Annotated in this window: 97 protein-coding genes, 1 tRNA gene, 1 pseudogene and 1 riboswitch (1 of these 100 running past the window's edge); of the genes and pseudogenes, 57 read left to right on the plus strand and 42 right to left on the minus strand. The window is 66.7% G+C overall.

The genetic code is table 11. From position 1 onward, the window contains the following. Positions 1-598: helix-turn-helix domain-containing protein (locus tag L5G32_RS15780; RefSeq protein WP_237012031.1), on the minus strand; the 598-nt coding region annotated here is incomplete at its 3' end. Between the two features lie 423 nt (positions 599-1,021). Here L5G32_RS15780 and L5G32_RS15785 point away from each other — a divergent pair. The 7 genes from L5G32_RS15785 to L5G32_RS15815 all read left to right on the plus strand — a co-directional run bounded on the left by L5G32_RS15785 (position 1,022) and on the right by L5G32_RS15815 (position 6,979). Next, positions 1,022-1,921 carry a ParA family protein gene (locus L5G32_RS15785; protein WP_237012032.1) on the plus strand — a complete coding sequence of 300 codons (900 nt, stop codon included), beginning with the start codon at positions 1,022-1,024 and terminating at the stop codon, positions 1,919-1,921. Continuing rightward, positions 1,918-2,787 carry a segregation and condensation protein A gene (locus L5G32_RS15790; RefSeq protein WP_372491705.1) on the plus strand — a complete coding sequence of 290 codons (870 nt, stop codon included), beginning with the start codon at positions 1,918-1,920 and terminating at the stop codon, positions 2,785-2,787. Before L5G32_RS15785 ends, L5G32_RS15790 begins: the two co-directional genes overlap by 4 nt. After that, positions 2,784-3,497: an SMC-Scp complex subunit ScpB gene (gene scpB / locus L5G32_RS15795; RefSeq protein WP_372491706.1), complete on the plus strand. Its 714-nt coding sequence runs from the start codon at positions 2,784-2,786 to the stop codon at positions 3,495-3,497. The genes L5G32_RS15790 and scpB overlap by 4 nt, the downstream gene beginning before the upstream one ends. Before the next feature lie 44 nt (positions 3,498-3,541). Further along, positions 3,542-4,573: a pseudouridine synthase gene (locus L5G32_RS15800; RefSeq protein WP_237012033.1), complete on the plus strand. Its 1,032-nt coding sequence runs from the start codon at positions 3,542-3,544 to the stop codon at positions 4,571-4,573. Next, positions 4,570-5,274 carry a (d)CMP kinase gene (gene cmk, locus L5G32_RS15805; protein WP_237012034.1) on the plus strand — a complete coding sequence of 235 codons (705 nt, stop codon included), beginning with the start codon at positions 4,570-4,572 and terminating at the stop codon, positions 5,272-5,274. Before L5G32_RS15800 ends, cmk begins: the two co-directional genes overlap by 4 nt. Further along, positions 5,271-6,722, plus strand: coding sequence for a ribosome biogenesis GTPase Der (der, locus tag L5G32_RS15810; protein WP_237012035.1), 1,452 nt, complete (start codon positions 5,271-5,273; stop codon positions 6,720-6,722). The genes cmk and der overlap by 4 nt, the downstream gene beginning before the upstream one ends. 183 nt (positions 6,723-6,905) lie before the next feature. Beyond that, positions 6,906-6,979, plus strand: a tRNA-Pro gene (locus L5G32_RS15815). 79 nt (positions 6,980-7,058) lie between these two features. Here L5G32_RS15815 and msrA read toward each other — a convergent pair. Beyond that, positions 7,059-7,601, minus strand: coding sequence for a peptide-methionine (S)-S-oxide reductase MsrA (gene msrA, locus L5G32_RS15820; RefSeq protein ID WP_237012036.1), 543 nt, complete (start codon positions 7,599-7,601; stop codon positions 7,059-7,061). 130 nt (positions 7,602-7,731) lie between these two features. Between msrA and L5G32_RS15825 the strand changes: the two genes are divergently transcribed. Next, positions 7,732-8,151 (plus strand): nitroreductase family deazaflavin-dependent oxidoreductase, encoded by a 420-nt coding sequence (locus L5G32_RS15825; RefSeq protein ID WP_237012037.1) that lies wholly within the window; start codon positions 7,732-7,734, stop codon positions 8,149-8,151. Between the two features lie 31 nt (positions 8,152-8,182). Here L5G32_RS15825 and L5G32_RS15830 read toward each other — a convergent pair whose 3' ends face one another. Beyond that, positions 8,183-8,683 carry a methylated-DNA--[protein]-cysteine S-methyltransferase gene (locus L5G32_RS15830; RefSeq protein ID WP_237012038.1) on the minus strand — a complete coding sequence of 167 codons (501 nt, stop codon included), beginning with the start codon at positions 8,681-8,683 and terminating at the stop codon, positions 8,183-8,185. Between the two features lie 118 nt (positions 8,684-8,801). On the opposite strand from L5G32_RS15830, the gene L5G32_RS15835 reads away from it, so the two are divergent. Beyond that, entirely contained in the window at positions 8,802-10,142 is a 1,341-nt protein-coding gene (locus tag L5G32_RS15835; RefSeq protein ID WP_237012039.1) for a hydroxysqualene dehydroxylase, read from the plus strand. On the opposite strand, the gene L5G32_RS15840 is transcribed toward L5G32_RS15835, so the two are convergent. After that, positions 10,129-12,453, minus strand: coding sequence for an FUSC family protein (locus tag L5G32_RS15840; RefSeq protein WP_237012040.1), 2,325 nt, complete (start codon positions 12,451-12,453; stop codon positions 10,129-10,131). The genes L5G32_RS15835 and L5G32_RS15840 overlap by 14 nt on opposite strands. 91 nt (positions 12,454-12,544) lie before the next feature. Between L5G32_RS15840 and L5G32_RS15845 the strand changes: the two genes are divergently transcribed. Then, positions 12,545-12,988 carry a nitroreductase/quinone reductase family protein gene (locus tag L5G32_RS15845; RefSeq protein ID WP_237012041.1) on the plus strand — a complete coding sequence of 148 codons (444 nt, stop codon included), beginning with the start codon at positions 12,545-12,547 and terminating at the stop codon, positions 12,986-12,988. A gap of 22 nt (positions 12,989-13,010) precedes the next feature. Here L5G32_RS15845 and L5G32_RS15850 read toward each other — a convergent pair whose 3' ends face one another. Beyond that, positions 13,011-13,547 (minus strand): YdeI/OmpD-associated family protein, encoded by a 537-nt coding sequence (locus L5G32_RS15850; RefSeq protein WP_237012042.1) that lies wholly within the window; start codon positions 13,545-13,547, stop codon positions 13,011-13,013. Between the two features lie 124 nt (positions 13,548-13,671). Between L5G32_RS15850 and L5G32_RS15855 the strand changes: the two genes are divergently transcribed. Further along, positions 13,672-14,103 (plus strand): CoA-binding protein, encoded by a 432-nt coding sequence (locus L5G32_RS15855; protein ID WP_237012043.1) that lies wholly within the window; start codon positions 13,672-13,674, stop codon positions 14,101-14,103. A gap of 64 nt (positions 14,104-14,167) precedes the next feature. Here L5G32_RS15855 and L5G32_RS15860 read toward each other — a convergent pair whose 3' ends face one another. Beyond that, entirely contained in the window at positions 14,168-15,619 is a 1,452-nt protein-coding gene (locus tag L5G32_RS15860) for a cation:dicarboxylate symporter family transporter (protein ID WP_237012044.1), read from the minus strand. 139 nt (positions 15,620-15,758) lie between these two features. On the opposite strand from L5G32_RS15860, the gene L5G32_RS15865 reads away from it, so the two are divergent. Together L5G32_RS15865 and L5G32_RS15870 are read left to right on the plus strand one after the other, a co-directional pair. After that, a complete protein-coding gene (locus L5G32_RS15865; RefSeq protein WP_308192054.1) occupies positions 15,759-17,297 on the plus strand; it encodes a sensor histidine kinase in 1,539 nt (512 codons plus the stop codon). After that, positions 17,297-17,986, plus strand: coding sequence for a response regulator (locus tag L5G32_RS15870; RefSeq protein WP_237012046.1), 690 nt, complete (start codon positions 17,297-17,299; stop codon positions 17,984-17,986). Before L5G32_RS15865 ends, L5G32_RS15870 begins: the two co-directional genes overlap by 1 nt. A gap of 100 nt (positions 17,987-18,086) precedes the next feature. Here the strand turns inward: L5G32_RS15870 and L5G32_RS15875 are convergent, their stop codons facing one another. The 3 genes and pseudogenes from L5G32_RS15875 to L5G32_RS15885 all read right to left on the minus strand — a co-directional run bounded on the left by L5G32_RS15875 (position 18,087) and on the right by L5G32_RS15885 (position 21,138). Next, a complete protein-coding gene (locus L5G32_RS15875) occupies positions 18,087-19,091 on the minus strand; it encodes a mechanosensitive ion channel family protein (protein ID WP_237012047.1) in 1,005 nt (334 codons plus the stop codon). A 218-nt stretch (positions 19,092-19,309) separates the two neighbouring features. Continuing rightward, complete coding sequence (locus L5G32_RS15880) at positions 19,310-20,131, minus strand: class I SAM-dependent methyltransferase (RefSeq protein ID WP_237012048.1); 822 nt, start codon at positions 20,129-20,131, stop codon at positions 19,310-19,312. Between the two features lie 22 nt (positions 20,132-20,153). After that, positions 20,154-21,138, minus strand: a pseudogene (locus tag L5G32_RS15885) (alpha/beta fold hydrolase). Positions 21,139-21,212: 74 nt separating this feature from the next. Here L5G32_RS15885 and L5G32_RS15890 point away from each other — a divergent pair. Further along, positions 21,213-21,890: a nitroreductase family protein gene (locus L5G32_RS15890; protein ID WP_237012050.1), complete on the plus strand. Its 678-nt coding sequence runs from the start codon at positions 21,213-21,215 to the stop codon at positions 21,888-21,890. 21 nt (positions 21,891-21,911) lie between these two features. Continuing rightward, entirely contained in the window at positions 21,912-23,441 is a 1,530-nt protein-coding gene (locus L5G32_RS15895) for an ATP-dependent DNA ligase (protein WP_237012143.1), read from the plus strand. 9 nt (positions 23,442-23,450) lie between these two features. On the opposite strand, the gene L5G32_RS15900 is transcribed toward L5G32_RS15895, so the two are convergent. Then, on the minus strand, positions 23,451-25,172 hold the full coding sequence (locus L5G32_RS15900) for an AMP-binding protein (RefSeq protein WP_237012051.1): 1,722 nt from the start codon (positions 25,170-25,172) through the stop codon (positions 23,451-23,453). A 109-nt stretch (positions 25,173-25,281) separates the two neighbouring features. Between L5G32_RS15900 and L5G32_RS15905 the strand changes: the two genes are divergently transcribed. The 4 genes from L5G32_RS15905 to L5G32_RS15920 are packed head-to-tail and all read left to right on the plus strand — an operon-like array spanning position 25,282 to position 31,147. Beyond that, positions 25,282-27,039, plus strand: a complete 1,758-nt coding sequence (locus L5G32_RS15905) for an ABC transporter transmembrane domain-containing protein (RefSeq protein WP_237012052.1) — start codon at positions 25,282-25,284, stop codon at positions 27,037-27,039. Next, the gene (locus L5G32_RS15910) at positions 27,036-28,811 is read left to right on the plus strand and encodes an ABC transporter ATP-binding protein (RefSeq protein ID WP_237012053.1); all 1,776 of its coding nucleotides are present in this window, start codon (positions 27,036-27,038) and stop codon (positions 28,809-28,811) included. Before L5G32_RS15905 ends, L5G32_RS15910 begins: the two co-directional genes overlap by 4 nt. A 24-nt stretch (positions 28,812-28,835) precedes the next feature. Then, positions 28,836-29,981 carry an alkaline phosphatase family protein gene (locus L5G32_RS15915; RefSeq protein WP_237012054.1) on the plus strand — a complete coding sequence of 382 codons (1,146 nt, stop codon included), beginning with the start codon at positions 28,836-28,838 and terminating at the stop codon, positions 29,979-29,981. Then, positions 29,978-31,147, plus strand: coding sequence for an MFS transporter (locus L5G32_RS15920; protein ID WP_308192055.1), 1,170 nt, complete (start codon positions 29,978-29,980; stop codon positions 31,145-31,147). The genes L5G32_RS15915 and L5G32_RS15920 overlap by 4 nt, the downstream gene beginning before the upstream one ends. Before the next feature lie 23 nt (positions 31,148-31,170). On the opposite strand, the gene L5G32_RS15925 is transcribed toward L5G32_RS15920, so the two are convergent. Continuing rightward, positions 31,171-32,628 carry an ABC transporter permease subunit gene (locus L5G32_RS15925; RefSeq protein ID WP_372491707.1) on the minus strand — a complete coding sequence of 486 codons (1,458 nt, stop codon included), beginning with the start codon at positions 32,626-32,628 and terminating at the stop codon, positions 31,171-31,173. A gap of 160 nt (positions 32,629-32,788) precedes the next feature. Here L5G32_RS15925 and L5G32_RS15930 point away from each other — a divergent pair, with 160 nt between their 5' ends. Genes L5G32_RS15930 through moaA form a run of 3 tightly spaced genes read left to right on the plus strand, consistent with a single transcriptional unit; the run spans position 32,789 to position 34,694 of the window. Then, a complete protein-coding gene (locus L5G32_RS15930; RefSeq protein ID WP_308192056.1) occupies positions 32,789-33,247 on the plus strand; it encodes a MogA/MoaB family molybdenum cofactor biosynthesis protein in 459 nt (152 codons plus the stop codon). Continuing rightward, the gene (locus L5G32_RS15935) at positions 33,244-33,669 is read left to right on the plus strand and encodes a molybdenum cofactor biosynthesis protein MoaE (RefSeq protein ID WP_237012056.1); all 426 of its coding nucleotides are present in this window, start codon (positions 33,244-33,246) and stop codon (positions 33,667-33,669) included. The genes L5G32_RS15930 and L5G32_RS15935 overlap by 4 nt, the downstream gene beginning before the upstream one ends. Next, positions 33,666-34,694 carry a GTP 3',8-cyclase MoaA gene (gene moaA / locus L5G32_RS15940; RefSeq protein WP_237012057.1) on the plus strand — a complete coding sequence of 343 codons (1,029 nt, stop codon included), beginning with the start codon at positions 33,666-33,668 and terminating at the stop codon, positions 34,692-34,694. Before L5G32_RS15935 ends, moaA begins: the two co-directional genes overlap by 4 nt. Before the next feature lie 109 nt (positions 34,695-34,803). On the opposite strand, the gene L5G32_RS15945 is transcribed toward moaA, so the two are convergent. The 6 genes from L5G32_RS15945 to L5G32_RS15970 are packed head-to-tail and all read right to left on the minus strand — an operon-like array spanning position 34,804 to position 38,617. Then, positions 34,804-35,040, minus strand: coding sequence for a MoaD/ThiS family protein (locus tag L5G32_RS15945; RefSeq protein ID WP_237012058.1), 237 nt, complete (start codon positions 35,038-35,040; stop codon positions 34,804-34,806). Further along, complete coding sequence (locus tag L5G32_RS15950) at positions 35,037-35,282, minus strand: DUF6457 domain-containing protein (protein ID WP_237012059.1); 246 nt, start codon at positions 35,280-35,282, stop codon at positions 35,037-35,039. The genes L5G32_RS15945 and L5G32_RS15950 overlap by 4 nt, the downstream gene beginning before the upstream one ends. After that, the gene (mobA, locus tag L5G32_RS15955) at positions 35,279-35,875 is read right to left on the minus strand and encodes a molybdenum cofactor guanylyltransferase (RefSeq protein ID WP_237012060.1); all 597 of its coding nucleotides are present in this window, start codon (positions 35,873-35,875) and stop codon (positions 35,279-35,281) included. The genes L5G32_RS15950 and mobA overlap by 4 nt, the downstream gene beginning before the upstream one ends. Further along, positions 35,872-36,348: a cyclic pyranopterin monophosphate synthase MoaC gene (moaC, locus tag L5G32_RS15960; protein ID WP_237012061.1), complete on the minus strand. Its 477-nt coding sequence runs from the start codon at positions 36,346-36,348 to the stop codon at positions 35,872-35,874. Before moaC ends, mobA begins: the two co-directional genes overlap by 4 nt. Continuing rightward, positions 36,345-37,547 (minus strand): molybdopterin molybdotransferase MoeA, encoded by a 1,203-nt coding sequence (locus L5G32_RS15965; protein WP_237012062.1) that lies wholly within the window; start codon positions 37,545-37,547, stop codon positions 36,345-36,347. Before L5G32_RS15965 ends, moaC begins: the two co-directional genes overlap by 4 nt. Next, on the minus strand, positions 37,544-38,617 hold the full coding sequence (locus tag L5G32_RS15970; protein WP_237012063.1) for a ThiF family adenylyltransferase: 1,074 nt from the start codon (positions 38,615-38,617) through the stop codon (positions 37,544-37,546). Before L5G32_RS15970 ends, L5G32_RS15965 begins: the two co-directional genes overlap by 4 nt. A 157-nt stretch (positions 38,618-38,774) precedes the next feature. On the opposite strand from L5G32_RS15970, the gene L5G32_RS15975 reads away from it, so the two are divergent. The 7 genes from L5G32_RS15975 to L5G32_RS16005 all read left to right on the plus strand — a co-directional run bounded on the left by L5G32_RS15975 (position 38,775) and on the right by L5G32_RS16005 (position 46,919). Then, positions 38,775-39,182 (plus strand): TOBE domain-containing protein, encoded by a 408-nt coding sequence (locus L5G32_RS15975; protein ID WP_237012064.1) that lies wholly within the window; start codon positions 38,775-38,777, stop codon positions 39,180-39,182. A gap of 1 nt (position 39,183) precedes the next feature. Then, a complete protein-coding gene (gene modA / locus L5G32_RS15980; RefSeq protein WP_237012065.1) occupies positions 39,184-39,960 on the plus strand; it encodes a molybdate ABC transporter substrate-binding protein in 777 nt (258 codons plus the stop codon). Then, positions 39,957-40,745: a molybdate ABC transporter permease subunit gene (gene modB, locus L5G32_RS15985; RefSeq protein WP_237012066.1), complete on the plus strand. Its 789-nt coding sequence runs from the start codon at positions 39,957-39,959 to the stop codon at positions 40,743-40,745. The genes modA and modB overlap by 4 nt, the downstream gene beginning before the upstream one ends. Next, on the plus strand, positions 40,742-41,932 hold the full coding sequence (locus tag L5G32_RS15990; protein WP_237012067.1) for a sulfate/molybdate ABC transporter ATP-binding protein: 1,191 nt from the start codon (positions 40,742-40,744) through the stop codon (positions 41,930-41,932). The genes modB and L5G32_RS15990 overlap by 4 nt, the downstream gene beginning before the upstream one ends. Before the next feature lie 73 nt (positions 41,933-42,005). After that, entirely contained in the window at positions 42,006-42,872 is an 867-nt protein-coding gene (gene fdhD / locus L5G32_RS15995; protein ID WP_237012068.1) for a formate dehydrogenase accessory sulfurtransferase FdhD, read from the plus strand. A gap of 61 nt (positions 42,873-42,933) precedes the next feature. Further along, positions 42,934-45,237, plus strand: a complete 2,304-nt coding sequence (locus L5G32_RS16000) for an FdhF/YdeP family oxidoreductase (protein WP_237012146.1) — start codon at positions 42,934-42,936, stop codon at positions 45,235-45,237. A 62-nt stretch (positions 45,238-45,299) separates the two neighbouring features. Beyond that, on the plus strand, positions 45,300-46,919 hold the full coding sequence (locus L5G32_RS16005; protein WP_237012069.1) for an alkaline phosphatase D family protein: 1,620 nt from the start codon (positions 45,300-45,302) through the stop codon (positions 46,917-46,919). Positions 46,920-46,946: 27 nt separating this feature from the next. Here L5G32_RS16005 and L5G32_RS16010 read toward each other — a convergent pair whose 3' ends face one another. Continuing rightward, a complete protein-coding gene (locus L5G32_RS16010) occupies positions 46,947-47,744 on the minus strand; it encodes an LppX_LprAFG lipoprotein (protein ID WP_237012070.1) in 798 nt (265 codons plus the stop codon). A gap of 153 nt (positions 47,745-47,897) precedes the next feature. Between L5G32_RS16010 and L5G32_RS16015 the strand changes: the two genes are divergently transcribed. The 8 genes from L5G32_RS16015 to L5G32_RS16050 all read left to right on the plus strand — a co-directional run bounded on the left by L5G32_RS16015 (position 47,898) and on the right by L5G32_RS16050 (position 59,604). Next, positions 47,898-49,391, plus strand: coding sequence for a fatty acid desaturase (locus L5G32_RS16015; protein WP_372491708.1), 1,494 nt, complete (start codon positions 47,898-47,900; stop codon positions 49,389-49,391). A 151-nt stretch (positions 49,392-49,542) separates the two neighbouring features. Beyond that, on the plus strand, positions 49,543-50,676 hold the full coding sequence (locus L5G32_RS16020) for a type III polyketide synthase (RefSeq protein ID WP_237012071.1): 1,134 nt from the start codon (positions 49,543-49,545) through the stop codon (positions 50,674-50,676). A 14-nt stretch (positions 50,677-50,690) separates the two neighbouring features. Beyond that, positions 50,691-52,613 carry an ATP-binding cassette domain-containing protein gene (locus tag L5G32_RS16025; RefSeq protein ID WP_237012072.1) on the plus strand — a complete coding sequence of 641 codons (1,923 nt, stop codon included), beginning with the start codon at positions 50,691-50,693 and terminating at the stop codon, positions 52,611-52,613. A 28-nt stretch (positions 52,614-52,641) separates the two neighbouring features. Continuing rightward, positions 52,642-55,101: an FHA domain-containing protein gene (locus L5G32_RS16030; RefSeq protein ID WP_237012073.1), complete on the plus strand. Its 2,460-nt coding sequence runs from the start codon at positions 52,642-52,644 to the stop codon at positions 55,099-55,101. Between the two features lie 111 nt (positions 55,102-55,212). Beyond that, entirely contained in the window at positions 55,213-57,345 is a 2,133-nt protein-coding gene (gene helR, locus L5G32_RS16035) for an RNA polymerase recycling motor ATPase HelR (protein ID WP_237012074.1), read from the plus strand. Between the two features lie 9 nt (positions 57,346-57,354). Further along, entirely contained in the window at positions 57,355-57,879 is a 525-nt protein-coding gene (locus L5G32_RS16040) for a M15 family metallopeptidase (protein ID WP_237012075.1), read from the plus strand. A 103-nt stretch (positions 57,880-57,982) separates the two neighbouring features. After that, positions 57,983-58,570 (plus strand): hypothetical protein, encoded by a 588-nt coding sequence (locus L5G32_RS16045; protein WP_237012076.1) that lies wholly within the window; start codon positions 57,983-57,985, stop codon positions 58,568-58,570. Positions 58,571-58,626: 56 nt separating this feature from the next. After that, positions 58,627-59,604 carry a glutathione S-transferase family protein gene (locus L5G32_RS16050; RefSeq protein WP_237012077.1) on the plus strand — a complete coding sequence of 326 codons (978 nt, stop codon included), beginning with the start codon at positions 58,627-58,629 and terminating at the stop codon, positions 59,602-59,604. 15 nt (positions 59,605-59,619) lie between these two features. On the opposite strand, the gene L5G32_RS16055 is transcribed toward L5G32_RS16050, so the two are convergent. Further along, positions 59,620-61,113 (minus strand): MFS transporter, encoded by a 1,494-nt coding sequence (locus tag L5G32_RS16055; protein WP_237012078.1) that lies wholly within the window; start codon positions 61,111-61,113, stop codon positions 59,620-59,622. Between the two features lie 151 nt (positions 61,114-61,264). Here L5G32_RS16055 and L5G32_RS16060 point away from each other — a divergent pair, with 151 nt between their 5' ends. Continuing rightward, positions 61,265-61,714 (plus strand): MarR family winged helix-turn-helix transcriptional regulator, encoded by a 450-nt coding sequence (locus L5G32_RS16060; protein ID WP_237012079.1) that lies wholly within the window; start codon positions 61,265-61,267, stop codon positions 61,712-61,714. Here the strand turns inward: L5G32_RS16060 and L5G32_RS16065 are convergent. Beyond that, positions 61,693-63,255 (minus strand): 2-isopropylmalate synthase, encoded by a 1,563-nt coding sequence (locus tag L5G32_RS16065; RefSeq protein WP_237012080.1) that lies wholly within the window; start codon positions 63,253-63,255, stop codon positions 61,693-61,695. The genes L5G32_RS16060 and L5G32_RS16065 overlap by 22 nt on opposite strands. Before the next feature lie 161 nt (positions 63,256-63,416). Here L5G32_RS16065 and L5G32_RS16070 point away from each other — a divergent pair, with 161 nt between their 5' ends. The 3 genes from L5G32_RS16070 to L5G32_RS16080 all read left to right on the plus strand — a co-directional run bounded on the left by L5G32_RS16070 (position 63,417) and on the right by L5G32_RS16080 (position 66,321). After that, positions 63,417-64,088, plus strand: a complete 672-nt coding sequence (locus tag L5G32_RS16070; protein ID WP_237012081.1) for a FadR/GntR family transcriptional regulator — start codon at positions 63,417-63,419, stop codon at positions 64,086-64,088. Continuing rightward, entirely contained in the window at positions 64,085-64,909 is an 825-nt protein-coding gene (locus L5G32_RS16075; RefSeq protein WP_237012082.1) for an ABC transporter ATP-binding protein, read from the plus strand. Before L5G32_RS16070 ends, L5G32_RS16075 begins: the two co-directional genes overlap by 4 nt. A gap of 149 nt (positions 64,910-65,058) precedes the next feature. Further along, positions 65,059-66,321 (plus strand): MFS transporter, encoded by a 1,263-nt coding sequence (locus L5G32_RS16080; protein WP_237012083.1) that lies wholly within the window; start codon positions 65,059-65,061, stop codon positions 66,319-66,321. On the opposite strand, the gene L5G32_RS16085 is transcribed toward L5G32_RS16080, so the two are convergent. After that, positions 66,264-67,454, minus strand: a complete 1,191-nt coding sequence (locus tag L5G32_RS16085; protein ID WP_237012084.1) for a CaiB/BaiF CoA transferase family protein — start codon at positions 67,452-67,454, stop codon at positions 66,264-66,266. The genes L5G32_RS16080 and L5G32_RS16085 overlap by 58 nt on opposite strands. Positions 67,455-67,565: 111 nt before the next feature. Here L5G32_RS16085 and L5G32_RS16090 point away from each other — a divergent pair, with 111 nt between their 5' ends. Continuing rightward, entirely contained in the window at positions 67,566-69,926 is a 2,361-nt protein-coding gene (locus tag L5G32_RS16090; RefSeq protein ID WP_237012085.1) for a Tex family protein, read from the plus strand. Positions 69,927-70,013: 87 nt separating this feature from the next. Here the strand turns inward: L5G32_RS16090 and L5G32_RS16095 are convergent, their stop codons facing one another. From L5G32_RS16095 to L5G32_RS16105, 3 genes are read right to left on the minus strand one after another with little or no spacing between them, the layout of a single operon-like run. Beyond that, positions 70,014-71,291, minus strand: coding sequence for a polysaccharide pyruvyl transferase family protein (locus L5G32_RS16095; protein WP_237012086.1), 1,278 nt, complete (start codon positions 71,289-71,291; stop codon positions 70,014-70,016). 30 nt (positions 71,292-71,321) lie between these two features. Beyond that, the gene (ppk2, locus tag L5G32_RS16100; protein WP_237012087.1) at positions 71,322-72,152 is read right to left on the minus strand and encodes a polyphosphate kinase 2; all 831 of its coding nucleotides are present in this window, start codon (positions 72,150-72,152) and stop codon (positions 71,322-71,324) included. Positions 72,153-72,180: 28 nt separating this feature from the next. Further along, the gene (locus L5G32_RS16105) at positions 72,181-73,029 is read right to left on the minus strand and encodes an META domain-containing protein (RefSeq protein WP_237012088.1); all 849 of its coding nucleotides are present in this window, start codon (positions 73,027-73,029) and stop codon (positions 72,181-72,183) included. Between the two features lie 100 nt (positions 73,030-73,129). Between L5G32_RS16105 and secA2 the strand changes: the two genes are divergently transcribed. The 8 genes from secA2 (at position 73,130) to gcvP (ending at position 82,744) form a co-directional block, all read left to right on the plus strand. Next, entirely contained in the window at positions 73,130-75,424 is a 2,295-nt protein-coding gene (gene secA2, locus L5G32_RS16110) for an accessory Sec system translocase SecA2 (RefSeq protein WP_237012089.1), read from the plus strand. After that, complete coding sequence (locus L5G32_RS16115) at positions 75,421-76,071, plus strand: CDP-alcohol phosphatidyltransferase family protein (RefSeq protein WP_237012090.1); 651 nt, start codon at positions 75,421-75,423, stop codon at positions 76,069-76,071. The genes secA2 and L5G32_RS16115 overlap by 4 nt, the downstream gene beginning before the upstream one ends. A gap of 103 nt (positions 76,072-76,174) precedes the next feature. Continuing rightward, positions 76,175-76,579: a glycine cleavage system protein GcvH gene (gene gcvH / locus L5G32_RS16120; RefSeq protein WP_237012091.1), complete on the plus strand. Its 405-nt coding sequence runs from the start codon at positions 76,175-76,177 to the stop codon at positions 76,577-76,579. 261 nt (positions 76,580-76,840) lie between these two features. Continuing rightward, complete coding sequence (gene garA, locus L5G32_RS16125; protein WP_237012092.1) at positions 76,841-77,299, plus strand: glycogen accumulation regulator GarA; 459 nt, start codon at positions 76,841-76,843, stop codon at positions 77,297-77,299. Between the two features lie 41 nt (positions 77,300-77,340). After that, on the plus strand, positions 77,341-78,024 hold the full coding sequence (gene ftsR / locus L5G32_RS16130) for a transcriptional regulator FtsR (protein ID WP_237012093.1): 684 nt from the start codon (positions 77,341-77,343) through the stop codon (positions 78,022-78,024). 37 nt (positions 78,025-78,061) lie between these two features. After that, positions 78,062-78,583: a bifunctional nuclease family protein gene (locus L5G32_RS16135; protein WP_237012094.1), complete on the plus strand. Its 522-nt coding sequence runs from the start codon at positions 78,062-78,064 to the stop codon at positions 78,581-78,583. 291 nt (positions 78,584-78,874) lie between these two features. Then, complete coding sequence (locus tag L5G32_RS16140) at positions 78,875-79,510, plus strand: MerR family transcriptional regulator (protein ID WP_372491709.1); 636 nt, start codon at positions 78,875-78,877, stop codon at positions 79,508-79,510. Between the two features lie 83 nt (positions 79,511-79,593). Next, positions 79,594-79,694, plus strand: a riboswitch (glycine riboswitch). 158 nt (positions 79,695-79,852) lie between these two features. Further along, positions 79,853-82,744, plus strand: coding sequence for an aminomethyl-transferring glycine dehydrogenase (gene gcvP / locus L5G32_RS16145; RefSeq protein ID WP_237012095.1), 2,892 nt, complete (start codon positions 79,853-79,855; stop codon positions 82,742-82,744). A 4-nt stretch (positions 82,745-82,748) separates the two neighbouring features. Here gcvP and L5G32_RS16150 read toward each other — a convergent pair whose 3' ends face one another. Genes L5G32_RS16150 through sfnG form a run of 6 tightly spaced genes read right to left on the minus strand, consistent with a single transcriptional unit; the run spans position 82,749 to position 88,572 of the window. Further along, positions 82,749-83,183, minus strand: coding sequence for a hypothetical protein (locus L5G32_RS16150; RefSeq protein ID WP_237012096.1), 435 nt, complete (start codon positions 83,181-83,183; stop codon positions 82,749-82,751). Continuing rightward, complete coding sequence (locus tag L5G32_RS16155; RefSeq protein WP_237012097.1) at positions 83,180-83,707, minus strand: flavin reductase family protein; 528 nt, start codon at positions 83,705-83,707, stop codon at positions 83,180-83,182. The genes L5G32_RS16150 and L5G32_RS16155 overlap by 4 nt, the downstream gene beginning before the upstream one ends. A gap of 59 nt (positions 83,708-83,766) precedes the next feature. After that, entirely contained in the window at positions 83,767-84,939 is a 1,173-nt protein-coding gene (locus L5G32_RS16160; RefSeq protein ID WP_237012098.1) for an LLM class flavin-dependent oxidoreductase, read from the minus strand. Between the two features lie 32 nt (positions 84,940-84,971). Further along, positions 84,972-86,141: an SfnB family sulfur acquisition oxidoreductase gene (locus L5G32_RS16165; protein ID WP_237012099.1), complete on the minus strand. Its 1,170-nt coding sequence runs from the start codon at positions 86,139-86,141 to the stop codon at positions 84,972-84,974. Between the two features lie 3 nt (positions 86,142-86,144). Continuing rightward, on the minus strand, positions 86,145-87,365 hold the full coding sequence (locus L5G32_RS16170) for an acyl-CoA dehydrogenase family protein (protein ID WP_237012100.1): 1,221 nt from the start codon (positions 87,363-87,365) through the stop codon (positions 86,145-86,147). A 40-nt stretch (positions 87,366-87,405) separates the two neighbouring features. Further along, the gene (gene sfnG / locus L5G32_RS16175; protein WP_237012101.1) at positions 87,406-88,572 is read right to left on the minus strand and encodes a dimethylsulfone monooxygenase SfnG; all 1,167 of its coding nucleotides are present in this window, start codon (positions 88,570-88,572) and stop codon (positions 87,406-87,408) included. Between the two features lie 239 nt (positions 88,573-88,811). Between sfnG and L5G32_RS16180 the strand changes: the two genes are divergently transcribed. Continuing rightward, positions 88,812-89,981: a DUF7373 family lipoprotein gene (locus L5G32_RS16180; protein ID WP_237012102.1), complete on the plus strand. Its 1,170-nt coding sequence runs from the start codon at positions 88,812-88,814 to the stop codon at positions 89,979-89,981. A gap of 172 nt (positions 89,982-90,153) precedes the next feature. Here L5G32_RS16180 and L5G32_RS16185 read toward each other — a convergent pair whose 3' ends face one another. The 8 genes from L5G32_RS16185 to L5G32_RS16220 form a co-directional block, all read right to left on the minus strand. Continuing rightward, positions 90,154-91,386: a substrate-binding domain-containing protein gene (locus L5G32_RS16185; RefSeq protein ID WP_237012103.1), complete on the minus strand. Its 1,233-nt coding sequence runs from the start codon at positions 91,384-91,386 to the stop codon at positions 90,154-90,156. A gap of 114 nt (positions 91,387-91,500) precedes the next feature. Next, the gene (locus L5G32_RS16190; RefSeq protein WP_237012104.1) at positions 91,501-93,663 is read right to left on the minus strand and encodes a malate synthase G; all 2,163 of its coding nucleotides are present in this window, start codon (positions 93,661-93,663) and stop codon (positions 91,501-91,503) included. 84 nt (positions 93,664-93,747) lie between these two features. Further along, the gene (locus L5G32_RS16195) at positions 93,748-94,671 is read right to left on the minus strand and encodes a 3-methyladenine DNA glycosylase (protein ID WP_237012105.1); all 924 of its coding nucleotides are present in this window, start codon (positions 94,669-94,671) and stop codon (positions 93,748-93,750) included. Beyond that, a complete protein-coding gene (locus L5G32_RS16200; RefSeq protein ID WP_237012106.1) occupies positions 94,671-95,747 on the minus strand; it encodes a hemolysin family protein in 1,077 nt (358 codons plus the stop codon). Before L5G32_RS16200 ends, L5G32_RS16195 begins: the two co-directional genes overlap by 1 nt. Then, a complete protein-coding gene (locus tag L5G32_RS16205) occupies positions 95,740-97,122 on the minus strand; it encodes a hemolysin family protein (protein WP_237012107.1) in 1,383 nt (460 codons plus the stop codon). Before L5G32_RS16205 ends, L5G32_RS16200 begins: the two co-directional genes overlap by 8 nt. A gap of 10 nt (positions 97,123-97,132) precedes the next feature. Continuing rightward, positions 97,133-98,572 carry a GMP reductase gene (gene guaB1, locus L5G32_RS16210; RefSeq protein WP_237012108.1) on the minus strand — a complete coding sequence of 480 codons (1,440 nt, stop codon included), beginning with the start codon at positions 98,570-98,572 and terminating at the stop codon, positions 97,133-97,135. A gap of 98 nt (positions 98,573-98,670) precedes the next feature. Continuing rightward, a complete protein-coding gene (locus L5G32_RS16215; protein WP_237012109.1) occupies positions 98,671-99,612 on the minus strand; it encodes a M56 family metallopeptidase in 942 nt (313 codons plus the stop codon). 54 nt (positions 99,613-99,666) lie between these two features. Beyond that, entirely contained in the window at positions 99,667-100,059 is a 393-nt protein-coding gene (locus L5G32_RS16220; RefSeq protein WP_237012110.1) for a BlaI/MecI/CopY family transcriptional regulator, read from the minus strand. 312 nt (positions 100,060-100,371) lie between these two features. Between L5G32_RS16220 and L5G32_RS16225 the strand changes: the two genes are divergently transcribed. Then, positions 100,372-100,791 carry a PaaI family thioesterase gene (locus L5G32_RS16225; protein ID WP_237012111.1) on the plus strand — a complete coding sequence of 140 codons (420 nt, stop codon included), beginning with the start codon at positions 100,372-100,374 and terminating at the stop codon, positions 100,789-100,791. 80 nt (positions 100,792-100,871) lie between these two features. Next, complete coding sequence (locus L5G32_RS16230; RefSeq protein WP_237012112.1) at positions 100,872-102,776, plus strand: BCCT family transporter; 1,905 nt, start codon at positions 100,872-100,874, stop codon at positions 102,774-102,776. A gap of 102 nt (positions 102,777-102,878) precedes the next feature. Here the strand turns inward: L5G32_RS16230 and L5G32_RS16235 are convergent, their stop codons facing one another. The 3 genes from L5G32_RS16235 to L5G32_RS16245 all read right to left on the minus strand — a co-directional run bounded on the left by L5G32_RS16235 (position 102,879) and on the right by L5G32_RS16245 (position 106,047). Next, the gene (locus L5G32_RS16235; RefSeq protein ID WP_237012113.1) at positions 102,879-103,796 is read right to left on the minus strand and encodes a hypothetical protein; all 918 of its coding nucleotides are present in this window, start codon (positions 103,794-103,796) and stop codon (positions 102,879-102,881) included. Positions 103,797-103,928: 132 nt separating this feature from the next. Next, positions 103,929-105,359, minus strand: a complete 1,431-nt coding sequence (locus L5G32_RS16240; RefSeq protein WP_237012114.1) for an NAD(P)/FAD-dependent oxidoreductase — start codon at positions 105,357-105,359, stop codon at positions 103,929-103,931. A gap of 70 nt (positions 105,360-105,429) precedes the next feature. Continuing rightward, positions 105,430-106,047, minus strand: a complete 618-nt coding sequence (locus L5G32_RS16245; protein WP_237012115.1) for a GNAT family N-acetyltransferase — start codon at positions 106,045-106,047, stop codon at positions 105,430-105,432. Between the two features lie 60 nt (positions 106,048-106,107). Here L5G32_RS16245 and L5G32_RS16250 point away from each other — a divergent pair, with 60 nt between their 5' ends. The 4 genes from L5G32_RS16250 to recD all read left to right on the plus strand — a co-directional run bounded on the left by L5G32_RS16250 (position 106,108) and on the right by recD (position 115,216). Then, positions 106,108-106,596, plus strand: a complete 489-nt coding sequence (locus tag L5G32_RS16250) for an acyl-CoA thioesterase (RefSeq protein ID WP_237012116.1) — start codon at positions 106,108-106,110, stop codon at positions 106,594-106,596. 63 nt (positions 106,597-106,659) lie between these two features. After that, complete coding sequence (recC, locus tag L5G32_RS16255) at positions 106,660-110,010, plus strand: exodeoxyribonuclease V subunit gamma (protein WP_237012117.1); 3,351 nt, start codon at positions 106,660-106,662, stop codon at positions 110,008-110,010. Next, positions 110,007-113,363 (plus strand): UvrD-helicase domain-containing protein, encoded by a 3,357-nt coding sequence (locus tag L5G32_RS16260; RefSeq protein ID WP_237012118.1) that lies wholly within the window; start codon positions 110,007-110,009, stop codon positions 113,361-113,363. Before recC ends, L5G32_RS16260 begins: the two co-directional genes overlap by 4 nt. After that, entirely contained in the window at positions 113,360-115,216 is a 1,857-nt protein-coding gene (gene recD / locus L5G32_RS16265; protein ID WP_237012119.1) for an exodeoxyribonuclease V subunit alpha, read from the plus strand. The genes L5G32_RS16260 and recD overlap by 4 nt, the downstream gene beginning before the upstream one ends. A gap of 6 nt (positions 115,217-115,222) precedes the next feature. Here the strand turns inward: recD and L5G32_RS16270 are convergent, their stop codons facing one another. After that, on the minus strand, positions 115,223-115,343 hold the 3' end of the coding sequence (locus L5G32_RS16270) for a PIG-L family deacetylase (protein WP_237012148.1). The gene runs 653 nt beyond the window's last position; 121 of the gene's 774 nt are visible here — the last part of the coding sequence; the start codon falls outside the window, past its right edge; the stop codon is at positions 115,223-115,225.

Raw genomic sequence — 115,343 nt, forward strand, 5'->3', positions numbered from 1 at the left:
CATGATCGGCCTGATACGGCAGGTAGTGCCCGTTGACGCTGTGGTTACGGACTTCGCGGCTCACGGTCGATTTGTGTTTACCGATCGCCGTACCGATCCTGGCGTAGGACCAGTGGTGGATCAGGCCATCGGCGATCACCAGCCGATCGGCCAGGGTCAACAATCGGCTCGGAGAAGACAGCGTGCAGGGATTCACCTGCTCAGTGATAGCCGACTGCAATACCGCGATCTCGCGCGCCACCACACTCTCAGTCTCAGGAGCGGTGCCCGCCCCGCGATCCCACGGCGCCCGCTCGAGCACCCGCCACCGTCGATACGGGCGAGGTACCGCTGGGACGAGTCCGGCCTCCACCAGGATCCGGCGGGTCTTGGCCTGCGAGATCGCGGCCACCCGCGCGGCTTGTTTGATCGAGCCACGCACCAGATAGGCGGCGATCACCTCGTCGTCGGTCACTCTCGTGCGGGGCCCGTACCCGATCCCGGCCCGATACCCGGCCTCCTGCAGGAGCGCGTACACCTGCACCGACCCCGCTACTCCGACAAGGCTCGCGATCTCCGCGGCCGGGACACCCGCCCCGTACCACCGCACAGCCTTCACACACTGCTCAAAACGGTCCATCTCGAAACACCCTCACTGGTGAAGGCGTTGCAACGACCACTTGAATCCACCTCAGCGGTGACGAGGTCGGCTCGATCAGCGGTGACGAGGTCGGCTCGATCAGCGGGGACGAGGTCGGCTCGATTGGCGGGGACGAGGTCGGCTTGATCGGCGGGGACGACGCTGGCTTGATCGGCGGGTGACGACGCCGGCTCGATTAGCGGGGGACGAGGTCGGCTCGATCAGCGGGGGACTAGGTCCGCTCGATCAGTATGAGGGTGCTCGACCAGCGGAGACGTGGGCTCCGCCGACGGCGCGCCGACCACCTGGCGTCCCAGGTTCGTCGGACGCACTAGGATCGCTAGGGATACGTGTCGAGGAAGTGCGGAGATTTCTCTGTGCGCTGGAAGGAGCATCGGACAGGTGGAGCACAAAGCCGGTGCCAAGGGAAAGCAGGGCCAGTTGGACGTGCCCGCCGAGAAGCTCGGGCCCACCGGTCGTCCCTATCGCGACATCCCCGATCCCTTGCCGCGCGAGAAGCACGGCCCGGCCGTCATCATCGCGATGTGCAACCAGAAGGGGGGCGTCGGCAAGACGACGTCGACCATCAACCTCGGAGCAGCGCTCGCTGAAGCCGGTCGACGCGTACTCCTCGTGGACCTCGACCCACAGGGTGCGCTGTCGGCCGGCCTCGGTGTCCCGCACCACGAACTCGATCTCACCGTGCACAACCTGCTCGTCGCGCCGTACGCGTCGACCGACGAGGTCTTGATGCGTACCCGCGTCGACGGCGTCGACATCCTGCCGTCGAACATCGACCTGTCGGCTGCCGAGATCCAGTTGGTCAGCGAGGTCGGACGTGAGCAAGCGCTTGCGCGTGCCCTGCACCCGGTGGCCGATCGGTACGACTACATCTTGGTGGACTGCCAACCGTCTCTCGGGTTGCTCACCGTCAACGCGCTGGCGTGCGCCGACAATGTCCTCATTCCGATGGAGTGCGAGTACTTCAGTCTCCGTGGACTGGCGCTGCTCACCGACACCATCGACAAAGTGCACGACCGGCTCAACCCGCGACTGGAACTCGGCGGCATCCTCGTCACCATGTACGACCAACGCACCCTCCATTCCCGCGACGTGATGGCGCGCGTCGTCGAGGTATTCGGTGACTCCGTGTTCGACACCGTGATCAACCGCACCGTCCGATTCCCGGAGACGTCGGTCGCCGGTGAGCCGATCACCACGTGGGCGCCCAAATCGACGGGCGCGACCGCCTACCGGGATCTGGCGCGAGAAGTGATCGCGCACAACGAACCTCGCGAATGACCGAGCCTGCCGCCGTCGCCTCCGACGTCGACCCGACCGATATGGAGTTCGTCGGGGACGCCGTGGAGGAGGCCGCTGCAGACGGCAGATTCCAGGTGAAGCTGGCCAACTTCACCGGGCCGTTCGACCTGCTGCTCAATCTGATCAGCCAGCGGCGCATGGACGTCACCGAAGTCGCTCTGCACATCGTGACGGACGACTTCATCGCGTACACGAAGAACCTCGGGGCCGAAGCCGATCTCGAACAGACGACCGAGTTCCTCGTCATCGCCGCGACGCTTCTCGATCTCAAAGCGGCACGTCTGCTGCCGTCCGGCGAGGTCGAGGACCCCGAGGACCTCGCCCTCCTCGAAGCGCGCGACCTGCTGTTCGCACGACTGCTGCAGTATCGGGCGTACAAACAGGTTGCGGTACTCTTCGCCGAGCTCGAAGCCGCTGCGCTGCAACGGTATCCGCGTTCCGTGGCGCTGGACGAGCAGTTCACCGACCTGCTCCCCGAAGTGCAGATCGGTGTCAACGCCGGACGATTCGCGGAGATCGCCGCCGCGGCCCTGGCACCCAAGCCGGTGCCGACCGTCGGTCTGGACCACCTGCACGGATCCGCCGTATCAGTTCCGGAGCAGGCCCGCCGGCTCTCCGAACTGCTCGTGGCCGCCGATGGGGAGATGCTGACATTCTCCGAACTCGTCGCCGAATGCGCGAACGGTCTCGAAGTCGTGGCTCGATTCCTCGGTCTGCTCGAGCTGTATCGAGAGCGAGCGGTGGCCTTCGACCAGCCCGAAGCGTTGGGTGAGTTGAAAGTCGGTTGGACCGGCAGTCGTGACACCGACGACATCGATATAGACACGACGGAAGACTACGGATGACAGAAGACGGATCACCGATGGCCGACGAGCCGATGAGCGCAGACGCCGACGACACCGCCGAGATCCTCGACGACGTCACCTTGCGCGCAGCGTTGGAGGCCGTGTTGCTCGTCGTCGACACCCCGGTGACGGTCGACGAACTCGCGAGCGCCGTGGACGACGAACCGGATCGTGTCGGTGCGATGGTTCGGACCATGAGCGCCGAACTCGCCGCAGCACGCAGCGGCATAGATCTGCGGTACGCGGGCGACGGCTGGCGCTTCTACACACGCGCGGATTATGCGCCCTACGTGGAACGACTCCTCCTCGACGGCACGCGGAGCAAGCTGACCCGCGCCGCGCTCGAGACACTCGCCGTGGTCGCATACCGGCAACCCGTGACACGTGCCCGAGTGAGTGCGATCCGCGGCGTCAACGTCGACGGCGTGGTCCGTACCCTCGTCGCCCGCGGTCTGCTCACCGAGGTCGGCAACGACCCGCAGACCAACGGCACCCTGTACGCGACGAGCGAACTGTTCCTCGAACGGCTCGGCCTGGCATCGCTGTCGGAACTTCCCGACATCGCGCCGCTGCTGCCCGACGTCGACGTCATCGACGACCTCGGCGACGAACTGCTCGACGATCCACGATTCGCCAAACTGGGTGCTCAGGCGGCACAATCGAGTGTTGACGCCTCTACTGAGGCTCTCGCGCAGGCCGACGAAGAGTAACCCGCGCGCACAACTGCACAACACCACAGACTGAAGGATTCAGCATGGCATCCGCTAGCCGAGACGGCAGACCGGGACGAGACGACAAGGGCCGCGGCGGGCGCAAGCCTGCAGGCAAGGGTACTGGTAAGCCCAAGAGTCCAGGTCAGCCGAAGGGCGCAGGTAAGCCGAGAGGCGCAAGCGCCGCTAAACGTGGTGCTCCGGCCCAGGGCCAGGGCACCCGCAAGACGCACCGCAAGGGTTCGCGTCCGAGCGTGGAGAAGGGTCAGGCGCGTCTCAACAACTCGCGCCCGGCGCGCCACCAGGTGCCGGTCGTCGAGGGCGACGGCGCGACCTACGTGTCCGACGGCATGCGCCTGCAGAAGGTGTTGGCCGCAGCAGGCGTCGCATCCCGTCGTGGAGCCGAAGAACTGATCGCCGCAGGCCGTGTCGAGGTCGACGGCGAGATCGTGGTCGAGCAGGGCCTGCGCATCGATCCGAACTCCGCGATCATCAAGGTCGACGGCGCACGCGTCGTCATCGACGAGACCAAACAGTACTTAGCGTTGAACAAGCCGAAGGGCTGGCAGTCGACGATGAGCGACGATTACGGTCGTCCCTGCATCGGAGACCTCGTCGCCGAGCGTGTCATGGCCGGTCAGCGGTTGTTTCACGTCGGCCGTCTCGACGCCGAGACCGAGGGGCTGATCCTGCTCACCAACGACGGTGAGCTCGCGCATCGTCTGATGCATCCGTCGTTCGAGGTCCCCAAGACGTACTTGGCGACGCTGCGCGGCGAAGTGGGCCGTGGCCTCGGTCGTCGTCTGCGCGACGGTGTCGACCTCGACGACGGTCCGGTGTCGGTCGATTCATATGCGCAGCTGGAACTTCATCAAGGGGAGTCGTTGGTTCGGCTCACCCTGCACGAGGGCCGCAAGCATGTCGTCCGCCGCATGATGGAGGCCGTCGGGCACCCGGTGATCCGACTGGTGCGCACCGACATCGGCGCCGTCCATCTCGGCATGCAGCGTCCCGGCAGCCTGCGAGCGCTCGACGGCAAGGAGATCGGCGCGCTCTACAAGGCGGTGGGAATGTGAGTGGCGAATCAGCCGACTCCGGGACCACCCCCGTCGTCGCGATCGACGGTCCGGCAGGCACCGGAAAGTCGAGCGTCGCTCGACTTCTCGCCGACCGCGTCGGCGCGCACTACCTCGACACCGGCGCCATGTACCGAGCTGCGACGCTCGCCGTCCTTCGAGCGGACGTCGCACCCGACTCCGTCGAGGTCGCGTCTGTTGTGGCCGCGACCGACATCCGACTGTCCGTCGACGGGGACGGCGCGACCGTCGTCACCTTGGACGGAGACGACGTGTCCGCGCAGATCCGCACCGACGACGTGACCAGTTCGGTATCGGCAGTCTCGGCCAATGCTGAGGTGCGGGTCCGCCTCGTCGACCTGCAGCGCACGCACGCCGATCGGACACTGCTCGTGGTGGAAGGCCGTGACATCGGGACCGTCGTGTTTCCGGCTGCGGCACTGAAGATATATCTGACGGCGACGCCGGAAGCGCGCGCCGAGCGTCGACACCGGCAGAACGTCGCGGCGGGCCGGGAGAGCATCCTCGACGAGGTGCTCGACAACGTGAATCGCCGCGACCATCTGGACTCGACGCGAGAGGCGTCGCCGCTGCGTCCCGCAGACGACGCCGTCCACGTCGACACCAGCGACATGACATTGGATCAGGTTCTCGACACTCTCACCGAGTTGGTCGAGACACGGATCGGAGGACAGCCGTGACCGAAGAATTCTCAGACGACATCGGATTCGGCGACGCCGAACTCACGGCGGGCGACGGAACCTGGAGCAGCGAAGACGACTTCGACCTGGACGACTTCCTGACCGACGAGGAGATCGGCGAGGCTCCGGCCCTGCCGGTCGTCGCGGTGGTCGGACGACCCAACGTCGGCAAGTCGACGCTCGTCAACCGCATCCTCGGACGACGCGAGGCCGTCGTCGAGGACGTCCCCGGCGTGACCCGCGACCGCGTCTCCTACAAGGCCGAGTGGACCGGGCACCCGTTCATGGTGACCGACACCGGCGGCTGGGAACCGGACGCCAAGGGGATGGGCAAGTCCATCGCAGTGCAGGCCGAGTTGGCGATGCGCTCGGCGGACATGATCGTCCTGGTCGTCGACGCCACCGTTGGTGCTACATCGGCCGACGAAGCCGTCTCGCGGCTCTTGCGCCGGGCGACGGTGCCCGTGCTGCTGGCCGCCAACAAGGTCGACAGCGAGCGCGCCGAAGCCGACGCAGCAGTCCTGTGGTCGTTGGGCCTGGGGGAGCCGCACACGATCTCGGCGGCACACGGACGCGGTACCGCGGACCTGCTCGACCTGATCGTGGAGAACCTGCCGGAGAAGCCGCGTGAGCGCTTCCTTCTCGGCGGTCCTCGCCGTGTGGCGTTGGTCGGCAAGCCGAACGTCGGCAAGAGCTCGCTTCTGAACAAGCTCGCGGGCGAAGAGCGTTCGGTCGTCGACAACGTCGCGGGCACCACGGTCGACCCGGTCGACGAGTTGATCGAACTCGGCGGCAAACCGTGGCAGTTCGTCGACACCGCAGGCCTGCGGCGCAAGGTCCGCACCGCGACCGGACACGAGTACTACGCGTCGCTGCGTACGCGCGCGGCGCTGGAAGCGGCCGAGGTCGCGCTGCTGCTGATCGACGCGAGCGAACCGATCACTGAACAGGATCTCCGGGTGCTGTCGATGATCGTCGACTCCGGTCGCGCGCTGGTGATCGTATTCAACAAGTGGGATCTCGTGGACGAAGATCGCCGTGAGGTGCTCGACAAGGAGATCGATCGCGAGCTCGCTCGTGTGCCATGGGCGCGTCGCGTGAACATCTCAGCGCAGACCGGCCGCAGCGTCCAGAAACTGGTGCCTGCGCTCGAAGGCGCGCTCGAGTCATGGGATCGCCGCGTCGCGACCGGCCCGTTGAACTCGTGGCTCAAAGAGATCATCGCGGCCACGCCGCCGCCGGTCCGCGGTGGTCGTCAGCCGCGCATCAAGTTCGCGACGCAGGCCGCTACGCGTCCGCCGACGTTCGTTCTGTTCACGACGGGCTTCCTGGAGGCGGGTTACCGACGCTTCGTGGAGCGCAAGCTGCGCGAGAGCTTCGGCTTCGACGGCTCGCCGGTCCGCGTCAACGTCCGCGTGCGCGACAAGCGCGAGCTGCGCAAGAAGTAGGCGGTTCGGCAACTGGCTGGTCGAGCGAGACCGTGGATCTCGACTCCGCTCGATCAGCAGAGGTTGCTCGATCACAGCGCCGCTCGATCAACAGAGCTCGCCGAAAACCATCTACGACCACCCGATTCGTCTCCGCGGACCATCGTCGGATAAGGTAAATCTCGCTTCGCCAGTCGAAGCGAACGGGCTGTGGCGCAGCTTGGTAGCGCACTTCACTGGGGGTGAAGGGGTCGCAGGTTCAAATCCTGTCAGCCCGACCGTTCAAACGCAGAAGGAGCGGTTTCCGAGAGACTCGGGGACCGCTCCTTCTGCGTTAGTCAGCCGTGCGCCAGGCTGTCACTTCTCGGATCGCTTCGGGAGGATCCAGTCGGCCCGCGGGAAGTGGCAGGTGTAGCCGTTCGGGTAGTTGATCAGGTAGTCCTGATGCTCGGGTTCAGCCTCCCAGAACGGGCCCGCGTCCTCGATCGCCGTGGCCGCCTCGCCGGGCCACAGCCCCGAGGCGTCTACGTCGGCGATCGTGTCGCGTGCGACCTCTTCCTGTTCGGGGGTGAGGGGAAAGATCGCCGACCGGTAACTGGTCCCGGTGTCGTTGCCCTGACGGTTCATCGTCGTCGGATCGTGGATCTGGAAGAAGAACGCGAGGATGTCCCGGTACGTCGTCTGTGTCGGATCGAAGACGATCTCCACGGCCTCGGCGTGACCGGGATGGTTGCGGTAAGTGGCGAAGTCGTTGTCGCCGCCGGTATATCCGACGCGCGTCGCGAGGACTCCGCGTTCGCGGCGGATGAGATCCTCCATGCCCCAGAAGCATCCGCCTGCAAGGACCGCGGTCTCGGTTCCGGGTTCCTGGGTGACCGTGCCGTCGATTCCACTTGTCATGGTCGTGTCCTCTCGTGTCGGTGGGGGTTCTTGAGGTGTAACGCGTCGATGGCCGGATTTGGTCCCGAAGGCCGGAAGTGACGCGGCTCGCACGTGGAATAGGACGCACCGACTCGTCGTTGAGCCGGGCATGAGTAATGCAGAGTTGAGCCCGACCGACTGGGTACGTTCGCAGACCGAGACCATCCTCGAGACCGGCACCACCGAAGGGATCTTCGTGGAGGGCAGTCCGATCGTCCTGTTCACGACGACCGGAGCCAAGTCGGGCAAGAAGCGTTACACACCGCTGATGCGCGTGGAAGAGGACGGAAAATACCTCATGGTCGCGTCGAAGGGCGGTGCCCCGGAGCATCCGTCCTGGTACTTCAACGTCAAGGCCCACCCACAGGTCACTGTGCAGGACGGCGAGACGGTCAGGGAGCTGACCGCACGTGAGATCGACGGCGACGAGTACGCGCACTGGTGGAAGCTCGCCGTCGCCGCCTACCCGTCGTACGCCGAGTACCAGAAGAAGACCGATCGTCGGATTCCCGCATTCGTCCTCGAATGATCGGGCGGGACTCCTTCGGAGGGCATCGCGCCTAGAACAGTCGCATCGCGACGTCCGCGGACGGCTCCTCGAGGTCGAGGAGTATCCGTTTGCGGTCGAGGCCGCCGCCGAAACCGGTGAGTGTGCCGTCCGCGCCGACGACGCGATGACAAGGGAGGACGACGGCGATCGGGTTGCGTCCCACGGACTGTCCGACTCGTTGGGCCAGCCTGCGGTCGCCGAGTCGGCCGGCGAGATCGCCGTACGTGATGGTGGTCCCGTACGGGATGTCGGCGAGCGCGTGCCAGGCGGCGGTGTCGAACTCGTTGCCGTCGGTGTGCAGCGGCAGGTCGAAGCGAGTGCGGGTCCCGGCGAAGTACTCGAGCAGTTGCGCTCGCGCCGTGCCGAGTACCCGATCGTCGGCGTCGCACCTCGGTCCGCACTCGGACGAGGGCACGGTATGGCCGGCGAAGACGACACGCGTCAACGCTTCGTCGTCGGCGATCAGCAGTAGATCGTCGACGGGGCTGGGGACGACGTCGTATCGACGCATCGTCGGGTTCCTCTCGTGCGCGACTGCTCTCCAGCATTCCACGGGACCGGGGCACTCCGTCGAACCATTGATCCCGAATGTCACATAACTGTACTTACGATGCTCTACTCTTGCCGCCATGGACTGTGTAGTCGTAGGCGGGGGACTGGCCGGATTGGCGTCCGCGGTGTGGCTGACCGAGGCCGGTCATCGGGTGACGCTGTTGGAGCGGAGGGGATCGCTCGGCGGCCGAACCATCTCGATGCCTCTGGCCGCGGTCGACGATGTTCCGGACAACGGTCAGCACGTGTTCGCGAGCGGCTACCGAGACCTCATGCGCTACCTCGACAGCGTCGGAACGCGGGGACACGTCGAGTTTCCCGGACACATGACGGTCCGTGAACCGGGCGGCGCGACGCGAACACAGGCATTCGGTGGAGTCACCGGTCTGCGGACCGCGTTCGGCGATCTGCCGGGAGTCACCGGATTCGATCGGGTCCGCACGATGCTCGCGCAAGGACGGCTGGTCCGCCACGTTCTGGCGAGACCGGCCTGGCTCGACGAGGTGACCGCCGACGAGTGGTTCCGCCGCATCAAGATGCCGCAGTCGGCGCGCGACGCGCTGTGGGACGGCATCGTCATCGGACTGACGGGCGACAAGACCGAGATCTCGTCGGCCCGAGTGCCCGCGGACCTCCTGAGGACCGGTATTCGGCGTGCCATCGAACAGCGAACCGCGGTCTCCATCGGCTACCCGACGGTCGACCTCGACACACTGTTCGTCGACGGGGCCGAGAAGTTCTTCGCGAATCACGGCGTCGAGGGCCGCAACCGAGCCGTCGTAGCCTCGGTCGACGTCGCTGACGGCGCCGTGACGGGGGTGACTCTCACAGACGGCGAACACGTCGCGGCCGCCGCGGTGATCTGCGCGGTCCCGGTCTGGAACATCACGGGGTTGCTCGACAACGTTCCGGGGCATGAGGCGATCTACGCTGCGGCGAAGCAATTGACGCCGGTGCCGATAGTCAGCGTCAACCTCTACCTGGATCGGGACATCGGGATGGTCGACTGGGGTGAGATCCTGTACGGCGGCGAAGGCGTCCTGGAGCAGGTATGGGACCGTCAGCGGATGCATGGTCGCGACCCGAAGGACAACTACTTCTATTCGACGACGGTGTCGGCAGCGTACGACCTGGTGGGAATGTCCAATGACGAGATCGTCGACATGCAGATGACGATGTTGCGCCGCTATTTCCCGGACACTGCGGACGCGCGTGTGGTCCACGCCCATGTGGTGCGGATGCCGAAGTCGACGTTCGCTCAGCGTCCGGGCAGTGCGGGAATCCGACCCGACCAGCGGACGGCGGTCCACGGTCTCGCGCTCGCCGGTGACTGGACGCGCACCGACTGGACCACCACGATGGAGGGTGCCGCCCAGAGTGCGGCTCGCGCAGTCGACGTGGTTCTCAGCGATCGGTGACTGCTGTGTCGACGGCGTGCACGTCGATATCTGCCGACTTCGCCAGCGCGGCGGTCGCGCCGTCGATCAACTGGAGGTCACGAAGGACCAATTGGCGTGGCGTCAACCGCCCGTGGTCGTCCAATTCGGTGGCCACTCGCTCGAACAGGGAGGCCGACCGCGTGTAGACCCGAGTGGATCGGTGCTCGGCGAGAGCCTCGACGAGTTCGGTGATCGAGGCGGCCATCGCAGCGGTCGCATCGTCGAGTCGGGCGCCCTCTGGGCCGTCGATCGCGGTGCACCATTGCGCATCGGCGACGAGATCGCGCGCGTACGAGTGCGCTGCGTTGGCGGCAGCCCACCACTGTTGGTTGACGCCGCCGAACGTCCCAGGCACCCGAAGCATCGCGCGACTCGGCGACGTCGCCGACTCCAAGGCCTGAAAAGCGACGTCCAGGTCGCGCGACACCGCTTCGAGACGGTGCCCGCCCTCGCCGTCACGGACGCCTCGGACGGTATCGGTGACCAGGGCCGACAGTGCGGTGAGAAACTCGCGAGTCGCGACCCGGACCACCCGGCTCGTGCGCAGCGGAAGCACGAAGATCACCGTGGCGACGGCCGCGGCTGCGCCGACGAGCGTCTCGAGCACTCGCATCTCCAACAGCTCTGCGGAGAACTCAGCGAGCTGCACGTACAACTGCGCAACGAGGATCGTGATGGACATGGCGAAGAACGCGTAGCTGATCCGCATCAGATAGATGCCGAGGAACAGCGATACGAGGATCACCGCGATCGACAGCGGGACGTCTCTGCCGACGATCTCGGCGAGAAGTGCGCCGACGACGACGCCGAGAATCGTGCCGATGACGCGGAACGCGCCCTTACGGACCTGTTCTGCGGCGTTGTTGGCGCCCATGAACGTGACGAACGTCGCGAGCACCGCCCAGTAGAAGCGGTCGGCCGAGATCAGCGATCCCGCAACCACAGAGATCGCCGCCGCCACCGTCATCTGGATGCCCGCACGGACCGAAGGATCCAGACGAGCGGCCACCGACTGGCCGGTCTTCTCCCTCGATGCGGTAGCGCTCACCGCTGACGATCCGGGCAGCCATCCGCCGACGAGTGAGACCGACGCCGCGAACCTGTCTTGTTCGGGTACGTCGTGCGACCGGACACGGTCGAGGTACGGCTCGAACCGCTGCCGGTTGATCGCAGCCAAGACCTGCGCATAGGCGATCACAGACGTCGCGAAGCGGTGCAGGACGAGGAGAGTGCCGTCGTCGATCTGCGCACTCGTATCGTCTTGGCGTAACAGTTCGCGGAGGGCGCGCCCGATCCGGTCGACGGGTTCGGGCGCCCGTTGCACGACAGCGACCATCGCGTCGCGGACGAGGGTCCGCACTGAGTCGGGGGTGTCGGCGACAGCGATCGCGCGCGCGAAACGGGAGGCGTTCGCGAGTGCCAGTTCGGCAGCGAAGACGTGCTGGTGGAGTTCGGCGGCCGTCGTCCCGACGGGAAGCCGCGGATTCTCCGCGAGCTGGGCGTCGATCATCAACGCCGACTCGTTCAATCGGACGAGCTTCTCATGCCTGCGGCGTCGGCTCCGCTCAGAGTCGGGGTGGTCGAGCACCTCGACAGTCGCCGCGGCGACGGCGTCGGCTCGCCCGAGGAATGACGACCTCAGGCGTTGCACTGCCGACCAGCGGCTCGGATAGGACAGAACGAGCTGCGCGGCGATCGCGACGGCCCCGCCGATCGCCAGCTCGGCCGCTATCCATCCGACGCCGCTGACATCGGTGAGGTGACCAAGAAAGAACCCCAGAAAGTTGCCCATGAACAGGCCTTGGCCGATGACGAATCCCCACGCGCCGAACCGCCGGAGGAACCCGGCGCCGCCGAGCGCTACGATCATGACCGCCAAGGCGACGACTTTGACGTCTTGGAGAGCGAGCCCGGCGACGACGCCGATGAACATGGCGCAGGGCAGAAGGGCGAGTCCGAGTAGTCCGTCCCGGACGCGTGTGAACATCGGGCCCGCGAAGCTCGACACCATGACGACCATCGCGCCGGCCATCATGCCCATGACTCCGGCGGCCCGGTTCTCGGCGGCCACGGCAGCTGAGTCGCCCGACACCATCAACGGATGCGCGAACTGGACGAAGAGCCACTCGACACCGATGACGGCGGCTACCGACACAACGGTCTGCACCGCGAGGCGAAGTCGAGTGAGACCGGGATCAGACGCCACGAACCGGTTGAACCACTCGTTGACCGTCTGGCGGGTGCGTCCCGCCGTCGTCGTCGATCGGGTGACAGCGAGAGAGTGAGACATACGGCTCTCAGGATACGCCGCCGACAGGCTCGTACAGGTGCGTGTGACGGCACGTATCGACAAACCGGTATCACCGGAGCACGATCGACCCATGACATTCTCTGACGTGACGGCGTCCGCGGGCGCGTGGGTCCTCGAAAACGGTCATCGGGCGCTGTTGACGGTGACCGGTGGCCGTTTCCCGAAGAAGCTGCTCGGTATGCAGACGATCGAGCTGCACACCGTCGGGCGGACGTCTGGTCTACGCCGTTCGACGATGCTGACCGCACCGATCTTCGAGCACGACCGCATCGTCGTCATCGCCTCCAAGGGCGGGCACTCCGACAACCCCGACTGGTACAAGAACCTGTCCGCGACTCCCGACGTCGAGGTGACCGTCGACGAGTCGACTGCGGCGTGGACCGCGCACACGGCGAACGCCCAGGAGAAAGCGGAATTGTGGCCTGTCGCCGTCAAGGCGAATCCGGGCTACGACGGATACCAGAGCAAGACAGACCGCGATATCCCTGTCGTGGTTTTGACACCGCGCGACTGAACCGGGGCGCCCGGCTACGCGGTCAGCGAGCGCCGATCAGGACACCGCTCTTGGCGACGTTCGGGTCGGTGCACGACGAGAGGTCGAAACAGCAGGGGCGACGCTTTCCGTCACGTAGTTTCGAGATGCCGACTCCGATGCGTTTGGTCCGCGTCGACGGGTTCTTCGTCGCCTGCACCCACCGGACCCATTCCCACCGGGCCATCGGGGTGATCGCATTCCACAGTTCGGCAGTGTCCGGGGCGTCGTCCAGCGCCGACTGCAGATCGTCGGGAACCACCGGCTCTGGCCACTGTTCGGCAGGCGTGATCGTCGTCGACACGACAGTGTCCGGGCCGCCGAGTTCCGTGGTCAGCGCTTCTCCCAGGCGGATCCAATGACCGCGGTTTCCGTCGGGTTCGACAACCGTGTCGTACGGGTGGCCGCCGATGCTGCCGGTGACCGCGACCTGTCCGCGTGACGGCAGTTCTGCACTGGCGTCGGCAGGCAAGCGCAGGATGGTCCGGTCGTTGACCTGTTCGATCGGTGCGTCGAACGTTATCGGTCCCTTGTCTGGCATCGGTTTCTCCTGTGTGTGGGCGACGGCTGTCGGTATGCGGCGTTGTCAGGACGCGGCCACGTCCAGGATATGCCTCTCGCACGAGTGCGGGTCTAGGTGAAACTGTCGGTCCTACTGTGGAGGGATGACTCCCACAGACGACGTCGTCGAACACATTCTGAACTCCTACGACACCATCACCGTGGTCGGGGCGAGCGCGAACCCGGAGAAGGCCGCGAACGAGGTGCCCACGTACATGAAGGACGCGGGCTGGCGGATCGTCCCGGTGAACCCGTATGCCGACGAGATCGTGGGGGAGACCGTGTACCGCTCGCTCGCCGACGTCCCCGAGCAGATCGGACTCGTCGACGTCTTCCGGCCGTCCGCCGACGCTGCCGAGGTCGCCCGCCAGGCGGTGGCCGCAGGTGCGACGGCGCTGTGGCTCCAACTGGGGATAGTCAGCGACGAAGCGCGTCAGATCGCCGAGGACGCAGGGCTGCTGTACGTCGAGGACCGCTGCCTGATCATCGAACAGCGGCGGACCGGGATCCGCGGGCCGGGTTCGTTCGCGCCGTGAGCGACCGCTGCGCCCGTCCCATTCGGTGGGTCGGGCGCAGCGGGAGTGTCCGGATGGGCATCTGTCAGATGCGCGCCGGTTCCAGTTCGTGTGCTGGCTCCGACTCCATCGACCGCTGTTCGGGCCGGTGCTTCGTCAGAACGACTGACTCCTCCGTGACGGTGGCCGCGCCCGAAGTCGCCTCCGACGGTTCGTCGTCGTCGACCATCGACGACTCGTCGAACGGATCCTCGCCGTCGAGGACTCGCCGAGTGATCGACGCATCGATCGTCTTGGTCCAGGTGCCGATCAGTATCGTCGCGATCGCATTGCCGGAGAAGTTCGTGAGCGCCCGGGCCTCCGACATGAACCGGTCGATGCCGACGATCACGCCGACGCCGTCCAACAGGTCCGGGCGGTGACTCTGGAGTCCGCCCGCGAGCGTGGCCAGACCGGCGCCGGTGACGCCCGCGGCGCCCTTCGACGCGATCATCATGAACAGGAGCAAGGAGAACTGCTCGCCGTAGTTCAGCGGTGCGCCCATCGCGTCGGCGACGAACAACGAGGCCATCGTCAGATAGATCGCGGTGCCGTCCAGGTTGAACGAGTATCCGGTGGGAACGACGATGCCGACCGTCGACTTCTGCACACCAGCGTGCTCCATCTTCGCGATCAGCCGCGGCAGGGCTGCTTCGCTCGACGACGTCGCGACGATCAACAGGTACTCGCGCGCCAGGTAGCGGGCGAGCTTGAACACCGACAGGTGCGCGACAAGACGCAGCAGCGTGCCGAGGACAACGAATACGAAGAGGAAGCACGTCACGTAGAACCCGAGCATCAACAGCCCGAGTTGCTTCACCGCGTCGAATCCAGTCGAGCCGACGACTGCGGCGATGGCTCCGAATGCACCGATCGGAGCCACCCACAAGATCATGACGAGCACTCGGAACACCAGTTTCTGGATCAGTCCGATTCCCCGCAGGATCGGCTCTCCCGGGCCGCCGATGGCCTGCAGAGCGAATCCGACGAGCAGTGCGATGAACAGAGTCTGCAGCACGCTGCCCGAGGTGAGCGCGGACAGCATCGAGTCAGGGACGATGCTGCTGACGAAGTCCCACGTACCGCCGCCTTCGTGCGCCTGCTCGGCGTACTCGGCGCCCGAACCCGCGGTCACGTGGAGGCCGGTGCCGGGCTTGAGGATGTTGCCCACAAGGATGCCGATGCCCAACGCGAACGTCGACATCACGACGAAGTAGCCGAGGGCCAGTCCGCCGATCCGGCCGACACTCGCCGCTTTCCGTACTGAACCGATGCCGAGCACGATGGTGCAGAAGATCACCGGTGAGATCATCATCTTGATGAGGTTCACGAAGATCTCGCCGAGCGGTTTGAGGTCCTTGCCGATCTCCGGCCACACCATGCCGACCACGACGCCCGCGATCACGGCCACGATCACGGCGATGTACAGGAAGTGTGTACGGTCGCGTTTACGTTTTGGCGCCGCAGATCGGGGCGCGGTGTCAGTCGGTGTTCTCACAGGAGGTCTCCTTCGACTCTCGTACGGCGATAACGAAAATCATGGGTGACCATGTGATGGGGGACACTCTTGTGTTCATTCTTTACACGGCGAGGTCAGATCGATGAACAGTGCGAGGCGGGTGCGATGGCGGCCTGCCGTGTCTACCCGAGTGTTCTTCTCGCAGGTGACGCTGCTGCTGGTCGTAGCCGTCGTCGGAGCGGTCGCAGTCGTCTGGCAGGAACGCGATCGGACTGACGACGATGCCCGTGAACGCACCACGGCGGTCGCGGTCGTGCTCGCAAAGACGCCGTCGACGGCCACCGCGCTGCGGTCCCCGGACCCGACCGCACTCCTGCTGCCGGTGACGGATGCCGTCGCGGAGGCTTCGGGGATGGACTTCATCGTCGTTATGCGGCCCGACCGCACGCGGTACACGCATTCTGATCGCTCCCGGATCGGTGGCGAGTTCACCGGAACCGTCGACCGAGCATTGCGCGGCGAGACGTTCACCGAGGTCTTCACCGGAACGCTTGGGCCGTCGATCCGTGCTGTGACGCCGGTATACGACGAGAACGGAACGCTCGTCGGTCTCGTCTCGGCAGGCGTCACTCGGGCCCGGCTCGCCGACCAAGTCCGTCGTGTCGTGCCGGTGGTAGTGAGCGTCGTGCTCATCGGGCTGGCGGTGGCGGTCGGTGTCTCGCTGCTCATCGAGCGGCGGCTGCGTCGGCAGACACTCGGCCTGACACCCGACGAGTTGCGGGCGCTGTACGAGCATCATGACGCGGTATTGCACGCACTGGCCGAAGGCATGATCGTGTTCGACGCGGAGTCCCGTGACGGACCAGCGGCCGTTGTGAACGACGAGGCTCGCCGTCTACTGTCGCTACCGGCGGGTCCGATCATGCGGAGCGATCTGCCGGTCTCGCTTCGCGGCGACGACGATCTGGCCGACGAGGTGCACATCAGCGGCAGTCGGGTGCTCGTCGCCAACCGCCAACCCGTCGAGGTCGGGTCACGACGGCTCGGCACGGTTCTCACCCTCCGCGACCGGACCGAACTGCAAGAGATGCTGGGCGAGCTCGATGCAGTGCGGTCACTGGCCAATGCGTTGAGCGCGCAGGCTCACGAGCACGCGAACCGCATGCACTCGGTGGTCACGATGATCGAACTCGGCAGGCGCGACGACGCCGTGAACTTCGCCACGCAGCAACTCACCTCCTCGCAGGGGATCGTCGACCAGTTGTCGTCGGCGGCCGACCCGGCGGTCACCGCGCTGCTCGTCGCGAAGATCGCCGACGCGGCCGCGGCGGGCGTCGAAGTCACCGTCGCGGAGGGCGCCGATCTCGTCGGTGGTCCGATCACGCCGTCCGAATCCCTCACTGCGGTCGGTAATCTCGTCGACAACGCCGTGGACGCCGCCGGTTCCGGCGGCTGGGTCGAAGTGGACGGCGGGATCAGCGAAGGAGCGTGGTCGTTACGTGTCCTCGACAGCGGTCCCGGCATGAGCGATGCGGAGTTCACTCGCGCATGCGGTCGGGGATACTCCACCAAATTCGCGGACGACCGCGACCACGGGCGAGGGCTGGGACTGGCGCTGCTGAGCCAATTGGCGAGGCGACGCGGCGGTACCCTGACCGTGCACCGGAATCCGTCGACCGTCGAGCTGATCCTCCCGCTCGGCTCGGAAGGAGACTGATGGGGATCGGAGTCCTGATCGTCGAGGACGAGCCACGGATCGCAGCCGCGCACGCCGAATACGTGCGGCGAATCGACGGATTCGACGTATTGACGACGGTCGGCACGGGCGCTGCGGCGATCGACGCGGTCCGCCGCGCCGCTCGAGGCCCTTCGCCGATCGACCTGCTGCTGGTGGACGTCGGTCTTCCCGACATGAGCGGTGTGGACGTCGCGGGTGTGGTCGCCGAGATGACGCCCCGCCCCGACGTGATCATGGTGACGTCGGCACGCGACGTCGACACCGTCCGGACCTCCGTTGCGCGCGGTGCGCTGTTGTATCTGATCAAGCCGTTCACGTTCGCAGCGTTCGCGGCCAAGCTCGAGCACTATCGTGAGTACCGACGAATGCTCGGTGGTGCAGAGGCCGGACAGTCACAGGTCGATGCGGCGCTCGCGGCCCTTCGCGAGCCGGTCGGCGGACCTGCGACGCCGAAGGGGATCTCGGCGTCGACGCTCGAATTGATCACCGCGACCCTGCGCGGGGCACCGGAACCGTTGAGTGCCAATGAGATCGCAACACGGACCGGCGTGTCCCGGGTGACGGCGTGGCGGTACCTGGAACGGCTGTCCGACGACCGTGTCTGTCGGCGCGTGCCGGAATACGGTGGTCGAGGACGGCCGGAGAACAAGTACCTCTGGGTGAACTGAACGCCGAGCTGCCGGTGGTGCATGCTTCGGACATGGACGAGGGCGACGCTCCGTGGAGCGTCGCCCTCGTTGACGCACGTGCGTCACATCGCCAATGCCGTCAGTCCCTGTTCTCCGGGTGCGGGTTGTCCGGGTATTGGGGCGGCTGGTACGGCTCCTGCTGGGGGTAGCCGCTGCCGTACTGTCCCGGCTCCGGCGTGTACTGGCCCGGATACTGGGGAGCCTGCGGTTGGGGAGCAGTCGGGTTCTGGCCGGTCTGGTGCTGACCGGTGTACGGCTGCTGCGGTGTCTGCGGCATCTGCTGCGTGTACGCGGTCGGTGGCTGCTGCGAGTACGCCTGCTGTTGCGGAGCAGCCGCCTGTTGGTGTGATTGTGCGGCGTGGTTGCCCCGCGAGGAGGCAGCGGCCCGCTCTGCGCGCTCGGCCCGTCGTGCGGGGATCTCTTCGGAGACCTTGTCGAGGGCGGTCTCCCAGCGCGACTGCATCGGCTTGACCAGGCCGCCGCCGACACCGACGACGATGACGCCGCCGAGGGTCGCGAGAACGGCGATCAGGACCGGTATGGTGACGGTCGTCGCGACGCCGATCTGGTTGAGGGCTGCGATGATTCCCGCGCCCCAGATGAAGACGGAGGCGACAGTCGCGATCAACGGACCGTAGGACGCGCCGCCGAGTGCGCCGCGAATGAGATCACTGACCGCGTGCGCGATCGCTGCGACGATCACGATGATGATAATCGCGATGAACAGCTTCGGGAGCCACGATACGAATCGGGTCAGAAGATCGCTGATCGGATTAGGTCCGAATACGCCGATCGCCAATTGGAGGGCAATCAGGAGAATCGCGTAATAGACGACCTTCGCGAGAAGTGAACCTGCATCGTAATCGCTCTTGGCGAGAATCTTCGACAGTCCACTGCGCTCGGTCAACCTATCGAATCCCACTTTGCGGAGAATCGTGGTGACGAGCTTGGCGAGGACCTTCGCGATGATCCAGCCGATCACCAGGATCACCAGGAATGCAACGAGCTTGGGTACGAAGTTTGCGATCGACGACCAGGCGTCGGATATGCCGGCGCCGTAGTCGATCGCCACGGTGGTGGCCATTACAGTTCTCCCTCCATGTCGGGCGCAGAGAGCGCCGGACTCATGTCGACCGTATGGCGTCAGTAACGCAATTGCAGGCCTAGTGCGACATCAATGCAGGGGAGTGGTGCGCGAAAAGCGCAATGAGGTGCGAAAAAGGCGTCGATAACAATTCGATAATCCACATAGAGAACAAATGCCGCGACATCACCGATTTCCGTGCGATGTGGACCGCGGATTTACCGTTCGACGGTCGTCGTAGGTTTGACGGCGATGATCTCGATCGCCGCGAGGTTGTCGCGGTACTTCAGGAAAACCGAACGCATGCCGAGGATCCGTACCCGGGCCGCGCGATTGCGGATCACGTTGCTGACGAAACGCACCGTCCGCAGAACGCCTTCGTCGGCGATCACGCGACGCGGTTCCAGGAGTGCCATCGGTGCGAATCGCACTTGTTCGACGGTGAACCCAGCGTCAGTCATGACCGTGCGCCATTCGTCCTCGGTGAGCGGGCGGGCATTGACCTTGATCGATCGGGCCAGAGCCTTGCGGATCTCGGTCTTCTGGTCGTCTGCGAGTGTGTCGGGGTTCAGGGACAACTCGTGGATCGCGTACCGGCCACCGGGACGCAGCACGCGGAACGCCTCGGCCGCGATCTCGGCCTTGTGGCGGTCGGTCTGCATCGTGAGCATGGCTTCGCCGATCGCGGCGTCCACGGACTCCGACTCGAGTCCGGTGGCCGACGCGTCGCCCTCGACGACGCGGCCGCGATCCCCGACGACCTTCTCGGTGAGAGTGGCTGCGTCGCCGTCGGATTCGACTCCCACGTAACTGCGAGGGCCGTGAGAGAGGATCGCACCGGCGGTCTTCCCGAGCCCGGGCGCGATCTCGAGGACGTCGGCGCCTGAAAGGTCAGCGTCGTCGAGCATCTGCTCGGTCATGCCGCGACCGCCCGGGCGCAGCACGCGTTTGCCGAGTCGCGCGAGCAGCCAATGCCCGGGCACGTCCTCGACCTTCCTATTCGCGAGAGGGAGGTCGTTCGGGGACGGATCGACGCTCATGGAGTGCTCCTTATGTTTAGGCTTACCTAATACTAGAATAGGGGCTCCGCATACGGTCGATCAGGGCCATCCGGACATCGGGCGTCGGGACGAAAGGCTCATTCGGCGGCGAAATGCTCCGTCAACTCGCCGACGATCTGCTCCCACAACGGTTCGGGCAGGTCGTGCGCCATGCCGTCGATCATGACCAGACGTGCGTCGGGAACTGATCGTGCGACGGCGCGTGCCCCCGACGGTCGCATCAACTTGTCGTGGGTGCCGTGCAGCACCAGAGTGCGAGCCGTGATCCTCTCGTCGTGCGAGCTGAGCGAACCGGAAGCGAGAATCGCCGCGAACTGTCGAACCACGCCCACCGGGTAATAGCAGCGGTCGAAGTACTCGACGGCGTTCTGGCGCGACTGGTCGAGTGTCGGCGGGTACACGGGTGAGCCGATCGTGCGCCCGATGCCCATCGTGTGCTCGACGATCTCGTCCCGGCCGGAGCCCTTCGGCGGCGGCGACAGCAGCGCAAGGAGCTGTCGCGGACCGGGCGGCGGCAGCAATGCGCGATTGTTACTCGACATCACGACGGTCGCCGACAAGACTCGGTCTGGATGATCGGCCGCCAGGACCTGCGCGACCATTCCGCCCATCGACGCGCCGACGATGTGCGCGCGATCGACCCCGAGGTGATCGAGGACCCGCATCGCGTCCTCGGCGAGGTCTGTCAAGGTGTACGGCGCACCCTTCGCGGGCCGGCCGAGAAAGAACTGAACCAATTTGATCGGAAGCGGCGGACCGTCCACGCGCGCACCGTCGAACTTTCCGGAGAGTCCGCTGTCGCGGTTGTCGAACCGGATCACCCGGTAGCCGGCCGCCGCGATCTTCTCGCAGAAGTCGGAACGCCAGTAGACCATCTGCGCGCCCAGCCCCATCACGAGGAGTACGGCGGGATTGTCGGGGTCGCCGAACTCGTCGTAGAAGAGATCGACGTCCCCGCCCGTGATGATGCCTTCATGCGTAGTCATACAGACATGATCGCGGACTGGGCATGGTCGCCGAACGGGTGGGATCATGGCCCAACCGGTGGGATCATGAACGCATGGAGTACGACCAGGTCATCCGGACGACGTTCGCGGCCCGTGAGTTCACCGACGATCCGGTGACCGATGAGGCCTTGTACGAGGTTCTCGACACCGCGCGCTTCGCGCCGAGCGGCGGGAACCGCCAAGGAGCCCACATCACGATCGTGCGGGACGCCGATGTGAAGCGCCAGATCGCCGAACTGAGCAGACCCGGCGCGCGGCGATACCTCGCGCAGCGAGCCGCGGGGGAGATGCCTTGGAACACAGTGGATCCGACGACTCTCACCGAGAAGGAGATCGCAGCGGCCCGAGGTGTGGGCGCATTCGTCGCTCCGCTCGCCGGCGCGCCCGTGCTCCTGGTGGTCTCCATCGATCTCGCCGTCGTCGCCTCTACTGACAAAGACCTCGACCGCGTCGGAGTCGTCAGCGGTGGATCGATCTACCCGCTGGCGTGGAACATCCTGACCGCCGCGCGTTCGCGTGGCCTCGGCGGAACCTTCACGACCATGGCGACCGCCGAGGAACCCGCAGTCCGGGAACTCCTGAAGATTCCGTCGGGGCACGCAGTCGCTGCAGTGATCCCGCTCGGACGACCTGTTCGACAGCTGACGCGCCTGCGCCGGAACGCCGTCGAGGAGTTCGTCACTCGCGACGTCTACGACGGTGCGCCGTTCACGCTCGCGCCCGAGCGGTGAGCGCGGATGACACGCGCGTCGATGCTTCTCGCCGACTTGGTGGCGGCCGCCGCCGAGGTCTCCTCGACGAGGTCACGAGCCGCGAAGACGCGCACCCTCGCCGAGGTCCTCTCGCTGCTGCGCCCTGACGAGGTCCCCGCGGCCGTCGGGGTGATCCTCGGACGGCCGCGACAGGGTCGCCTGGGCATCGGCTGGCGGACCCTCGCGAACCTCGCCACCGATCCCGCACCCACCGCGACTCTGCGCGTCCGGGACGTCGACGAGGCGTTCAGTGAACTGTCGACCGGTCGAGGCTCGGGATCGGCAGCTCGTCGCTCGGCGACCCTCACCGGACTGATGAGTCGCGCGAGCGCCGAGGAGCAGAACTATCTCGTTCGGGTGATGACCGGTGAGATGAGGACCGGCGCGCTCGAAGGGGTCCTCGTCGACGCCGTCGCCCACGCGGCCGAACTCGACAAGAACACGGTGCGTCGCGCCGTCATGCTCTCGGGCGACCTCGGGGCCACGGCCCGTGCAGCGCTCGAGGGCGACGACCTGACTCTCGTCGACCTCACCCCGGGCGTGCCGGTCCAGCCGATGCTGGCCGGGACCGCCCCGTCACCGGGCGAGGCCGTCTCGACGACCGGCGCGGCATCGGTCGAGTACAAGCTCGACGGGGCCCGGCTACAAGTACATCGTGTGGGAGGCCAGGTGAGCGTCTACACGCGAAGCCTGGCCGACATCACCGACCGGGTTCCCGAAGTCGTCGACGTGGTCGCCGCGTTCGGCGGCGGGGACCTCGTCCTCGACGGCGAGATGCTCGCCGTCGACGAGGCAGGCGCCGCCCGACCGTTCCAGGACACGATGCGCAGCCTCGGACGCGACGGTTCCCGAACGCTCGCAGTCTGGTTCTTCGACATCCTGTACGGGGCGGGCCGCTCCCGAATCGAGGAACCACTCGCCGAACGGCGGACAGTGCTCCGGAATGTCGCAGGCGACCACGCGATTCCGGGAAGGCTCGTCGCCGCCGACGACCCGGATGGCGCGCAGGCGGTGCTAGACGAAGCGCTGGCGGCCGGCCACGAAGGGATCGTCGTCAAAGCCCTCGACTCGCCCTATTCAGCGGGGCGACGAGGTTCGCACTGGATCAAGGTGAAACCCGTCTACACCTACGACCTCGTCGTGCTCGCCGTCGAGGACGGGTCGGGACGTCGGTCGGGACAGCTCTCGAACATCCACCTCGGTGCGCGCGACCCCGACGGGCAGTTCGGGCCCGCCGGCGGCTTCGTGATGGTGGGCAAGACATTCAAAGGGCTCACCGACGACACTCTGAGATGGCAGACCGACTACTTTCCGACGATCGCGGACCGACGCGAGGGGCACGTTCTGCACGTGCGGCCCGAGACCGTCGTGGAAGTCGCGGTCGACGGGGTCCAACGATCCACGCGATATCCGGGTGGCGCAGCGCTCCGGTTCGCGCGGGTCAAGCGGTACCGCACCGGTATCGATGCGAAGCCCGCGCAGGAGGCGGACACCATCGCATCGATCCGCAATCGCCTGCCGCGGCTCTGACACGCGGCCTCAGCGCGAACCGCGCATCCCGAAGTCCTCATCGCGGAACTCGCTCTCGACCCGGGTGTCGGCGTTGTCGTCCTCCCGCCGTCGAAGCTCGACGCGGCGGATCTTGCCGGAGATCGTCTTGGGGAGTTCGAAGAACTCGATACGTCGGACCCGGAGGTACGGAGGCAGGTTGTCGCGCGCATAAGCGAGGATTGCGTGGGCGGTGTCCGGCGTCGGCTCGTGTCCGGGAGCCAGCGCGATGTACGCCTTCGGCACGGCCAGACGCACCTGATCGGGCGCCGGGACGACGGCCGCCTCGGCTACGGCGGGGTGCTCGATCAGGACACTCTCCAACTCGAACGGGCTGACCTTGTAGTCGGACGCCTTGAACACGTCGTCGGTCCTGCCGATGTAGGTGATGTACCCGTCCTCGTCGCGTTCGGCGACGTCTCCGGTGTGGTAGAAGCCGTGGGCCATCGCGAGCGCGTTCCGCTCGTCGTCGCCCTGGTATCCGGTCATCAAGGTCAGCGGGCGGCCTTGCGGGCCTTCGAGATCCAGGCAGATCTCGCCTTCGCCCGGCCCGTCGACCGGCTCGCCGGTCTCCGGCGACACCAGCACGACGGGCACCCCGGGAAGCGGCCGGCCCATCGACCCCGACTTGAGTGGTTGCCCGGGCGAGTTCGCGACGGACGCGGTGCACTCGGTCTGTCCGAAGCCGTCGCGGATCATCAGTCCCCAGTGCTCGTGAACCTTGCTGATCACTTCGGGGTTGAGGGGCTCGCCTGCGCCGATCGCCTCGCGCAGCGACGCGGGGCGTCCCGACGACAGGTCGGCGTTGATCAACATGCGCCACACGGTCGGCGGCGCGCAGAACGTCGAGACGTGCTCGTCGGTGATGCGTCCGAGGAGCGCTGCAGGATCGAAGCGTTCGTAGTTGTAGACGAGGACGGCGGCTTCGGCGAGGAACGGGGCGAAGAAGTTCGACCACGCGTGCTTGGCCCACCCGGGGCTCGAGATGTTGAGGTGGACGTCCCCCGGCTGCAGGCCGAGCCAGTACATCGTGGACAGGTGACCGACCGGGTACGAGACGTGCGTGTGCTCGACGAGTTTCGGCTTGCTGGTGGTGCCCGAGGTGAAATAGAGGAGGACGCGGTCGGTCGAGGCGTTGCCGGGATGGTCGATGACAGGATCGGGCGCAGCCGAGGCAGCGGCGTAATCGGTCCACCCGTCCGCGGACGCACCGATCGCGAAGCGGTGCTCGACTCCGGCGACGTCGGCGAACTTCGGTGCGTCGGCGGCATTGCAGATCGCGCCTCGGGCGCCACCACGTGCTACGCGATCGGCGAGGTCGGCCGGTCCGACAGCGGTCGTCGTCGGCATGATGACGGCGCCGATCTTGATGAGCGCCAACATCGACTCCCAGAGTTCCACCTGGTTGTCGAGCATCACGATGACGCTCTGGCCGCGTTGAACGCCGGATTCCTGCAGCATGGCAGCGACCTGATCGGATCGCCGCGCCAGGTCGTCGAACGTGTACGACGCCCTGGAACCGTCGGCCTCGACGATGATCAACGCGGGGGAGTCGTTTCCGCGCGCATAGGTGTCGAACCAGTCGTGACCGAAATTGAAGTTCGGGCCGACGTCGGGCCACGCGAACTCGGCGGTCGCGGCGTCATAGTCGTCCCGCAGACGGAGGAGGGTATCGCGGGCGGTCCGGAGGCTGTCGGTGGCAGAGATCGTCATGGTTCCGATTGTGCCGGGAGAGTGACCGGAGTCATACCCCTCCGAAGGGGGGTGGAGCGGCTCGGAGACGCGCCGCCAAGCGTGCGAGAACGTAGGGTAGCCTAAATTGATGCTCGATGGCTCACGGTACCCGGCTCATGCCGACCCCAGATCCCTGCGCGTCAGAGTGTTCGGTCGAGGGTTCCTCGCCGGGAGTAGACCCGCCGAACGCGGGTCGTATGTGCGGGTCGACGAGGAGACGACGGCCCGCACCTTGGTGGTCAGGACGATGTGGGGTGCCAACAAGTATTCGATTCCCGCGATGCTTCTGATGATCGGGCATTTCGCCGGTGAGGCGTTGGTCCCGGTAATTATGGGTGTGGCGATCGATCGTGCCGTGCTCACGCATGACGGTGGGCAGTTGGCGCTCTGGTTGATCGTTCTCATCGCCGATTTCGCGCTGCTGTCGTTCACCTGGCGATTCGGTGAGCGAATGGCGATCTACGCATTGCACGTAATCGAGCATCAGTATCGGATGCGCGTCACCGACCGCATGCTCGACCCGGCCGGAACCGACGGCCCGGCACGGCTCCCCGGGACGGCGCTGAGCATCGCGACCTCGGACGTGTCGCGATTGGCGCTGGCCGTGTTCCTCGTGATCTTCCCGGTCGGCGAGATGTTCGCGGTCGTCGTCGCAGGCGTCATCCTCCTGTGGATCTCGTGGCCGTTGGGGCTCGCAGTACTCGTCGGCGCACCAGTGATGTTCTGGCTGCTCGATCGGGCGGGTGCACCGCTGCGAGCACGAACAGCCGAACAGCAAGAGTTCGTCGGGGCCGCGGCCGGAACAGCTGCAGATCTCGTGGCCGGGTTCCGGGTCCTGAAAGGGCTTGGTGCGGATCGGCCCGCTGCGCGGCGGTATCGGCACGCCAGCAGGCAGGCGCGGGACTCCGCGATCGCCGCGATGCGGAGCGAGGGCGTGTATGTCGCTCTGCTGCAGACCGTGTCATCGCTGTTCGTCGTCGCAGTCGGCGCCGCAGCCGGGGTCATGGCCGTCAACGGCGCGATGGGACTCGGCGCGCTGATCACCGTGGTCGGCCTCACCCAGTTCATGATCGGGCCGCTCAACGCGATAAGCACCAACTTCGGAGCGGTGTGGAACGGAGCGGTCCCCAGCGCCGACCGCGTGCTGTCGGTCCTGCAGGCGGGGCCCGGATCGCATTCGGGCGACGTCGACGCGGCCGACGGTCCACTCGTGATCACCGGACTGCCCGATCCGACCGGTGCACGATCGGACCTGTCCATTCCGCCCCGCGGAGTCACCGTGATCTCGACCGACCACGCCACTACTCGCCGCCTCACCGCGGTGCTCTCGAGAGAGAGTTCCATCGACGGCGTCCACATCCGGATCGGGGACACCCACCATGCGTCGCTCGACGAGGCTGCCGGACGACAGGTGGTCCGCGTGGTGCCCCACACTCCGCACTTGTTCGAAGGGTCGGTGCTCGAGAACATCGAGGCCGTCGCAGACTCCGGCGGCGATCGCGTGTCCCGTGCGGTGTTTGCGGCAGTCTGCGACGACGTCGCCCAGGTTCTGCCCGACGGACTCGACAGTCCGGTCGGCGAGGCCGGGAGAATGCTGTCGGGTGGGCAGCGGCAGCGAGTCGGGCTCGCTCGCGCCCTCGCCGCAGAGTCGGCGTTCCTGGTCTTGACCGATCCGACGACGGCCGTCGACTCGATGACGGAGGCGCGCGTCGTCGAGCGCGTGCAGCGGATGCGCGCCGACGCGGCGACGGTCGTGTTCACGCACTCGCCGTCGTGGGCGGCGGTCGCCGACACCGTGATCAGACTGGACCCGCTCGCCGAGCCTGCGTTGGAGGCGGTGAAATGAGCATCGCCGATTCGTCACCCCGGTCCGCTCTGGCCGTCGCCGACTGGCGACGAACGTCCCGTCATCTCGTCACACGGCTACGACAACGCAGACTCCCGCTCCTCGCGGTGCTCGTCACGATGGCAGGCGCAGGCGCGTTCGGTCTGGTGACCCCTCGACTCCTCGGGTCGGTGGTCGACCTGGTCGCCCACGGCGGCGACACCGCCGAAGTCCTCAGTCGCGTCGGTTGGATGGCCGCCGCCGCGATCGCGGCAGCGGTGTGCGCAGGTCTCGGCATCGCGACCGCTGCCTCGGTGTTCGAATCGGTCCTGGCGGCATTGCGCGAGGACATGATCGAGAAAGTCCTGGGTCTGCCGATCGCGCGTGTCGAAGAAGTCGGCAGCGGCGACGTTCTGTCGCGCGCGACAGATGACGTCGACAAGGTGGGCGAAGCCATCGGCAAAGCTCTGCCCTCGGTTCTGATGTCCGGTGCAGGAGTGGTTGTCACGGTGATCGGACTGGCCGCGCTCGACTGGCGGTTCCTGCTTGTCGTCGTCGCAATCCTGCCGATCTATCTCACGACCGGCCGGACCTATCTGCGGCTGGCTCCGCCGGTGTACGCACAGGAGCGGGTCGCCGCAGCCGATCGGGCGCACCACGTTCTGGGGCCGGTCCAGGGGCTGCCGACCGTCCGCGCCTTCGATCTGGGCGCACGGTTGAGCGTGCGTATCGATGCCAACTCGTGGGCGGTGGTCGCCCGGTCGATGGAGGCAGCGGTCCTGAGATCACGTCTGTTCGGGCGGTTGAACCTGGCCGAACTGATCGGCATGTCCGTCATCCTTGCGGTCGGGTTCGTCCTCGTCGGCGACGGTTCACTCACCGTCGGCGCTACCACTGCGGCGATGCTGTTCTTCCTGGCGATGTTCGAGCCGATCGGACGACTCATGTACGTGCTCGACGACCTGCAGTCCGGTGCCGCAGCTCTCGGCCGCATCGTCGGCGTGCTCGACGAGACGACTCCGACGTCGGCCGACGCGACCTCTGATGACGACGGATCCGGGCTCGTCGCCGAGCGGATCGAGTTCGGCTACACCGCCGGGCACCCGATCCTCGACGACGTGTCGGTCACGATCCGGCCGCAGGAGCACGTCGCACTCGTCGGCGTGTCCGGAGCGGGGAAGAGCACGCTCGCGGCTGTGCTCGCAGGCATCCATCCGCCGACCGCGGGCACCGTCCGGCTCGGCGGCGTCGAAGTGGCGACCATGCGCGATGCGGCACGTGCGCACCGCATCGCGCTCCTGACCCAGGAAGTCCACGTCTTTACGGGCACGCTCCGCGACGACCTCCTTCTCGGTGATCCCGACGCGGACGACGAACGCGTGTGGCAGGCGCTGGAGAAGTCGGGGGCCGCCGACTGGGTCCGAACCCTCGACGACGGGCTGGGCACCGTAGTCGGCGCCCACGGCCACGAGATCGACTCGATGACCCAGCAGCAGTTGGCACTCGCTCGGATCGACCTCCTCGACGCCGACCTCGTGATCGTCGACGAGGCGACCGCGGATGCGGGAAGCGCGGGTGCCGGACGGCTGGAAGAGGCTGCGGCCACCGTGCTCGCGGGTCGGTCCGCGTTGATCATCGCGCATCGACTCAGCCAGGCCGCGGCGGCGGACCGGATCCTTCACCTCGACTCGGGTCGGGTCGTCGAGAGTGGAAGCCACGACGAGTTGGTCGCGGCCGGCGGCGGCTACAGCGAGATCTGGGCGGCGTGGATGCGCGGTCGCGACGAACTGTGAGCCCGGCTGTGCCAGGCTGGGTGAATGGACCCGACTCTCGCTGACGTCATGCCGTCCGTTGCAGCGGCGTTCGGCATCGACGGACCGAATCCGCTCGCCCTGGGATCGGAGAGGGACGTGGTGGTCCTGCTCGTCGACGGGTTGGGCAGCGAACTCGTCGCACGGTCGGCAGACGACGCTCCGACGCTGGCCGCCCACATCCGGGCGACACTGCGCGCGGGATTCCCGGCCACCACGGCGACGAGCCTGACGAGTCTCGCCGTGGGTGCGCCGTGCGCGGTGCATGGAGTGATCGGATACTCGTTCGCCGTCCGCAATCCGGAGACACGTAGCCCGCGGACGCTCAATGCGTTGCGGTGGCGGTTCGACACCGCAGACGGACCGGACGCCCGCGACGGAGCCGAACCCGAATCGGTACAGCCCGTGACCAGCGTTCTGCAGCGTCTCGCGGCGTCCGAGGTGGACGTGCACTACGTCGTACCGGGGTATCAGGCGAGATCCGGGCTCACTCGTGCGGCGTTCCGCGCCACGGGCGTCGTCCACGAGGCCGCCGACCTCGACGAAGTGCGCGATGGGATCCTCGCCGTCGCACGCGGGTCGAGTCGCCGATCCGCGCATCGTCGCTTCGCTTACGCGTACTACCCAGGACTCGATATGGCCGGGCATCTGCACGGGCCCGAGAGTCCCGAGTGGCACGACGAGCTTCGCGCCGTCGACGCGATGGTCGCCGACTTGTTCAGCGAGCTGCCGCCGACGTGCACGCTGCTCGTCACCGGCGATCACGGAATGATCAGTGCGGGTGTCCGAGTGGACCTCGACGCAACGCCCGACCTGCACCGGGGTGTGCGGACGATCGCGGGGGAGGCGCGTGTGCGTCATGTGTATCTCGATGCGCCGACCGCCCGTGCCGACATCGTCGACACCTGGACCGGGGTCGTGGGCGATCACGCCCGTATCGCCACCCGCGAGCAGGCGTTCGACGAACGCTGGTTCGGTCCGCAGACGCCGGGACCCGGCGTCGCCGAACGGATCGGCGACGTCATCGCGGTCGCGCAGAACGACTCCGTCCTCATCCGCCCCGAATCCGAGCCGATGGAGTCGGCGATGATCGGCCACCACGGGGCGTGGACCGCCGATGAGCAGTTCGTTCCGCTCGTGGTGAACCGGTGAATCGCGCCGCGGTCGCGGCGACGGCGTTCGCGTTCCTCATCGCCATGGTCGGTACCACGATCCCGACCGCGCTGTACCCGATCTACGCCGACGACCTCGGGTTCTCGTCGTTGACGGTGACCGTCCTGTTCGCCGTGTACGCGTGCGGCGTGTTCGTGGCACTCCTCCTGTTCGGAACGCTGTCCGATCAGATCGGGCGACGACCAGTGCTCGTCGCGTCTCTGGCCTTCGCGATCGTCAGCGCGGCGGTGTTTCTGGCGCCGGCGAGTCTGACGACCCTCGTCTCGGGGCGTGTCCTCTCCGGAGTGAGCGCGGGCTTGATGACGGGCGCCGGCACGGCGGCGATCGTCGACCTGTTCCCGAGCGAGCGTCGTGCGAGGGCAGGCGCGTTGGCCGTCGCCGCCAATTCCGGCGGCCTCGGGATCGGCAACTTGATGGGCGGCGTGATCGCGGACGTCAGTTCGTCGCCGCTCGTCGTCCCATTCGTCGCGCACCTCGTTCTCGCCGCGCTCGCGCTCGTCGGAATGCACCGGTACGGACAGGCTCCCGGTCCGCGGCGCGGGTGGCGGCTCCGGATCCAGCGGCTGCGCGTGCCAACCGAGATCCGCGGGGCGTTCACCCGGGGGAGCCTGGCCGCGGGCGCAGGCTTCGCGTCGAGCGGGGTGCTCACTGCGGTGACCGGACTCTTCCTCGCGAACGACCTCGATCTGCACGCGCACTGGCTGACGGGCTTCGTCGTGTTCCTGGTGTTCGCCTCGGTGGCGTCCGGACAACTGCTGGCGCGGCGGATCCCGCAGCGGACGGCGTTGCCTGCAGCCTGCGCAGGCATGGTCGTCGCCTCCGGTTTTCTGGCGTGGGCGTTGGCCGGGCCTGCGCTCGGACCGCTGATCGTGTCGGCCGTCTGTGTGGGGGTGTCCTGTGGTGTGTCCATGAACGTCGCGTTGGCGACGACTGTCGAACTGGTTCCGACGGCGTTCCGCGGTGGTGTCTCGTCAGCGTTCTTCACGGTCATCTACATCATGCTGGCGTTCCCCGCGATCGGTGTCGGAGTCGCGGCGGACTCGCTCGGCCTCCGTGACGCGGGCCTGATCTTCGCCGGACTCGTCGCGGTGCTCGCCGGGGCCGTGGGTCTCGCAGAGTATTCGCATTCTCGCGTTCGGCGCTGAGCCTCTTCAGGCTGGGACGAACATCAGGTTGCGACGAACCGGCCGAGTCGAGTCTCCAACGGTCCCTGGAGCGTCGAGAGCACCAGGCAGATCGCCCAGTAGTAGACGGCGGCCGTCACGTATAGGGCCAAGAACTCGAAGGTGGGAGCCGCCGCGATCTGAGCGACTCGCAACAACTCGGTCACCAGGATCGTCGACGCCAGAGACGTGTCCTTGACCAACGAGATCAACGTGTTCGACAAACCGGGAACCGCGATGCGAGCCGCCTGCGGAAGCACGATGAAACGCATCGTCGATCGGTAGTTCATCCCGACGGTGAGCGCAGCCTCGGTCTGGCCCTTCGGCACCGACATGATGGCGCCGCGGATGACCTCGGCCGCATAGCCGCCGACGTTCAATGAGAACGCGACGACGGCAGCCGGGAACGGCGGCACCTTGAGCCCGAGCTCGGGAAGCGCATAGAAGATGATGAACAACTGCACCAGCAGCGGCGTTCCGCGCACCACTGAGATGTAGGCCCGAGCCGCCCACGCGGCCAGTCGGTTGTCGGCGATGCGAGCCAGTGCGACGACGATCGCGATCGCCAGACCGACGGCGAAACTGATCGCGGCCAACGGGATCGTCGTCGTGACCGTCGCCTTCGCCATCGGCCACAGGTTGTCGCTCACGAGTTCCCACGTCGATCGCGGTTGCGCGGGCGTTGCGCCCGAACCGCTGGCGTCGGCTTCCAGATACTTCTGCGAGATCCGCGTCAGCGTACCGTCGGCGCGCAACTCGTCGATCGCGCCGTCGATATCGTCGACGAGCGGGTCGTCTTTGCGTAACGCGAACGCTTGCTCGCTCTTGCTCCCGGTGTTCCCGGCGATCTTGACGGACTTGTCGCCGGTCTCGGCGAGATAGGCGTACACCGCGATGCTGTCGTTGACGGTCGCGTCGACGCGACCCTGCTTGAGCAGAGTGATCGCCTGGGTGAAGCCTTCGACCGTCTGAACTCGGGCACCGGCCTCCCGGGCGACGTCTGTCCAGTTGGCGGTAGCCGTCTGCGCGGACGTCCGGCCGGCGAGATCGTCGAGGGACGTGATCGTGTCGTCGTCGGCTCGCGTCACGATCACGCCTTCGCCGACCGCGTACGGCGTCGACATCGAATACTCGGCTTCTCGTTCGGGTGTGGTCGTCACCTGGTTCGCGACCACGTCGAACCTGCCTGCACCGAGTGCCGCGAAGATCGAATCCCACGGCGCCTCGACGAACTCAGCGCGTTTGCCGAGTTTGTCAGCGACGGCGTTCGCCACGTCGACGTCGTATCCGACGAGTTCGCCGTTGCTCTGATCGTGGTAACTGAACGGACTGTAGGTGCCTTCGGTGCCGAACCTGATCACATCCGAGTCGGACGAACCGCTGGCTGAACACGCCGACGTCAGCGCGAGAACCGCGAAGAGCACAGCCAGAAGCGGCGCGATGGCGCGCATGCGGGACGTCATAGAGCAAGTAAACCCGCGGGTGGTGCCGGAACCGGGGAGGTGCGACACGCGCGGTTCGTCGACTGTGCCAGGCGTGCGCCTCTCCGGACCCCGGAGCCGAGCTCCGTGGAACACTGGAGTCATGTCGCATGCCGCTCCACACCGTCTCAGGACAGCGACCGTGATCACCGTGTCCGACCGCTGCTCGACCGGTGCCGCGGTCGACCGGTCCGGCCCGCTGGTCGTCGATCAACTGGCAGACTCAGGATGGGACGCGGACGTGACGGTGGTGCCCGACGAGATCGCCGACATCGCGGAAGCGATCCGTACGGCCGTCGACGCAGGCTCGCGGCTGGTGGTGACGACCGGAGGCACCGGCATCGCTGCCCGCGATGTGACGCCGGAGGCCACGTCGCCGCTCTTGGAACGTGAACTGCCGGGCATCGCAGACGCGGTGCGAGCCGTCGGTGTGGCGAGCCTTCCTCAGGCCATGCTCTCGCGTGGTGTCGCAGGCGTCGTCGGACAGTCGCTGGTGGTGAACCTGGCGGGTTCGACCGGAGCGGTCCGCGACGGCGTCCCGGTGATCCTGCAGATCGCCGACCACGTCGTCTCTCAGCTGGATGGAGGCGACCACGAATGATCGTGTCCGCGTCGTTGAGCGACGAGCCGTTGGACGTCGCCGCACACCTGGACGCCGTCGCGTCCCCGAGCGTCGGCGCCACTGCATTGTTCGTCGGGACCGTTCGAGACAACGATCCCGACGCCGCAGGCAGCGTCGTCCTGCTGGAATACAGTGCACACCCCGACGCGGCCGAGATCCTGGCGCGGATCGCCGAATCGGTCGACACGCCGGAGGTGCGGGTCGCGGTGAGTCATCGCGTCGGTGACCTCAATGTCGGTGGCGTGGCGATCGTGTGCGCGGTGTCGTCGGTGCACCGTGCCCAGGCGTACGAGGTGAATCGGGAATTGGTGGAGCGAGTCAAAGCCGAACTGCCCGTGTGGAAGAAGCAGGTCGAGTCCGACGGCACGTCCGCGTGGGTCGGCTTGGGAGGTCTGACATGAGTGCGCAGCTCGTCGATCGATTCGGCCGCGTGCACCGCGATCTGCGGATCTCGTTGACCGACAAGTGCAATTTGAGGTGCACGTACTGCATGCCTGCCGAAGGCGTGCCGTGGATCGCGAAACAGAACCTGTTGACTACCGACGAGATCGAACGGGTCGGTCGCGTGTTCGCGAGTCTGGGCATCGACGAGGCTCGGCTGACCGGCGGTGAGCCGCTGCTGCGTCCGGACGCGGTGGACGTGGTGCGTCGCCTCGCGGCGCTGCCGACCGGCGGTGGGCAGACAGACGGGGGGCCGACGGACCGGGGGCGGATGCGCGTGTCGATGACCACGAACGCACTCGGTCTGGCCGGCGTGATGGACGATCTCGTCGACGCAGGTCTGGAACGCCTCAACATCAGCATCGACACGCTCGACCCGGAACGGTTTCACGCGCTGACGCGCCGTGACCGCCTCGACGATGTGCTCGCGGGGATCCGCGCAGCGCAGCGCTCCGGACTGCGTCCGCTGAAGCTGAACACGGTCGCGATGCGCGGGGTCAACGACGACGAGTTCGTGGATCTCGTGCGGTTCGCCCGCGAGCACGACGCGCAGTTGCGGTTCATCGAGCAGATGCCGTTGGACGCCGGGCACATCTGGTCGCGAGCGGAGATGGTCGACGGGCGGGAGATCCTGGACCGACTGGCTGAGGAGTTCACTCTCGAACCACTCGGGGAACGCGGCTCGGATCCCGCGGAAGTGTTCCGGGTCGACGGCGGCTCGACGACGGTCGGGGTGATCGCCTCCGTGACGGCCCCGTTCTGCGGGTCATGTGACCGTGTCCGGATCACTGCGGACGGACAACTGCGCAACTGCCTGTTCGCGCGCGACGAATCCGACCTTCTCGGCTTGTTGCGGTCGGGCGGCTCGGACGCCGACCTCGCCGCGATGATCCGGCGGTCTATCGGGGACAAGCGCGAGGGGCACGGAATCGACGGGCCCAACTTCCTCCAGCCCGACCGACCGATGTCGGCCATCGGCGGGTGAGGGGGTCTCGACCAGCGGCAGGGGTCTCGACTCCGCTCGACCGGCGGTTAGGGGCTCGACCGGCGGTTGGGGGCTCGACCAGAGGTGGGGGTCTCGACCGGCAGGGAGGTCAGCCGCCGGCGAACGGGGGGAGGACGTCGACGGTCGAGGAGTCGGCGGCGACCGCGGTGTCGTCGGTGCGCACTCCGTCGACCATCAACGAGCAGCGGCCGAGCACGGCGGCGAACTCGGGGCCGTGCTCGTCGGCCAGCGCGGCACGGAGGGCAGCGAGCGACAGCGGGCCGTCGAACTCCTGGTCGCGACGCCCGGCCGCGTCGGCTGCTCCGGCGAAGTAGCGGATCTTCATTCGGCGCGTTCCTGGACGAGGCGGGCGATGATGGCTTGTGCCTCGTCGACCGACATTCCGTCGGCGACGGCGAGGCCGACTAGATAGGTCGTGATCGGCCCGGCGGGACGGGCCACACCGTGCGCGACGTCGCGAGTCAGATCGAGGAGTGTGCGCAGCGGGACGTCGACGTCGCCGAGGCCGAGGGCAGGGGCGAGGTCGGCGATCCAGCTGTCGAGGTTCGGCACGGGTCTGTCGGTCATCGGTCGCTGTCCTTCGTTCGGTGCGGATGGGCGTGCGGGTCGGGGGTCTCGAAGGCCACTAGGTCCTCGGGAGTGTCGATGTCGATGCCTGCGTCGTCGGGATCGTCGACGGTCCTCAGCCGGAGCTCGTCCAGGAGTCGTCGCATCGATGCGCCCGCCGGGGCGGGCAGTGCGGCGACGGCACGGCGGAGGGCGGACGTCCGATATCGCCCGGCGAGCCACTGGACGTGTCCGCTGCGGTCGACGAGAACGACGCCGTCGTCGGGTCCGATCTCCTCGGCCGTCAGACGCGCGACGATCCGCTCGGCGCGCGGCAGGTCGCAGGCGAGCAGCCAGGTCTCGTTGACATCGCCGAGAGCGTCCAATGCGGCGGCGATCGCTGCGACGGGACCGCCGAACGGCGGATCCTCGCGGACCACGTGGACGCCGGGCCGCTGGATGCTCGCCGGACCGACGGCGATGATCGGCGCGCATCCGTCGAGGGCGGCGTACACGTGATCGACGAGTGGCCGGCCGCCGACGTTCACGGCAGCCTTGTCGACGCCGCCGAGTCGGGAGCCGCGGCCGCCCGCGAGGACGATCGCCGCGGTCATCGCACCCAGTCTCCGCTCTTGCCCCCGGTCTTCCGGGTGAGCTGGATCTGCTCGACGGTGACGGACTTGTCCAGGCCCTTCACCATGTCGACCACCGACAATGCGGCCACCGACACTGCGGTGAGCGCTTCCATCTCCACGCCCGTCCGGTCCGCGGTCCGGACAGTCGCCTCGATCGCGACGCCGTCGTCGGTGATCTCGAGGTCGACGACGGCTCCGTGCACCCCGATCACGTGGGCCAAGGGCAGGAGTTCGGGGGTGCGTTTGGCGGCGGCGATGCCCGCGATGCGTGCGACGGCGAGGACATCGCCCTTGGGCGCGGTCCCGTCGCGCAGCGCGGCGACGATCTCCGAGTTGCACCGGACGAAACCGGTCGCCGTCGCGCTGCGCACCGTCGGCTTCTTCTCCGTGACGTCGACCATGCGGGCCGCGCCCGCGCTGTCGAGATGAGTGAACGGTTGATCTGTACTCATGACAGCACCATCACTTCGACGGCGTCGCCTTCGCTGACGTGGTCGACTTCGGCTGGGACGACGGCGAGCGCGTGTGCGAGGGCCAGAGAGGTCACCAGGTGCGACCCGCTGCCGCCGGAGGTCGCGGGGCGGACGGTGTCGTCGTCGATCACGGCGGGCAAAAACTGTGCGCGGCCGGCGGGGCACCGCCATCCGGTCGCCGCGGTCCGGATCACGCGTGGCCGGTCGATGTCGGTGCGACCGGCCATCGCGAGCAGCGCGGGCCGAACGAACGCCTCGAACCCGGCGGCGACGCCGACCGGATTGCCGGGCAGACCGAAGACGAGACGACCGGATGCGTCGGTTCCGAAGCCTTGCGGCTTGCCCGGCTGCATCGCGACCGGTCCGAACGTGACGGTCCCGGTGCCGTCGAGGACGGCTTTGACGACGTCGAATGCGCCGACGCTCGCCCCGCCGGACAGGACGATCACGTCGGCGTCCACGTCGGCGAGCAGCGCCCTCAGTGCAGCCTCGTCGTCGGCGACGGTCGCGACGGTCACGACGTCGGCGCCTGCGGCGCGAACCGCTGCAGCGAGAAGGACCGAGTTCGACTCGGGGATCTGCCCGCGGGCGGGTTCGCCTGCGGGGTCGATGAGTTCGGATCCGGTCGAGATCACAGCGACTCGTGGCGCCCGGTGCACCGACACCCGAGTGTGTCCGGCGGACGCGATAGAGGACAGCTGCCACGGTCCGAGGATCTGACCCGCGGTCACTGCGACGACGCCAGCGGCGGAGTCCTCGCCTGCTCGACGGACGTGGGCGCCCGACGTCGGCTCTCTCGTGATCGTGATGGCGGCAGGAACCTCGGCGGTGATCACGGTGCCGAGATCGGTGTGTTCGAGGGGAACCACGGTGTCCGCGTCGGACGGAACCGGCGCGCCCGTCATGATGCGGGCGGCTTCGCCGACACCGATCGAGGGATCGAGTCCGGACCCGGCGGGCACGTCGGCGACCACGCGCAGGACTGCACCCTGCGCCGCGTCGGCGGCGCGCACTGCGTATCCGTCCATGCCCGAATTGTCGAACAGTGGGGTCGGCCAGCGGGAGGCGACGTCGGCGGCGAGGACGCGTCCTTCAGCGTCGGCGAGAGACATCGTCACGACCGGAGTCGGCGTCGTCTCCGCGAGTACTCGGGCGCGGTGTTCGGCGACCGTGATCACAAAGTGCTCCTTTCCGCCCATGCGGCGTAACCGCCGAGCAGGACGCGTACGTCGGTGTCGGGGTGTTGTGCGGCGAGCGCATGTGCTGCGGCACGGGAACGCGGGCCGAGTTGGCAGTACACGACCGTGACCTCGCCGACTGGGACCGACGCGGCGTCGGCGAGTACCTCGTCGAGGGGCACGTGCTGAGCGCCGGGCAGTGATCCTCTCGCGACCTCGTCGGTATTGCGGACATCAAGAAGTGTTGCACGCGTGATCGTCTCGGAATCGTCGACGCGGACGCGTCCGATCTGGGCACCTGCCGCTGCCGGGCCGATCGGAACCTCGTCGATGCGGGCGCCGAGAGCATCCAGGACGAGCATCCGGTTCAGGAGGGGCTCGCCCACCCCGCAGATCAGTTTGACGGCCTCGGTGACGAGGATGCCGCCGAGCTGACCGCACAGTGCGCCGAGAACGCCTGCCTCGGCGCAGTTCGGCACTTCGCCGGCGGGCGGCGGGGCCGGAAACACGTCACGCAGGGTGATCGGAGCGCCCGCCGGAGGCGCCGACCAGAAGACTGTCGCTTGGGCGTCGAATCGAAGAACCGAACCCCAGACGAGGGGGAGGCCGACCTCGGCGCACGCGTCGGCGACGGCGTAGCGGGTGTCGAAACTGTCGCTGCCGTCGATCACCAGGTCGTACGGTGCGAACAGTTCTGCGGCGTTGTCTGCGGTCAGGCGCAGACGGTGCTCGATCACCTGTGTTCGCGGTGACAGGGTGCGAACGCGTTCGGCGGCGACGGTGGCCTTCGGTCGGCCGACGTCGTCGACACCGAAGACGATCTGACGTTGCAGGTTGGACGTGTCGACGTCGTCGTCGTCGACGATGCCGACGACACCGACGCCGGCGGAGGCCAGGTACAGCAGGACTGGTGAGCCGAGACCTCCCGCGCCGATCACGCACACCTTCGCGTTCGCCAGCCTGCGTTGGCCCGCATCGCCGATCTCGGGAAGACGGATCTGTCGTGCCGCCCGCAGTCGTTCGTCGTCGGGGATCGACGGCGCGGGTTCCACCAGGGGAGGGATGGGCATGAGTCCAGGCTATCCCGGTCTCGGAGTGCGTGGTCCGGTGATTCGCCCTGGGCCGATTCCGGTGGCGGAGGACAGGTGGGAACGGTGGAACTCACTACGATTGTCAAAGAAGTCCGGATGATTCCGGTTCCGCAGATGCGGTGATAATCTCCTCGTTGTGACTGAATTGCGGATCAGCCGTGCTGCGCAGCTTCTCGGCGTCAGTGACGACACGCTGCGGCGCTGGATCGACGCGGGCAAGCTCGACTCGTATCCCGACGCTGCCGGGCGCGCTGTCGTGGACGGCGCGGCTCTGGCTCGCTTCCTGTCTGACGAGGCGACCGAACACGACGATCCTGTCGATCGCGCGTCGAGTGCACGCAATCGATTCGTCGGCATCGTGACGGGTGTCCTGAGCGACCCGGTGATGTCGCAGGTCGAGATGCAGTGCGGACCGCATCGCGTCGTCTCGCTGATGTCGACGGAGGCGGTTCGCGAGCTCGGCCTCGAAATCGGATCGCTCGCCACCGCAAGCGTCAAGGCCACGACGGTGATCGTGGAGACACCGTCCGACACGGAAGGCTGAGATGACGAGCCGGAAGCGAAGCACCGCGCCACTGTTCGCTGTGCTGATGGCGGTGGCCGCGCTCGTGCTCACCGCGTGCGGCGGATCGAACGACGACGATGCGTCGGGGAAGATCACGATCTTCGCCGCCGCGTCGCTGCAAGGGTCGTTCGACGATCTCGCGAAGGCGTTCACCGACGCGGAGCCCGACTACCAGGTGGCGCCGATCGTCTACGACGGATCGCAGGCGCTCGCCAAGCAGATCGTCGAAGGCGCCGACGTCGACGTCATCGCATTCGCGAACGAGTCGAGCCTGAGTCCGGTCACCGAGGCAGGCTTGAGCGGGACGGGCGACGTCTTTGCGACCAACACTCTTCAGATCGCCGTGCCACCGGGCAACCCGAAGCGCATCAGGACACTCGGCGACCTCGCGAGATCCGACGTCACCACGGTGCTGTGCGCTCCGGAGGTGCCGTGCGGATCGGCGTCGCAGAAACTGTTGGCGGCGGTGGATGTGAGCGTCACGCCGGTCAGCCAGGAGACCAACGTGACGAGCGTGGTCACCCGTGTCGCGAACGGTGAGGCCGATGCCGGTCTGGTGTATGCGACCGACGTCGCGGCTTCCGACGGCAGACTCGAGGGGATCACTCCGCCGAATGCCGGGGACGCAGTCAACCGGTACCCGATCGCCGTCCCCGAGGATGCGCCGTCGCCCGAGGCCGCGGAGGCGTTCCGGGATTTCGTTCTCTCTGCAGCTGGTCAGAAGATTCTGCGGCAGTACGGATTCGGCCCAGCGTGAGCCTGCCGCGGTTCCTTTACCTTCCTGCAGCCGTCGGCTTCGCGCTGCTGCTGCTGCCGATCGTCGGGCTGATCTCCCGCGTCCGGTGGAACACTCTCGGCGACGACCTCTTCTCCTCGGCCTCGATGACCGCGCTCGGACTGTCGGTGTCGACCGCAGCGTGCGCGACGCTCGTGTGCATGATCGTCGGACTCCCGATGGCCTTGCTCGTCGGACGCGCCGGTCGCCGGATGGCCGCGGTGATGCGGACTCTGGTGCTCATCCCGCTCGTTCTTCCGCCGATGGTCGGCGGCCTTGCCCTGCTGTCGCTGCTCGGACGCTCGGGACTGATCGGCGAGCCGATCTTCGCGTGGAGTGGATTCAGCCTGCCGTACACGACGGGAGCCGTCGTCGTCGCCCAGGCCTTCGTCGCGTTGCCCTTCTTCGTCATCACCGTCGAAGGCGCCCTCCGAACGTCGGGGGTCTCGCACGAGCAGATCGCGTCGACTCTCGGCGCCGGCCGGTGGCGAGTCCTGACCCGGATCACTCTGCCGCTCGTGATGCCGGGCCTCGTGGCGGGCACGGTCCTCGCCTTCGCTCGCGCGCTGGGGGAGTTCGGTGCGACGGCGTTGTTCGCGGGCAACGCGCCAGGGGTCACGCGAACCATGCCGCTGGCCATCTACACCGCGTTCAACGGCGTCGGCGTCACACAGGACTCCGCGGTAGCGCTGTCGCTTCTGCTGTTGGTCAGCGCAGCCGTCATCGTGTGCGGTCTGCGATCGTGGCGTGAGGACGCGGTCCGATGACACAGACGCAGCAGGCGAGGCTGGCAAGGAGGGGTGAGATCAGGAGCGACCCGACTCGGATTCACAGAGGTGGCAGGCTGAGCGCCGACGTCACCGTTGCCCGTGCGGAGTTCGATGTCACGGCGCGGTTCGACGTCGACGCAGGCGGTTGTGTCGCGCTTCTGGGACCCAATGGATCGGGAAAGTCGACGGTTCTGGCCGCACTCGCCGGACTGGTGCGGCTGCGGGCGGGGACGGTGGCCGTCGACGGCGAGACGATTGACGAGACGGGCGGTGTCCGACTGCCGCCGGAAGCGAGGCGGATCGCGCTACTGGACCAACGTGCTCGACTGTTCCCGCATCTGACGATCGAACGGAACATCGCGTTCGGTCCGCGCGCTCGCGGCCTCGATCGCGGTCGCGTCCGCGCGAGCGTCGCCGACTGGCTCGATCGGATCGGGCTCACCGACCGCGCACAGGCCAAACCGCACGAACTGTCCGGCGGCCAGCAGCAACGCGTGGCGATCGCCCGCGCATTCGCATCGCAGCCGCGCGTTCTGCTGCTCGACGAACCGTTCGCCGCTCTCGACGCGGAGAGCGCACCCATCGTCCGGCGGATCCTGTCCGACGAACTCGCCTGCACGGGGACCACTTCAGTCTTGGTGACACACGAGATGTCCGATGCGTGGCAGTGGGCTGACACGTGTCTGGTGATGAATCGTGGGACCGTCGTCGAGACCGGCACGCCGTCGGATCTCGCGGTGCGTCCCCGAGGCACGTTCACGGCTGCGCTCGCCGGTTTCGACGTCGTCCGCGGGCGGTGGCGCGCGGGAGGACTCGGCAAAACGGGGGGACTGGAGGTCGAGAACGCGCTGTTATCCGGTGTATCGGACGGGGACCTGCACGGCGGGAACCTGCACGGTGGGGACCTGCATGACGGGGATCGGGCGATCGGCATCGTCGCACCGCGCGACGTCGTTCTCGAAGCGGCGTCCGCCGACCACGGGCTCGACGGCGGGGCCGATGTCCTGACGTCGGTCTCGGTGCAGGCAGGCGTGGTGCGCGTCGGGATCGGCTCGGGGCTGCACGCCGAACTGCCGATCGACGAAGCGCTTCGGGTCGGCGACGGCTCGTTGCCCCGTACCGGCGACCGCTACCGCCTGACTCCACGGCGGATGCGCGTGGTGGGAGCCGGCGACAGGTTCTGACGGTCGACAGGCAGGCAGCCGATCGCCTGTCATCTGAGGCGTCAGGTGATGTGGCACAGGCTAGGCTGGCGGTGTGGGACGGATTACTGCGCGTTGGCCGATAACCAAGGTCTCGGTCGCTGAGAGCAGCGCTGCCCGTGTCGACGTTCTCGCGGTGGAAGAGCCGCTGGAGATCCGCGTCGCCGGACAGCCGCTGGTCGTCACCATGCGCACTCCGAGGCACGATGTCGAGCTCGCCGCAGGTTTCCTCGTCTCCGAGGGGATCATCGCGAACAGCGAACAGTTCCGCGGCGCGATCCACTGCGGCGGGCCGGGCGGCGGAGGCGGCGAGAACACCTACAACGTCCTCGACGTGTCCCTCACACCCGGCGTGCGACTTCCGGGACGCGAGCACGCGCGGTCGTTCTATGCGACGAGTTCGTGCGGGGTGTGCGGCAAGGCGAGCATCGACGCCGTGCACACCGTGTCGTCGTACGCGTTGACCGGCGACAGCACGATCGTGGACGCGGCGCAGGTCGCGGAGCTCCCCGAGAAACTACGGGCCGCGCAAGCGGTCTTCGACAAGACTGGCGGCCTGCACGCCGCCGGACTGTTCGACGCGCAGACCGGCGAACTGCTCGTTCTGCGCGAGGACGTCGGACGCCACAACGCCGTCGACAAAGTCATCGGTTGGGCCCTGCTCGAGGACCGGGTCCCGCTGCGCGGCACCGTGCTCCAGGTATCCGGTCGGGCGAGTTTCGAGCTCGTCCAGAAGGCCGTCATGGCGGGGATTCCGGTGCTCACCGCGGTGTCGGCCCCGTCGTCGCTCGCCGTGCAACTCGCCCGCGACTCGGGACTGACCTTGGTCGGGTTCCTGCGTGGGCAGACCATGAACGTCTACACGCATCCGCACCGCATCGACAATCCGCTGGAACCGCTAGAGGAACGTGTGAGGGCCTGACATGACCGACCTCGAGAATCCGACCACCACGCCGACTCCGGCACCGGAGTTCACCGGTCTGATGCCCGACATCCCGCGGCAAGGCGGATTCGGCCCGACGACGTCGCGGCCATGGTCGTCCAAGCCGTACCACCACCCGGCCGCGGCGTGGGGCGCGGCGAGGTCGGTCGCGAAGGTCCTCATCAAGGAGCGCGAACTCATCAAGGGCTCGGCGGCGATGCTGACCATGAACCATCCGGTCCGTGGCTTCGACTGTCCCGGCTGCGCATGGCCGGACGATAAGGGAGTCGCCCTCGACATCTGCGAGAACGGCATCAAGCACGTGACGTGGGAGATGACGCCCAAACGCGTCGACCGCGAGTTCTTCGCGTCGCACTCGGTCACCGACCTCGCGACGTGGAACGACCACGACCTCGAGGACCAGGGCAGGCTCACCGAGCCGATGAGCTACGACGAGGCCACGGACCGGTACGTCCCCATCACCTGGGACGACGCGTTCGCGATGGTCGGCGACGAACTGCGGGCGCTCGACACACCGCACGCCGCGGCCTTCTACACCTCGGGCAGGCTCTCGAACGAGGCGACGTTCCTCTACCAGTTGTGGGCGCGCGAATTCGGGACCAACAACGTGCCCGACTGCTCCAACATGTGCCACGAAGCGTCCGGCCGCGCACTCAACGCATCGATCGCCAGCGGGAAGGGCACCGTCTCGCTCGCGGACTGGGACGAGTGCACCGCGCTGTTCGTGCTGGGTGTGAACGCGGCGTCCAACGCGCCTCGGATGTTGACCTCGCTCGCACATGCAGTGAAACGCGGAGCGCAGGTCGTCCACATCAACCCGATGACCGAGGCCGCTGCCACGAGGACGATCGTTCCGCACGAGATCGGTCAGATGGCGACCTTCCAAGCCACGGACACCAGCACGATGAACGTGCAGGTCCGGCCCGGCGGCGACCTCGCTCTGATCCGCGGCATGGCCAAAGCGGTGTTCGAAGCCGAAGACGCCGATCCGCACGGCGGCGCGCTCGACCACGACTTCCTCGAACGATTCACCGACGGATTCGACGACTACCGGGCAGTCGTCGACACGGTGAGCTGGGCGGAGCTCGCCAAGCAGGCCGGTGTCAGCGAGAAACAGATCCGCGAGATCGCGCAGATCTACCTCGACTCACCGCGCAGCATCATCTCGTGGTGCCTCGGCGTCACCCAGCACGAGCACGGCGTCGACACCGTCCGCGAGTTCACCAACCTTCTTCTGCTCCGCGGCAACATCGGGCGGGAGGGCGCGGGGCCGTCGCCGATCCGCGGACACAGCAACGTGCAGGGAAACCGGACGTGCGGCATCGACCACAATCCGAGTGAGCGATTCTTGGCGGCACTCGACGCCGAATGCGGAATCGTGTCGCCGCGCAAGCCCGGACTCGACACCGTCAAGACGATCCAAGGCATGAACGACGGCTCGGTGCGAGTGTTCGTCGCTCTCGGCGGCAACTTCGTCCTCGCCGCACCGGACACGAAGTACACCGCGCAGGGCCTGCGAAAGTGCGACCTGACGGTCCAGGTCAGCACCAAACTGAACCGGAGCCATCTCGTACACGGCCGTCGGGCCCTGATCCTGCCGTGCCTGGGGCGCAGTGAACGCGACGAGCAGGAGACCGGTCGGCAAGGCGTGTCCTGTGAGGACGCCATGAGCAACGTCCAGTTGTCGGTCGGCAAGAAGAAGCCTGCGTCCCGACACCTGCGCTCGGAACCGGCGATCCTGTCCGGCATGGCCCGAGCGACCCTGCCCGACAGCGCGACGCCGTGGGAGGGTTACGTCGCCGACTACGACCGGATCCGCGACTCGATGTCGCGAGTCCTGCCGGGCTTCGACGGTTTCAACGATCTCGTCAAGCAGCCGATGGGATTTCGGATCCCGCAAGCCGCGCGCGAGCGGATCTTCCACACGCCGAGCGGTCGAGCCGAGTTCTCGCACGCGCCCGTGCCGAATGCGATCCCCGTCGACGCGGACGTCCTCGTCCTGCAGACCATGCGGTCGCACGATCAGTGGAACACCACGATCTATTCGAGCGACGACCGGTACCGGGGCGTCAAGAATCTGCGGGAACTCGTGTTCATGAACGCCGACGACATGCGCGATCGCGGGCTCAGCGAAGGTGCGTTCGTCGACATCGTCTCGACGTCGAGGGACGGCACGCAGCGGTCGTTGACCCACTACCGGGCCATCACTTACGACCTTCCGGTCGGTGCGGCGGCGGGCTACATGCCGGAGATGAACGCGCTCGTCGGAGCCGCCGACTACAGCACGCAGAGCGACCAGCCGTTGATGAAGAACATTCTGGTCCGCATCGTCGCGTCGACGTGACGCCACGTCGGCGTCACCTTCCGTTGGGCTGACAGCAGCCTGCGGCGGGAAACCTGGCGGGCATGTCACCTCGCGTCCCGTCTGCCCTGTCCCGCCGTACTGCCTTGTCCCGCCGCACAGTTCTGCGCGCCGGAGCAGCAGGCGCCCTTCTGATCCCTGCAGGCACAGCGATCGCGGCATGCAGTTCGGGGGACACGACGCCGGGGGTGCGCCGTCGGCGGCCGACCCTCACACACGGCGTGGCCGCGGGCGAGGTCACGACGAGCGGTGCGCTGGTGTGGGCGCGTTCGGACGAGCCCGCTCGGATGCTCGTGGAGACTGCGGCCACCGAGTCGTTCGCGAATGCGAAGACGTTCCGCGGTCCGCTCCTGACCCCCGCTTCAGACGGCACCGGTCGCGTCCGGGTGGCTGGGCTCGAACCCGGTCAGACGGTCCACTACCGGGTGACCCTCGAAGGTGATGACGGGGCACGGTCCGAGCCGCTGACCGGTGTCCTGGTGACCGCGCCGACGGCGCCGTCGGACATCACGTTCGCATGGTCCGGCGACGTCGTCGGTCAGGGCTGGGGGATCAACCCCGACCTCGGCGGTATGCCGATCTTCGGAGCTGTCGCCGATGCGCGGCCCGACTTCTTCCTCCACTCCGGCGACGCGATCTACGCAGACGGGCCCGTCGAGGCCACCAAGAAGCAGAACGACGGCTCGATCTATCGCAGCCTCACCACCGACGCCAAGAGCAGGCCCGCGCAGACCCTGGACGAGTTCCGCGGTAACTACGCTTACAACCTGACCGACGAGCACTACCGCCGTTTCGCGTCGTCGGTTGCGCAGATTATCTCGTGGGACGACCACGAAGTGCTCAACAACTGGTTCCCGGGGGAGGACCTCACCGGTCAGGACCGCGAGGGGTACACCGAGATGAACGTCGACGTCCTCGCGGGTCGAGCCAGACAGGCGTGGACCGAATGGCAGCCGTCTGAATTGGGCAGGCCAACTAAACCGGGTGAGCAGGGACGTCTGTATCGAAAGGTTCCGTACGGTCCGCTCCTGGACGTGTTCGTGCTCGACATGCGCACATACAAGGATCCCAACCCGAACGCGTGGAACGCCGAAGACTCAGACGGACTCCTCGGTGCGGAGCAGACCCAGTGGCTGATCGACGGTCTGAACCGTTCGACGGCGACATGGAAAGTGGTGGCCAACGATCTGCCGCTGAGCATCGTCGTCCCCGACAAGAACACCGACCGTCCGGGTGCGCGTCCTTCGATGGAAGCCGTCGGCCAGGGCGACCCGGCGGGGCCGCTCGGGCGTGAGATCGCCTTCTCGCGGATACTCTCGGAGACCAGGGAAGTGCCGGGCATCGTCTACCTGACGGCCGACGTCCACTACACTGCGGCGATCTCCTACGAGCCGGACCGGGCGGCGTACTCCGACTTCTCGCCGTTCTGGGAGTTCGTCTCCGGACCGTTGCACGCGGGCGCGTTCCCGGAGAGTCCTCTCGACACGACGTTCGGCGCGAAGTACGAGTTCGTCCACGCGCCGACGACGGCCGACATCTCGCCGGCCGAAGGTTTCCAGCACTTCGGAAAGGTCAGCGTCTCCGGTTCCTCGAGGACACTGGCCGTCGACCTGTGCGATGCAACGGGAAAATCGTTGTACCGCAAGGAGTTGACGCCTGAGTGATGAAAATGCGTCATCGTCGGTGTGCGCTCACGCTCCGTCGGGCTTGGTGATCGTGACCTTCTCGTCCCATTTGGACGTGGTCAATGTGATGTCGCCGTCCTGCGTGTTGATCGAGAGTTCGACGAGGTTGTACGGAGCTTCCGCCGCGATGTACGCGGTCGCCGGATGTTCGCCCTTGAGTGCACCGGGGCCCTGCGTCGGGAAGATCGCTTCGAAGTCGGCGGAGTCGAGCGTGCCGGTGATCTTGACCGCTTCGACGCCGTTGCGCTCTTCGGTGCCTTCGACTTTCGGGCTCTTGAATTTGGTCAGCACATTCGCGAGACCCTTGTCCTCGGACAGGATCACTGACGGATCGTAGGAGCGCTCGCCCGCGGGCGACGTCTTCCACTCCGTCTTCCCGGACTCCTTGATGTACAAGGTGCCGCCGACGATGACGAACTCCGCTTCGGTGTATTCGTCGGTCAGTCGAAACTTACCGTCGCCCTTGGCCGCCGGGTCTGGATCGACCACGACATCGGCGTTCAGGTCTTCGACCGGCAGTCCCTTGAACTTCGGGTCGACCGCCAGTTCCATATGCACCGCGGAGGTGAGCCGCGTGGTCTTCGACGCTTGATCGAGCAGCGCCGCGGCATCGGTGATGTCCACCTTCGGGGCATCACCCGAGCGTGGCCCCTCGGAGGTCGGTGGCGCGGAGCCCGTCGGCTCATCGCTCTTGGTCTCCGACGAGCAACCTGTCAGTACCACGGCGCCGATGGCCATGACCGCGACTGCCGGAGCAGCCCAACGCTTTATCTTGGCCGAGGCCGGGTATGTGTCTGAGTTCACAAAACGGTACAATACCCCATACTCGACGTGGTCAGAATAGATTCGACGGGCATCTCTACTGATTGAATGAATGCAGGTGACGGGGCCGTGCGCGGGTGCGAGAGTCGATCGCATCAGGCCGCTCGACGAGCGCAGCCATAAAAGGAGAAGGCGATGTCATCGGACAGTGTTCAGACGGGTGAGACGAACGAACTCCCCGATGATTCTCCTGGACCGGATCTCGGTCGGAAAGCTGCCTCCGACGGCGGTCCTCAGCTCTCCGACGTGTGGGTGTATAACGGCAGGGCGTACGACCTGTCGGACTGGATCTCACGGCATCCGGGCGGTGAATTCTTCATCGGCCGGACAAAGAATCGCGATATCACCTCGATTATCGGCTCATACCATAAAGACCCCGAGAAAATCGGTCGTCTAATCGAACGGTTTTCGCTCGATAGGGATGCCGTCATCGAAGACGTTCACCCGAAAGCGAACGCGCCGGCCTTTCTTTTCAACGACGGATTCGACAGTTGGCGGGACACCCCGCACTACGACTTCGGCAAGCGCACCGATCTGCTGCACGCGGTGAAGAAGCGGCTTGCCGAACCGGCCCTTGTCGCCCGCATCAGACGGATGGACCGGATCTTCGACATCGTCGCGATCATGCTCTTCATCGCGTACTTCGCGGTGATGGGTCTACGGCTCTACGACACGTCGTGGATGCCGCTCGCCGCGTTCGTCGTCGCCATGGTCGTGCTGCGCAGCGCAATGGCGGGCATCGGCCACTACGCGATCCATCGCGCGCAGAAGGGCGCGAACAAACTCATCGTCAACGCGTTCGACATGAACTACGTCGCGCTGTCGTTCGTGACCGCCGACGGGCACGCTCTTCTGCATCACCCGCACACCCAGAGCCAGGTGGACATCAAGCGGAACGTCTTCACGTTCATGATGGATCTCCCACGGCTGTACCGAGTCCCGATCCATACGCTGCACAAGTTCGGGCACACGGTCACCGGTATGCCGATTCGTCTTCTCGAGATCTGCAAACTGACGCGGCAGGTCGGCATCGCCGACATGTACGGCTCGTGGCGCGGGGGACTTCCGCACTTCGTCGGCGCGTTTGGCATGCGGATCCTTCTGCTCGGCGAGTTGGTCGTCTTCGTCGTCGCGGGCGATGCCCTCGCCTGGGGCCTGCAGTTCGTGGCGACCCTGTGGATCTCCACCTTCCTCGTCGTGGCCAGTCATGACTTCGACGCAGATGCCGACGAGACCGAGAGCGACGCCGACGACTGGGCGGTCAACCAAGTGGAGCAGGCCTACGACCTGAAAGTCGTCGGAAACAGATACGTCGACTGCTTCCTCTCCGCGGGACTCAGTTCCCACCGGGTGCACCACGTTCTCCCGTATCAACGAAGCGGGTTCTCGAACATCGTCACCGAGGACGTTCTCCGTGAAGAGGCGGCGCGGTACGGCGTCGAATGGCTTCCCGCAAAGAGCTTCTTCACCGATCGACTTCCAATGCAGATCAAGACCTATCTGGGTGCACGTTCACGAACGGCAGAAGAGAACGACTGGGGATTCTTCCGTGAACACTTCTCGCCGACAGCACTCAAGACATGTGCCGACTACTCGCTGAAGGGATTCACCGGGATAGGCACCGTGTGACTCGATCATTCGATTGATCGAAGAAGGGTTCTCACGAGAGCGACGAATCGGACATGATTGTGAATCAGATGTTGGCCCGCCAGAAAGGACCGTCATGCCCCTCTCCTTGCAAACGCAGCAGCGGGATAACGCTGCACCTGCCGGAGGCTTCATGGCCGACGAGCGACCGTCGCCGCCGACCACCGTCGCCGTGATCACCTCACTCGCGACCGGTAACCCGGGCACCGTGTTCGATCAGCGGGATGCCGCGCTCCGCGCCGCGTCACTCGTCGATGATCCGGTCGCACGCGAACGAATCCTCCGCGTCTACGAGAGGACGCGGATCGACAAGCGCTACTTGGCGATCGACCCGACGACACCGGAGTTCCTCGCGTTCAGCAGTCGGTCGGGAACGATTCGCGAACGCATGAACCTGTACTTCGAGCACGCGGTCCCGCTCGCAGTAGACGTCGCCGCGCGCGCGATCGCCGGACTCGCCGATCCGACGTCCGACATCCGTCTCGTCGTCTTCGTCACCAGCACCGGGTTCATCGCGCCCGGCGTGGACGTCGCCGTCATCAAAAGGCTGGGGCTCGCGCCGTCGGTGAACCGCGTCGTCGTCAACTTCATGGGATGTGCGGCGGCCGTCAACGGGCTGCGCAGCGCGACCGACTACGTGCGCGCGCATCCCGATCGCAGCGCGCTCGTCGTCTGCCTCGAACTGAGTTCGGTCAACGCAGTGTTCGGCGACGACGTCGTCGAGGTCGTCACGCACAGCCTCTTCGGCGACGGCTGCGGCGCGATGGTCGTCGGCGCCTGCGAAGTGGGGCACGAACTGCCCGCAGGTCAGGTGGTGGTTCGTGACACGTTCAGCCAGCTGTTGCCCGACACTGAGGACGGGATCGTGCTCGGCGTGAACGACGACGGCATCACCTGCGAACTCGCGCAAGAACTGCCCGACTACATCTATCGGGGCGTCGGATCGGCGATCGACGAGGCGTTGTCCAGATCGGAGCTCTATCGGGACGACATCGCGCAGTGGGCGATCCATCCCGGCGGACCGGCGATCCTCGAACAGTCGGCGCGATCGCTCGGCATCGGTGAAGAACGCTCCCGCGCGAGCTGGGACGTGCTCGCCGAGTACGGAAACATGTTGAGCGTCGCGCTCGTCTTCGTGCTCGAGAAACTCATCGCCGAGACCGCCCCCGATGACGGAGCCGACGCGTCGCAGCCGTCCACCGGCGTCGCCTTCTCGTTCGCGCCCGGTGTGACGCTCGAAGGCATCCTCTTCGACGTGGTGCGGTAGGGGAGTCCGACGTCATGAAACTGCTCCGGTTCCTGTTCTCGGTCTCCTGGACCGGCATCGTCGCCGCCGTGGTGATGGGGCTGATCGGGGGCGGTGCGAACGCCTACCTCGTCACTCAGATCAATGCCGCGGTCGCGCCTCCGGGAGCCGGGGCCGACCCGTCCTGGCACCGGTTCGCGGTGACCGTCGCCGTCGTCCTCGTCACCGGGCTGGTCTCGCAGGTGCTGTTGATCCGACTCGCTCAGGACGCCGTCTACCGACTACGCGCCGAGTTGAGTGCGGGGGTCGTCTCCGCGCCGCTGGAGCACCTTGAGCGACTCGGTACCCACCGGCTGCTCGCCACCCTCACCGAGGACGTCCGCTCCCTGTCTATGGCGGTGTCCGCGATTCCGAGCATGTGCGTCGACGTCGCGACCATCGTCGGCTGCCTGACGTACCTCGCAGTGCTGTCGTCCCCGTTGTTCGCGATCCAGGTCGGAGCGACGCTCATCGCGATCGGCGTCGTCGAATCGTTCTTGAAGCACGTCCGCGGGATCTTCCGGTCCGCACGCGAGAACGAGGACGACCTGCTCAACTCGTTCCACGCCGTGAGTGTCGGAATCAAGGAGCTGAAGGGACATCGAGCCCGCAGGCGTGACTTCATGGACCGCCGACTGCTCGGCACCGCACGGGACCTGCGAAACAAGAACATCGAGGCGGGCGTCAAGTTCACGGCAGGGCAGAACATCGGCCAGGTGCTGCAGCTCGGCACGATGGCCGTGATCCTGTTCGGCGTCGCGTTCTGGCTCGACCTTCCCCAGGAGACGATGGTCGGATATGTGATCGTCACGACGTTCCTGGCGATGCCGATGCAGAACTTCATGAGCCGGATCCCCGATCTGCTGCGGGGCGATGTCGCCCTCACCAAGATCACCTCGCTGGAACTGTCGATGGAAGCGCTGCACGACGAGGAGTCGCTCCCGTACGTCGAGCGCCCACTCGCGTCACCGGCTCGGCTGGAACTGTCCGGCATCGAGTATCGATACCTCACCGAACAGGGGCCGACGAGTCCACCGCCCGGACATCACGGGGCGCCCGACGGTCCCAGCGGAAGACCGGAGCACCCGGGCGCGGCCGCCGATATGCGACCGGACGTCGACTGGGCGGCAGGCGGCCGGACCGAGCCGACACCCGACGGGCGACTTCCGCAACGGCCAGGACGCCGCGGCGGACCCGCGGGACCACCGCCGGGACGTCAAGGCCCGCCGCCGCCAGACGGTCGCGGACCGGGAGCCCCGCCGCCGAACGCTTCCGGTGGCCCGCCGCCGCCGCCGACGGGCTTTCACCTCGGCCCCGTCGATGCGGTCTTCGCTCCTGGTGAGATCACGTTCATCGTCGGTGGCAACGGAAGCGGCAAGTCAACCCTCGCGAAGCTGATCACCGGACTCTACGTCGCTCAACGGGGCACGATCACCTTGGACGGCGAGCGTATCGACCACGACAACATCGAATGGTTCCGCCAGAACACGTCGGCGATCTTCACCGACTTCCATCTGTTCGACGAGTACCTCGGATTCGACCGACCCGACCTCGACGACGAGGTCGGACGCTATCTGGAGATGCTCGACATCGCCGACAAAGTGACGGTCAGCGGCGGCACGTTGTCGACGGTTGCACTGTCCCAGGGGCAGCGCAAACGGCTCGCACTGGTCACCGCGATGCTCGAGGATCGCCCGATCTACCTGTTCGACGAATGGGCCGCGGACCAAGAGCCCCGATTCCGTGACAGGTTCTATCGCGAGATCCTCGCCGACCTCGCCGCGCGCGGAAAGACGGTCATCGTCATCACGCACGACGACCGATACTTCGACGTCGCCGACACCCTGATCCGACTCGAGGTCGGAACGCAGGAACGCCCAGCCGCGGTTGCCGCAGCCGACGCCGAAAGCCCCAGATGAGCCGAAGTTTTCAGACGAAGAGGTTCCGATGAGTTCACCGCTGATCACGCCGCTGTCCGTCCGGGTGGCTCAGGCTCGTCCACAGGTCCTGCGGACCACTCCGGCCGCGCTCGGCCGGACCCCGGAGAACGACGTCGTGGTGAATCACCCGCTCGTCTCCCGTACCCATCTGGCCTTCGAATTCTCTTCGGGCGCATGGTGGATCGTCGACCGGGGCAGCACCAACGGCTTCTTCGTGGACGGCGTGCGCTCGCAGTCCGTACGCGTCGACCGACCGGTCCAGATCCGGCTCGGCGACGGAGCTACGGGGCCGATCGTGGAGGTGGCCGGACAGCCTACGCCCGGTGTGCAGCAGCGGCAGGCCCCAGCGACTGCCGGTCCGGGCGGCTATCAGCAGGCGCCGCCGCGCTTCGGTGCGCTGCCCGACGCGCCGCACCTGGCAGCTCTGCACCAGAACGCGTCTGCCGTCTACGAGGTGCCAGGCGACCTTCGCGGACGTGAGCAGATCTCGCTGACGGGCGTGAAGACGATCGGCCGCACACCGGACAACGACATCGTCGTCAGCGACGTCCTCGCATCGCGCCATCACGCGCGACTCGCGTCCACACCGCAGGGACTGGTGCTCGAGGACCTCCGAAGCGTCAACGGCACGTTCGTCAACGGACGTCGGATCGGCTCGCAGCGACTAGCCGAGAACGACGTCGTCACCATCGGCAACTCGGACTTCGTGGTGTCGCGGGGCACCCTCACCCGCGGACGGCCCCAGTCCCAGGTCTCGGGAGGACTCGACGTCACCGGCGTCGGATTCACTGTCGACGGCAAGACGCTGCTCAACGACATCTCGTTCAACGCAGCCCCCGGGACATTGACGGCGATCATCGGTCCGTCCGGCGCAGGCAAATCGACGGTGTCCAGGATCGTGGCAGGTCTTGGCCTGCCGACGGTCGGAACCGTCGACTTCGAGGGGCGCAACGTGCACCGCGAATACGATGCGCTGCGCTCCCGCATCGGGATGGTGCCGCAGGACGACGTGCTGCACCACAAGCTGACTCTGCGTCAGGCGTTGCGATACGCTGCCGAACTGCGCCTGCCCAAGGACTTGTCGACGGCAGACCGCGACGAGGTGATCGACGGGGTCCTGTCCGAGCTCCAACTGACCGAACACGTCGACACCCGCGTGGACCGACTGTCCGGCGGGCAACGCAAACGCGCCTCCGTCGCGATGGAACTGCTGACCGGCCCGTCGCTGCTGATCCTGGACGAACCCACATCCGGTCTCGACCCCGCACTCGACCAACAGGTGATGCGGACCCTGCGCCGACTCGCGGACGCGGGCCGCGTGGTCCTCGTGGTGACCCACTCGCTGACCTATCTGAGTCTCTGCGACCAGGTCCTGCTTCTCGCTCCGGGCGGTAAGACGGCGTTCTGCGGCGCTCCCGGCGACGTCGCAGCCGAGATGGGAACCACCGACTGGGCCGAGATCTTCGCGGACGTCGCCGAGCGACCCGACCAGGCTTGGGACCAGTACCGCCGCCGACATCCGCGTTCGGCTCCGCCACCGACCCCGCCGTCGACCGGCCCGCCGCCGAAAGCAGCCCGCGCTGGTGTCGTCCGACAACTGAGCACGTTGGGTAGACGTCAGGTCCGCTTGATCCTCGCCGATCGCGGGTACCTCGCCGTGCTGGTCCTGATGCCCGTCGTGCTCGGACTCCTCGTGCTGGTGGTGCCCGGCGACAAGGGATTCACTCGCCCCGACATGAAGGGTCCACCCCCGAGCGACGCAGGCGAAGCACTGCAGATCCTCACGGTGCTGGTGATCGGTGCAGCGTTCATGGGCACCGCGCTCGCGGTGCGAGACCTGGTGGCCGAGCGCAGCATCTTCGAGCGAGAACGAGCGGTCGGGCTACGGCCGGTCGCGTACCTCGCGGCCAAGGTCGTGGTGTTCTGTGTGGTCGCCACGATTCAGACCGCCGTGATGGTCGGGCTCACGTACGCGCTGCGTGCCATGCCGACCGCCGACGCCGTGACCGAGCCCGGCACCGCCTTTCCGATGGCTCCACCCGCCGTGACGTTGTTCGTCGCGGTCGCCACGGTGGCGTGGGTTGGCGTGCTCGTCGGTCTGGCGATCTCCGCGGCCGTGCGTTCGAGCGAACAGACGATGCCACCGCTGGTCATCGTGATCATGGTGCAACTGGTGCTGTCGGGCGGGGTCATCGCGATCAGTTCGGCCGTCGTGCAGCCGTTCACCTGGCTCCTGCCGACCTACTGGGCATTCGCGAATGCTGCTCAGGCGGTCAACGTCCCGTACATCGCCCCGGACGTGTCACAGGTCAACCCGGTCGACCGCGCGGCGCGCGACGATCCGATCATGTATCCGTTCTGGGAGCCGTCCGTCATGCATGCGGCCATCTCGTACGGTGCACTCGTCGTGATCGCGGCAGTGCTGGCGGCTTTCGTCTACTGGCGGCTCCGCCTCCGCAGGCGCTGATCGCCAGCGCGCTCGGATCGTCTTCCCCTTTCACTGTAGCGCGGGGACCGGGGCTTGCGGCAAGGGCCCACGGCCGGTGCACAATGGTGCCTTCGCTCGCGAAAGGGACCCGTGACCAGCACCTTCTTTCAACTCTCCGCAGTTTCAGCAGCCAAGGCCGATTCGAAGGTGATCGGTGCCGACGAGGCGGCCTTCGCCGCGGTCCGGCGCCGTGTCGACGACCAGATCGCCGACACAAGGATCGGCCTCGACGCCGCCCGGAAGACCACCGACCTACGCGGGGCAGGCGGCGTCGAACGTGATCTGGAAGTGCGTCGCCTCGAGCGGCGCCTGCGCCGACTCTCTCGTGTCGGAACCGATCTGATCCTCGGACGGATCACGGCGGCCGACGGGCGATCGACGTACATCGGCCGGATCGGTGTCAGCGACGCCGACGGCTCCCCGCTTCTCGTCGACTGGCGCACACCCGATGCCGAGCCGTTCTTCACTGCGACCCTGGCCGATCCGCACAGCCTGGTGAGTCGCCGCCACTACCGATGGTCGCGGGGCGTGGTCATCGACTACTGGGACGAATGGTTCGCAGTCGGTGACGACGCACCGGCCGGGGCACTCGATGCGCAGTCGTCGTTCCTCGCCGGGTTGGCGGCGAGTCGGTCCTCGACGATGACGTCGGTGCTCGGGACCATCGCAGCCGACCAGGACGCAGCGATCCGCGCGTCGTCTCGGGGGCCGCTGGTCGTCGACGGAGGGCCGGGCACCGGCAAGACCGTCGTCGCGCTGCATCGAGCCGCCTACCTTGCGTACGCCGATCCGCGGCTGCAGGGCGGTCGTGGCCGACTCCTGTTCGTCGGACCGCACCGGCCATATCTGGCCTATATCGCGGACATCTTGCCGAGCCTCGGGGAAGAGGGCGTCGTCACCTGCACGCCCACTGATCTGGTCCCTCAGGGCGATGCGGCCGCGATCGAGACCGACTGTCGGGTCGCCGCCCTCAAATCGACCGTCGAGATGATGTTTGCCGTCGAACCGGCCGTCCGGTTCTACGAGGAACCGCCGCGTCAGGGCTCGTGGGTCGAGACCGAGGCCGGCGACGTGTGGGTGAGCGTCACGGACTGGACGGAGGCCGTGGGAGCGGCCGAAACCGGTGTGCCGCACAACGAAGCGCGCGCTGACGTGTGGGAGGCGCTCGTGGACGTTCTCGCCGACGGAGACGACGAGATGCGGGCCGCTCTGTCCCGATCCACCGATCTCGTTGCGACGCTCGGCGCGATCTGGCCGACCATCGAACCGGACGATCTCGTCTCTGACCTGTGGACCGTCCCCGCGTATCTCCGGCGCTGCGCGCCCCACTTGACCGACGAGGAGGTCACCGTGTTGCAGCGCACGGATGCGAAGACGTGGACCGACGCCGACCTGCCGATTCTCGATGCGGCGAGCAGACGGCTCGGCGACTCCGCCGCGGCTCGCCGGGATGCTCGCAATCGGGCCGAGGCCGCCGAACGCAGACGGACGATGGACGCGGTGGTCGGCGATCTGATCTCGTCGTCCGACGACGGTGAGTCCCTCGTGTCGATGTTGCGCGCCGAAGACATTCAGGGCGTGATCGTCGACGATGCGGGCGCGGAGCGCCCGGAACCGGACGCGCTCGCCGGGCCGTTCGCCCACATCGTCGTCGACGAGGCACAGGAACTGACGGACGCCCAGTGGCGGATGCTCGTCGACCGCTGCCCGTCCGGCAGCTTCACCGTGGTCGGCGACCGAGCACAGGCTCGCGACGGTTTCACTGAGAGTTGGGTGCAGCGACTTCGACGGGTCGGCGCCGGTGAAGCGCGCTTGCGCACGCTCACCGTGAATTACCGCACGCCGGAGGAGATCATGGCGGTCGCCGGACCGGCTGTCCTCCAGGCGATCTCCGACGCGAATGTGCCGACCTCGGTACGTACCGGCGGGACTCCTGTCGTCTACGGCCGAGCCGCCGACCTCGACGGGACAGTCGCGCGCTGGCTACGCGATAACACCGACGGCACCGTGTGCGTCATCGGCGCACCCGAGTTCGAGCAGTCCGAAGTCAGTGGGGACGGTCGGGTCACCGTCTCGACACCACAGACGGCGAAGGGGCTCGAGTTCGACCTCGTGGTCCTCGTCGATCCCGGACAGTTCGGCGACGGTGTCGCCGGCGCCGTCGACCGCTATGTTGCGATGACGAGGTCCACACGGGAGTTGATCGTCCTCACGACCGAGTAGTCTCAGGCCATGCGCATACGGGCAATCGTCGCAGCAGTCGCGGTCTCGCTGGTCGCGGGACTGCTGGGGGCCGGGCAGTTCGGGACGGGGCAGTTCGCGGCAGGGCAAGCGGCTGCCGCGCCACCCGCACGGGTTCTCGGAATCCCGATGGCGGCCGGAACCGGCGGCCTGACCCCGGAACTCGCCGTCGCGTACACGCTCGCACACCGGGACGCGAAGCGGGCAGGCGTCGCACTGCACATCACGTCGGGCAAACGATCGCGAGCCGAGCAGCGACAGCTGTGGCAGCAGGGGCTCCGTGACTACGGAAGTGCTGCACAGGCCCGCCGCTGGGTCCTGCCACCGAACGAGTCGACGCACGTCAGCGGGCGAGCGATCGACGTGGGTCCGCGGGCAGGCGCTGCATGGTTGCAGCGCAACGGAAACCGCTACGGGCTGTGCCGCTCGTTCGGCAACGAGTGGTGGCATTTCGAGTTCGCGACGTTCCCCGGTGCGCCGTGTCCGCCGAGAATCCCCGACGCCAGCCACCGATGACGTGATTCGGACACTCATGGAACTCTCCGCCGACCCCGAAAAGCCCGACACGGTTAAGCCTGGAGCACTAGGCGATCAGGCGCCGGTAGTCCACGATGTATGCGTGGCAGACAACGAGACCGTCGAGTCGACGACCGACGACGGTAAGCGCTACCTGACGTACGAGGAGTTCGGCAGGCGCTTCTTCGAAGTAGCCGTCACCCAAGAACGGGTCAGAGCAGCGTTCGCCGCCGTCGCAGGCGAACAGTTTCAGGTCGGGCCTCTCGTCGTGGGTCCGGCGGGGGTGGCGAAGGTCCGCGCCGACGTGGAGATCGCCGAACCGGAGATACTGCGCCAGGTCGGTGAGACGATCACCTTCACCGTCCGGCTTCCATTGCGGATCGCGCTCCTGGTCGACCTGAAGGTCGACCGGATCAGGTACGACGTCGACGGTGTCGTGACGCTTCCGCTTGCGGTGCGGTGCGCTGAGCCGCTCCAGTTGCGCATCGAGGTCAAGACGCCGCAGCCGCGCGACGTCGTCGTCAACGTCGCGTCGTACAACATGCGTGGCTCGATCATTCGTTACCTGGCCCAGGTGGACGACGAGATCCGCAGGGTGATCGCACATTTCGTCGCCGACGAGGTCGACAAGCCTGAGATTCGGCAGGCTCGACTCATCGACGTCGACGTCGAACTGGGCAAGGCATTCTGAGCATCGAACCGCGACCGTATCGACAAGTGCCCAACGATCACGAGGAGAGACACCACATGAGTGAACACGACACCTACGTGAAGGCGAACCAGCCGTATGAGCGGGACACCCGCTACATCGAGACTCGGATCACCCGCGACGCGGCAGACGGTTTCCCCGTCGAGGCCGGGCGGTACCGCCTCGTCGTCTCATACGCGTGCCCGTGGGCCAACCGGACCATCATCGTCCGCCGCCTCCTGGGACTGGAGGACGCGATCAGTATGGGCGTGTGCGGTCCGACGCACGACAAGCGGTCGTGGACGTTCGATCTCGATCCGGGTGAGGTGGATCCGGTACTCGGCATCTCCCATCTGCAGGACGCCTACTTCGCGCGCATCCCCGGCTACGAGAAGGGCATCACGGTCCCGGCGATCGTCGACGTCCCGTCCGGAGCTGTGGTCACCAACAACTTCCCGCAGATCACCCTGGACTTCGAACAGGAATGGGTGGACTTTCACCGTGACGGAGCGCCCGACCTGTACCCGGAGGATCTGCGAGGTGAGATCGACGAGATCAACGCACACGTCTATCAGGATGTGAACAACGGCGTGTACCGGTGCGGGTTCGCCGGGTCGCAGGAGTCCTACGAGGCGGCGCACGACCAGTTGTTCTCGCGCCTGGACTGGCTCAGCGAACGGCTCAAGAATCAGCGGTACCTGGTCGGCGACACCATCACTGAAGCCGACGTCCGCCTATACACGACTCTCGCGCGCTTCGATCCCGTCTACCACGGGCACTTCAAGTGCAATCGGGAGAAGCTGTCGGAGATGCCGGTGCTGTGGGCCTACGCTCGCGACCTCTATCAGACTCCGGGGTTCGGCGACTGCACGAACTTCGACCACATCAAGAGCCATTACTACGAGGTCCACCTGGACATCAACCCGTCCGGCATCGTCCCGAAGGGGCCGGATCTCACCAACTGGAACACCGCACACGGCCGGGAGCGCCTCGGCGGCTCCCCGTTCGGATCCGGGAGCGCTCCCGCGCCGCTGTAGGAGGCGGCCCTGCGCTCAGCGCATCGTGGCCTGGGTCGGGGCGTCCGTGACGATCTCGGCTGCGGCACGCTTCTTGACGGAGGGGATCACCAGCGTGATCGCGACACCGACGAATGCGGCGATCGCGCCGACGAGGAAGCACGTCTCGAACGCCGAGTGCGAGGGGAACTCGATGCCGGCGTGGCTCACGGTCGCGCTGGTCATGATGACAGCCATGATCGCCGACGACGTGGTGGTGCCGACCGACCGCATCAGGCCGTTGAGGCCGACTGCGGCACCGGCCTCGGTGATCGGGACCGATCCCATGATGAGGGTCGGCATCGCTGCGTAGCCGATGCCGACGCCTGCCGAGGCGATGAGCGAGGCGAGTGCGAGCTGCCACGGCGCGTCCATCAGGAAGAAGCCGCACAGGTAGCCGAGGCCGAGGACGGCAGCGCCGATCGCGAGGGTGAACTTGGCGCCGATCGTGTTCATCAGGTAGCCGGACACCGGGGCGAACACGAGCATCATCAGGCCGCCTGGGGCCATCCAGAGCCCGGCCTGCAAGATGGTCTGCCCCATGCCGCCTGCTTCTTCGGGGAGTTCCATCATCATCGGGATCACGACGGCCTGCGCCATCATGCCGAACCCGACGGCGACGGCCGCGACGTTCGTCAACAGGACGGACGGTCGGGCACTGGTTCGCAGATCGACGAGTGGGCTCGTGGTGCGGAGTTCGAAGAATCCCCAGACGATGAGGAGCGCGAATCCGCCGAGGAGGAATCCGAGGGTCGTTCCGGACGTCCACCCCCAGTCGTTGCCCTTGGTGACGGCTACCAGTGCACTCGACAGGCCAATGGCGAGACCGATGGCCCCGACGAAGTCGAACCGTCCGCCGACCGCGTCGTGGATGCGAGGGACGGCGAAGAACACGAGGGCGACGACGACCAGTGCGAGGACGACGGAGACCCAGAACAGCATGTGCCAGTCATAGGTCTCGGCGATGAACGCGGACAGTGGCATGCCGATCGCGCCGCCGACACCGAGCGTCGCGCTCATCGCCGAGATGGCGAACGCCGTCATCTTCGGCGGGGTCACTTCACGCATCAGGCTGATGCCGACGGGGATGAAGCCCATCGCCAGACCTTGCAGGGCGCGTCCGGCGACCACCGGGATCAACGACGACGTGAGCGCCGGGATGAGCGAACCGATCGCAAGGATGACGGCGCTGTACAGCAGGATGCGGCGTTTGCCGAACATATCGCCGAGCCTGCCTGCGACCGGCATGGCGACGGCTCCACCGAGCAGCGTCGCGGTGATGACCCACGACGCGTTGCTGACCGAGGTGCCGAGGAGCTCGGGAAGCTGCGGCTGGATCGGGACGATCAAGGTCTGCATGAGCGACGCGATCAGGCCGCCCAGGCACAGCACGATCACGGTCACGATCGGCGAACCGGTTCGAGCCGAACCCGGTGAGCTGCCGGGCAGCGGGGGAGTAGGGCTCTTCTCGGCGGTGTCGTCCGATGACATGCGTGCGTTCCTTCGGGTGGTCAGACTGGCACAGGTGTGCGTATGTAACGTACATATGTATGATGCATAGTCAAAATCGGACATAGTGGAGTACGTGCTGGGCGGGCAGCCTTCCGTGGCATCCGCGCCGCCGTGTGAAAGGGTCGACTGGGTGCACTCGGAATCGGATGATCAGCTCTTGTCGTCGCCGCTGTACCGCGGACTCGTCGACGAACTGCTGCGGATGCGGCGCCGACGCAATCATGTCGGCGACGGCGCGATTCTGGAGGCGTCGGCATTCGCGATCCTCTGGTTGTTCGACGACGGCAGGGCCCGCACGCTGAGGGAACTGGCCGACGAGTTGTGCTTGGAGCAGTCGACGGTCAATCGGCAGGTCAACGCCGCCATCAAACACGGCTACCTCGAACGGTTCGAGGTGGCCGGTCAGGTCAGTCGCCTGCATCGACCGACCGATGCCGGACGCAGCGCGTTCGAGCATGACGGAGCCAGGCGGGCCCGACGGCTCGAAGCGGTGTTCGCCGACCTCGCGCCGGGAACCCCGGAGGGGTTGTTGCGAGAGCTGAAGGCCTACAACGACGCCTACGACAGAGTTGCCGACTGAGAACTGTGACGCTCGTCGGGGCGGTCCGAGGACTCGTCGGCCGTCCAGCCGCGCTCGCCGTCCCGCTCCCACAGCATCAGCCTGAGGTCTCGGGTGGCACCGGCGGTCGTCACTGTCGCAGGGTGATCCTCGACGATCGTGCCGACAGGATCGCGCGAGGTCTGGACGTACGCGGCGCGGAACAGTTCCCATAGATGCACCGCGTCGATTTCGGTGCCGGTGTCGTCGGCGTGACGTTGGACGACTTGTGCGAAGTCGATCTCCATGCGGCGCGGCAGCCGTAGTCCGTACGCGCTCTCGAGCAGATGCCCGATTCCGCCTTTCCCTGACTGAGAGTTGACTCTGATGACCGCGTCGTAGGAGCGGCCTATATCGGCGGGGTCGATCGGCAGGTACGGCACCTCCCACGTCGCAGCGGTCGCGACGTCGCGTGTACGCGCATGGTGCGCGGCCAGACCCTTTCGGATCGCATCCTGGTGGGTCCCGCTGAACGCAGTGTGCACGAGGTCGCCGACGTAAGGGTGGCGGGGGTGCAGTTCGATTCCGTTCGCATGCTCGACGACGCGCCGGATCCGGTCGATGTCGGAGAAGTCGATCATTGGATCGACGCCCTGCGCGTGCAGGTTCAGCGCCAGGGTGGCGATGTCGACGTTGCCGGTCCGTTCTCCGTTACCGAAGATGCAGCCTTCGACGCGTTGCGCGCCTGCGAGCACCGCCAGCTCGGCGCAGGCGATTCCGGTGCCGCGATCGTTGTGCGGATGTACGGAGAGGATCACCGAGTCACGGCGTGCCAGGCTTCGATGCATCAACTCGATCTGGTCGGCGTAGACGTTCGGCGTGGCGACTTCGACGGTTGCGGGGAGGTTCACGATCACGGGACGGTCCGGCGACGCGTCCCACATCCGTGTCACCGTGTCGCAGACCTGCAGCGCGAAATCGGGCTCCGTCAGGTTGAAGACCTCCGGAGAGAACTCGAACCGGACGTTGTTCTTGTCGCCCGCGAACTCCAGTACGTCGCGCGTACCCTCGGTGATCAGTTTCAGCAGTTCGGCGCGATCCCGACCGAGTACGAGCTCTCGCCATACGGGTGCGGTCGCGGTGTAGAGGTGGATCACGACGTCTCCGCGCGCGCCGTCGACCGATGCCACGGTCCGTTCGATGAGGTCTCGTCGTGCGGGGGTGAACACGACGATCGTCACGTCGTCGGGGATTTGGTCGTCGTTGATAAGCATGCGGACGAACTCGAAGTCGGTCGACGACGCAGACGGGTACCCGACTTCGATCTCGGTGTAGCCGACGTCGACCATCATCTGGAAGTACGCGAGTTTGCTGGCGGGGTTCATCGGCTCGGGCAGGGACTGGTTGCCGTCGCGGAGATCGACGGGCACCCATAAGGGCGCCGCAGTGGTCGTGTTCGACGGCCAGGTGCGTGTCGTCAGAGGCACGTCCACGCGGTGGTGGACGTCGCGGTACTTGTGCGACGGCATTCCGGACGGGCGTTGACGGTTCCAGAAGTCAGTCGCGGATGAGGGGTCGGTCATGTCGGGTCCTTCTTGAGCGAGGCGGGAGATCGGCGTACGGCTGAGCCGCGACGAGTCGCCGATCTCTCGGTTCAGGACTCGCCGCGGCGAAGAAGGAGGATGACCCGTTGTCGCATAATCTAGAATGTAACAGAAGTACTCAGACAAGTAGAGGAGTGGTGATGGTTGCACGTGTGCAGCGGATTCCGCTAGCCGATCAGGCAGCCGCGGTGCTGCTCGATCGGATTCGCGGTGGAGAGTGGAAGCTCGGAGCGAAGCTTCCAGGTGAGACCACCCTTGCTCCGCAGCTCGGCGTCGGCAGATCCACTGTGCGCGAGGCTATCCGGCAACTCGCGGGTCGGGGAGTGCTGACTACGAGACAAGGCTCGGGCGTCTTCGTCGCTGCGCTCGACGTGCCCGAGGAACGCGCGACGCTGATGAGCCGTGCGTCGATCATCACGGTCATCGAAGCGCGCATCGCTGTCGAGACAGAGGCCGCGTCGCTCGCCGCTGCGCGGCGAACGCCCGCTCAGCTGCGTGGCATCCGCGCGGCGCTTGCGACCCGGACCGGTGCGGTCGCGAACCGGTCAGCGCACGTCGACGCCGACCTCGACTTTCATCGAGCGGTTGTCGTCGCTGCCGGGAACGAGATCCTCACCGATCTGTTCGACCTGTCCACGCTGCGCATGCGGGAGGCCATGGTCGACATGCTCGCGATCCGCGGAGAGTACGGCGGTGTCGCCGATCACGACGCGCACGCTGACTTGGTCGAGGCCGTCGCCGATCGCCGCCCTGACGATGCGGCGCGTGCGAGTCGCGCACATCTGAGCGCTTTGAAGGAGGCTCTCGCATGACTGACGACGTCCTGCGGCTCGACGCCGTCACTTTCCGTCGAAACGGCCGAGAGATTCTGCACGGGATCGATCTGACCGTCCGCGCGGGCGAACACTGGGCCCTGCTCGGCCCCAACGGTGCGGGCAAGACGACGATCGTCGGATTCTGTGCTGCACAGACGCATCCGACCACCGGCACGGTCGACGTGCTCGGCAGACGCCTCGGCAGGGTCGACATGCAGGAACTGCGCCGCCATATCGGGCACGTCAACCCGCGGCATCCGCTGCGATCGCCGCTGTCGGTGCTCGAAGTGGTTCTCACCGGTTTCACCGGCACCATCGACATGGCGATGCGGTGGGAGCCGAGCGTAGGGCAGATCGCGCGTGCCCGCCGGGTGATCGCCGAGGTCGGTCTCGCTGACCGCGCGGAGTACGTGTGGCCCGACATGTCGCAGGGGGAGCGCGGACGAGCTCTTGTCGCGCGGGCGCTGGCACCGGAACCCGACCTGTTGTTGCTCGACGAGCCGACCACGGGCCTCGACGTCGCGGCACGTGAACAACTGCTCGAGACCATCGACTCCCTGGCACGCACTTCGCCCGAGGTCGCGTCGATCCTTGTGACCCACCACCTGGAAGAACTGCCCGAGACCACGAGCCACGCGATGGTGATCGCGCACGGCGACGTCGTCGCCTCCGGTCGCGTGCACGACGTGGTCACCACCGACGTCATCACTGAGGCGTTCGAGCACCCGATCTCGGTCGGCCACGACGGCGGCCGATGGAGTGCGCGCGCGATCCGCACCGAGTTCCGCCACGACTTCGGCACTCTGGATCGGCGCTAGGCCGAAACGGAGTGCCGAAGTCGTGGCGGGGCAGCTGCGTCGTGGGAATAGCCGATAGGCCGAATTAGTTATACAGTCTGGACTGTCTAATTAATGTCGGTGGCGAGGAGCGCACACGGGTGGCGAAGCGGCGGAGTAGCGGATCGACGATGTTCGCCTCTCTCGCTGTACCGAACTTCCGCACCTATGTGATCGGCGCGTTCGTCTCCAACATCGGAACCTGGGTGCAGCGCGTCGCCCAGGACTGGCTCGTCCTGCAGGTGTCGGACAACTCTCCCGTCGCCGTCGGTATCACCACTGCGCTCCAGTTCTTGCCGGCACTGCTCTTGTCGCCGGTCGGTGGTCTGCTCGCCGACCGCTTCGACAAACGGCGACTGTTGATGTTCACCCAGTCGTGGATGGCGGTCTCGTCCTTGATCCTCGGGCTGCTTGCGGTAACCGGCGTTGCGGCGACTGCCCACGTGTACGTCCTGGCGTTCGTCTTCGGCATGGGCTCGGCGATCGACGCCCCGGCCCGACAGGCGTTCGTCTCCGAGATGGTCGGCGCCGAGCGTCTGACCAACGCGATCGGCCTCAACAGTTCCGGTTTCAATGCGGCACGCCTCATCGGTCCCGGCGTCGCGGGCCTCATCATCGCCGCGTTCGGCAGCGGCTGGGCCATCCTCACCAACGGCATCAGCTACCTCGCGTTCCTCGTCGCACTGTTGCTCCTCGACGAGGCGAAGCTCATCCGCAGCGAGCCGCTTCCACGCGCGAGAGGGCAACTGCGCGAAGGCTTCCGATACGTCGCGCAACGATCCGACCTGGTGATCGCGTTGGGAGTCGGCTTCGCGGTCGGCACCTGGGGAATGAACTTCCAGATGACCAACGTGCTGATGTCGCGCAACCAGTTCGGTCTCGGCGCGACGGGGTACGGCGTACTCGGGTCGATCATGGGCATCGGATCGCTCCTCGGTGCACTCCTCGCCGCCCGTCGTCGACTGGTGCCGAGTCTGCGGTTCGTGGTGGCATCGGCGTCCGTGTTCGCCGTCGTGCTCGGTGGGACGGGTCTGGCTCCGACGGCGATCGTTTACGGCGTCTGCCTGCCGGTGCTCGGTCTGTCCGCGCTCATCACACTTACCTCCACCAACATGTACGTGCAGACCAGCGTCGATCCGCAAGTGCGTGGCCGTGTGATGGCCCTCTACATGACGCTTCTGATGGGCGGGACACCGATCGGCTCACCACTGCTCGGGATCCTCGCCGACCACTTCGGCCCACGCGCCCCGATGGTCGGCGGAGCACTCCTGCAAGCTGCGACCATCGGTCTCGTGGTGCTGGTCGGGAAGTCGTTGATCCGCCGACGAAACGGCGATCACTCGACTCCGACGACCCCGCAGGCGACCAACTGCTCCGAATCGGCCGCGTCATAGCCGAGCTCGGTGAGCAGGGCGCGACTGTGCGCACCCAGCGCAGGCACATCGCCCATCGGGAGTTCGACGTCGGCGAAGCCCATCGGCGGCAGTAGACCGCGCACCGGGCCCACCGGCGTCGTCACTGTCCGCCAACGATCCCGCTCGGACAACTGGGGATGGTCGACCAGCCCGGCCACGTCGTTCACGACGGCGGATGGGACGCCTGCGGCTTCGAGGCGAGACGATAGATCCGAGCCGGTGAACCGAACGGTCTCCGCCGCGACCGCGGTGTCGCATTCGGCTCGGTGCGCGACTCGGTCGGTGTTCGACACGAACCGCGGATCGTCCGCGACGTCCGGACGTTCCAGGACACCGGCCATCAGGGCTCGCCAACCTCGATCGTTCTGCACGCCGATCAACAACTGGCCGTCCGCTGTCGGATAGGAGTCGTACGGAACGATGCTGGCATGGCCGAGTCCGCGCCGCGGAAGCAGCTCGCCGGTGTGCATCTGCACATACATCGGGTGGCCGATCCATTCCGCGGTCGCATCGAACATCGACACGTCGAGCACCGCGCCCCGTCCGGTCCGAGCCTTGCGGAACAACGCAGCGAGGATCGACTGGGCCAGGTACATGCCCGCGGCGATGTCCGACGACGGGACACCGGTCTTGCTCGCGGCATCAGGGGTCCCGGTCAACGAGACGAGGCCGGTCTCCGCTTGAATCAGCAAGTCGTAGGCCTTGCGATCACAGAACGGCCCGTCGTCGCCGTAGCCGGTGATGCTCGCGGTGATCAACGCGGGATCCGCCGCAGCGAGAGCGGCCGGGTCGAGCCCGAGCCGAGCCGCGGCGCCCGGAGCGGAATTCTGGACGAACACGTCGGCCGATTCGATCAGTCGGTGAGCGACCGCCACCCCGCCGCGCGACTTGAGGTCGAGCGCAATCGACTCCTTTCCTCGGTTGAGCCACACGAAATGACTGGCCATGCCCCCGACGGCGCGATCGTAGTTTCGGGCGAAATCGCCTTCACCGATCCTTTCGATCTTGATCACCCGAGCACCGAGGTCGGCCAGATGGCGTGTCGCGAGGGGAGCGGCCACCGCCTGCTCCAATGCGACGACGGTGACGCCGTCGAGAGGAAGATCGGTCATCGGCACTGCTCCCGTCGTGTGATCACCCGACCCTAGTCTGCGGCGTTTCCTCTCAGCCGCCAGCGTTCCCCCTCGCGTCAGCCCCGACGCGTCTTCGGTAGCCTGATTTCGGTGACCATCACTGCGCCTGTCGAGTCCGTCAACACCCGTATCGCCCGAGAACTCGGGGTGGCCGAGAGCCGCGTCGCAGCCGCGGTGGCCCTCTTGGACGACGGTTCCACCGTCCCGTTCATCGCTCGCTACCGCAAAGAGGCGACGGGAAGCCTCGACGACGCCCAGCTGCGACTGTTGGACGAACGTCTCCGATACCTGCGCGAACTCGACGAGCGCCGTGCCGCGGTCATCGCCTCCATCGAGGACCAGGGCAAGCTCACCGACGAACTGCGTGCGTCACTGCTGGCCGCCGACACCAAGGCTCGTGTCGAAGACATTTACCTGCCGTACAAGCAGAAGCGGCGCACCAAAGCGCAGATCGCGCGTGAAGCAGGCCTGCAGCCACTCGCGGAGGCGCTCCTCGCGGACCCCTCGCTCACCCCGGAGGACGCGGCAGCCGAGTACGTGACGGGCGACGTCGCCGACACCGCCGCCGCTCTCGACGGCGCGCGACACATCGTGATCGAGCGAGCCGCTGAAGACGCCGACCTCGTCGGCGCGATTCGCGCACGCTTCTGGAACGAGGGACGACTGCGTTCAGCGGTCCGTCCCGGCGCCGAGCAGAACCAGGCAGCCCAGAAGTTCCGCGACTACTTCGAGTTCGCCGAATCCCTGGAGGACATGCCGTCGCACCGGGTGCTGGCAGTGCTGCGCGGTGAGAAGGAAGAAGCTCTCACTCTCACGTTCGACGGCGGCGACGATGAGCCGTACCAGGCGCTCGTCGCGCAGACGCTCGGCGTCGACGCCTCCCATCCGGGTGCGGCCACCGCGTGGCTCGGTGCGACGGTTCGGTGGGCGTGGCGCACCAAACTGATGATCACGGCGACGATCGAAGCCCGGATGCGGCTGCGTCAGCGAGCCGAAGAGCAAGCCGTCGCCGTGTTCGCGACCAACCTGAAGGACCTGCTGCTGGCGGCGCCTGCAGGCACCCGCGCGACGCTCGGCCTCGACCCGGGCTTCCGTACGGGCGTCAAGGTCGCGGTGGTCGACGCGACCGGCAAGGTCGTCGACACCGGTGCGATCTTCCCGCACCAGCCGGCGAACAAGTGGGATCAGTCCAAGGCCGAGCTCGCGGCGATGATCGTTCGCCACGACGTGGAGCTGATCGCCATCGGCAACGGCACAGCGTCACGCGAGACCGACGCCCTCGCTTCCGACCTCCTCGCCGACATCGCCGGGTCCGGCGCAAGGCCGCCGGCGAAAGCCGTGGTCAGCGAGGCCGGCGCATCGGTTTACTCGGCCTCCGAGTACGCCTCGCAGGAGCTGCCGGACCTCGACGTCTCGATCCGCGGCGCAGTGTCGATCGCGCGTCGCCTGCAGGACCCGCTGGCGGAACTGGTGAAGATCGATCCGAAGTCGATCGGCGTCGGGCAGTACCAGCACGACGTGGCTCCGGCGACGCTCGCGCGCAGCCTCGATGCGGTCGTCGAAGACGCGGTGAACGCGGTCGGTGTTGACCTCAACACGGCGTCGGCTCCGTTGCTGGCGCGCGTGTCCGGGGTGACTCCGGGACTCGCGACAGCGATCGTCTCGTACCGAGATCAGGTCGGCGCGTTCGACAGCCGCACGTCGTTGCTCGACGTGCCGCGACTCGGGCCGAAGGCCTTCGAGCAGTGTGCAGGCTTCCTTCGCATCCGTGGCGGAGCCGACCCGTTGGATGCGTCCGGGGTGCACCCGGAGGCGTACCCGGTGGTCCGCCGAATCCTCGACAATACCGGTCGCGGGCTCGACGAGCTCATCGGCGACACGAAGACGCTGCGCGGCCTGAAGCCGGCGTCGTTCGCCGACGACCGCTTCGGTGTGCCGACGGTGACCGACATCCTCGGCGAGTTGGCGAAGCCCGGCCGTGACCCACGACCCGCATTCGAGACGGCCACGTTCGCTTCTGGAGTCGAGAAGGTAGGCGACCTGTTGCCCGGGATGGTGTTGGAAGGCGTCGTCACGAATGTCGCGGCGTTCGGTGCGTTCGTGGACGTGGGCGTCCACCAGGACGGGCTGGTCCACGTCTCGGCGATGTCCGACTCGTTCGTGTCCGATCCGCACGACGTGGTCCGGTCCGGGCAGGTGGTGCGCGTCAAGGTCGTCGATGTCGACGTCGACCGCCAGCGCATCGGCCTGACGCTGCGACTGAACGACGAGCCGGGTACTAAGAAGCAGCGTGACGGAGGTCGAGGCGGTTCGGACCAGCAGCGTGGCGGCCAGGGCCGCGGTGGTCAGCAGCGGGGCAGGCCGAACAGCAACGGTCAGAAGCGGGGCGGACAGAAGCCGGCCAGCGGCTCCATGGCCGACGCATTGCGTCAGGCCGGATTCGGGCGCTGAGTCACTACTACGAGCCGGGTGACCACATGCTGGTCACCCGGCTCGTAGTAAGACCGATCTACTTCAGACCGACGACCCCAAGGCCGTCTAACGCAGACGGATCCCGACGGGGTACAGGCGTCGCGCGAGCTCCCGCTTGTCTGCGACGTTCGCGCGCACCGCGTCGACGGTGAATCCGCCCGCGGTAGGGCGCTCGGGGGTCTCGTCGACACGTCCGGCGACGACGGTCCACCGGGACCCGGCGTCGACCAGCGCCTGGTGCTTGGTCGCGTAGTAGTCGGGGCTTGCGGAGACCGCGACCCCTGATGCGCCGCCGGCCGCCGCAAGCATGTGCGGGTGGTACCGGGTCGAGAGCCAGGTTCCGCCTGTGGGGAGCGAGTCGTGCCACGCGGTGCGGAACGGGATGATTCGAGCGCCGTCGAGGCGATCTCCCAGAAGCGTGGGGATCGTGTAGTCGTGGCCCGGAATGCATTCGACGACCGTCACGTCGGACCCGGGCACGTCCCAGTCGTCCAGGACGGCGCGGACGAACGAGGCGAGTGCGTCGACCCCGGTGCGATCGTCCCAGGTGAACGAGTCGGTCAGGTCGCTCTGTGCGCAGAGCACCACCCCGGATCCCGCAGATCCGGATCCCGGGGGCGTCTGGGTGGTCGGCACGCGGGGCGAGAGCCACGCGTCGTCGCCGGTCCGGGAGAGTCCGGGCAGGCCCGCAAGCATCTGTTCGGTGGGCGCGTCGCGTACGTCGAAGACGTCGAACCGGGCAGCTGCGGCGAGCATCGCCTCATGTGCCGGACCGGTCTCCGACGGGGTGAGGCCTGCACCGGTGGCGACGGCGCGAGCACCGGTCCGTTCGGCGACGGCGGCGATCGCCGGTATCAGCCACCTGTGGTGCGGCCACATCGCATTGACGAAGCCGCCGCCGACGAGATGGATCGTGCCTGCCTGCAGCAACGCGTCGACGCCCGCGTCGTCGCGCGGGGAGACACCGAGATGACTCGCGGCGTGTCCGACCCACTCCCACGGGGCGTCCGGGTCGACGCCGACTGGGTCGTCGCTGTTCGCATAGTGCACGAACTGCCACAGGGTGTCGACGAAGACCGCTCGCTTGTTCGCGTGACGCAACAACAGGGCGGCATGGCCGGGACGGGGGGAGTCGACGACCACCCGCGCCGTCGGGCGACGCACCGCGAGCAGGCGCAGCCATGCTTCGGTGATGAGCTCGTCGCCGTAGTTGGGGAAACCCGAGGTGGTGACGAGATAGACGACGTCGGCCGAGTCGACGCGGCGGCGCAGTCGCCCGCTCAGCCGACGTGCGGCAGCAGCCGTGGACGGAACGGAAGGAATGGAGAAGGGTGGTGTGGGCATTGCTGAACTGTTCTCCCGGCGAACGTCTGGTCAGTGCTCGGCGTCGCCGAGCAGCGTCGCCACGTGATCGGGGACGAACTTCGACAACGATCGTGGCGGGCGGTGGTAGTTGCCGGACTCGATCGGACGCTTGGGCAGTTTCACCCGAGGGCGTTCGACGTGTTCGTACTCGATGCTCGACAGCAGGTGCGAGATCATGTTCAGTCGCGCATTGCGCTTGTGATCGGACTCGACCACGTACCAGGGGCTCGACGACGTGTCCGTGTGCACCATCATCTCGTCTTTGGCCCGCGAGTAATCCTCCCAGCGGTACACCGATTCGAGATCCATGGGGCTGAGCTTCCATTGACGGACGGGATCGTCGCGGCGCGAGCGGAATCGCCGAAGCTGTTCCTGGTCAGACACCGAGAACCAGTACTTGCGCAGGATGATTCCGTCGTCGATCAGCATCTGCTCGAAGATCGGCGTCTGCCGGAGGAAGCGAGTGTGCTCTTCCGGCGTGCAGAATCCCATCACCTTCTCGACACCGGCCCGGTTGTACCAGGAGCGGTCGAACAGAACGATCTCGCCTTTCGTCGGCAGATGTTCCACGTAGCGTTGGTAATACCACTGTCCGCGTTCGCGGTCGGTCGGTGCGGGCAGCGCTGACACACTGCACACGCGAGGGCTCAGGAACTCGGTGATCCGCTTGATCGCACCACCCTTGCCTGCCGCGTCGCGGCCTTCGAAGATGACGACGACTCGGGCGCCCGTCTCGCGGACCCACTCCTGCAGCGCAACCAGTTCGGTCTGAAGGCGGAACAGTTCGGCTTCGTATGCGTCCTTGGGGAGCTTGACTTCGCCGCCCGACTTCTTACTCATGGCGCATAAGCCTAATCTGTCGGGCCCCTCACTTGCCCCCGGACTCGCGACTGACCGTCAGTTCCAAACCGATCGACGGATCGGCGACGTTCGTCAGCCGCATGCGGTCGCCGTCCACCGTCGCCGTCGCCTCGCCGGACAGGACCGCCAGGACGGACCGTTCGATGTCGCCCGCCTCGCCGGGGCAGGCCTTCCGCGTGGTCGCTATGGGACCGAACATCACCTTCTGCGTCGGTCGGGTTCCGGTCACCGTCGCTTCGCCGGTCATTCGGTTGCAGCCGGTGAATCCGCGCAGCGTCCCTTCCGCGCCGATCGTCACGGTCGGCGCGATCTCGTCCAGCACCCGGGAGGTCGTGACGCCGTTCGCTGCGATCAGGGACTTCACGCGCCAGTTGGTGCCTGCGACGGCCCGGTCTACCCGCTGGTCGAGACGCACCTCGAGGTCCCCGCGAGACAAGGTGAGCGTCCGACCCTCGAGTGACCAGGTCAGCGGCGAGTCGAACAAGTCGCTCACCCACTTGTCGGCGGTGTCGCGGGGCGGCGGGCACGCCATCATGGTGCCCATGAGCGGCCCGGTGGTCAGGGTGTCACCGTCGAACTCGACGGTCCCACCGTGGCCGTTGCACCCGGCGTTCGCACTGATCCGGTTCTCGGTGCCGAAACTCAGGACGAACGGTCCTCCGCCCGGGACCTTCGTGTCGGTCGCGTTGTCGGACACATACGTCTTGCCCACGAGTCGGGCCGGATCGGGGGCCGAGTCTTCCGCGCCACCGGAACCCGAATCGCATGCGGCGAGTGCTGCGACGAGGGCCGCTCCGGTCGCCGCAGCTCGGACGAATGCGATTGCGCGGGTGCTGCCGCGGCGTCGTCGGTCCATACCGGCAACGGTAGTGCAGTCGGTCCGGCGGGCCCGTGTGTCCGCCGCGTACGGTAGATCACGATCGGCCAACGAAATTCACGTGAGGAACAGGTAGCCAGTGGGAAAGCTCACGAACGCCATGTGGCGCATGCTCGGCGCTCAGGCGTCGCGCAACCAGTCGCAGTCCATCTCCTTGATCGAGCAGTCGTACGAACACTCCGAGTGGGCCGAAGGTCTGGCCGACTCCGAATTCGCCGACGCTGCAGCAGATCTGGAGATCGATACGACTGATGGGCGGGTTCGATTCCTTGCCCTCATCCGTGAGGCAGGCGAGCGCACGGTGTCGATGACCCCGTTCGACGTCCAACTGCAGGGTGCGCTGCGGATGCTCGACGGCGACGTCGTCGAAATGGCGACAGGTGAGGGCAAGACCCTCGCGGGAGCGATCGCGGCCATCGGCTACGCGCTCGAAGGCAAGCACGTTCACGTGGTCTCGGTGAACGACTATCTCGCAGGCCGCGACGCCGACTGGATGAAGCCGCTCTACGAGATATTCGGCGTAACCGTCGGCACGCTGTCTGAGCATTCGACGCGGGAAGAGCGGCAGGCGGCCTATGCGTGCGACGTCACGTACGCATCGGTCAACGAGATCGGATTCGATGTCCTCCGTGACCAACTGGCGCTGCACGACGACGAACTGGTCTCGCCCGAACCCGAGGTCGTCCTCGTCGACGAAGCGGACTCGGTCCTCGTCGACGAGGCGCTCGTTCCGCTGATCCTGGCCGGGTCGACGGAGGCGGACGCGCCGAACAGCGCGATCCACGAAGTGGTGTCGCACCTCAAGAGCAAGCATTACGACGTCGACTCCGATGGTAAGAACGTGTCGCTGACGGAGGAAGGCGCGCGCTTCGTCGAGGACACACTCGGCGGCATCGACCTCTACGACGAAGAGCACGTCAGCACCACTCTGGTGCATGTGAACGTGGCGCTGTACGCCTACTACCTGCTCGAACGTGACGTCGACTACATCGTGCGCGACGGTGGGATCCATCTGATCAACGCCGCCCGCGGCCGAGTGGCTCGGCTGCAGCGCTGGCCCGACGGCGTCCAGGCCGCCGTCGAGTACAAGGAGGGCCTCAAGCCGACGGCGTCCGGCGAAGTGATCGACACGATCACCGTGCAGGCGCTGATGGGTCGGTACCCGCGTGTCGCAGGCATGACCGGCACCGCCATCGCGGCAGGCGAACAGCTCCGCCAGTTCTATGGGCTGGGGGTCTCGCAGATTCCGTCGAACATGCCGAACATCCGCGAGGACGAGCCGGACCGGGTGTTCGACAACAAGGCGAACAAGATGGAGGCCGTCGTCGAATGCGTGCGGGAGGCCCATGAGACCGGACAGCCCGTGCTGATCGGAACTCACGACGTCGCGCAGTCCGAAGAACTCGCGTACTTCCTCGATCGTGCAGGCGTCCCATCGGTCGTCCTCAACGCGAAGAACGACCCCGAAGAGGCGGCGATCATCGCCGAGGCCGGCCGAAAGGGCGCCGTCACGGTGTCGACCCAGATGGCCGGCCGTGGCACCGACATCCGCCTCGGCGGGTCGAAGGGCGACGACGACGAGCGCGAGGCGGTCGTCGAGCTCGGCGGACTGTGCGTGGTCGGCACCGGGCGCTACGACACCGAGCGTCTCGACAACCAGCTCCGCGGTCGCGCGGGACGCCAAGGCGATCCCGGGCGCTCGGTGTTCTTCTCCAGTCTCGAGGACCCGCTGGTCACCAAGAACCAGACACACTTGCGCGACATCCGTCCGGTCGACAGCGAAGGCTCCACGGGGCCGCGCGGTGTCGAGGTCGTGCAGCAGGCGCAGCGGATCGCCGAAGGCGCGATGCTGCAACTGCACGCCAACACCTGGGACTTCAACAAGCAGGTCAACGAGCAGCGAAACTCGATCGTCCGACGTCGCATGGCCGTCTTGACGACCGATCAGGCCCTCACTGAACTCAAGGAACTGGCACCCGAGCGTTACGAGGAGTTGTCCGAGACGATCGACGACGACGTCCTCGAGGACGCCGCGCGGCAGATCGTCCTGTACCACCTGGACCGCGGCTGGGCCGACCACCTCGCCTACGTCGCGGACGTGCAGGCGAGCATCCATCTTCGGGCCCTCGGACAGCAGAGCCCGCTCGAGGAGTTCCACAAACTGATCTTCGCCGAGTTCACCAAGATCGTCGACGACGCGATGGACGCATCCCGGGAGACCTTCACGACTGCGAAGATCACCGCCGACGGCGTCGACTTCGGCGACGCGGACATGCACCGGTCGACGATGACGTGGACGTATCTGGTGCACGAGAATCACTTCGCTTCGGCCGGCGCACAAGCCATTCAGGGAATCGTGGGCATCTTCAGATGACCGACGAGCCTCGGAGCCAGGGCGACGGCGGGGGGCACGCGTCGCCCGCGCAGCCCGCCGAACGCTCCGATGCGATCTGGACCGTTCCCAACGCGTTGTCGGTCGCGCGGCTGCTACTGATCCCGGTGTTCATCTGGCTTCTCCTCGTCGAGGAGTCGGCCGGCTGGGCGTTCGTCGTGCTGTTCGTCTCCGGCGCCACCGACTGGCTCGACGGCAAGCTGGCCCGGTGGCTCGGTCAGTCGTCGAAACTGGGGGCACTGCTCGACCCGGCGGCCGACCGGCTGTACGTAATCGTGATCCCGATCTGCTTCGGGATCCGCGACTTCGTGCCGTGGTGGTTGATCGCCGTGATCATCGGACGTGACGTCCTGCTGCTGTTGACCGTGCCGCTGCTGTCCTCGCGCGGAGTCACCGCCCTGCCGACGCTCTATGTCGGCAAGGCTGCGACCTTCTCCCTGATGAGTGCGTTCCCGTGGCTCCTGGCAGGCCATATCGACGGGATCATCGGAACCATCACATATCCGATCGGTTGGGCGTTCCTGATCTGGGGCGTCGCCCTGTACGTCTGGTCGCTGGTCCTGTACTGGATTCAGACAGTCGACGTCGTGCGCACCATGCCTCGCGTGGACCGGCGATCCGCGGCCTGATGCGGCCGCCCGACGCGTCGGGCGATAAGATCTAAGCGTGATCCGGCGGGGGGATTCCTTCGACGGGCGCCTACCTTCCTCTCGAATCAGAAAGGCAGTTTCCGTGAGCGACACGAAGATCCCGGAGAACCTGCGGTACACCGCCGACCACGAGTGGGTCAGCAAGGTCGGTGACAAGACGGTCCGTGTCGGCATCACCGATTTCGCGCAGGACGCGCTCGGTGACGTCGTGTTCGTCCAGTTGCCCGACGTGGACGACGCGGTGCAGACCGGGGAGTCGTTCGCCGAGGTCGAGTCGACCAAGAGTGTCTCGGACATCTTCGGCCCGCTGGACGGCACGATCGCTGCCGCGAACGACGCGCTGGAGGGTGCCCCCGAACTGGTCAACTCGTCGCCGTACGACGACGGCTGGCTCGTCGAGATCACCGTCGCCGACGACGTCGACCTGGACGCCGTACTGGCCGACCTGCTCGACGCCGCAGGCTATGCGGCCGCGGTCGGAAGCTGAACGATTCGCTAACGATCCGGCTCGTCAACGTCGACGAGCCCGCTGGACGTCGGCGGGGGCGGATATGATTCTGTAGTTCGTTCAATCGCGCCCAACCCGGGCGGCGATAGGACGCAAGACGGTAGGTTCGAAGGCGAACGTTCGTCCTGCCGTACGACGTGCGTTTCAGCGGCGAAACGCATCTGGAATGCATACGAGAAATGGCGAAGTGGTCGCCGACCCCGGAACCCGGGCGCCGACCGCAGTGGTTAAGGAGATGTGGTGACCGGTAACGACAACGGCTTTGAAGCGCCTGTGGAGACGACCTCGGTCTTCCGGGAGGAGTTCATCAAGGAGATCGACGCGCCTGCGACGTCGGCTGAGCCGGGCGATACCGGTGTCGAGCGACTCTCGCCCGGAACTGCGCTGCTCATCGTCAAGCGTGGCCCGAATGCAGGCTCGCGCTTCCTGCTCGATCAGGCCGCGACGTCGTCCGGCCGTCATCCCGACAGCGACATCTTCCTCGACGATGTGACCGTCAGCAGGCGCCACGCGGAGTTCCGGAGCGAAGGCGACGACTTCCAGGTGGTCGACGTCGGCAGCTTGAACGGAACGTACGTCAACCGTGAACCGGTCGACACCGCCACTCTCGCCAACGGCGACGAGGTCCAGATCGGCAAGTTCCGCCTGGTGTTCCTGGCCGGCCCGCGTGCCGGGGAAGCCGGCACCGCCACATCGTGACCTCATCGGCTGCACGGTCGGAAGGAAGCGGCGAGCGGACTATGTCCATCGGCGCTGTCCTCGCGGTCCTGTCCGAGGATTTTCCGGACGTGACGATCTCCAAGATCCGCTTCCTCGAAGCGGAGGGGCTCGTCACTCCGGACCGTGCCCCGTCGGGGTACCGCCGCTTCAGTGATGCGGACTGCGAACGACTGAGGTTCGTTCTCACTGCTCAGCGCGACCGTTATCTGCCGCTGAAGGTGATCCGCGAGCAACTCGACGCCATCGACACGGAGTCGTCCGACTCGGCGGGCGGCGCACGTCTGCTGTCGTCGGCGCGTACTGCGGTCGCTCCGGCGACGGACTTCTCGTCGCGCGGTGGTCGTGTTGCCCGTGAGACGCTCATCGAGCGGACGAACGTCGACTCCGCGTTCATCGCGGAACTGATGCGGAACGGGCTCCTGTCCGCCGGGCCGGGCGGCTTCTTCGACGAGGACGCCGTGCGTCTGGTCGAGGCCGCTGCAGCGCTCGCGAACTTCGGCGTCGAGACCCGGCACCTCCGTGCGTTCAAAGTGAGCGCCGAGCGGGAAGCCGGTCTGGTCGCGCAGATCGCCGGACCGATCGCCAAAGGCAAGGGAACGGGTGCGCGCGACCGTGCCGAAGAACTCGTTCGGGAGATGGCCGCCTTGTCGGTGACGCTGCACACGCAGCTGGTGAAGGCCGCCGTGCGCTCCGCGCTCGACTGACCCTCCACTCCACGACTTCGTCTAAGGAGACACGATCATGGGCGAGATGCGAATCGTCGGCATCCGGGTGGAGCCGCCACAGAATCAGCCGGTGCTGCTGCTGCGTGAAGTGTCCGGCTCCCGGTACCTGCCGATCTGGATCGGTCAGAGTGAGGCCGCGTCGATCGCACTGGAGCAGAGGGGCGTCGAGCCGCCCCGACCCCTCACGCACGATCTGATCGAACAGATCGTCGCGGCATTCGACCGGACACTGGTCGAGGTGCGGATCGTCGACATGCGGGAGGGCACGTTCTACGCGGAGATGGTCTTCGACGGCGACGTCGTCGTCGAAGCCCGGCCGTCGGATGCGATCGCCGTCGCGATGCGGGTCGGCGCGCCGATCGTCGCGGCAGACGAGGTGCTCGACGACGCAGGCCTGCTGATCCACGACGAGGACGAGTCGTCGTCGGACGATGAGGCGGGGGAGTCGAGCGAGGAAGAGGTCGAGGCCTTCCGTGAGTTCCTCGATCAGGTGTCTCCGGAGGACTTCTTGGGGCCTGACGGGCCGTCTGCCAGCTGACGATCTCGGCTAGTCAAGATGGGCGAACACCGAACAATTGTCGCCACTTGAGTCACATGAGTAACAGCAGCCTCATTGGTAACAGATGGGTAACCGCAGGGTCACCGTTGATGCACAGCTGAACCTTAAGTTGAGGTTTACGGTGTGTTGCGTTGATCGCCGGTCGTAATCCTCATAGTTTCTAACTCGACACCGGAGCCGTTCGCTTCGGTACAACACACATCGACCGTGTGCGGGAGTACCCTTGCAGAAGGACTCGCGGCCAGGGTCCAGTTGCGCGAGGGAGTAGCCGTGGGCGACAAGCCGACAGATCTTCGGACCGAAGGTGTCACCGAACCAGTGCTGCAAGAACCAGTGCTGCAGGAACCCGTACAGGGTGGTCTCGACGACATCGCTCCCGGTCTGTTTCCGAACGGCATCGTGCCGGACGAACTCGTCGGGTACCGCGTCCCCACGGCATGCCAGATCGCGGGCATCACGTACCGTCAGCTTGATTACTGGGCACGCACACAACTCGTCGTCCCGTCGATCCGCGGCGCAGGCGGATCCGGTACGCAGCGTCTGTACTCGTTCAAGGACATCCTCGTCCTCAAGATCGTGAAGCGTCTGCTCGACACCGGTATCTCGCTCCAGAACATTCGCGTCGCGGTCGATCACCTTCGCCGCCGCGGCGTCGAAGATCTCGCACGCATCACCCTCTTCTCCGACGGCACCACGGTCTACGAGTGCACATCGGCCGAAGAGGTCGTCGACCTTCTTCAGGGCGGACAGGGCGTGTTCGGCATCGCGGTCTCCGGCGCGATGCGCGAACTGACCGGCACGATCGCCGACTTCCCGGCCGAGCGCGCCGACGGCGGCGTCAGCGAGGAATCGCCCGAAGACGAGCTCGCTGCCCGACGCAAGAACCGGACGCGCAAGACCGGGTAGTCCTCCGCACGTGCGACTGTGACCAGTACCGCCGGTCACGGACGGCTGTGTGCACGACGCGAGTTGGTACCCTGACCGTGCGCCGCTACGCCACGGGAGAGCGTCGTCCGATCACCTCGGGCGTCCGCCGAAGGAGCAACACCTCTCCGTCAAACTCTCAGGCACCCGGGACCGTGGCATTGACGGCGTCTCTGGAAAGTGACGGGTTCGCTCGTCCGCCCACGGTGAAAGGCCGCGGTCACCCGCAGCCGAATCTCTCAGGCGTCGCTCCGCGACATGGACAGAGGGAGAGGGCCCAGTCCGGGCGCCGCGCTCGGACCTGACGACAGATAGGTCCCTCCTGTGACGGACACGTCCCTGCCGAACCCCGCCCCTTCCTCGCCGTTCTCGCAACGGCATCTCGGCCCGGATGCGGCCGAACTCGCTCGCATCCTCGATGTACTCGGCGTGGCGTCGCTCGACGAACTCGCCGCCGACGTGGTTCCCGCGACGATCGCGGACGGAGTCGGCGACGATGGCGTCGCCACCGGACTCGACGCACTTCCTGCCCCGCTGAGCGAAGCCGCGGCCACCGCCGCGATGCGCGAACTCGCGAACCGGAACGTCGTCGCCCGGTCTATGATCGGCCTCGGCTATTACGACACGCACACGCCGACCGTGATCAAGCGCAACATCCTCGAGAATCCCGCGTGGTACACGGCGTACACGCCGTACCAGCCGGAGATCAGCCAGGGCCGTCTCGAAGTGCTCCTCAACTTCCAGACGATGGTGTCGGACCTGACCGGGATGGAGGTCGCCAACGCGTCGATGCTCGACGAGGGCACCGCTGCCGCTGAAGCCATGACCCTGCTGCGTCGCGCCGCGAAGGCGAAATCGCCCCGCGTCGTGGTGGACGCCGACCTGTTCCCGCAGACGCGCGCTGTCATCGACACGCGTGCCGAGCCTCTCGGCATCGAGGTGGTCGAAGCCGTCCTCGATCCGACCGCAGACGGTGCGGGTCTGCCCGACGGCGACTTCTTCGGTGTCGTCTTCCAGACGCCCGGAGCCTCGGGCGCGCTCGTCGACGCAGGCCCGATCATCGAGGCGGCGCACGCCCGCGGTGCACTCGTCGCGGCAGGCGTCGACCTGTTGGCGGCGACGCTCGTCACCCCGCCCGGGGAACTCGGGGCGGACGCCTGCTTCGGCACCACCCAGCGCTTCGGCGTCCCGATGGGCTTCGGCGGCCCGCACGCGGGCTACCTCGCCGTGCACACCAAGGTGACCCGTCAGCTTCCGGGCCGACTCGTCGGAGTCTCTAAGGACGCCGACGGCGCCGTCGCCTACCGGCTGGCATTGCAGACGCGGGAACAGCACATCCGCCGTGAGAAGGCGACCAGCAACATCTGTACCGCGCAGGTCCTGCTCGCGATCATCGCCGCGACCTACGCCTCGTACCACGGTCCGGACGGTCTCAAGGAGATCGCGCGCCGCGTGCACGACACCACGGCCGACCTCGCGAACCGGCTGACCGGTGCGGGCCTGAGTGTGGAGCACGCCTCGTTCTTCGACACGATCGTGGTGCGGGCGGACGGTCGCGCCGCGGAGGTCGTAGCGGCCGCCAAGTCCGAGGGTGTCAACCTCCGACTGGTCGACGGCGACCGCATCGGCATCGCCTGCGACGAGACGACGACCGAGGCCGACGTCGCCGTCGTCCTGCGGGCCTTCGGCGCACCTGAGGCCGAGTCGTCTTCCTTCGCGCAGCCGATCGAGAACCGGACGAGTGAGTACCTCACGCATCCCGCCTTCACCTCCCACCGCACCGAGACCTCGATGCTGCGGTACCTGCGCGCCTTGTCGGACAAGGACATCGCACTGGACCGAAGCATGATTCCGCTCGGCTCGTGCACCATGAAACTGAATGCGGCCACCGAGATGGAGCCGATCACCTGGCCGGAGATCGGCGGACTGCACCCGTTCGCGCCGCTCGGTGACTCCGAGGGCATCCGTGAACTCATCACCACCCTCGAGGACTGGCTCGTCGCCGTCACCGGATACGACCGGGTGAGTCTGCAGCCGAATGCTGGTTCGCAGGGGGAGTACGCAGGCCTGCTCGCGATCAGGAACTACCATCGCTCCCGCGGCGACGAGGCGCGCGACGTGTGCCTCATCCCGTCGAGCGCGCACGGCACCAACGCCGCCTCGGCCGTCATGGCCGGCCTGCGCGTGGTGGTCGTCGCCAGCCGTGACTCGGGCGACGTCGACATCGACGATCTGCGCGCCAAGATCGACAAGCACCGCGACGAGCTGGCGGCCATCATGATCACCTACCCGTCCACGCACGGCGTGTTCGAGCACGAGGTCACCGACATCTGCGGCGCCGTCCACGATGCGGGTGGCCAGGTGTATGTCGACGGAGCGAACTTGAACGCCCTCGTCGGGTTGGCCCGACCCGGTCAGTTCGGCGGCGACGTCTCGCATCTGAACCTGCACAAGACGTTCTGCATCCCGCACGGCGGTGGTGGTCCCGGTGTCGGCCCTGTCGCCGTCCGCGAACACCTGGCTCCGTTCCTGCCGGGTCACCCGCTCGCCGAGGAACTCGACTCGACCGGGATCACGATCTCGGCCGCCCCGTACGGCTCGGCGTCGATCCTGCCGATCACTTACGCGTACATCGCGATGATGGGCGCGCAGGGGCTGCGTGCCGCGTCGTTGACGGCGATCGCGTCAGCGAACTACATCGCACGCCGCCTCGGTGACCACTACCCGGTGCTGTACACGGGCGAGAACGGCTGGGTGGGACATGAGTGCATCCTCGACCTGCGGGATCTGTCCAAGCAGACCGGCGTCTCGGTCGACGACGTCGCCAAGCGTCTTGCCGACTACGGCTTCCACGCCCCGACCATGAGCTTTCCGGTGGCCGGGACCCTCATGGTGGAGCCGACCGAGAGTGAGAACCTCGCCGAGATCGACGCGTTCATCGACGCGATGATCGCGATCCGCGGCGAGATCGACAAGGTCGCCGACGGTACGTGGACCGCCGACGACAACCCGCTCGCCGGTGCACCGCACACGGCGGAGTGCCTGGTCGGCGAGTGGGATCACGGTTACGACCGGATGACCGCCGTGTACCCGACGGGACTGCCGTCTTCCGGAGGTCGGGTCAAAGTCTGGCCCGCGGTCCGTCGGATCGACGGCGCGTTCGGCGACCGCAACCTGGTGTGCAGTTGCCCGCCGCTGGAGGCCTTCGCCGAGTAGCGCCTCACCGTGCGTCGGTGTACGCGAACGCGCGTGCGCCGACGCCGAGGAGTTCGACGAGATCGGGTGTGAGGCGATCGATCAGGGCGTGGGCGTGCGGGCCGCGCAGGGTGACGCCGTCGGCGACTCCGGTCGCCTCGATGTCGTGCAGGAGCCGGACGAGGGTCGCGACCGTGCCGGGGTGCACGATCGTCCCGGTCCGGGCGCCGGGCGCCCACCCCGGGTTCGCGTCGGCGTATTCGGCGAACGCCGCTGTCACCGTGTCGGCGACGTGGACGTCGATGTCGACGAACACCGGGCGAGCGGAGCGAGCGGCCGCTGCTGCGGCCTCACCGAGACTCGACGACCGGATCCGGGTGGGTGGCGCACCCGCGGACGAGTCGGTGAGCTCGGTCCAGTCGGCGTCGTCGGACTCGACGGCGATGCGTAGCGCTCTCATGCGGGATGCTCCTGTTCCAGATGGCGGAAACGGCTGTGGTGGAAGATGATCGGTTCGACGTCCGCCGCTGCGAAATGACCGTGCACGGCGAGGAGTGCGATCACGTGATCGCCCGCCGGAATCAACTGATCGACCCGAGTGTGAAATCCTGCTGCCGCGCCGTCCACATGGATCGCACCGTTGTCGGTCGCGGCCCAGTCGACGCCGTCGAATCGTTCGGACGCGGGTCTGCGGAGATGATCGGCCACCTCGCGTTGGCTGCTACCGAGCACGGTCACGCCCCAGTGGTCTGCGTTGCGGAGCACCGGCAGGGTCGTCGACGTATGAGCGATGTTCACCGAGATCAGCGGGGGATCCAGGGACACCGAGGTGAACGACGAGGCGAGCAGGCCGACCGGACCGTCGGGGCCGAGTGCGGCGACGACGACCAGGCCGGACGGGACGTGGCCGAACACCCGACGCAGTTCGTTGCCGGCCTCGTGGGCGGTGAGGTCTGTGGAGGTGAAATCCGTTGTGACAGTCATTATCTCCCTACTTGCGTAGATCTATGTAGTCGAGCTGTGCGGTGGTGGATCGGACCCGGTCAGCGTCCGGCCGGGACGAAAGGGGTGCCGGTATTCGTCGACAGTGAGGTCCGGCCTGCGTCGAAGAGTCCGCGCCGCGTCAATTCCGGGATCACACCCTCACCGAACCAGTACAGCTCTTCTAAGTGGGGGTAGCCCGAGAGCACGAACTCATCGATGCCGACGGCGGCGTACTCGGCGATCAGGTCGGCGACTTCGGTGTGCGAACCCACGAGTGCGGTGCCGGCGCCGCCGCGGACCAGGCCGACGCCCGACCACAGACCGGGGTACACCTCGAGGGCGCGCGGATCCCGCCACGAGCCGTCCGCGCGATGCGACTCGTGCAGGGCACGCATCGCGGCCTGACCGGTCGACTCGCTGCGGCCGAGCCCCGACTGCACGTGGGTCACGGTCTCCTCGTCGAGGGCTGCCAGCAGCCGCCCGGCCTCGGCCCAGGCCTGTTCGGAGGTGTCCCGAGCGATCACGTGCAGCCGGATGCCGAACCGCACGGTCCGACCCTGCTGTTCGGCCAGGGATCGGATCCAGTCGATCTTCGCGGCGACGGCCACCGGTGGTTCGCCCCACGTGAGGTAGACATCGCTGTGGCGTGCCGCGACCGGCCCGGCCTCCGGGGACGAACCGCCGAAGTAGATCGGCGGCACCGGATCCGGGAGTGACGGGATGCTCGCGTTCTCGACGGTGATGTGCTCGCCGCGGTGCGTCACTGCCTCGCCCGCCCACAGGCGACGGACGATCGAGAGGAAGTCGTCGGTCCGCGCGTACCGGGACGCCTTGTCGAGGCTGTCGCCGTACGCCCGCTGTTCGGCAGGCTCGCCACCGGTCACGACGTTGAGCAGGATGCGCCCGGGCGCATGCTTGGCGAAGGTCGAGGTCATCTGAGCGGCCAGCGTCGGACTGATCAGTCCGGGACGGAACGCGACGAGGAAGCCGATGCGTTCGGTCTCCCGCGCGAGCATCGCCGTCGTCAGCCACGCGTCCTGGCACCAGGCGCCTGCCGGTGTGAGTGCGGCGGTGAAGCCGAAGTCCTCGGCGGCGCGTCCGATGGACGAGAGGTAACCGATGGACGCGTCACGGTCACCGCCCGCGACTCCGGCGGGCAAGCCGTGACCGCCTCCGACGATGAACCGGGAGTCGCCGTACGTCGGCAGGAACCAGTGAAGTTTTACAGACATGTCGAGACGTTCCTTTATAGCGTTGATAGAGGTCAGAGAGTTCCGTGGCTGGGCGGAGGCTGGCGTTCGACGGCCCAGCGGCCGAGATGCTGGAGCTTCCAACGCTCGGGGTCGTGCAGGGTGTGCGTACGGGCGTCACGCCAGTAGCGGTCGAGGTTCGCCCGCCCCGAGGCCGTACGTGTGCCGCCGAAATCGAACAACTCGCTGCCGGCCCGCCGGGCGGCACGGCCGGCGGCTACCTTGGCCGCCGCAGTCGCCAGGGCTGCGTCGGCGATCGTCTCCGGAGTCGATGCGGCCTCTGCCTCGTCGATCCGGTCGGCCGCCTCGCGGAGGAGCGCGGCCGCCGACCGAACCGCGAGCTCGAGTTCGCCTGCCTGCGCGACGAGGAGAGGATCCTCGGCGGCCCGCTCGACGCCTGCTTCGAACCACGGTCGAGCGCGGTCCGCGAGTTCCGGAACGCTGTCGAGGGCCCCGCGAGCGATGCCTACGTCGATCGCGGCGTGCACCAGTTGTGCGCGGGTGCCGTACGTGCTCGGTGTCGCGAGCAGACGTGTGTAGTCCAGGACGAGGTCGGCGTTCACGTCGACGTCGTCCAGGAGGACAGTGCCGCTGCTCGTCGTGCGCTGTCCGAGGCCGTCCCAGTCGTCGTCGATAGTGATCCCGGCTGCGTCGGCGGGGACGTAGGCGATGACACTGCCGCCGTCCGGTCCGATCGCTCGTACCGCCAGGATGTCGGCGAACACGGCCCCGGTGGCATAGAACTTGCTGCCGGTCAGCCGCAGCCGCCCGTCGCGGCGACGCAACGTGGTCGCATCGTCGAGGACGGTCTTCCCGCCGCGTTCGGTCTGAGCGTTCGCGACCCGCGCCCCGTCGAGTACCCGGGAGAACAGGTGCTTCTTGAGCACGTCCGACCCGACCCGGCGGGCGGCGTCGACGAACACGAAATGACTCTGGGGGATCTGCGCGACGCTCGGATCCGCGGCGGCGAGGACCGCGACGACCTCGGCGAGGGGGCGGGCTCCGAGACCGGGCCCACCGAACTCGGCCGGCACGGTGACCGCGAGCAGGCCCGTCGCAGTCAGTGCTTCGACTACGTCGAAGGGGAGAGCACGGTCGCTGTCGCGCGCGCTCGCACCCGTTGCCAGAACGGGTGCGATGCCGCGCGCGGCAGCCACCGCGGACTCGTGATCGGTGATGGCCACGGGTCAGCTGTACAGAGTGAACTGCGGAGCGCGAGCGTTCAACACCCAGTCGCCGATCTCCCTCGCCTTGTATGCGACCGGGTCGTGGACAGTGTGGGTGCGAAGATTGCGCCAGTGCCGGTCGAAACCGTATGCGCTGGTCGTGGCCCGGGCCCCCTGGATCTCGAACAGACGGGACGCGGCCTCTAGCGAGACCTTCGTGGTGACGAACTTGGCCTCGGCGATCGCGATCGCGGTATCGGCGCGCTGATCGGCAGACAGCGAGTCGCCGATGTCGAGAGCCGACTGTAGCGCATCGCCTGCACGATCGGACAGAAGTGCTGCGCCGCTGATCTGGGCACGCAGCTCACCGATCGTCTCCAGGACGTACGGGTCGTCGCCTGCACTGTCGAGGCCGGACGTCTCCCACGCGCTCGCGTTCAACCGGGTCCAGTCGAGTGCCTCCTCGAACGCGCCTTCGGCGGTGCCGATGTAGAAGTTGACGAACGCGAGCTGCCAGTGCGGAGTGACGAGTGTCTGATGGGGTGTGAACGTGGGCGGTGAGTCGGGATCGCCGAGGATCTCGCTCACGTGCACCACGGTGTTGTCGAACACGACACCGCCGGAATCGGTGAGACGCTGGCCGATGTTGTCCCAGTCGCCTTGCGGCTTGAAGCCCTCCCGGTCGGTGGGCAGGGTCAGGAAGATCAGTGCGTCACCGTAGGAGGCGGTCACCGACAGCTGGTCGGCGACACTGGCTCCCGACGCGAAGGTGCGGCGGCCGTTGAGTCGGTACGAGTCGCCGTCCTTGGTGAGCACTAGCCCGTCGGCCCCGCGCGGGTTCTGCACTCCGCCCCAGAACAGTTTCTCCTGTCCGTTACGGCGGGAGATCGCTTCGGCTTGTTCTGGAGTTCCGAAGAGGTGGGGAATCCGTTGCTGCGCAAAGTGATAGCCGATCAAGTGTGCGATAGAGGTGTCGCCGCGAGCAATGCGCCTGGTGATCTGCTGGCTCTGCGCATAGTTCAGGCCGGATCCGCCGACCTCGACGGGCTCGCCGACCTGGAGCAGATCGTGCTCGCGCAGGAGTTCGATCTCCGCGATGGGATCGGCGTTCGCCCGATCGCGCTCGGTGGCGGTGGCGCGCAACTCCGCCGCCACGAGGTCGGCGCGGCGGAGCGCGTCGGCGAACAGGTCGTCGCGTGTCTCGACGTCGTGGGTGCGGCGGTCATTGTTCGTGATGGTCATGGTGATTCCTTTTGCAAGCCGGAGGTTATGGGGACAGCGGTCAGGCGGTGAGGACGCCGTTACGGGCCAACTCGGTCTCGAGGCGTCCGCTGGAGACGAGGTCGGCTTCGAGTTCGCGGACGATCGGCAGGATGTGGGCGCCGAAGTACTCGACGTCCTCCAGATAGTGCAAGAAGCCGAGCAGGAACAGATTCACGCCGCGAGCCTTGTAGGCGACGATGCGTTCGGCGATCTGCTCCGGCGTGCCGATGAGGCCGGTCTTGAAGCCGTCGTTGTACTGGACGAGGTCGGCGAACTCGGAGTCCGCCCACATCCCTTTCCCGTCCGATGACGACGTGCCTGCCTGTTTGACTGCCGAACCGAATCCGTCGACGGCATCGCGGTCCGCTTTGTCGACGATCTCGCGGAGCACATCGCGGGCCTCGGCTTCGGTGTCGCGTCCGATGAGGAAGCCGTTCAGCCCGAACTTGACGGTCCGGCCGTGGATCGCGGCCTCGGTGTTGACGTCGAGCACCTGTTCGGAGAGTCCGTCGAAGTCTTTGCCGTTGCTGAAGTACCAGTCCGAGACGCGGCCGGCCATCGCTCGGGCAGCGGTGGAGTTTCCGCCTTGAAAGATCTCTGGATGCGGACGCCCGGGCACGTCCACGGGCTTGGGCTTCAGGTCGAAGTCGTGCAGCCGGTAGAAGTCGCCGGACAGTTCGGCGTGGTCGTCGGTCCAGATATTGCGCAGGTAGGTGATGAACTCCTCGGCACGGCGGTACCGCTCATCGTGTTCGAGCCACGGTTCGCCGAGCTTGGTGAACTCGTCTTTGAACCAGCCGGAGACGACGTTCACCGCAGCGCGTCCACCGGAGATGTGGTCGGCTGTCGCCAGGAACTTCGCGAGGACACCGGGGTGCCACAGGCCCGGATGGACCGCGGCGATCACCTTGAGTCGTTCGGTCGCGAGCAGTAGCGCCAGCGAGAAGCTGGTCGACTCGTGTTGATAGGCGGCGCCGTACGACGAGATGTAGCGGACCTGCGAGAGCGCGTAGTCGAATCCGTTGTTCTCGGCGAGGACTGCGAGACGGCGGTTGTAGTCGTACCCCCAGTCGGTGCGCTGCTCGATCTTGGAGACGACGAGACCGCCGCTGACATTGGGGACCCAGTATGCGAACTGCAGTGGTGCGGTCGCGGCTTCGAGTCGTTGCGAGCTGATTTCGGGCATGACGAGATAGACCTCCTGAAGGTCTGGTAGCTGATGGTTCTTGTTGTGGCGGGACGCCCGAGCGGGCAACACCGACCGGGGGTCACCCGATCAGCGACATCGGCGGTGGCTCGATGCGGCTGCTCGCGGTGAGGTGGTCATGGGAACGAGTGTGCGCCGCGGCGATCAGGACGTCGAGTAATTCAATCGTCGTGGTTTCAATACACGTGACTTACGATGGCGATGTGCGAAGAGTTGCGATGGCGATCGGAATACCGCTGGTAGCAGGCCTGGCGGCCTGCACAGTCGACGGTGCTCCGGTCCGAACGCCGATCGAACTCGACACCGGTTCGTACTCCGCGACACTGACCGACGACGATGCATCCGGTCCGAAGCATCGAGCGGCTGTTGCGCTCGGCGAGTTCATCCCCTTGCGAACCGAGCTCGATCCGCGCATCGGACACGCAACCATCGGCAGCGGTCCGCTGAGCAGTATCGAGAATCTGTCGCCTCTCTACGACGTCGACGTGAAGTCGATCCCGGAGAATGCCGCCTTCGAGTTCGGTTTCACCGCCAGCGGCAACAACTATGCGCCAGGCACGGGAATGGACCTCGACGAGAGGGAGAGCTTGCGGACCGGTGTCCTGCGGTACACGGATCCGGCAACTGCCCGAGCGGCGATGGATCCGACCATTGACGCCATCGCAACTCGGTGGAAGAAGATGGACGACCGTGACCGCGCTGACGTGCAGACCAAGCCGCTGACGGGTGGCCCCGACGGTGCAGTGATGGTCCGACAGAACAACTACTACCCGGACGGTGTGGACGTCCGCGCGATGGCCGTCTCCGGGCGGGACGTGTTGTACGCCGAGGTGTACGGATATTCACCGGAGACGGCGGAGGCGACGGTGCGTCGCTCACTGATCGCGCAGAAGAAGGCGAGCGATGCCTCCCGCGACATCGCCGTGGTCGACGAATACGAGAACCGCGACTTCTTCACTCTCACCGTGCCCTATCTGAAGGCGGACGACCGCTACATGTTCGAAGGCAGCGTCGCCGGGCCGCGTGCCTTCGCGACCAAGTTCCACGACGATAAGAAGTCCTTGACCGCCTTCACCGACGCGGACGTCGACCTGATCAGCGAGCGGTCCACCGTCGTGTATCGAGCAGGAACACCGGACAAGTCGTCCGGACTACGGGAGTTCTTCCTGGCAGCGTGGGCCGACGGTGGAGCCAAGGCCGTGCCGTCGCCGCTCGACTTGTCCTCGGCGAAATGCATGCAGGGCGAAGGTGACACCGGGTCGGACGGTCCGTGGTTCTCTTGTGCGGTCGCGGTCGATCGGTACCTCGCGACCTCGGAGGGCGACACGTTGGAGGACGCACAGCAGAAGATCGCCGCGCAGTACACGCTGTTGACGAAGTTCGGCTGAGGGGGTCTCGACTTCGCTCGACCAGCGGTAGGTGTCTCGACCGGCGGGGAGGGTCTCGACTTCGCTCGACCGGCGGTGGGGGTCTCGACTTCGCTCGACCAGCGGTAGGTGTCTCGACGGACTGGGTGGTGGGGTCTCGACTCCGCTGGTCGAGCGGAGTCGAGACCCTCGCCTACTTAGGGACGGCGGCGGGAAGGACGAGCTTGCTGATCGCCACCGTTGCCGCAGGCTCGGGCGCGGGGAGCGGATCGGCGACGTCGCCGAACTTCACGGTCGCCGTCGCGGCGGGAAGCGGGCCTGCGCCCCGGAATCCCATGCCGGTCAGGATCTTCATCTGCGGCGGTTTGCGGACAAAGGTCACGAACTCGGCGATGGCGTCGCCGATGTGGGCCGGAACCTGATCGCCGGACAGTCGGACCACGGGGTAGTCGGCGACCGGTGTCGATCCGGTCGGTGCGACGGCGGTGACGCGGGCACGCTCGTCGTCCTTCGTGAGCGAGTACAACCGCTGTTCGGTGACCGGGACGGCGCGGACCTTGGCGTCGGCCGGATCACCTGCCGTGGCGACCGCCTCGACGGCAGCCTCGGTGGAGCCGTCGCCGATTCGCGGCGGCGCCGACATCAACTGCTCCACTGCGTCGTTCACGCGCGGCCGGTTCACCTCGGCGAGGGTGAGCGCATCCTTCTCGTCTGCGGTCGCGGCCGCGACCGCTTGCGCGGCGAGCGCCGTCGCATCCGACTGAGGACCGTTCGGCATCGCCATGCGCAGGGAACCCCAACTCCGGTGACCGAACGCGGACAGCGAGTTCGCCAAGGTCAGGTCGGGGAGGTCGGCCCAGCCGATGCGGTCGTTCGCCGCCTGAGCGAGTTCGGGTTCGACGGCCAACCGGACAGGGGAGGAGACCAACGACTCCGGCGGGCCTTGCAGTGCTTCTGGCTTCTCGGTCTGCAGAGCGGCGGACCACACCGAGGACTCCGGAATCCAGGCGCCGGGGAACGCGCCGAACGCCTGGGAGTCCCAGTTGCGGGCGGTCAGCCCTTCGAGGGTGGCGCGCGCGTCAGCGGGACGCACCTGGATCGTCACGCAGTGGTCTCGGACGATAGGGGAGGTGTGGTTGTAGTTCTGAGCGATCCGTTGCAGGCCCGGAGCGATGGCGGGATCTGCGACGATCGGCACCGTCGCCTTGCCCTCGACACACGATGCGGCCTCGTCGGTCGCCGTGTCGTCGATCTGGTCGCCGAGCTTAGTCCACGCGGTGATCACGGCAGCGACCAAGATGACGATCAGCGCGACAGCCACCAGTGGTCGCGCGATGAACGGGCCCTTTCGGCCCGCTGGCGCCCGTCCGTCTGCAGCGCCCTGTCTGTCCGTCGGCTGCTCTCCGCCCGTCGAATGCTTCGACACGCCGGTTCCCCTCTTGTCGTCACAATCTGTAGTCAATCGTGCAAGAACGCTTCGTGAAGACACCGAGCCCGGACCGAATCCGGCCCGGGCTCGGTGTTCACACCTTCGGGTATATCAGGCGTTGGCCGCCTTGTACTCGCGGCGCGCCCGGTGCAGGATCGGTTCGGTGTAACCGCTGGGCTGGGTGGCCCCTTCCAGGATCAGCGCCTTCGCGGCGTTGAACGCGATGTTGGTGGCGAAGTCGGCAGCCAACGGACGGTACTCCGGATCGCCCGCATTCTGTCGGTCGACGACCGGAGCCATCCGCTCGAGGGCAGCGACGACATCGTCCTCGGTGACGATGCCGTGGCGCAGCCAGTTGGCGAGCAACTGGCTCGAGATGCGCAGCGTCGCACGGTCCTCCATGAGCGCGATGTCATGGATGTCGGGCACCTTGGAGCAGCCGACGCCCTGGTCGATCCAGCGGACCACGTAGCCGAGGATCGACTGCGCGTTGTTGTCGAGCTCCTCGCGCTTCTCCTCCTCGGTCCAGTCCGTGGTCTTCGCCAACGGGATCGTCAGGATGTCGTCGACCGATGCCGGCTCACGCTTGGCGATCTCGTCCTGACGCTCGAAGACGTCGACCTCGTGGTAGTGCAGCGCGTGCAGCGTCGCGGCCGTCGGTGACGGAACCCACGCGGTGTTGGCGCCCGCGGTCGGGTGTCCGATCTTCTTCTCGAGCATGTCGGCCATCAGGTCTGGCATGGCCCACATGCCCTTGCCGATCTGCGCCTTGTGCTCGAGTCCCGCTGCCAGGCCGACGTCGACGTTCGAGTCCTCGTACGCGTTGAACCAGGTCTGACCCTTGATCTCGTCCTTGCGGACGAAGGGGCCGGCCTCCATCGAGGTGTGAATCTCGTCGCCGGTGCGGTCGAGGAAGCCGGTGTTGATGAAGACGACACGCTCGGAGGCCGCTTTGATGGACGCCTTCAGGTTCACCGACGTGCGGCGTTCCTCGTCCATGATGCCGACCTTGACGGTGTTGCGTTCGAGTCCGAGGACGTCCTCGACACGACCGAACAGCTCCGAGGTGAAAGCGACTTCGTCGGGGCCGTGCATCTTCGGCTTCACGATGTAGATCGACCCGGTCCGCGAGTTCTGCAGGCCGTCGGGGCTCATGCCGTGGACGCCGATGGCCGCGGTGATGAGCGCGTCCATGATGCCCTCTGGGACCTCGTTGCCCTCTGCATCGAGGATGGCGGGGTTGGTCATCAGATGGCCGACGTTCCGGACGAACAGCAAGCTGCGTCCGTGGACCTCGTAGTCCGAGCCGTCCGGGGCGGTGTACACATGGTTCGGGTTGAGGACGCGGGTGAAGGTCTTGCCGCCCTTGCTGACCTCTTCGGCCAGGTCGCCCTTGTTGAGACCGAGCCAGTTGGTGTACCCGAGGACCTTGTCCTCGGCGTCGACGGCCGCGACGGAGTCCTCGAAGTCCATGATCGTGGTGATCGCCGACTCGACGGAGACGTCCTTGACGCCCGCGGCGTCGGTCGAACCGATCGGCGACTCAGCGTCGATCTGGATCTCCAGGTGAAGGCCGTTGTTGCGCAGCACGATCACGGTCGGAGCCGCGGGCTCTCCGCGGTAACCGACGAAGGCGGACGGGTCGGCGAACGTCGTGTCGGATCCACCGACAGTGACGACGACCTTGTCGCCGTCGACGACATACGACGTGGCGTCGGCGTGGCTGCCCTGCTCAAGGGGGACGGCCTTGTCCAGGAATGCCTTCGCGAAGGCGATCACCTTGTCGCCGCGAACCTTGTTGTACGAGGAGCCCTTCTCGGCGCCGTCGGCCTCGCTGATGGCGTCGGTGCCGTACAGCGCGTCGTACAGCGAGCCCCACCGAGCGTTCGACGCGTTGAGTGCGAAGCGTGCGTTGAGGATCGGGACCACCAACTGCGGGCCGGGGACCGTGGTGATCTCGTCGTCGACGTTCGTCGTGGTGATCTCGAAGTCGTCCGGCTCGGGGACCAGGTAGCCGATCTCGGTCAGGTACGCCTTGTACTCGGCGAAGTCGGCGTCCTTGTGATCGCGGTGCCACGCGTCGAGCTTGGTCTGGAAGCCGTCGCGGACGGCGAGCAGTTCACGGTTGCGCGGTGCGAGGTCGTTGATGACCGCTGCGGCACCGGCCCAGAACTTGTCGGCGTCTACGCCGGTACCGGGAAGAGCTTTGTTGTTGACGAAGTCGTAGAGGACCTCAGCGACCTGCAAGCCGTTGACGGTGACACGGTTGGACATGACGACCTTTCCTGTGCGATCGGAAGGGAACGATTCTCCGGCGCCGAGGGCGCCGGCTCGTTCCGGGTACGGATGCACCCTGCGTCAGCTATCATACCCGCCGGTAACTTGTTGATTCCTGGCGGTGTGTGACGCCGTGTCGAGGGTGCGAGCGACGTCGACGAGTTTATCGCGGAGGGCCGCACCGCGTCGCGCGATCTCCGTCTGCTCCGTCACATAACGGGCACGTCCCTCCGGTGTCTCGATCGGCACCGGCAGGTACGGACGGCCCGACATGTCGAGCACCTCGGACAAGTCGTACGGGCTCGCCCGCATGTCCAGTTCGCGAGCCGTCAACGCGAGGTCGAAGCAGTCGGCGAGTAGATCCGCACTGACCAACGGCGAGAGTCGCAGGCAGTATCGGTACATGTCCATGGTCGCGTGCAGGCAGCCCGGTTGCTCGTTGGCCACAGTGTCGGCTCGCGACAACTCGACGGCGTTGCGTCCTCGGGCGGGGTCGGTGAAGAAGCGGAACGCGTCGAAATGGGTGCACACCAGCCGGTTGCTCTCGACGACGGCGTCGGTGCCCGCAGCCCCCAACCGCAGTGGGTGCGAATGGCGTTTCTCGTCGGTTCGATAGACCATCGCCCACTCGTGGAGGCCGAAGCATCCGAGTCTCGGCGGCCGTGACGCCGTCGCCTCCAGAATGCGCAGCGTGCCTGCGACGAGGTCGGCCTTGTCGAGGAGGTGATCCTCGGACACCGTCGCGGCACCGTCGCAGACCCGGTAGCCGCGCAACCCGTCGTACTCGGGAGCGTCGAGCAGGACTGTTCCGTACCCGGGATGCCACCGCGTGATCTGTGTGGGACGCGCCGCGTAGTAGGTGAACAGGAAGTCGATCACCGGGTGGGTGGCTCCGGTCCGGCGGGCCCGAAGGTACGGCCCGATCAATGCCTCGATGCGGGCCCGGTGCGCGTCGGTCCGCGCCGACCAGTCACCGCGTTCGAGGGTTCGAACGGGGTGACCCATCAGATGCGGTGCGTCGAATCGCGGACGTCGCCGACGAACGCCTCGGCGAGGTCGGCCAGGGCGAGCATGCCGATGATCGATCCTGCACCGTCGACGACGGCGGCCAGGTGTGCGCTGGCCTTCTGGAGTTGAGTTGCGGCCTCGTCGAGCGGCACCGAAGCGCTGATCTTCGGCAACGGGCGGATCCGGTCGACGGCCACCAGTGAGTCGGCGTGGATGTTCGCGTCGAAGACGTCGTCGAGAACGTCCTTGAGGTGCAGATAGCCGATGTAGGAGCCGTCGAGCCCGCGTACCGGGAACCGGGAGAAACCGGTCTCGCGGACCGCGTCCTCCACCGACCCGAGCCGTGGGCCGAGGCCACCGGTCGCCGGATCCGGACGCAGCCGCACGCTGCGGACGTCCGAGAGCGGGATCATCACTTCGTCCACAGTGCGTTTGACGGTGTCGAGGGCGCGGGTGAGCCGGTCGTGCTCGCCTGCGTCCAGGAGCCCGAGTTCACGCGACTCGCCGATCATCTGCGCGAGTTCGGTCTCGGTCACGGTCGACGCCAACTCGTCCTTGGGCTCGACGCGCATCAGTCGGAGGGCGCCGTTGGCGAGAGCGTTGTAGAGCCAGATCAGCGGTTTTGCGAGTCGCAGGAACCACAGGTGGATCGGGATCAGCAGCATCGCCGAGCTCTCCGGGCCGGCCAGCGCGATGTTCTTGGGAACCATCTCGCCGACCAGGATGTGCAGCACGACGACGATGATCAACGCGATCGTGAACCCGATCGGGTGAAGCAGACTCTCTGGCACGTTCAGGAAGTCGAGCGGCTGCTCGATGATGTGCGCGATCGCAGGCTCGCCGATGCGGCCGAGGAGGATCGAACAGATCGTGATGCCCAACTGGCAGCCCGCCAGCATCAGCGAAAGGTTCTCGGACGCCTGGATCACCGTTCGCGCGCGCTTCTTCCCCGCATCCTCCAAAGCCACGAGACGGTCGCGTCGCGCAGCGATCAAGGAGAACTCGGCGCCGACGAAGAAGGCGTTCGCGGCGAGGAGCAACACGGCGAGAAGGATTCCGGACAGGTCACCCATGCTGTTCGCCTCGCTCTGCCGTCGCGCTGTCTATCTGTGTCATCCACACCTGGTCCACGCGGCGCTGGTCCATCCGCACAACGGTGCCGCGCCAGCGTTGGACTGCGGTGTCGAGCTCGTTGTCGCCCATCGACTCGCGGACCGGCAGGTCGACGACGTCGCCGACCCGTGGAATGCGGCGGAGTTGGAACATGACCAGCCCGCCCAATGTCTCGTATGCGCCGTCGGGAGCACGGTAACCGACCGCGTCGTGCACTTCGTCCAGCCGCAGCAGTCCGGAGCACCGGTAGCCGTTGCCGACCCGCGCGACTTCGGTCTCCTCGTTGTCGTGCTCGTCGGTGACGTTTCCGAGGATCTCCTCGATGAGGTCCTCACTCGTGACCAGCCCTGCGGTCCCGCCGTACTCGTCGACCACGACGCAGACTTCGAGGCCGTCGGCGGAGATCCGGGCACGGAGCGCGTCGCCGTCGAGCGAGTCGGGGACGCGCGTCACCGGCCGTGCGATCGACCGCAGTTGGGTCGTCGTCTGTGTCGCAGTGGGCACGGTGAACGCCTGTTTGATGTGCACGACTCCGACGAGGTTGTCCAGGTCGCCGTCGTCGGCGACGAGGAAGCGGGAGTGACCGGTGCGCGAGGATGCGGAGATCAGATCGCGCACGGTGTCGCCTGGTTCGAGGCTCTCCACCCGGACGCGCGGCGTCATCAAGTCCTCGGCTGTCAGGTCGCCGAATCGCAGTGACCGGTCGACCAGACGTGCGGTGTCGGCGTCGAGTTCGCCGCGGAGTGCGGAGTTACGGACCAGCGCCACCAGTTCCGCGGCCGATCGCGCCGACTGCAGTTCTTCGGTCGGTTCCACGCCGAGACGTCGAACGAGAGCGTTTGCGCTTCCGTTCAGTCCGTTGATGGCGAGTTTGAAGATCTTCGAGAAGACCATCATGGGGCCGGCGGTGGCTCGCGCGACGCTCAGCGGCTTGGCGATGGCGAGGTTCTTGGGAACCAGTTCGCCGAGCACCATGGACAGCGACGTCGCGATCACCAGTGCCAGAGCCAACGAGACTCCGCTCTTCGCCGAGCCGTGCAGGCCGATCGCCTCGAGCACCGGATCGAAGATCTTCGCCAGGACCGGTTCGGCGATGTAGCCGGTGATCAGCGTGGTGATCGTGATGCCGAGCTGGGCGCCGGACAACTGGAACGACAGCGACCGGTGCGCGCGGTCGACGGCGCGGGCGCGACGGTCGCCGCGTCGGGCGAGGTCGTTGGAGATCGTCGACCGCTCCAGGGCTGTCAGCGAGAACTCGCCAGCGACGAACAGAGCGGTGCCGAGGGTCAAGGCCACGAACCCGATGAGGCTCGCGACGATGATCAGAATGTCCATCGGCGGTCGGTCACCATCCCCCGGGGAGCGGCCGACCCTCGGCGAAGCCTGCGGCCGACTGAACGCCGAGGACTACCTTCTCGTGGAGTTCGGGCAGGCTCGTCGCGCCGGTGTATGTGGCGGTGGAACGCACGCCGGACGAGATGTGGTCGATCAGATCCTCGACGCTGGGACGTTCGGGGTCGATGCGGATGCGCGAGGACGAGATGCCTTCCTCGAACAGTGACTTGCGGGCCCGGTCATAGGCGTTGTCGCCTACAGACCGTGCGGCGACGGCGCGTTTGGACGCCATCCCGAAGCTCACCTTGTACTCGCCGCCTGCGTCGGCGTGCAGGTCGCCCGGCGACTCGTACGTTCCGGCGAACCACGAGCCGACCATCGCGTTCGAGGCGCCTGCGGCCACCGCCAGTGCCACATCGCGGGGGTGCCGGATGCCGCCGTCCGCCCACACGTGGGCCCCGGCTTCGCGAGCAGCGGTCGCGCATTCCACGACTGCCGAGAACTGGGGCCTGCCGACACCGGTCATCATGCGAGTGGTGCACATCGCGCCGGGACCGACCCCGACCTTCACGATGTTCGCGCCGGCCTCGATGAGATCGAGAGTGCCGCGGCGCGAGACGACGTTGCCTGCCGCGAGCGGCACGCCGAGGTCGGCGCCCGCGATGGCGGACAGGGCCGAGAGCATCTTCTCCTGGTGCCCGTGCGCGGTGTCGACGACGAGGAGGTCGGCGCCCGCCGTGACGAGTGCTCGCGCGTTGCCGATGACGTCGCCGTTGATGCCGACGGCGGTCGCGACGCGCAGACGCCCCTGAGCGTTGACGTTCGGCTGGTAGATGCCCGCGCGCAACGCCCCGGTGCGGGTGAGCACGCCGACGAGCAGACCGTCGTCGTCGATCAGGACCGCGAGGTCGGCGTTGGCGTCGACGAGTGCTTCGAACACGGCCCGGGGATCGGTGTCCGCCGACAGCGTGACCGGGATCGGGGTCATTGCCGAGCGAAGATCGGTGAACATGTCGATCTCGTGTCCGGCCGCCGCGCGGGCGATCAACCCGATGGGACGGTTGTCGTCGTCGATGACCACCGCATAGCCGTGCGCGCGTTTAGGAATGAGTGCCTGGGCGTTCGCCATCAGGTCGTCGGCGCGCAGAGTGACCGGTGTGTCGGCGACCAGGTGCCGGGACTTCACCTCGCCGATGGTGCGAGCGGCGGCGTCGATCGGGACGTCCTGAGGAAGCACCACGAGGCCTCCGCGACGTGCGACGGTCTCGGCCATCCGCTTGCCTGCGATCGCCGTCATGTTCGCGACCACGAGCGGGATCGTTGTTCCGCTGCCGTCGTCGGTGGACAGGTCGACGTCGAACCGGGACGTCGCGGACGACCGATTGGGAACGATGAACAGGTCGTCGTACGTCAGGTCGTGGTCAGGTCGGTGGCCTTCTAAGAAGCGCACGTCGATTCGCCTTTCAACGGTGATGGTCGGCAGCAGTGATTGTCGTCAGCCGAGATGATCGTATGGGGTGATGGTCGTGAGTGGAGACGCCTGCGGGCTCACAGATGCGACATGAGGCGATGGAGTTCGGTGAGCCACGGGATGGCGACGGCCAGCGTCGGGACGACGAGGATCGCAATCGCGAGCAGATAGGCGGTTGCGGAGATCGCGGGCACCGGGCGTGCGTCGCAGAGTCGACGGACGCGCGCCAGCGTGGTGGGGCCGCCGACCGCCATGGTTCCGCGCGGCGCAGTCGCATCGGCGCAGGCGACGAGCGCGCGGCCGACGATGGCCGGTTCAGTCGCGTTCGCGGCCTGATCGTCTGCGAGGGCCTCGGCGAGTAGCTCCACCGCTCCCAGAGCCGATCGGGAGCGGACGAAACGGGGGAATGCCTCGTGCAAGGCGATGAACGCCTCGAGGACGAGATCGTGCCGTGCACGCAGGTGTGCGCGCTCGTGTTCGATGACTGCAGAAAGCTCGTCGTCGGAGAGCCGGTTCAGGACCCCTTCGCTGAGCACCACCCGGCTGCCGCGAAGTCCGGGCAGACAGTAGGCCAGCGGTGCGGTGACGTCGAGCACTCGGATGTCACGGCCGTGCTGGCGGTGCATGTCCACGCGGTCGACGAGATCGATCATCATCCGGTGGGCGTTGCGTCGCGCACGGGTGCGGATGCCGACTCGGATGATGCTGTAGATCAGTTTCGCACCGACCAGCAGGGTGAGCGCGAAGACGATGACGTACACGGTCCACAGGAGCCAGCCGAGCCGGTCGATCTCGTCGAGCGGATTGGTGGTGGGTGCACCGTTGACACCGGGGGACAGGAGGTTCGCGGCGATCGCCAGACCGGTGCTGAATGCGGACAGGACCGCGGCCAATGCCACTGCCTGCCACAGCGTCATGGCTGCGCGCGGCGCGTACACCGGCCAGGAGGCGTGGGCGAGGGCCTGTGGGATAGGGCCGACCAGAGCGATGGTGAGGATGCCGAACAGCAGCGCGGTCATCGGCTTTCCCTCTGGTAGTGCGGGCGAGCAGCGGCTCGCAGGTCGGTGTCGACTCTAGTGTTTCGAGTGGCGGGACGACTCTAATTCGTCCAACGCCTCGCGTAGTGCGGCGATCTCGTCGGCGTCGACCTGTCCGACGAACGACACGAGTGCGGCGTGCCGCGAACCCGGTGCCTCGGCGCCCTTGAGTGCGTCGACCATGAGGCTTGCGACGAGGTCTTCGCGGGGGCGTGCTGCAGCGTATCGGTGTGCGCGGTCGTCGCGGATCTGCGTGACCAATTCCTTCTTCGACAGGCGCTGGAGCACCGTCATCACCGTGGTGTAGGCGAGTGCTCGTGAACGAGAGAGCTCGGCATGCACCTGACGGACCGTCTGTGGCGTCGCCGACGCCCACAGGGTGTCCATCACTGCGCGTTCGAGCTCTCCGAGGCCGTTCATCTTCTTCATCTTACGTCGACTCCCGTCGAAGGTCGTGTACTGCCCTATCCCTTGTGGACAACGCCGCTGGTCTCGCTTTGGTTCCCGGCGTGGTCTGCGTCTCACTCAGCGAGCGCTTTGACATATAGGTAAGGATAACCTACATTCAATCGCAAGGATCGTCTGAGTGTCCTGAGGGCTGCAGAGACCTCCGATCCGCCGCAGTAGCCCCGTGCTCGTTCTGAGCACGGGGCTACTGACTTTCCGGAGTACGAACCGGTGTGTCTGGGAGTTTCGGGGTCCCGTATGCGTCGCCGGCCCTGTGATGGCACGCTGACCGGTATGAATGAGCACCTCGATGGGATGTTGGCGCGGGTTAAGGAATCGGTCGGCCTGGATGCGCATCTGGGCTTCGTCGTCGACGATGCGTCCGGTGACGGCGTGACCGGAACGCTGAGTATCACTTCCGATCATCATCAGCCGTTCGGCATCGTGCACGGCGGGACCTACTGTGCGCTCGCCGAGAGTGCGGCGAGCATCAGCGCCTTCTGCTGGTTGCAGGAGACCGGCATCGGCGGTACCGCAGTGGGCGTAAACAACTCGACGGATTTCCTGCGCTCCGTTTCGGACGGAGTGATCACGGTGTCGACGTCGCCGATTCACCGTGGGCGTCGCCAGCAGCTGTGGCAGATCGACATGACGGACGACCAAGGCCGACTCATCGCTCAGTCGCGGGTCAGGTTGCAGAACATCGAGATGTAAGCCTGATTCGGGTGATCTGATCAACACTTGGTCGGAGTGGGGAGTTGAACGTGGGCACCGCACGCGACACAGTAGGACGCATGGCCGATGACGAGAAGAGTAACGGTGGCGACTTTCAAAGAGACGACCCGCACAACATCCTTGCTAAAGGCGGCGACGGGGACGCACCACGCGTGCTGGTCGACCCCCTGACGGGAAAGTCCAACGAACTCGATCCGAGTGTGCTGGCGGTGCCGTCACACATGCATATCGCGGAGGATGACTCCGACGATGAGATCACAGCGAAGCTGCGGAGGCAGGGAGTCCGGATCGGTCGCGCCGGGATTGCGCCCGCCGTGTTCTGGCCTGCTCTACTGGTCATCGTCGCGGTAGCGATCGTCTCGGTGGTGGTGCCGGACGGCACAGCGACCGTGTTCAACAACATCCAGAGTTGGATCGTGGCCGATCTGGGCTGGTACTACATGTTGATCATCGGGGTGTTCGTGGTCTTCGTGATCGTGCTCGGACTGTCGCGACTGGGTCGCGTCCGACTCGGCAAGGACGGCGAGCCTCCAGAATTCACGCGGGTGTCGTGGTTCTGCATGCTCTTCGCTGCCGGGATGGGCATTGGCCTGGTCTTCTATGGTGTCGGCGAGCCGCTCACGTATGCGACCGTCCAGCAGAAGCCCGGTTGGACCGGCGAGCAGGGCGAGATCTCAGGTAAGGCGATGGCACAGACCTTCGTGCACTGGGGACTGCACCCGTGGGCTATCTACGCGGTCATCGGCCTCGCGTTGGCGTACGCGATTCACCGTCGTGGCCGCCCGGTCTCGATCCGATGGGCCCTCGAACCTCTGCTCGGCGACCGAGTCAAGGGATGGGCGGGCGACGTCATCGACGTCTTGGCGATCTTCGGCACCGTGTTCGGCATCGCGACATCGCTCGGGCTCGGCGTGCAACAGATCTCGACCGGAATGAAGTCGATCGGTGTTGTCGACACGGTCGACAACACACTGCTCGTCGTTCTGATCATCGTCATCACCTGCCTGGCCACCATCTCGGTCGTGTCCGGCCTCGGCGCCGGTATCAAGTGGCTGTCGAACATCAACCTGACCCTTGCCGGCGTACTGATCGTGTCGATGCTGATCCTCGGCCCGACCCTGTTCTTGCTGCGCAACTTCGTGCAGTCGATCGGCGTGTATCTCGCGAACGTGTTGAACATGACCTTTGACATCGGTGCGTACCAGGGGGCACAAGCCGAGGAATGGCTAAGTGATTGGACGATCTTCTACTGGGGTTGGTGGATCGCGTGGGCGCCGTTCGTCGGTGTCTTCATCGCACGGATCTCACGTGGCCGCACCGTCCGCGAGTTCATCGCGGGCTGCCTCATCGTGCCGACGTTGGTCGGGATGATCTGGTTCTCGATCATGGGCGGTTCCGGACTGTTCCGGCAGTTCTTCGGCGAAGGCGATCTAGTCGAGGGCGGTAAAGTCTCGGCAGAGAAGACGCTGTTCCAGGTTCTTCAGGGCCTTCCCGCCGGTCAGGTCCTGTCGGTGATGGCGATCATCGTCGTGGCGATTTTCTTCATCACCTCGTCGGACTCCGGCTCGCTGGTCGTCGACATGCTCGCCTCCGGCGGCCACCCGAACCCGCCCATCTGGTCGCGCATCCTGTGGGCCTTCCTCGAAGGCGCCATCGCCATCGCTCTGCTGCTCGCCGGCGGCCTCAGTTCGCTGCAGGCGGCGTCGTTGGCTACTGCTCTTCCGTTCAGCATCGTCCTGATCATGATGTGCATTGCGACCGTGCGTGGACTGCGACACGAGACATGGATGCTCAACTTCGAAGAGCACACGCGACGATTCGAGACGGCGACATCGCACATCACCAATGAGGTGTTCGAGTCAATTCCGGGCGATCCGTCCGTCGAAGAGTACGTCGACAATCGAATCGACTACCGACTCGAGCGCACGAAGGGCCTACTTGAGCGACGCGCCCAGAAGAAGTAGGTCCTAGGCGATGTAGTGATCGGAGACTCGTTCGATCGCGGAACATGCGTCTACTCCCGCTTATTGTCCGGACAATAAGTGGGAGTAGACGCTTGTCGCATTTTACTCGAGGGCGACGCTCGCGCGGACCATTCGCCGACGAAGCATCGGCATCATCGTGTGGTCGCGGAGGTCGCTGACGGTCCAGCGCGCGACGTCGGCCACGTGGTCGCGCAGAGCGTCCTCGCGCAGCTTCTCGGCGACGACGACGTCGTCGATGCCCTGGCCCGGTTTGAGATCACGCCCGTATTTGCGCAGCCGGTCGAACTCGCCGACGAGGCGGCCGTCCCATTCGTAGTCGGTGAACGCCACGCTGCCGTCACGAAGTTCGAACCGCGACTGGAGATCCGGGAGGGGCAACTGCGCTTCGATCATCTGTGCGCGTCCCCACGATTCGCCTGGGTTCGCCGAGCGGCCGTCCGAATGGCGGAGTGCCGCAGCCACCACGGCTCCACCGCGGATGCGGCGTCGATGCAGTGCGGCGTCGATTTCGTCATGACCGACGCCCATCCGTCGGGCGCTATCGAGAGCTGCGAGTGCCTCGGCGAACGACTTGCCTGCGCTCACGTCGATCGCGGTGCGCACGAGATTCGAGACGGCGATCCCGTCGACGTCGGCAACCTCGTCGTCGGAGAGTCCGCTGTGGATGTGACGTGTGGCCATCCGGCGGACGCCACCGGACCGCGACGTCGCGAAGTGCACTCGCCGATGGTCCGGCTGGAGGAGATCCAGACCGTGTATCGATGCAGCCGACTCGTTGCTGAGCGGAACGTCCTTGCCGTCGGCTGCGGCGATGACCTTCAGTCGATAGACGGCGTCGGGGACGTCGTGCTGGGGCAAGCGCGCGGTGCGCACGCACACGCCGCGGTCGACGAGCGTGAGCTCGCCGCTTCGCAGCGCCAGCTTCAGATCGGTGTCGGTCGCTCCCACATCGAGCGCGGTGCTGCGGCGGATGATGCCGTTCACGTCTTCGGGCCACATGAGCGTAGTGAACCGGACTTCGCCCGAATTGTCTCTCCCGTTATCCACAGGGTCGTAAAACGCGACAAGCGTCTACTCCCGCGTATTGTCCGGACAATAAGCGGGAGCAGACGCAGCACGCGTGAGTGCCGATTAGGCCGATCCGTTGCGCTCTTCGAGCGCCTTCTTGGCCTTGGCTCGCTCGTCGTCGGCCAGCCTCAGCCGTTCCAGATACGAGAGCTCGGTGAGCGCGTGACGCGCGTACACCTGCTGTTCGGTGACGGCGAGCTGCGTGCGGCCGCGGGTGCTGAACGCGAAGAACCAGTTGACGAACGTGTTCAGGCGATTGCGGAAGCCGACCATGTACACGAGGTGCAGGGCCAACCATCCGAGCCACGCGAAGTAGCCCTCGGTCTCGAACTTGCGCTTGGTGCCCGGGATCGGCACCTGCATGACAGCGCTGAACCGCGAGATCGTCGCCATTGAGCCCTTGTCGAAGTAGCTGAACGGCTTGCGTTGATCGGGGGTGTGGCCCTTGATCGCCGCACGGATCGCGTCGGCGGCGTAACGGCCACCTTGGATGGCGCCCTGAGCGACACCGGGGACGCCGTCGACGGCCATCATGTCGCCGACCACGAACACATTGTCGTGGCCGGGGATCGTGAGGTCCGGTCCGACCTTCACCCGACCGGCGCGGTCGAGTTCGGTGTCGGACTGCTCCGCGAGGAGCTTGCCGAGCGACGACGCCTGGACGCCTGCCGACCACACCTTGCACTGGCTCTCGATGCGGGCGATCTCGCCGTCCGGGTACTTGACCGTGAGGCTGTCGTCGTCGATGTCGGTGACCATGGCACCCAGCCGGACGTCGACGCCAAGCTCCTCCAGTCGTGCCTTCGCCTTTTCGCCGAGCTTCTCGCCGAACGGGGGGAGGACGGCGGGCGCGGCGTCGAGCAGGATCACCCGGGCCTTCGTGGGATCGATTCTGCGGAATGCGCCCTTGAGCGTCTTGTCGCTCATCTCGGCGATCTGTCCGGCCATCTCGACGCCGGTCGGGCCCGCGCCGACGACGACGAACGTCAACAGCATCTCCTGTTCGGCGGGATCGTCGGACAGTTCGGCCTGCTCGAACGCACCGAGGATGCGGCCACGCAGCTCGAGCGCGTTGTCGATGGTCTTCATACCGGGCGCGTACTCGGCGAAGTGGTCGTTGCCGAAGTACGACTGGTCGGCGCCCGCCGCGACGATCAGATCGTCGTACGGCGTCTCCGTCGTGCGTTCGAGAAGCTGCGATTTGACGGTCTGCGACTGCAGATCGATGTCGAAGACCTCACCGAGGATGACATTGGCGTTGCGCTGCTTACGCAGGATGACGCGGGTCGCCGGCGCGATCTCGCCCTCGGCGATGATTCCGGTCGCCACCTGGTACAGCATCGGCTGGAACAGGTGGTGGGTGGTCTTGGCGATCAGGGTGACGTCGACGTCGGCCTTCTTGAGGCGTTGTGCCGCGAACAGCCCGCCGAAACCCGAACCGATGATGACGACTCGTCGGCGCCGCATCGGATCGGTGGCGATGGTGTTGCTCATCGGTTGTCTCCAGAGTTGTCGAGAGTCAATAGGGTGTCGAGCGCTGCTTCACAACGGTAGTACTTGACGGTCAAGCGGTCATCTCGGTGGTGCCGATTGCGCGGCGGTGCCTGCCCGCGGCTCCCGCCGAATGATGTCTGCCGCGGCTCGCCGTCCACTGCTCGCGCAGCAACTCGTACTCGACGTCGCCGTCCATTCCGTTGCCCGACAGATGATCCGCCGACAAGGACATCGGGGAGAGTCGCATCCCGAGCTTGCGCATCACCCGATGCGATGCGGCGTGCTCGGCGTGGGCGCTGGCGAACACGCGGCGTGTGTCGGTGGACAGGAACGTGACGGCGATCAGCGCCGAAGCGGCCTCCGTCGCCAGTCCCGAGCCCCAATGTCTGCGGGCGATGCGATAACTGAGTTCGAGTTCCTGCTCGGCGCTGTGCCTTGGCAGACGAAGTTGAACCCAGCCGACGAATTCGTCGCCGCGGCGCAGCGACGCCGTCCACATTCCGGTGCCGTGCGAGGCGAACTGTGCCTGAGACCGCGGCACGATCCAGTCGGCGACGGTGTCGCGGCGAGTGGGATCGCCGCCGGACACGTATCTCATCACCTCGGGGTCGGCGTCGAGTGCGTGCAGTCGATCCACGTCGTCGGGCGACACTGGACGCAGTCGCAGACGTTCGGAGTCGATGGCCACGCCCGGCAGTCTAGCCACGCGTGTGGCAGTCGTGTCGGACGCCGGGGATATGGTCGACCCGTGTCGGATGAAGAGAACGTGACGGGTGCAACGACCGCGACGGGGTCGACGGAACCAGATGAGAAGGACCCGTTGACCGTCGAGGTCGCGCTGAGGTGGGGCGATCAGGACTCGCTCGGACACGTCAACAACGTGCAGATCGCGCGCATCGTCGAAGAAGCGCGCATCCGAGCGATGTCGGCGTGGTTCGGCGAGGCGCGCGGCGGATTCTGGGTGGTCCTCGCCCGTCAGGAGATCGAGTTCGCCAGCATCCTGCACTACGACGAGCGGCCTGTGCGGGTCCAAGTGTGGATCACCAGGATCGGAAACTCGTCGGTCGACGTCGGTTGCCGTCTGATCGCACCGACGGGGCAGGTCGCCGCGTTGGCGGAGACGACGCTCGCTGCTGTCGACCCGACGACGTCTCGTCCGATGCCGTGGCCCGAGTCCGCCGCGCGCGGATTCCGCGAGCAACTCGGCGACCAGGTGCCGTTGCGCCGTCGCCGCTGACACATCACGGAACAGACGTCGGTCAGATGACGGGGGAGCACACGACATGGTGAAGATGCCGAGATGCTGACGGTACACAGGGCCGAACAGGCCGACACCCTGGTCGCGGTCTTGGCGGATGCCCTCTCGACTCCGCTGTCCGATCCGATGGCGACGGAGGTCGTCGCCGTGCCCGAACGCGGTGTGGAGCGGTGGCTCGGACAGCAGTTGTCGCTGCGGTTGGGGATCGCCGCCAATATCGCATTCGACTCCCCGGCGTCGTTGCTGCGGCAGGTGAGCGTCGTCGCGGCCGACGACGCGGACGCTGCGCAGGCCTGGTACTCCGATCGGCTCCGATGGCCGGTGCTGAACGTGCTCGACGAGCACATCGGCGACGATCGACTCGCCGTTCTCGCTGCCCATCTCGGAACATCGGGCGATACCGAACGCGCCGACCTACGGCGAGGCCGACGGTTCTCGACCGCGGCGACGATCGCCGGACTGTTCGGCGCGTACGGGTGGCAGCGGCCGGCGATGATCGCCGACTGGGCGCAGGGACGCGACACCGACGGTGCGGGCGGCGCGCTCGCCCCGCACCTGCAATGGCAGCCGTGGTTCTGGCGCCTCGTCCGCGAACACGTGGCACTCCCGCACCCCGCGGAAGATCTGCCCGGACTCACCGCGCGGTTGCGCGCGAATCCCGAACTCGTCGAGTTGCCCGAGCGGCTCTCGCTGTTCGGCCCGACGCGGATCCCACAGACTCTGAAAGCGGTGCTCGACGCACTCGCCGTCCACCGCGAGGTGGCGCTGTATCTCCCGCACCCGTCGGATGCGTTGTGGCGCAGGATTGCCCAGACCTCGGTGGACGAGACGCCGAGGAGCCGAGCCTCTCGCGACGCCGCCGCCGTGCATCACCCACTGCTGGCGGCACTGTCGCGCGACGTGCAGGAGATGCAGGAGACCCTGCGATCGTCGATCGACGAGGACGTGTACCACGAACCGATCCGCACGCCTGCTGCGACGGTTCTCCGCGCGCTCCAGGACGGACTCGGCAGCGACCGGCTCGAACAGAGTCGTCCGGACGCAGACGAATCGGTGGAAGTGCACGCCTGCCACGGCCCCGAACGACAGGTCGAAGTCCTACGAGATCGTCTGCTGCACCTGTTCGCCGACGATCCGACCCTGGAGCCGCGCGACGTCCTCGTCATGTGTCCCGACGTCGAGGGCTACGCTCCGCTGATCCGCGGATCGTTCGGGCAGGCCGGGATGCATCACCCGGCGTACCGGCTTCGTGTCCGGCTCGCCGATCGGGGGCTTCGTGAATCGAATGCGGTCCTGGACGTCGTGGCGCGCGTGCTCGACCTCGCGGCGGGACGGGTTCGCGCAGGCGAGCTCATCGATCTCGCATCGTCGCCGCCGGTACGGGCGCGCTTCGGATTCACCGACGACGACATCGACTCGCTCGCGGCCTGGATTCAGCGGTCCGGCGTGCGGTGGGGACTCGATTCAACCCAACGCGAACGCTTCGGGCTCGGCGGCTTCCCGCAGGGCACGGTCGCGACGGGGCTCGATCGGATGCTGCTGGGCGTCGTCGCCGAAGAGTCCGAGAACGAGTGGATGGCCACCGCGTTGCCGTTGTCGGGCATCGACTCGACCGACACCGATCTGGTCGGACGATTCGCCGAACTGTGCGACCGCCTCGCCACGATCGTCGCCGACGTCGAACGGCGCCACCCGGTGACCGCCTGGGCCGAACTGCTGATCGGTGCCGTGGACGCGCTGACCGATGTCGCCGACGACGACGAATGGCAGCGGGCACAGGCAGTCGGTCTGATCGGCGACGCGCTCGCCGCGGACTCCGATTCGACGACAGAACTCGAACTCGGCGACGTGCGCGACCTCGTGACCGGGCTGGTGGCCGCGCGGCCGACCCGATCGAACTTCTGCACGGGCGAACTGACGGTGTGCTCGATGGTGCCCATGAGATCGGTCCCGCACCGGGTGATCGTCCTACTCGGCATGGACAGCGCCGCTTACCCCCGTCCGGCCTCGCTCGACGGCGACGACGCGCTCGCAGTGAACCCTCTTGTCGGCGAACGTGACCGGCGGGACGAGGACCGCCAGATCTTCTTGGACGCGGTGTCCGCTGCACGCGATCACCTGTTGGTCTTCTACACGGGCGCCGATCCACGCAGTGGCATGCGACTGCCGCCGGCCGTGGTCGTCAGCGAACTCATCGACGCGGTCGACGGCATCGTCACCGGCACCGACGACGGACGCAGCGATTCACCGGTGGTGCACCGACATACGTTGCATGCGTTCGACGAACGAAACTTCGCCGACGCCGACGGACGCGGCCCGTTCAGCTACGACGGAACGCTGTTGGCCGGGGCGACGGCGCTGCGCGACCAGACACGGTCCGATCTGCCTGCTCCGCCGCTGCCACGGGTCTCCGACGCCCGGCTGGCGGCCCAAGACGCCGCCGACGTCGACCTCGACGAACTGATCAGATTTCTGACGGCTCCGGTGGAGGGGTTCGCCCGTCAACGTCTCGGGATCGGGATCCCCGACGAGGTCGAGAAGTACCAGGACCAGCTCGCGGTATCGCTGGACGGTCTCGAGAAATGGGGCGTCGGCGACCGCTACCTGCGTGCCCTGCTCGACGGACGCGACCCGATCGCAGCGCAGGGCGCCGAACTGCGGCGCGGAAGCCTCCCGCCGTTCGCCTTCGGGGCGGAGACCTTCGGCCCCATCCGGGACAAGGCGCAGGCGGTGGCGACTGCCGCGGACGGCTATCGTTCCGATTCGGCGGACGCCGTGGACGTACGCGTCGACCTGCCGGGCGGGCGGCGACTCTACGGCACGGTCGGCGATGTGTTCGACGGCCGTCTCGTGCCGGTCAGCTATTCGCGGCTCGGCCCCAAACATCGTCTCGCGGCGTGGATTCGGTTGTTGGCGATGGCCGCGTCGGGCGCTGTCGCGGAACCTGAAGCCGTCGTCGTCGGGAGCGCAGGCGGACAGCGGCCGGCAGCCAAGATGAGCCGGCTGAGGGCACCGGGCGACGCCGCCGAGATCCTCGCGGTCCTCGTCGCGATCCGCGACGCCGGGCTCACGGCGCCGATCGGACTGACCTTGGACGCCGCGGAAGCCGCAGCGTCCGAGTTCAGCAGAGCAGGCAACGAGCGCCGAGCCATGCAGCGTGCCTCGTGGGCGCACGGTTCGTCGTACAACGACCCGAACCGGTACGCGAGTCTGGTGTTTCACGGCGACCCCGGTGCGCCGGTGACCTTCGACGAGTTGTGCGTGTCGGTCCCGGAGCCTGCGGCGTTCGCCGACGTCGAGCAGTGGCTTCCCGGAACGGCGACGACCCCGATGTACCTACGCCTGGCGACCGCAGTGTTCGGTCCGCTGCGCGCCAACGAGGAGGACCGATGACCGCGGCGGCATTCGACCTGCGAGCGCCGCTTCCGAACGGAACCACGGTCCTCGAAGCAAGCGCAGGAACAGGGAAGACGTACGCGATCGTCTCGGTGGCTGTTCGGCATGTGGCCGAGGGCGTCCCGGTGTCGAAACTGTTGATGGCGACGTTCTCGAACGCAGCGTCGGCCGAGCTGTGCGACCGGACCCGGTCGCGGCTCATCGAGTGCCTCGCCGCCCTCGACGACGAGCGAGTCCACGACGACGACCTGGTGGCGTGGCTGCTCGATGCTCCGGCCCCGGAGGTCGCGGTCCGCCGCGAGCGTCTGGTGGCTGCACTGTCGGACTTCGACGCCGCGACCGTCGCGACGACGCACACCTTCTGCAACCGGATGCTGGCCGCACTCGGTTTCCTCGGCGGTCGTGAACAGCAGTACCCGATCGTCGAGGACGTCGACGACATCGTCGACGACGTCGCGCGCGACGCCTACTTGGCTCGATTCGCAGGCGACCCGGACTCGGCTCCAGGCTTCGACGAGTCGGTCGAGATCGCACGGGCCGCGGTGCGCAACATGAATGCGATCCTCGCTCCGACTCGCGAGGGCGAGCGGACCGACGACTCGGACCTGAGAGTCCGGATGGCCGAGCACGTGCGACGACAGACGCAGCGACGCAAGCGGCTCGCCCGGCTCCGCACCTACGACGACTTGCAGAACACGTTGTACGCAATAGTGACGGATCCGGACATCGGCGAACTCGCGTGCGCGCGGATCCGCGACCAGTTCGACGTCGTCCTCATCGACGAGTTCCAGGACACCGACCCGCAGCAGTGGGAGATAGTCCGCCGCTGCTTCCACGGACACGTCCCGTTGATTCTGGTCGGCGACCCCAAACAGTCCATCTACGCATTCCGTGGAGCCGAAGTCCTCAGCTACCTGAACGCTGTCGTGACGGCCGACGACCGTCGTCTGCTGACGGTGAACCGCAGATCGGACGAGGCCGTCGTCGCAGGTCTCGGTGCGTTGTTCGGCGGTGCTACGTTCGGGCACCACGACATCGCCTACCACCAGGTGCAGGCGCACCACGCCGGCAGCCGAATCCACGGTTCGCCCGCCATCCGCATCCGGGGCTTCACGAAGAACCAGTTCACCGTGATGACGCAGGACGGCACCACCCCGCGCGTCGCGCAAGTCCGCGACCGAGTGATCGACGACGTCGCGGACGACGTCGCTGCGCTCCTCGCGTCCGATACGACGATCGACGTCGACGGACATACGCGGCGCGTCGAGCCCGGCGACATCGCAGTGCTGCTGCGGACCAACCGAACGATCGAACCGTTGCAGCGGGGGCTCGCCGATCGCGGTGTCGCATCGGTCGTCACCTCGGGCACCTCGGTGTTCGCGACGGACGCCGCACGCCACTGGTGGCATGTCTTGACCGCGATCGATCACCCGTCGCGACAGCCTCGAGTGCGGCTCGCCGCACTGACTCCGCTCGTCGGCCATACAGCCGAGAGCCTGGAGATCCAGGGCGACACCGGAATCGGGACGTTGGCCGGGAAGTTCGCCGAGCTCGGCCGAGTGTTCGTCGACGCCGGGTTCGCCGCTATGGCGGCTCGCCTGTTCGACGAGTTCGACACCGCGGAACGCGTCCTCGGTTCCGCAGGCGGCGAACGACTCCTCACCGACGTCCGCCAGGTCGCCGACGTCTGCAACCGTCGAGTCGCCGACTCCGGGGGAGGGCTGCCCGCGATCGTCGATTGGCTCGGTGAGCAGATCGCCGGCCTGTCCACGTGGTCGGGCCGCGGCGACGCCACCCGACGCCTCGACCGGGACACCGCAGCTGTGCAGATCATGACGGTGCACGCGAGCAAAGGGCTCGAATTTCCGATCGTCTATGTTCCGTTCGGGTGGGACGGTGCGGCGCGAGTCAATCCGGCGACGTTCGTCTACCACGAGGACGACGACGAGCGGTATCTCGACGTCGCAGGAAAACAGGCTCGCGGATACGCGCGTCGCGACGGCCGGGCACGTTCGGAGAGCGCGGGCGAGGATCTGCGCCTGCTGTACGTCGCGGCGACCCGGGCCCGCTCGCAGGTGGTGTTGTGGTGGGCGCCGAGCACGACGACGGCGCGCGGTGCACTGCACCGCCTTCTGTTCACCGTCGGCGACCGCGAGGTCGCTGTGCGCCAGGGCACGACGGTCCCGATTCCCGACACCGTGCCGATTCCTGCGGAGGACATCGACTGCGTCGCCGTCCTCCGACAGGTCGCCGCACTGCAGCCGTCGATCGTCGTCGAACCTGCGGGACGCCACGAGGGCGTCCGGGCTCCGCGACCGACAGTCGGCCCAGCGAGCGGGCCGCTGTCGGTCGCGCGCTTCGCCCGTTCCATCGACGACGGGTGGCGACGTACCTCCTACTCGGCGATCGTGGCTGCGGCGCACGCCGCCGCCCATCCCGAGACAGGGGCTGCCGCACACAGTTCCGCGGCGATCGGCACCGGAAGCGAACCAGACGACAGCCGGGTCGCCGACGAGCCGTCCGACGGCCCCGATCCGACGGTCGGGGAGTCCGGCGTCGTCGACGGGACCCCTTCTCCGATGAACGGTCTCCCGTTCGGTGCGGGCTTCGGCACGCTCGTGCACGAGGTGCTCGAGCACGTCGACACGTCGCAGCCCGAGATCGACGACCACGTCCGCACTCAGGTCGTCGAGGGCGCGGCGCGGCGCGGCGTCGACATCGACGTCGACGTGCTGACGTCCGCGCTCGTCGCAGTGCTGACGACACCCCTCGGTTTCGGTGACCTGTGGAGCATCGGTCCTCGCGACCGTCTCGCCGAGATGGACTTCGAACTGCCGCTGTCGTCGGCGGGCGGCGGGTTCGGCCTCGATGCGGTCGGTGCGCTCCTCGCCGAGCATCTGCCTGCCGACGATCCACTGGCTCCGTACGCCGAACTCGTCCGCGCGGTCTCCGCCGACCGCTTCCGCGGATTCCTGACCGGCAGCATCGACTCGGTCCTGCGGACGCCGGACGGACGTTTCGTGGTCGTCGACTATAAGACGAACCGTCTCCGTCCCGGAGACCTCGCCGTCGAGGACTTCGGGCGCGAGGCGATGGCGGCGGAGATGATGAGCGCGCACTATCCGCTCCAAGCACTTCTGTATTCCGTTGCGCTGCACCGCTATCTGACGACCAGGTTGCCCGGATACCGGGCTGCCGACAATCTCGGCCCGGTGCAATATCACTTCGTGCGAGGTATGGCAGGGCCTGCGACGCCGCCGCGCTGCGGAGTCTTCGAATGGACGATGTCGCCCGACCTCGTCGTCGCCATGAGCAGACTCTTGGCCGGAGAGACAGGTGAGTCGTCATGATCGTCGCTTCCGAGGACGGCGTCCTCGCCCCGTTCAACGCCGCGGGCGTCCTGACTGCGTCGGACGTGCACGTGGCACGGCGCGTGGCACGACTGTCCGGAGCCACCGTCGACGACGATGTCCTGCTCGCCACCGCATTGGCCGTCCGTGCAGTCCGGACCGGCTCGACGTGTGTGCAACTGGATCGAATCGGCGAGACGATCGTGGACCGAAGCGACGACGAGTCGGGCACGTTGACGTGGCCGCCCGTCGACCGGATGGTTCGAGCGCTCGCCGCATCCGAGCTGGTGACCGGGAGCCCGTCGGGGCCGTTGAAACCGCTCGCCCTCGCCGAATCGGACGACGGCCCACTGCTGTACCTGCGCAAGTACTTCCGACAGGAGCAGAGTGTCCGGCAGATCCTCGACGCCCGTGCCGCAGGCCGACCGGACGTCGACGCTGCCGCCGTCAGCACGGCGATCGAAGCATCGTTCGGGGCCGCCGACGACGCCGGGTACGACCGTCAGCGCGCGGCAGCGGCGTTGGCCGCGACGAGTTGGACGACGGTCCTCGCGGGCGGTCCGGGCACCGGTAAGACCTACACCGTCGCGCGGATTCTGGCGATGATGGAAGAGCTCCTCGGCGCAGACGTACGAGTCGGGCTGTGTGCGCCGACGGGGCGAGCAGCAGCCCAGTTGCAGACGGTGATCGGCGAGTACAGCCGCACGCACCACAAGCTGCACAGCGATCCGAAGGCGGTCACCGTCCACCGACTCCTGGGTTCTCGGCCGGACGGCACGTTTGTCCGTGGAGCCGGAAACCGTCTGCCGTTCGACGTGGTTGTCGTCGACGAGACGTCGATGCTGCCGGTGACCATGATGTGTCGCCTCCTCGAGTCCTTGCGCAGCGACACCCGTCTGATCCTGGTCGGCGACCCGCATCAGCTCGTGTCTGTCGAAGCAGGTGCGGTGCTCGCCGATCTGGTCGACAGGGGACTGGGCGCAGTCGACACTGCAGAGCTGCCTCCCGCATTCGAGACGGCCGCGTCGATCGGCGACGGTGACTTCACCGACGACGAGCGGGCTGCGTTGGCGCACGGTGTGATCACGCTGCGACGCGGACACCGCTTCGGCAATCGGATCGGCGACGTGGCCGAAGCGGTCAACGCGGGCGACGCCGAACGGGTCCTGGAGCTGGTGGCTGGGGACTCGGATGCACAAGGAGGGGCCGACCGCACCGTGACGCTCGTCGACCCGGACGAGCTCGATTCGGTGCGAGCGAGCGTCGTCGGCTGGGCGGGCGATCTGGCCGACGCCGCGCGGTCGGGGGACGCGAGCGCCGCCGTGGCCGCGTTGAGATCGCATCGAGTGCTGTGTGCGCACCGCATCGGTCGGTTCGGCGTCGCCGGATGGTCGCGCCGCATTCTGGGTTGGATCGGCGACGATCTCGGCGCCAGACCGATGGACGGCGCCTGGTACGCGGGCGAACCACTGCTGGTGACGGCGAACGACCGTGCGCAGGAGGTGTACAACGGCGACTCGGGTGTGGTGATCGCCGACGGCGACTCGCTGGCCGCGGTCTTCGAGCGCGGCGATCAGGTGAAGCGGCTCCATCCGAGCCAGCTGGGCGACGTCGTCCCGGTGTACGCCATGACGATCCACCGCAGTCAGGGCAGCCAGTTCTCCGAGGTCACCGTCGTCCTGCCTCCGGCGGACGCCGAACTATTGACGCGCGAGCTGCTCTACACCGCGATCACCCGTGCCCGCGACCGCGTCCGTATCGTCGGGACCCCCGATGCGCTGCGCGCCGCCGTCGGACGTCGCGTCGCTCGAGCAAGCGGGTTGCGCACGCAGTTGCGTGAAGTAGGCGGATAGCCCGGTTCAGAGTGGTGGGGCGAGGTCCGCGCCGCCCTTGACGAGGTCGCGCCGCAGGTACGACTCCGAGCCGAGGAACTGCCGCTGCGGTTCGTTCGGCAGCGAGGAGAAGCTGCGCATCGACGCA

This window comes from Gordonia zhenghanii, from assembly GCF_021738965.1.
Lineage (GTDB): Bacteria > Actinomycetota > Actinomycetes > Mycobacteriales > Mycobacteriaceae > Gordonia > Gordonia zhenghanii.

Bases quoted from the DNA above. Each gene is read 5' to 3' on its own strand.
- L5G32_RS15790 (WP_372491705.1), top strand. From the start codon at position 1,918: ATGACCGAGCCTGCCGCCGTCGCCTCCGACGTCGACCCGACCGATATG.
- scpB (WP_372491706.1), top strand. From the start codon at position 2,784: ATGACAGAAGACGGATCACCGATGGCCGACGAGCCGATGAGCGCAGAC.
- L5G32_RS15800 (WP_237012033.1), top strand. From the start codon at position 3,542: ATGGCATCCGCTAGCCGAGACGGCAGACCGGGACGAGACGACAAGGGC.
- msrA (WP_237012036.1), bottom strand. From the start codon at position 7,601: ATGACAAGTGGAATCGACGGCACGGTCACCCAGGAACCCGGAACCGAG.
- L5G32_RS15825 (WP_237012037.1), top strand. From the start codon at position 7,732: ATGAGTAATGCAGAGTTGAGCCCGACCGACTGGGTACGTTCGCAGACC.
- L5G32_RS15830 (WP_237012038.1), bottom strand. From the start codon at position 8,683: ATGCGTCGATACGACGTCGTCCCCAGCCCCGTCGACGATCTACTGCTG.
- L5G32_RS15835 (WP_237012039.1), top strand. From the start codon at position 8,802: ATGGACTGTGTAGTCGTAGGCGGGGGACTGGCCGGATTGGCGTCCGCG.
- L5G32_RS15840 (WP_237012040.1), bottom strand. From the start codon at position 12,453: ATGTCTCACTCTCTCGCTGTCACCCGATCGACGACGACGGCGGGACGC.
- L5G32_RS15845 (WP_237012041.1), top strand. From the start codon at position 12,545: ATGACATTCTCTGACGTGACGGCGTCCGCGGGCGCGTGGGTCCTCGAA.
- L5G32_RS15850 (WP_237012042.1), bottom strand. From the start codon at position 13,547: ATGCCAGACAAGGGACCGATAACGTTCGACGCACCGATCGAACAGGTC.
- L5G32_RS15855 (WP_237012043.1), top strand. From the start codon at position 13,672: ATGACTCCCACAGACGACGTCGTCGAACACATTCTGAACTCCTACGAC.
- L5G32_RS15870 (WP_237012046.1), top strand. From the start codon at position 17,297: ATGGGGATCGGAGTCCTGATCGTCGAGGACGAGCCACGGATCGCAGCC.
- L5G32_RS15875 (WP_237012047.1), bottom strand. From the start codon at position 19,091: ATGGCCACCACCGTGGCGATCGACTACGGCGCCGGCATATCCGACGCC.
- L5G32_RS15880 (WP_237012048.1), bottom strand. From the start codon at position 20,131: ATGAGCGTCGATCCGTCCCCGAACGACCTCCCTCTCGCGAATAGGAAG.
- L5G32_RS15890 (WP_237012050.1), top strand. From the start codon at position 21,213: ATGGAGTACGACCAGGTCATCCGGACGACGTTCGCGGCCCGTGAGTTC.
- L5G32_RS15895 (WP_237012143.1), top strand. From the start codon at position 21,912: ATGCTTCTCGCCGACTTGGTGGCGGCCGCCGCCGAGGTCTCCTCGACG.
- L5G32_RS15900 (WP_237012051.1), bottom strand. From the start codon at position 25,172: ATGACGATCTCTGCCACCGACAGCCTCCGGACCGCCCGCGATACCCTC.
- L5G32_RS15905 (WP_237012052.1), top strand. From the start codon at position 25,282: ATGCTCGATGGCTCACGGTACCCGGCTCATGCCGACCCCAGATCCCTG.
- L5G32_RS15910 (WP_237012053.1), top strand. From the start codon at position 27,036: ATGAGCATCGCCGATTCGTCACCCCGGTCCGCTCTGGCCGTCGCCGAC.
- L5G32_RS15915 (WP_237012054.1), top strand. From the start codon at position 28,836: ATGGACCCGACTCTCGCTGACGTCATGCCGTCCGTTGCAGCGGCGTTC.
- L5G32_RS15925 (WP_372491707.1), bottom strand. From the start codon at position 32,628: ATGACGTCCCGCATGCGCGCCATCGCGCCGCTTCTGGCTGTGCTCTTC.
- L5G32_RS15935 (WP_237012056.1), top strand. From the start codon at position 33,244: ATGATCGTGTCCGCGTCGTTGAGCGACGAGCCGTTGGACGTCGCCGCA.
- moaA (WP_237012057.1), top strand. From the start codon at position 33,666: ATGAGTGCGCAGCTCGTCGATCGATTCGGCCGCGTGCACCGCGATCTG.
- L5G32_RS15945 (WP_237012058.1), bottom strand. From the start codon at position 35,040: ATGAAGATCCGCTACTTCGCCGGAGCAGCCGACGCGGCCGGGCGTCGC.
- L5G32_RS15950 (WP_237012059.1), bottom strand. From the start codon at position 35,282: ATGACCGACAGACCCGTGCCGAACCTCGACAGCTGGATCGCCGACCTC.
- mobA (WP_237012060.1), bottom strand. From the start codon at position 35,875: ATGACCGCGGCGATCGTCCTCGCGGGCGGCCGCGGCTCCCGACTCGGC.
- moaC (WP_237012061.1), bottom strand. From the start codon at position 36,348: ATGAGTACAGATCAACCGTTCACTCATCTCGACAGCGCGGGCGCGGCC.
- L5G32_RS15970 (WP_237012063.1), bottom strand. From the start codon at position 38,617: ATGCCCATCCCTCCCCTGGTGGAACCCGCGCCGTCGATCCCCGACGAC.
- modA (WP_237012065.1), top strand. From the start codon at position 39,184: ATGACGAGCCGGAAGCGAAGCACCGCGCCACTGTTCGCTGTGCTGATG.
- L5G32_RS15990 (WP_237012067.1), top strand. From the start codon at position 40,742: ATGACACAGACGCAGCAGGCGAGGCTGGCAAGGAGGGGTGAGATCAGG.
- L5G32_RS16000 (WP_237012146.1), top strand. From the start codon at position 42,934: ATGCCCGACATCCCGCGGCAAGGCGGATTCGGCCCGACGACGTCGCGG.
- L5G32_RS16005 (WP_237012069.1), top strand. From the start codon at position 45,300: ATGTCACCTCGCGTCCCGTCTGCCCTGTCCCGCCGTACTGCCTTGTCC.
- L5G32_RS16015 (WP_372491708.1), top strand. From the start codon at position 47,898: ATGTCATCGGACAGTGTTCAGACGGGTGAGACGAACGAACTCCCCGAT.
- L5G32_RS16020 (WP_237012071.1), top strand. From the start codon at position 49,543: ATGGCCGACGAGCGACCGTCGCCGCCGACCACCGTCGCCGTGATCACC.
- L5G32_RS16025 (WP_237012072.1), top strand. From the start codon at position 50,691: ATGAAACTGCTCCGGTTCCTGTTCTCGGTCTCCTGGACCGGCATCGTC.
- L5G32_RS16030 (WP_237012073.1), top strand. From the start codon at position 52,642: ATGAGTTCACCGCTGATCACGCCGCTGTCCGTCCGGGTGGCTCAGGCT.
- L5G32_RS16040 (WP_237012075.1), top strand. From the start codon at position 57,355: ATGCGCATACGGGCAATCGTCGCAGCAGTCGCGGTCTCGCTGGTCGCG.
- L5G32_RS16050 (WP_237012077.1), top strand. From the start codon at position 58,627: ATGAGTGAACACGACACCTACGTGAAGGCGAACCAGCCGTATGAGCGG.
- L5G32_RS16055 (WP_237012078.1), bottom strand. From the start codon at position 61,113: ATGTCATCGGACGACACCGCCGAGAAGAGCCCTACTCCCCCGCTGCCC.
- L5G32_RS16065 (WP_237012080.1), bottom strand. From the start codon at position 63,255: ATGACCGACCCCTCATCCGCGACTGACTTCTGGAACCGTCAACGCCCG.
- L5G32_RS16070 (WP_237012081.1), top strand. From the start codon at position 63,417: ATGGTTGCACGTGTGCAGCGGATTCCGCTAGCCGATCAGGCAGCCGCG.
- L5G32_RS16075 (WP_237012082.1), top strand. From the start codon at position 64,085: ATGACTGACGACGTCCTGCGGCTCGACGCCGTCACTTTCCGTCGAAAC.
- L5G32_RS16080 (WP_237012083.1), top strand. From the start codon at position 65,059: ATGTTCGCCTCTCTCGCTGTACCGAACTTCCGCACCTATGTGATCGGC.
- L5G32_RS16085 (WP_237012084.1), bottom strand. From the start codon at position 67,454: ATGACCGATCTTCCTCTCGACGGCGTCACCGTCGTCGCATTGGAGCAG.
- L5G32_RS16095 (WP_237012086.1), bottom strand. From the start codon at position 71,291: ATGCCCACACCACCCTTCTCCATTCCTTCCGTTCCGTCCACGGCTGCT.
- ppk2 (WP_237012087.1), bottom strand. From the start codon at position 72,152: ATGAGTAAGAAGTCGGGCGGCGAAGTCAAGCTCCCCAAGGACGCATAC.
- L5G32_RS16105 (WP_237012088.1), bottom strand. From the start codon at position 73,029: ATGGACCGACGACGCCGCGGCAGCACCCGCGCAATCGCATTCGTCCGA.
- L5G32_RS16115 (WP_237012090.1), top strand. From the start codon at position 75,421: ATGACCGACGAGCCTCGGAGCCAGGGCGACGGCGGGGGGCACGCGTCG.
- ftsR (WP_237012093.1), top strand. From the start codon at position 77,341: ATGTCCATCGGCGCTGTCCTCGCGGTCCTGTCCGAGGATTTTCCGGAC.
- L5G32_RS16135 (WP_237012094.1), top strand. From the start codon at position 78,062: ATGGGCGAGATGCGAATCGTCGGCATCCGGGTGGAGCCGCCACAGAAT.
- L5G32_RS16150 (WP_237012096.1), bottom strand. From the start codon at position 83,183: ATGAGAGCGCTACGCATCGCCGTCGAGTCCGACGACGCCGACTGGACC.
- L5G32_RS16155 (WP_237012097.1), bottom strand. From the start codon at position 83,707: ATGACTGTCACAACGGATTTCACCTCCACAGACCTCACCGCCCACGAG.
- L5G32_RS16160 (WP_237012098.1), bottom strand. From the start codon at position 84,939: ATGTCTGTAAAACTTCACTGGTTCCTGCCGACGTACGGCGACTCCCGG.
- L5G32_RS16170 (WP_237012100.1), bottom strand. From the start codon at position 87,365: ATGACCATCACGAACAATGACCGCCGCACCCACGACGTCGAGACACGC.
- sfnG (WP_237012101.1), bottom strand. From the start codon at position 88,572: ATGCCCGAAATCAGCTCGCAACGACTCGAAGCCGCGACCGCACCACTG.
- L5G32_RS16180 (WP_237012102.1), top strand. From the start codon at position 88,812: ATGGCGATCGGAATACCGCTGGTAGCAGGCCTGGCGGCCTGCACAGTC.
- L5G32_RS16190 (WP_237012104.1), bottom strand. From the start codon at position 93,663: ATGTCCAACCGTGTCACCGTCAACGGCTTGCAGGTCGCTGAGGTCCTC.
- L5G32_RS16195 (WP_237012105.1), bottom strand. From the start codon at position 94,671: ATGGGTCACCCCGTTCGAACCCTCGAACGCGGTGACTGGTCGGCGCGG.
- L5G32_RS16200 (WP_237012106.1), bottom strand. From the start codon at position 95,747: ATGGGTGACCTGTCCGGAATCCTTCTCGCCGTGTTGCTCCTCGCCGCG.
- L5G32_RS16205 (WP_237012107.1), bottom strand. From the start codon at position 97,122: ATGGACATTCTGATCATCGTCGCGAGCCTCATCGGGTTCGTGGCCTTG.
- L5G32_RS16215 (WP_237012109.1), bottom strand. From the start codon at position 99,612: ATGACCGCGCTGCTGTTCGGCATCCTCACCATCGCTCTGGTCGGCCCT.
- L5G32_RS16220 (WP_237012110.1), bottom strand. From the start codon at position 100,059: ATGAAGAAGATGAACGGCCTCGGAGAGCTCGAACGCGCAGTGATGGAC.
- L5G32_RS16225 (WP_237012111.1), top strand. From the start codon at position 100,372: ATGAATGAGCACCTCGATGGGATGTTGGCGCGGGTTAAGGAATCGGTC.
- L5G32_RS16230 (WP_237012112.1), top strand. From the start codon at position 100,872: ATGGCCGATGACGAGAAGAGTAACGGTGGCGACTTTCAAAGAGACGAC.
- L5G32_RS16235 (WP_237012113.1), bottom strand. From the start codon at position 103,796: ATGTGGCCCGAAGACGTGAACGGCATCATCCGCCGCAGCACCGCGCTC.
- L5G32_RS16240 (WP_237012114.1), bottom strand. From the start codon at position 105,359: ATGAGCAACACCATCGCCACCGATCCGATGCGGCGCCGACGAGTCGTC.
- recC (WP_237012117.1), top strand. From the start codon at position 106,660: ATGCTGACGGTACACAGGGCCGAACAGGCCGACACCCTGGTCGCGGTC.
- L5G32_RS16260 (WP_237012118.1), top strand. From the start codon at position 110,007: ATGACCGCGGCGGCATTCGACCTGCGAGCGCCGCTTCCGAACGGAACC.
- recD (WP_237012119.1), top strand. From the start codon at position 113,360: ATGATCGTCGCTTCCGAGGACGGCGTCCTCGCCCCGTTCAACGCCGCG.